This is a genomic window from Mesorhizobium sp. M1088, from assembly GCF_040318575.1.
GTDB lineage: Bacteria > Pseudomonadota > Alphaproteobacteria > Rhizobiales > Rhizobiaceae > Mesorhizobium.
This window is the reverse complement of record NZ_JAMYMO010000022.1, coordinates 1-88,473: the sequence shown is the minus strand read 5'-3', so window position 1 is coordinate 88,473 and position 88,473 is coordinate 1. Positions and strand designations below refer to the sequence as shown.

Below are 88,473 nucleotides of genomic sequence, written 5' to 3'. Positions count from 1 at the left end.
GCGGCCGCAAGGACCGTGCTCAAAGGCCGGACATATGGACGCAAGCGATCGAAAACGACGCAAAACAACCGTTGCAGGCAGGGCGCCGTCCACATATGGATCCCAGGGTCTCCGCGACGGAGCTTCGCTCCTGCTTCGCCCAGGGATGACGAAGGTGAGGGGCCTCGGCCAGCCTTACGGTCTTGCCTCAGCGCGTCAATTGCTGATTCATCCAAGGCGGTTAGCCGCCTTTTCTCCCGACCTGATTCAACGACCTCGCATAACGATTCAAAGCGAAAGGACCAAGCCATGACCACGACGAAACTTCTGAGCGATGCCGAGGTGGAAAAAATCCCGGCGGTCAAGGCGGTGTTCGACGACATCCGCGCGACGCGCAAATCCGATTTCGTCAACAATTTCTGGCGTGGGCTGGCCAATGATCCGGTCTCGCTGAAGCGGGTGTGGGAGCAGCTCAAGGCGGTGATGGTCACTGAGAGCGCCATCGATCCGCTGACCAAGGAGATGATCTATATCGCCGTCTCGACCGCCAATGGCTGCTCCTATTGCGTCCATTCGCATACGGCGACAGCGCGGGCCAAGGGCATGACCGATGCGCAGCATGGCGAACTGGTCTCGATCATCGGGCTGGCCGGGCAGACCAACCAGATGGTCACCGCGATGCAGATACCGGTCGATCCGCAGTTCGAGGTGCGGTGAGGTGAGGCGCGGCGCCTTCCCTTCTCCCCTTGTGGGAGAAGGTGGCCGAGCGAAGCTCGGTCGGATGAGGGGTGCTGGACGGATCGCGGCCTTGGAGACGTAAGTGCTTCAAATCGCTGGGATTTTCTCCGCCGCGTTTCTTCCAGCACCCCTCATCCGTCTCGGCGCTACGCGCCGATCCACCTTCTCCCACAAGGGGAGAAGGGATGCGCGCTACACCGGCCGATAAACCTTCGCCGCAGTGTTCCAGAAGATATCCGCCTCGGCCGCCGTGCCGTGCTTGCCCACCGCTTCCCGATGCGCCTTGATCAACTCGGCATGGCTGGTCCACAGTTTCTCGATCGGGAAGTTCGAGCCGAACATCAGGTGGTCGCTGCCGAGGATGTCGATGGCGTTGTCGACGATATAGCCGATCAGCGCCGGGTCGTTGCGGTGGACGAAGGTGCCGAGGCCGGACAGCTTTGCATAGAGGTTGGGCGCCGCTGACAGCGTGCGCAGGCCTGCCTTCCAGGCCTCGGTGGTTTCGGGCTCCATGTCGGTCAGCATGCCGGCGTGGGTGAGAATGAAATTGGTCTCGGGGTTCTCGCCGACGAGCGTCAGCCCATCCTTCATCTGGGCGGGGAAAAGCTGCAGGTCGAAGGACAGGCCGTAATGCTTGAGCCGCGCGACATTGGCCCGCACCTTCGGGTCGATGACTTGATCGGCCGAGGCGGCGAAGCGGAAGGCCGGCGTTTGGTGCCAGTGCAGCTGCATGCGCACGCCGCGCAGCAGAGGGTATTTGATCAGCCGGTCGATCCGGGAACGCACGTCGTCCACGGTCATGTCGGCATAGCCGACGATGGCGTGCGGCCAGCCGGTTTCTTCCGCGGTCTTCTGCAGGAACGCGACCTCGTTCTCGAAATCCTCCTTGGCCCAGTTGGTCTGGACATAGACCGCCTTCTCGACGCCCGAGCCTTGCTGGTCGGCGAGGAATTCCTCGATCGGATAGTCGCGGCGGATCGGCTCGTAAGGGCCAAAGATGCGCGGCACCATCGGCCCGACCAGCCATGGCTGGTCCTTTTGGCGCCAGATGTGGAAATGCGCGTCGATCGCCTTCTGCATCACGAAACCCTCTTCCAGATTGCCGCGGCCGCCGGGGCGGGGCGGGCGAGCGACAGGATGAACTCGGTGAGGCCCGCGATGGACGAGCCGTCGACCAGGTCGTCGAGCACCGGCAGGATGGCGCGAAGTGCTGCCGTGGCCGGCCGAAAACGCGGATCGCCGGCCAGCGGCGTCGCCAGCGAAAGCCGAAAGGCGCGGGCGCTCAGCCGGCGCATCGCGGTCTCCAGCTCGGCATGATCGCCGCGCTCCAGGGCGTCGGACAGGATGATGATCGCCGCCCCGCGCGCAAAAGCGGAGAAGCGCGGCACCGATAGAAACGCGAGCAGCGTCGGTCCCATGCGGGTGCCGCCGTCCCAGTCGTCGACCTGGGCAGCGGCGCGGGCCAGCGCCTGATTGCGGTCGCGAATGCGCAGCGCCGAGGTGATACGGGTCAGCCGTGTGCCGAAAGTGAAGACCTCCGCCCGGTCGGCGCCTTGCACCGCCGCATGCGCCAGCTTGAGATAGTCCGATGTGTAGAGCTTCATCGAGCCGGACACGTCGATCAGCATGAGAAGCTTGCGCGGCACTGTCTGCCGCCGGCGCAGCAGCGGCGAGGGGATATCGCCGTCGGCACTGACGATTTCGCGCAGCGAGCGGCGCAGGTCGAGCTTGCCGCGGGCATTCGTGCGCACGGTGCGGAAGGAGCGGCGCGCGGGCAAAGCGGTGGCGAGCTTGCGGCGGAAGGCGGCAAGCCCGTCGCTGTCGCGCTGGAACTCGCGGACGCTCAACTGTTCGCTGGCCGAAGACAGTTCGCCGCCTTCCTCCTGGCGGAGCACTTCGATTTCCTCTTCGCTCGTTCCGCCATCGTCCTTGATCCGGGTTTCCTCGTCGGCCTCGCCTTCGACCAGCGCCGCGGCGTCCCCATAGAAATGGCTCCGGAAATGCGCCTCGAATTCGTCGCGGCGGTCGGGCGGCGGCGCCAGCGTGGCAAGAGCCGCCTCGCGGATGTCGTTCATCGAGCGGGGCCCGAGCAGGGTTACTGCCTGCATGAAGCCGGAGACCTGCTCCGGCGCGACAGCAAAGCCATAGCGGCGGAGCAGCCGGGCGAAGCCGAGGAACGGCGTGGTCGCACGGGGCAAGCTTTCCGGACGCATCATTCCTTCGCGCCCCCCTCTGTCCTGCCGGACATCTCCCCCTCAAGGGGGGAGATCAGACATCTCGCCGGCTTTCGCCAATCTTCAACGTTGCAGAATTGAGCGGAGCGCCCAAGCTGCCAATCTCCCCCCTTGAGGGGGAGATGTCCGGCAGGACAGAGGGGGGCGCTGTCCCGCCAGCGTCGCGCACTAGCCCTGGGGTATCGCGCTAGCGCGCTTCGATTGCGCATCACGCCAGCGCCTCCTCGACAATCTTGCCGAGCTCGGGCGCGATGCAGGAAAGGTCCTCCTCGTCCTTGATCAGCACGCCGATGGCGCGGCGGAAGGCTTCCGGCCAGGGGCTGCCGCCCTTTTCGAGGATGGTGGCGGCATTGGCCCATTCGACCGCCTCGGCGATGCCTGGCGGCTTGGCCAACGGACGGGCGCGAATGTCGCGCACGGCGGCAGCCACGGCGCGCGCCGTGGCCTCGGCGACGTCGCCGGCGCGCAGCATGATGATCTCGGCCTCGCGCCCGGCGTCGGGATAGGTGATCCAGTGATAGACGCAGCGCCGCCGCAGCGCTTCCGCCAGTTCACGGGTGCGGTTCGAGGTCAGGATGACGATCGGCTGCGCCGTCGCGCGGATGGTGCCGCGCTCGGGAATGCTGATCTGGAAATCGGACAGGAACTCCAGCAGCAGCGCTTCGAATTCATGGTCGGAACGGTCGATTTCGTCGACCAGCAGGACGCGCTTTTCCGGCGCCTTCAGCACCTGCAGCAGCGGCCGCGCGATCAGGAAACGGTCGTCATAGATGTCGATCTCGTGCTCGCCGGCGTGGCGGATGGCGAGCAGCTGGCGCTGGTAGTTCCACTCGTATAGCGCATGTGCGGCGTCGATGCCCTCGTAGCATTGCAGCCGCACGAGATCGCGCCCCAGCACTTCGGCAATCGCCTTCGCCGCCTCCGTCTTGCCGACGCCGGGCGCGCCTTCGAGCAGCAGCGGCTTGCCCAGCCGGATCGCCAGGAAGATGGCGGTGGCCAGGCTTTCATCGGTGAGATAGTGCGAGGCGGCGAGGCGGGACGCCACCGCCTCCGGCGAGGTCGCGACTGTCTCTGCGCTTGAAGTCCGGGCGCTTCTCTTGGGCATTTCCGGCACTCAGTTCGGGGCTTGCGCCTTCAGCGCCCGCAGAATGCGCTCCGGCGTGATCGGCAGTGTATCGATGCGCACACCGACGGCGTCGAAGACGGCATTGGCGACCGCCGGGATCTGCGGGTTGGCGCACATTTCGCCCGGCCCCTTGGCGCCATACGGCCCGTCCGCCGAGGGCCTCTCCAGCACGATGATATCGGTTTGCGCGAGATCGCCCGGTCCCGGCATCAGATATTGGTTGAAGTCGGTGCCGCCATGGTCGCGATTGGGATAATAGGGTTCGGTCGTTTCGTAGAGCGCATGGCTGATGCCCATCCACGAGCCTCCGACGAGCTGCTGCTCGACCATTTTCGGGTTCAGCGCGCGGCCGATCTCAAAGACGTTCTTCACGGTCAGCACGGTGACCTCGCCGGTCTCGTCATCGACCTCGACCTCGGCAACCGTGCAGGCGTGGGCGTAGCAGGTCGACGGCTTCATCGCGCCGGTTTCCTTTTCGGGATAGGAGCGGGGGATCAAAAACATGCCGCGGCCGGAAATCGAACGGCCGCGCTTGAAATGCGCCGACAGCGCGACATCGAAGATCGAGATCGATTTCTGCGGCGCGCCCTTGACCAGGATGTTGCCCTGGCCGTCGGCCTCAAGGTCGGACGCATTGACCTCCAGCTCCTCGGCCGCCACTTCCAGCATCACCTGGCGGGCTTCCCTGGCCGCCTGGATAACCGCATTGCCGGCCCGGTGCGTGCCGCGCGAGGCGAAGGTGCCCATGCAATGCGGGCCGGTGTCGGTGTCGGCCGTGTCGACGACGACACGGTCGGTCGGCACGCCGATCGTCTCGGCGCAGATCTGCGCCATGATCTGCTTCATGCCCTGGCCGAGATCGACGCTCGACAGCGTCACCATGAAATTGCCGGTCGGCGTCGAATGGACCAGCGCCTGCGTCGGGTCGCCGCCGAGATTCATGCCGGTCGGATAATTGATCGCGGCGACGCCGCGTCCGCGCCTGATCGCCATCTCAAACCCCCTTCGCGTAGGACGACATCGCCATGAATTTTTCTGCCACCGGCCAGTTGGCGGCGCGCGAGGCTTCCTGCATGCACTCGATCAGCGCAGCACCCTCGGTCGGCTGCCGATGTGCTTTGATGTCGCCGTCACGATAGGCGTTGATGAAGCGGAATTCGAGCGGGTCCATGCCGATCAGCCGCGCGAGCTTGTCCATCTGCACCTCCAGCGCGAAATCGCCGATGGTGACGCCGAAGCCGCGCATCGCCGAGGACGGGGTGCGATTGGTGTAGACGCAGTAGGTGTCGATCCAGACATTTTGGATCGTATACGGGCCGGGATAATGCCCGGCGCCCTTCTGCGCGCCGTAGGGCGAATGGCGCGAATAGGCGCCGGCGTCGGTGTAGCCGGTCACTTTGCGCGCGACGATGCGGCCGTCGTTCATGACGCCGTCCTTGATGACGACTTTCTCGGCGGCGCGCGGCGAGGAAATCTGCATCTCTTCCTCGCGGCTGTAGATAAAACAGACCGGTCGTCCTGTTATTTTGGCGCCAAGGATGGCGATCGGCTCGACGATGACGTCGACCTTGCCGCCAAAGCCGCCGCCGACAGTGCCGCCGACGAAATGCAGCTTGTTGCCGGGCATCTGCAGGATGATCGAGGCGTTATCGAGGGTGAAGAACATCGCCTGCGTGTTGGTGTAGCAGGTGAAGCGGTCGTTACCCTCGGGTGCGACGATGCAGCCTGTCGTCTCGGTCGGCGCATGCTCGATCGGTGAAGACTGGTAGGTCTGTTCGAGCACGTGGTCGGCCTCGGCGAAGCCGGCTTCGACATCGCCGAAGCGCACCTTGCGGCATTCGCCGCTGTCGTAGAGGTAATAATTCCGGCCGTGATATTCATTGACGATCGGCGCGCCGGGCTTCAGCGCTTCGTCCATGTCGAAGACGGCCGGCAGCACCTCGTAATCGACCTTGACCTTGGCGGCGGCTTCCTGCGCGGCGCGCTCGGTCTCGGCCAGCACCGCCACCACGGCCTCGCCCTTCCAGCGCACCTTGCCGTCGGCCAGCACCGTCTCGTCCTCCGGCCCGATCTGGATCAGGATCAGGATGGTGTAGACATTGTGCGGCACATCCTTGGCGGTCAGCACCTTGACGACGCCGGGGTGCTTTTCCGCCTCTGACGTATCGATGCTGCGGATGCGGGCGTGATGATGCGGGCTGCGCACCATCTTCAGGTGCAGCATGCCGGGAAAATTGCGGTCGGCGAAATAGGCGGTCTTGCCGGTGACATGGCCGGGCGAATCCGAACGCGGCCGCGGCTGGCCGATCTCGTGCAGATCGTCCTTGCGCTGGTCGGCGAAATAGCTCTTGCGGAGTTCCATTTTCTTAACTCCCCTCAAGCCGCGTTCTGCGAATTGGAGCGCGCGGCGGTCAGAACTGCCTGGATGATCGGCTCGTAACCGGTGCAGCGGCAGATATTGCCGGACAGTGCCTCGACCACATCCTCGCGGCTGGGGTTCGGGGTTTGGTCGAGCAGCACCTTGGCGGCCATGATCATGCCCGGCGTGCAGAAACCGCATTGGGTCGCGAAGGCGTCGAGGAAAGCGCGTTGCAGCGGATGCAGCACGCCGCCTTCCGCCAGTCCCGAGGTGGTGGTGACGGTTGCGCCGTTGCAGGTCTCGGCCAGCGTCAGGCAAGACAGCCTGAGCTCGCCGTCGATGATGACCGAGCAGGCGCCGCAGGTGCCTTGGTGGCAGCCGCCCTTCGGCGAGGTGTCGCCGATCTTGTCGCGCAGCGCATGAAGCAGCGTCGTGCCGCTGTCGATGAATTCGGCTTTCTCCGCACCATTGAGCGTGAACTGAATCGGGACCTTTGCCATCTTTCTACTCCTTGCGCCGCAGCCAGGCGGACATATGCGCCACGGTCTTTCAGGCGAGCAGCAGCCGGCCGAGATGGATCGGCAGGACTTCGTTGCGATACCAGGCACTGGCGATCGGATCGGTTCGCGGCGAAGTGCCGTCGCGGGCAACAGCCAGTGCCGGTGCGATGCCCTCGCTCGTGAGTTCCCGGCCAATCAGGGCCTTCTCCGCCGCCCTGGCACGGATCGGCCGGTCAGCCATGCAGCCGAGCGCGATCCGCGCTGACGACACGGTGCCGTCCGGTGCGTGCTCCAGCACGGTCGCGATGCTCAGCACCGAAATGCCCTTTGGCTTGACCCTCGACACTTTCAGGAAGCGAAAGCCGCCTTCCTTCGGAAGCGTGAAGCCGACCGCGGTGACGATGGCGTGGTTGCTTTCGCGTTTCGCCAGGAAGGTTTCGATCGGGAGTTCGCCGTCGCCGATGTTGACGGTTGCGTCCAAGGCCAGCAGCGCAACGGTGAAATCGCCGTAAGGCGCTGGCGCGAAGAGATTGCCGCCGACCGTTGCCATGTTGCGGATCGCCGGGCCGCCGACGGCGCGCGCGGCGTGGGCCAGCGGGGCGAGATCCGGATGGCGGGCGATCGCCGCCATGGTCACCGAAGCGCCGATGCGGACCTCGCCGCCGGAAATGTGGATGACCGACAGCGCCGGTTCGGTCGACCTGACGAAACCGGAGATCGACACGTCGCCTTCATTGGCGGCGCGCACCACCAACGTGCCGCCACCGAGGTAGCGGGTGCCGGCGGCTTTCAGCGCCGCGCTGGCATCCTTCACCGTCGCGAAACTCTGCAGTGCAAGCGCCATGGAACGCTCCCTTTACGCCTGGCTCTGGCCGGCAAAATGGGCCTTCAGGGCGTTGAACCCGCCCTGGAAGACGTTGGCGCCCATGCCTTCGGCCAATTTATCGGCTTCCTCGGGAACGGCGTCGAAGCTGGCGGTCCATTCGGCATAGGTGCGGTCGCCGTCGGTCACCCGCCGCAACTGCAACGTCGCCTTGTGGTTGGTGAGCGGCTGCGGCGTCTCCAGGATGGCGTAGCTGACGAGGAAGTTCTCGTCGGAGAAATCGAGCAGCTTTTCGCGCAGGCGGGCGCCGCTGGCGAGCTGGAAATTGCGCACGCAGCCGATCGTGCCGGCATCCTTGCCGTCCTCGATATGGCTTTCGACCATGCGCGGGTGCCAGGTCGGCAGGCCGTTGAAGTCGCGTATGCGCGCCCAGACCTTTTCGACCGGCGCGTCGATGACGCTGGAGATGGTGACTTTCGCCATTTGAACGTTCCCTCGCAAATCAGCTGCCTGGGAGGGTAGGGCGGCAGGCTCGGCGGCGCTTATCAATGCGTCTTGAACGCCTATCAAATAGTCTGAAAAACAGGCGCTCAGCTGATCGCCCGCGCCGCTTCGCGGTAAAGCGTCGGCGGGACGCCGACATGGTCGCGGAAGAAGCGCGAGAAATTGCCTTGCGTGGTGAAGCCGAGATTGCAGGCGACCGAGATCAGCGGCTCCTGCGACCACTGCAACTGCCGCACGGCTTCCTCCATGCGCAGCGTGTTCCAATAGACGTTGGGCGTCAGATTGGTCTGTTCCTTGAACAGTGCGAAGAAATGCGGCCGCGACAGGCCGACGCTGCGCGCCACGTCGTCGAAGCAGATGCGCTCGCAGACATTGGCTTTCATCAGCTGGATCGCCTTGCGGACGCGGAAATCCTGCATGGTGTTGATGCGGGTGCGCACCGTCTGCGGTGCGGAGGCATCGGCGGCATCGAGCACGCTGTCGATGAAGCGCTCGATCTCGTAATTGGCGATGTCGTCGATGCTCTCATTGTCGCTGAGATGGTCGAGGAGGTTGGCCGCTGCCTTGTGCAGCCAAGGCTCGAGCGTGATTGCCGGGGCGGAGAACAGCGGCGCGGCGGAAGGCAGCTCGCGGCGCCTTCGAGCCCAGTCCGGATCGATGTAAAAGGCGAGGAACAGGCCGGGCGTGCCGTCGCGGGACAGAGCGTGGCTGTGCGGCTGGAAGGAATTGATGCCGGCGGCGGTGCCCGGTCCAAGCCGCACCGTCTCGCGGCCGATGGTCATCTCGCCGGCGGTGCCTTCCAGCCAGATGATGATATGCGCCTCGACATGGGCGTGGGTGACGAAGTCGCTGGCGACGTTCAGGACAGAAACATGTCCGAACCGGCCCCAGTAGAGCCTGATCGCTTCCGTCATGGGTATATCCTCCCGCAGGCGACTGGCCTCCCTTCGCCTGCTGCGAGCGATTGTGCGGCGCAGTTCGGGCTTGCGTCAAGACGGATGTGCACGTCCGGGCGCCGGCCATGCGCCGCACCGGCGGATTATCAGACCCGGCGATAGGAGCGCGTCCCCTTCTCCCCCTGTGGGAGAAGGTGGATCGGCGCGCTAGCGCCGAGACGGTTGAGGGGTGTTGGAAGAAATGAGGCGATGGCAAACTGGAGCACCCCTCATCCGTCGCCTTCGGCGACATCTTCTCCCACAAGGGGAGAAGGGGGAGGCTGCGCTTGAACGTCAGTCGTTGCGCCTGAAATTGCGGATGCGGTCGAACAGCACGGCGAGCAGGATGGCGCCGCCGATGAACACGCCTTGCCAGAAGGCATTGATGCCGAGCAGGCCGAGGCTGTTGCGGATGACCTCGATCAGCGCGGCGCCGACGACCGCGCCGAAGGCGGTGCCCATGCCGCCGGCCAGGTTGGCGCCGCCGATGACGGTGGCGGCGATCACCTGAAGCTCCATGCCGTTGCCGAGATTGGTGGTGACCGCGCCCAGCCAGCCGGTCTGGATGATGCCGGCAAGGCCAGCCGCCATTGCCGAGATCATGTAGACGACGACCTTGATCTGGCGCACCGGAACGCCGGTCAGCGTTGCCGCATGCTCGTTGCCGCCGATGGCGAAGATGTGCCGGCCGAATTTCGTCCAGCGCAGCACAAAGCCGGTGATCAACGCCAGCACGATCATGTAAAGCACCGGATTGGCGATGCCGAACACCCAGGCGCCGCCGCCCAGCGCCAGCAGCTTGTCGTGATCCGGTCCGAACTGGAAGACGACGGTGTTGTTGGAGGCGACCATGGCTAGGCTGCGCGCAATCGACAGCATGCCGAGCGTCACCACGAAAGGCGGAAAGCCGAGATAGGCGATCAGAACCCCATTGAAGGCGCCGATGATCAGCGCTGTGGCGATCGCAGCGCCAATGCCGATCTCAATGCCGTAGCCGGCATGCATGGTCACGGCCAGCACCATCGAGCACAGGCAAAGCACCGAGCCGACCGACAGGTCGATACCGCCTGTGATGATGACGAAGGTCATGCCGAGCGCCACGATGGCGACGAAGGTGACGTTGCGGGTGATGTTGTAGAGGTTCTTCGTCGTGGCGAAGGAATCCGTTGCCACCGACAGGAACAGGCAGGCGAGGATGACCGCGATCACCACCCAGAAGGTCTGGCTGGCAAACACCTTGCTCAGCAAGGTGTGCTGCTTGTGCGCGATCGTCTGATCAAGGGTGACTGCCATTATCGACCTTTTTACTCATGGTTGAGGCGTCAATCATACCTGTTCGATGGCGCCGGTGATGAGTCCGGTGACTTCTTCCGGCGAACTCGATGCGATCGTCTTGTCGGCGACCTTGCGGCCGCGCCGCATGACGATGACGCGGTCAGCAACGTCAAAGACGTCGGGCATGCGGTGGCTGATCAGCACGACGGCGATGCCCTGGTCGCGCAAATGGCGGATCAGGTTCAATACCTCGGCGACCTGGCGCACCGAGATCGCCGCCGTCGGCTCGTCCATCAGCACGATCTTGGCCTGCGAAAGCATGGTGCGGGCGATCGCGACCGCCTGCCGCTGGCCGCCCGACATTTGCTTGACCAGGTCGCGCGGGCGCGTTTCGGATTTCAGCTCGGCGAATATCTGGCCGGCGCGCTTGTACATCGCGGCATAGTCGAGGATGCGAAGCGGCCCGAGGCCGCGGCGCAATTCACGGCCGAGATAGACGTTGGCGGCGGCCGTCAGATTGTTGCACAGTGCCAGGTCCTGATGGACGATTTCGATGCCGTGCTGGCGCGCCTCGACCGGCTTGTGCAGGATCAGCTCCTTGCCGTCCATCTGCATCGTGCCATGGCTCGGCGGGAAATTGCCGGCGATCATCTTGACCAGCGTCGACTTGCCGGCGCCGTTGTCGCCCATCAGGCCGACAACCTGTCCGGCCTCGATCGACAACGAAACGTCGTTGACCGCCTGGATGGCGCCAAAATGCTTCGAGATGTTGGTGAGTTCGAGAACCGCCACCAGCCTTCTTGCCTCCCCGTGCTTTGCGGCCTGCGGTTCTGCCGCGGCCATTCGCTCTCCCCAGTTCCTCCCGGAAGCAGCGATTTTGCCCATTTACGCATAAGCCTCCTTGGCGTCAACCACGGCTTCTTTCGAAAAATCAGTTTTGTAGGACAAATAGCATTGACGTCGGTGACAAGGCGATATTAGCTAAGTGTCGGAGGAGCTTGCGCCGAGCCACCGGGTTGCCGGAAGGAATCGGTGAGGGTTTGTCGGTCAGGGATTTGGCAACCAGCGATATCTGTCGGTGCCGGTCTGAGACTGAATATGAAAATGCTTATCGACCTGGCTTGGCGACACGAGTGCGACGTCCTCTGTCATCTTGCTCCGGGTCGATCTGTGTGTGGCGGGCACGCCGTGTCCGTTTGTTTCAAAGGGAGGACTGACATGAGGAAATCACTATTGCTCGCTGCCGCCGCCGTCATGGCGCTGGGTGCCGGGCCGGCCATGGCCAAGAAACAGCTCGTCATCGTCGTGAAGGGTCTCGACAATCCATTCTTCGAGGCCATCCACCAGGGTTGCGAGAAATGGAACAAGGAAAACGCCAGCTCGGAATATGAGTGCTTCTACACCGGACCGGCATCGACCTCGGATGAGGCCGGTGAAGCCCAGATCGTCCAGGACATGCTGAGCAAGCCCGACACGGTGGCGATGGCGATTTCGCCGTCGAACGCGCCGCTGATCGCGCAGACGATCAAAAGCGCCAATCCGTCGATCCCGATCATGACCCTCGACGCCGACCTCAGCAAGGAAGATGCGGCGCTGCGCAAGACCTATCTCGGCACCGACAATTACCTGATGGGTCACAAGATCGGCGAATACATCAAGAAGGCCAAGCCGAATGGCGGCAAAATCTGCACCATCGAAGGCAATCCGGCCGCCGACAACATCCTGCGCCGCGCGCAGGGCATGCGTGACGCGCTGTCGGGCAAGGACGGCCTCGCGGCGCTGGCGGGCGAAGGCGGCTGGACGGAAGTTGCCGGCTGCCCGGTGTTCACCAATGACGACGGCGCCAAGGGCGTGCAGGCGATGACCGACATCCTCGCCGCCAATCCCGATCTCGACGCCTTCGGCATCATGGGCGGCTGGCCGCTGTTCGGCGCTCCGCAGCCCTACCGCGACCTGTTCAAGCCGATGGCCGACAAGATCGCCAGCAACGCCTTCGTCATCGGCGCCGCCGACACGATCGGCGACGAGGTGGCGATTGCCCGTGACGGACTGGTGACCGCGCTGGTTGGCCAGCGGCCGTTCGAGATGGGCTACAAGGCGCCCTCGGTGATGATCGACCTGGTCGACGGCAAGCCGGTCGCCGATCCGGTGTTCACCGGCCTCGACGAATGCACCAAGGACACGGTCGACACCTGCATCCAGAAGTAGGTCGGCAATTTCGGGGCGCGCTGCGTCGGGCGCCCCGTTCGCACTGTCCATACAAAACGCACGAGGCGACGCTGCTTTGGAGCGTAGGCCGCTGCTTTGTCGTGCCCTGAATTCAGGCTTTCGACAAGAAGCTGCCGGGGAATACGAATGCCGGACGCGACATCAAAAAAGCGACCCGCCAAGTTGAAGGCAGAGCCTGGGCGGCCGGCCGGCGTTCGGCGCGCCGACGCCGCACACTTTCCCGGCTCGAGTGTGCACGCCTCGCTCGCCAACGAAATCGGGCTGAGGATCGTGCGCGGCGACTATCCGCCGGGAACCATCCTGCCCAACGAAGCCAAATGGTCGGAGACCTTCGACGTCAGCCGCTCGGCGGTGCGCGAGGCGATCAAGATGCTGATGGCCAAGAGCCTTTTGGCGTCACGCCCGAAGATCGGCAGCTGGGTCGAGCCGAAGGAACGCTGGAACCTGCTCGATCGCGACGTGCTGGCCTGGTACGCGACCTCGCCGGACCGCGAGGTGTTCCTCAGAACCGTGCAGGAATTCCGCCACATCATCGAGCCGGAGGCAAGCGCCTTTGCCGCCATGCGGCGCACCGACGAGCAGATGGCCGAGATCAGCCAGGCTTGCCGCGAGATGGGTGAGGCGACCAACCTGCAGGAGCGGACGCGCGCCGACACGCGGTTCCACCTCGCCATCCTGCGCGCCTCGGGCAACGATCTGCTGGTGCCGCTCGGCGTGCTGATTGAATCGGCGCTCGACCATTTGTTCCAGTTCGTCACCCGCGAGACCAGCGATCAGCGGCGGGCGCAGGCACTGCACGAGGCGATCGAGAAGAACATCCGCCTGCAGCGGCCCGCTGCAGCCCGTGCCGCGGTGCACAGGCTTCTCGCCAACACCGACGACGTTATCGGCCGGTCGCGGCGGTGATGGTTGCACAGGGCGGCGTTGCTCAGAACGATTGCAAAACTCGCATTCCTTCGCGCCCCCTCTGTCCTGCCGGACATCTCGCCCACGAGGGGGCCATCGCAGATAGCAAGCCGAGGCTTTCGCTCTACGACGTACCCCCACCCCTAACCCCTCCCCACAAGGGGGAGGGAGACTTCCGTTGGCGCTGACCTCGGCAAATTGCCTGCCTTTCGGCGCCAAAAGGGGAAGTAAGGGCGCGCGGCAGCGTTCCCTCCCCCTTGTGGGGAGGGTTAGGGTGGGGGTCCATCTTCGTAAGAATCCAAATGCGATTGCCCAGCGCAACAGAGGGGGAGATTGGATGCCATTTCGGCTGTCGCTGATCATCAACGCTAGGCAATGAGGGCGGCGACCTCGGGTGGGACAGGAATTCGGACTTTTTTGCCTTCGCAGCTATTTTGTTCTTGCTTTGTGCTGGCAGCTATGCTACTAATTTGAGTATGGTGCCAATTGGCTCCAACGACCCGCCCGCCGAGGCGGTTTTTTTGTTTTTGGCTTCCTCCGATCGGAAGTGCGCGTGCTTTGGTGCACAGACTTCTCGCCAATACCGACGTTATCGGCCGGTTTCGGCGCTGATTCGATCGTTTCTCGGCCAACTGCGTGTAAGTCGGGTCAACCAGCAACCAAGGTCGATCATTCCCGTTAGTCGCAAATCGCAAATTTAGAGATTAGTCTAGCCGAAACCCTCCCTTCGTCATCCCAGGGTCTGCGCGACGTCGCTTCGCTCCTGCTCCGCCCTGGGATGACGAAGGTGTGGTGTCATATGCTAATCGCCAGCGTCGGAGATTGGCGGATGTAGCTGGTCGGCAGCGAACGTTTGCAGTTGCGACACTCCCAGGCGTTAACTCCAACGTTCTCAGATCGTCTGCTTCTTGCCATCCCTGGTCGGCATCAGGTCGACGCCGTTGACCTTGCCGACGTGCGTCGCCAGCATCGGCACGTACTGATCGGCGGGGCCGGTGGCGAAGGCGCCGGCGAAGGCGTTCTTGGTGGCGTTGCCGAGCGGGTTGGCGATGCCGGCAGCACCCGCCATCGATTCGAGATAGGTGAGATCCTTGAAGGCGTTGGCGATGGTGAATTTGTGCGCGTCGCGGTCGCCTTCCAGCGTCCAGCGCATGAAGGTCTGGTAGAAGCCGCAATCCATGCGGCCGTTGCGGATGACGCTGTCGAAGCGCGGCGGCGAGATGCCAACCTTCTGCGCCAGCGCCAGCGCCTCGGAATAGATCGCGGCGTAGCCGAGCGAGATGAAATTGTTGAGCAGCTTCATGCGATGGCCGTCGCCGGTATCGCCGATATGGACGATGCGCCCGGCCCAGGTTTCGAGCACCGGCTTCAGCCGGGCAAAAACCGCATCGGGCGCGCCGACCATGGCGTCGAGCGTGCCTTCCCAAGCCTCCTTCGGGGTGCGGCTGAGCGGGGCATCGACATAATCGACGCCGAGCCCCTTGAGTTCGGCGGCCAGCGCCACCGTCGAGACAGGATCCGATGTCGAGCAATCGACGACAACCGATCCCGGCTTCAGGCCTTCCTTGAGACCGCCTGGGCCGCGGATGATGGCTTCGACCTCGCGCGAGCCGGTGACGCAGATGAAGACAACCGTCGATGCCGCCGCGACGTCGCGCGAGGTCTCCGCTTCCCTGGCGCCGCGGCCGAGCAGGTCTTCCGCCGGCGCGCGGTTCTTGCGGCCGAGAAACGTCAGCGGATAGCCCTTGTCGACGATGTTCTTCGCGATCCCGTGCCCCATCAGGCCAAGCCCGATGAAGCCGATCTTTTCGCTCGCGGCGGTAGTGTTCATGTCATTTCGTCCTATTTGCAATGATGGATGACGGCGCTGCAGCTTGCCGGCGAATTGTTGAAGCGGGTTTTTGCCGCTCGCCGTGGCAGGCGATTGCAGAGTTCGATATTGTCTGACAATACACATGAATCTTAGGGAATGTGGAGAGCAAAATGACGAAGCGGATCATGTTCACCGGCGGCAGCGGCAAGGCCGGGCGCCACGTCGTGCAGTATCTGGTCGAGCAGGGCTGCCAGGTGCTCAACATCGACACCAAGCCGCTCGACAATCCCAAGGTGCGCACGCTGATCACCGACATCACCGACAGCGGGCAGGTGTTCAATGCGCTGTCGAGCTATATGGGCCTGCATGAATTCGACCCGTCGCTGCGTACGCAGCCGGTCGATGCCGTGGTGCATTTCGCGGCGATCCCGCGCATCATGATCACGCCCGACAACGAGGTGTTCCGCATCAACGCGCTCGGCACCTACAACGTCATCGAGGCTGCGGTGAAGCTCGGCATCCGCAAGGTGGTGATCGCCTCCAGCGAAACGACCTACGGCCTGGTCTTCGCCAACGAACCGCGCGATCCCACCCATTTCCCGCTCGACGAGGCGTACGACGTCGACCCGATGGACAGCTACGCACTGTCCAAGGTCGTCAACGAGAAGACCGCGCGGGCGTTTGCACAACGCGATGGCAGCGACATCTACGCCTTGCGCATCGGCAACGTCATCGAGCCGCATGAATATTCGCTGTTTCCGAAATGGTTCGCCGATCCAGGTTTCCGCAAGCGCATCGCCTGGAGCTATATCGACGCGCGCGATCTCGGCCAGATCACGCTGCGCGCCATCGAGAAGGACGGGCTCGGCTACCAAGTGTTCAACGCCGCCAACGACGACACCTCGTCCGACCTGCCGACAGCCGAACTGCTGAAGCGGTTTTATCCCGATGTGCCGGTCAAAGGTGAACTTGGCGAATACGAGACGCTGCTCTCCAACCGCAAGGCGCGCGACATGCTCGGCTTCCGGCCGGAGCACAGCTGGCGGAAATACGTCAAGACGAGCTGACGGGCGCAGCTGACGCGATGGCGGTGCGCAATGGGTTGGCATCGTAGCCCTTGTCGGCGAGCACCATGGCACCTCGGGCAAAATCCTTGATCAAGTCCGCTGTGGAGGCGATGTCGCTCTTCTGGCCTGCCGGAATGGACGATCTTTGCGGGATGATGGACGCCGTTGCGCCTAAGCCGGGCAAGCATGGGCCGTATCAGAAGCGAATCGCCTAACCGGACTATCTTGCTAAGTCGGCATCGTTGACCTATCTAGGCTCTAGCGCTCCCGTCACCTTCATGCCAATGTTTGGAACTACAGGGGCGCGGGTGAGTTGGGCTGGGTGGCTAGACCACAGCAAGGTGATGGCGCATTAACCGCCGTGGCCTAAAAGGAACAAAGCCCCTAGGGAGCATGCGATGGTTGCCGTTTTAGAACGCATCCTCCACTCGGTCGCGAGTTGGGGACGCGCATCGCGCAGTCCGAGTCAGCCGGTCATCAGCCCCAGAGGTGAACCCGCTCCTGAGGTTTACCGGATTGGCGAGTATTACGCTGATTACAGCGCGCTCACCGATGCGGAGTTAGCTGCGTCTGATCCAGAAGCGGATGCACTCATTGCGCGCAGCAGAGTAGTTTCCTCTAAGCGCTTGTGATAGCCACCCCTTATGGGGTGGACGTTCCTTCAAATCGACACGCTGCCAGACCCAGGCAACATTGTTTGGTGCAGATTTCCTATTCGTGAGCGACCAGGTCAACCTGGGCCGTGGTCGCGTCCTTCACTTGTCCTTGGGAGCGATATCCACGAGGACCCTCAAACGAACACACGATTTGGCAGTGTGCTAGTTTGCTATGGCACCGATTTGCAAAAGATAGGGAAAAGGCTCCACTTCCCGATCGCAACCAAGGCCCGCGCAACCGAAATTGGGCTACACAAGCCGACTGCTTTCGGACTAAATGGCGGCAACGTTAAGCGCCTTATTTGGTGCTCGGAATTCTTCGTTCCTCCCGACTATATACGGAATCAGCGGCTGGCCATCGGTCAACTGAACGATGCTGAGCGAGCAAGTTTGCGCGACCTTTTGGCAAAGGCCTAAATTTCAAACTGAGACACTATCCCCGGCCGTGCCTTAGGTTTGTCCCATCATCATGACGATCTTGTGCTAACTTCAAAGCGGATTGCACTGGACCTGCGGAAGAATGCCGAGGATCAGCCTGGACCATCGGTTGGCGACACGTGCCGATATGCCGACGCTGGCTGTGCTGATGAATGCAGCCATCGGCGAGCTTCAGAAGCCGTTCCTCACCGAGGAGCAGATCGCTTCGAGCCGAGCAATCATGGGGCTCGATACGCAACTCGTTGATGATGGAACATATTTCATTGTGGAGCAGAATGGCGTCTTGGCCGGTTGCGGCGGATGGAGTCGGCGCGCAACCCTCTACGGCGGCGACCGTTCACCCGGGCGCGATGCAGCTCTGCTTGACCCGACGAAAGACGCTGCGCGCGTGCGTGCCATGTATACGCATCCCAGCTTCATCCGCCGAGGCGTGGGGCGTCTAATCCTCACGCTGTGCGAGGACGCTGCCCGCGGCGAGGGCTTCACAAGTGTCGAGCTTATGGGAACGAGGGCCGGCGAACCGCTCTATCGGGCCTGCGGCTTTGAGGCGGTTGAAGAAGTCGTCGACAACAGAGGCGGAGCGGGCGTGCCACTGTTGCGGATGAGGAAGGCGTTGTGAATGATCGGCGGGCTCGCATAGCCAGTATCGCGATTCGTCATTGGTCTCCCTTTGGAGACCGTGAATCACGAAAACCGCTGCCAACGCCATCTCCCTTGTGGGTCCGGACGCTAGGTCGTAGTCCACCTCGGCAGTCGCTTCTGCCTCTGAATCAACGAGTCCTGACCCTACTTGTCCTTCCAGAATTCGGCCTGGAGTTGCGCCGCTTCATCGGCAAGCAGCGGGCCGACGACTTCAGTCGGACGCTGCCCGGCTTCGAAGACGATCCTGCAGGGCAGGTCGAGTGTGGGATTTTCGACATGTGCACCCGTCACCCGCTTGAGGTCGTGTTCGCTCTGCCCAAAGACGACCCGTTCGATGCCCGCCCAATAGATTGTCCCGGAGCACATCGCGCAAGGTTCGGCCGACGTGTAGAGTGTGCAGGAGGTCAGCTTTTCGAGACTGACATTCATCCCCGCCCACGAGGCCAGCAGCCTTTCGGCATGAGCGGTGCGGTCGCCCCCGTGGGCTTTGTAAGCGTTGGGCTGCTCGCGCAACACATTGCCGTCTTTGTCGGCGAGCAGCGAACCAAAGGGATGCTCGCCGGCATCGCGGGCCTTGCGTGCGACTTCGAACGCCTGTCGGAGCAGGCGCTCATCATAAGGGCGTTGTGGCATCGGCAGACCCTCCGCCGCTTGACCATAGTGCCGAACAATCCGCCGACACAAGTCGGCGGCCTAAAACGCGCGCGTTCGACCGGCCTCATGCGACGCGCTTTCGGTTCTTGTTTTGATGCATGTCGTTATCGCAAAACCGCTGCACACTTGTGCGCGACATGCATCATGCCTCGTTGCGGCTAGGCCGTTGAGCCAGCCAGATGCTGCCGATGACGAAAACGACGCCGGCGATTTGAGGCAAGGTCAGTGTCTGATCCAGGAATACCCATCCAAGCAGCACGGCGGTCACCGGGCTGAGGAAAAGCAGCGATGACACCACTGCGGATTCCAGTCGCGCAATGCCCCGGAACCAGAGGACATAAGTCAGCGCCGCACTGATCAGGCCGAGCCACGCCAGTCCAAGCAGGTTGGCCGCGGTCGGGAACGGGATGGGTGGTTCGAAAAGCAGGACCACCGGAACGAGAAGGAGACCACCGGCAGTCAGTTGCCATGCCGTAAAGGCGAGCAGCGATGCTGGCGGCTGCCACTTGCGGCTCAACACGCTTCCGAAGGCCATTGAGGCCGCCCCGGCGAGGCCGGCGGCAACGCCGGCCGCATCGAGCGTCGCGTTCGGGGTCAGCACCAGCAATGCAACGCCGGCGATCCCGACAAGGGCGGCGACGATCGTCAACCGGCGGACAGGGCTGGCAAGCAGGGCAGCAGCGAGGAAAATCACCATCAATGGCTGGACCGACAGCACGGTCGCCGCGACCCCGCCCGGAAGCCGGTAGGCGGCGACAAACAACATGCTCAGGAAGATCGAGATGTTGAGGGCTCCGAGGACGAAACTGCGCAGCCACCATATGCCCGTTGGCAGTTGCCGAACGATCGCCAGCAGCAGCAATCCGGCGGGCAGGGCACGCAGCATTGCGACCGTCATCGGCGAAAAGTTCGGCAGGGACTGCGTGGTGACGATATAGGTGCTGCCCCATATTGCGGGTGCGATGGCTGTAAGCAGCAGATCGGAACGGTGCGTCTTCATAAGATTTCCAGAACTTCGGCAAGAGGGCGGCGCGGCTTTTGCGGCCAGTTGCCGGGCGCGGCGCGGCCGACCGCGATGAGCATCACCGGCATTTCATTGCGCGCAAGGCCAAACTCGCGGGCCACGCCTTCGGCATCGAAGCCTGCCATCGGACCGGAGACGAGCCCCAGCGCTTCGGCCGCGAAAATCAGCGTTGCGGCGCCAAGCGTTGCCGAGCGCACGGCTTCGTCGCGGGCTGCTAGAGGATCGGCATATTGGGCGCGGGCGCCCTCCCGCCAGCCCGAAGCCATATCCGCCGGCATGAAGCCGGCTTCGACGAAAGGACGCAGCCTTGCATCGAGGGCAGCGTGATCGGGCAGTACGCCGCAGATGATGAAGGTGACGGCGGCCTCCTGCACCTTGGCCTGGCCATGGGCGAGGCTGCGCAATCGTGCCTTTGCTTCCGGCGTCCGCACTGCGATGAACCGCCAATTCTGAAGGTTGTAGGCGCTTGGCGCGCGCGTTGCGAGACGTGCCAGCTCCTCGATCTCGGCATCCGTCAATTCGTGCGAGGCATCGAACCGGTTGGCCGACATGCGCCGCTCGATAAGGGAGATTGCGGGGTTGGTCATCATGTCATTCCGAAACTGAGAAAGTCGTTCGGGAAGCAGATAGATAATTTACCAAGGAGCGATAATATGCAACAATTGCAAGACATTATTTACTGGAAGAGAATGGTGCGATGGATCGCCTGACGGCGTTGCAGGTTTTCCGCCATGTGGCGGAACTGAACAGCTTTGCCGAAGCCGGACGGCGGCTCGGTCTCTCGCCTCCCGCTATCAGCAAGAACATCGCCGAGCTGGAGGCGCATCTGGGGGTGCGGCTCATCAACCGGACAACGCGGCGCATGGCGCTGACCGAAGAGGGCAGGATCTACCTGGAGCATGTCACGCAGGGGCTCGATGCGCTGGCGAGGGCCGACCAGGTGCTCGGCCCGATCAAGACGGCGCCGAGCGGCACGTTGCGGGTCAGCGCGCCGATGACTGTCACGTTGACGCGGCTTTCGGCTGCGATCCCCGCGTTTCTATCGCGCTATCCCGATTTGAAACTCGATCTGCATCTTGACGACAGACGCGTCGATATCGTGCGGGAGGGATTTGACCTGGCCATTCGCGGCAGCGACAATCTCGAGGATTCCAGTCTGGTCGCCAGAAAGCTTGCGGTCATGCCGCACGTGCTTTGCGCAGCTCCGTCCTACTTCGAGGAGCATGGCCGGCCCAAAACGCCTGCCGATTTGAAGACGGCCAATTGCATCCGGTTCAGCCTCTCGGGGCATGCGGACATATGGGAATTCCGCAAGGACGGCCGCGCCGAGCGGATCGCCATCGACGGACGATATACGGTCTCGTCAAGCCTTGCCGTGCGCGATGCGCTGCGCGCCGGCTTCGGCGTCAGCCTGATCCCTTATCCCTATGTCGAGAGCGACCTTAAAGCAGGCCGGCTGCAATCGGCTCTGGATGATTGGGACAAGGTCGAAACCACGCTCTACGCGGTCTATCCGGCACGCCAGCATCTTGCCCCGAAAATCCGCGTCTTCCTTGATTTCCTGATCGAGGAATTCAGCCGGAACAAAGAGAAACCGTTCGTGCCTCCCCGGCGTGAACGCTTGGCAAAGCGCGGTGTCGGCGAGGGGACGGAGGCGGAAAATCAAGCTGAGATATTGCCGTCGATTTCATCTCCTTGACACGCCTCCAAATCCGGACTTTGTGGAGCTATGCAGGACGCGAAGCCGAATAAGGGAAAGACAGCGGCCGAGGCGTTCGCCGAACGCACGAGCGGTATTCGCCGGGCCGATGCGGCGCGCATGCCGGGATCGAGCGTGCATGCGTCGCTGGCCAACGAGATCGGGCTGAGGATCGTGCGCGGCGATTATCCGCCGGGAACCATCCTGCCCAACGAAGCCAAATGGTCAGAGACCTTCGACGTCAGCCGCTCGGCGGTGCGCGAAGCCATAAAAATGCTGATGGCGAAGAGCCTGCTGTCGTCACGTCCCAAAATCGGCAGCTGGGTCGAGCCGAAGGAACGCTGGAACCTGCTCGATCGCGACGTGCTGGCCTGGTATGCGACCTCGCCGGACCGCGAGGTGTTCCTCAGGACCGTGCAGGAATTCCGCCACATCATCGAGCCGGAGGCCAGCGCCTTTGCCGCCATGCGACGCACCGACGAGCAGATGGCCGAGATCAGCCAGGCCTGCCGCGAGATGGGCGAGGCGACCAACCTGCAGGAGCGGACGCGCGCCGACACGCGGTTTCACCTCGCCATCCTGCGCGCCTCGGGCAACGATCTGCTGGTGCCGCTCGGCGTGCTGATCGAATCGGCATTCGATCATCTATTTGCTTATACCACGCGGGAACTCGACGATTTGCAGCATGCGCAGAGGCTGCATGAGGCAATCGAGAAGAGCATCCGCCTGCAGCGGCCGGACGCGGCGCGCAATGCGGTGCGCAAGCTGCTGGCCAATACCGACAGCGTCATCAAGTCCAGGTAGCCGCCGCCACACATTCAAACAGTCGGATTGTGTCGGTGCGGCCGCCGATGGTGCGCGCTTGACCAATGTTTGCCGGCGAGGTTTCGGCACGAATGGTTCCCGTCAATCGATACGAAATGGGTCTGTTTGACGAACCGGCTGCCGATTAGCTTCCAGATGCGCAAGTCGCTTGGGTCGACCTTAACAACAAGCATAGGGGAAATCGGCATGAGCATGAAAAATGGGCTATCGAAAATTGGCTTCCACGTCAGCCGGGTTGTCGCCATTTCGGCGGTGGCCTTGCTGCCGGTCTTCGGCGCAGCGGCCATGGCGCAGGACAAGGATATCTCGATCTACTTTGTCGGCTGTGCCGCACCGACGGGCTTTCATGGCTATCTGGCACGCGGCGCCGAGGAGGCCGGCAAAAACCTCGGCGTGAAGGTCACCTATATTTTCCCGGATCAGCTTACCATTCCAAACCAGGTGCAGAAGATCGAGGAGGCGATCGCCGCCCAGGCCAACGGCATCGCCATCTGCGCCTTCGCCGAGGATTCTTCCTATGCCGATGTCGCCGCGCGCGCCAAGGAAGCCGGCATTGCCTTCGGCAGCGCCGCCGCGCCGCCGTCCGGTTCGCAAGTGCGCGATCCCAACGATTTCTTCCTGTTCCGCACCGGATCGGATGAAGCGGCGGCGGGCAAGTTGACGGCGCAGCGACTGGTCTCGATGGGCGTCAAGGGCCGCGTCGTGGTCGCCAATCAACAGCCGGGCGACGCGAGCTGCCAGCTCAGGGCGACGTCGCAGATCGATGAGCTCAAGAAGGCCGGCATCGAGGCCGACTTCCTCGAACTGACCATGGATCCGGGCCAGCAGGCGGAAGCGCTGTCAAATTACCTGCGCGTGCACCCCGATACGGCCGCGGCCACGAGCACATGCGACGTGATCGACGGTTTCCTCTCCGCCAAGGCAGACAGCGGCCGGGACGACCTGGTGCTCACCGGCTACGACATCGTCGCGCAATCGCTCGATGCGATAAAGGATGGCCGGCAGGCGTTCACCATCGACCAGCAGCAGTTCTGGCGCGGCTACATGCCTGTGCTGCTCCTGACCCACTACCTGAAATACGGCCTGATCGAAGGTAACTACTTCCTGACCGGTCCGACGGTCGTCGACAAGGACAATGTGGAGCGCGTCTCGGCATTGGTGAAGCAGGGCTATCGCTGATGCACGCCGCCCAAAAGTCCATCAGTGGTTTTTGGACGACAGCAAAAACCTAGCACGCGTCCAGGACGGGCGGCCAAGCCGCCCGTTCGCCATCTTCGTGGCCACTCTTGTATCGGGGTGACGGCATGAACGAACAGCCCGGGCCGAATGCGGCCAACAAGCCTTCCTCCCGTGTGGTCGCCGGCGAGGCGCTGAGACGGCTGATGCTGCGGCCGGAGGCGACGTCGATCGCGGCCGTCGTCATCCTGTTCCTGGTCTTCACCGCGCTCAGCCCGCAGCTTTTCCCCACCAGGCTGTCCTACATCAGCATCATGGCCGTCGCGGCCGAACTCGGTATCGTCAGCGTCGGCGTCACGCTGCTGATGATCGGCGGTCACTTCGACTTGTCGGTGGGCGCGGTGCTCGGACTCACCTCGTTCGTCTGCGTGGTGCTGATGCGCGACTTCGGCCTGCCACCGATCGTCGCCGCGCCGGTCGCGGTGGCCGTCGGAGCCGCGCTTGGCTGGGCCAACGGCATGATCGTGGTCAGGTTCCGCATCCATTCCTTCGTCGTGACGCTCGGCACCATGCTGATCTGGCGCGGCATACTGATCGCGCTGACCGGCGGCTTTCCGATGACGGTCGCCATTCCGCCTGGGTTCAAGGCCATAATGGCCGGTCCGCTGCTTGCCGGCTTTCGTATGTCGATGCTGTGGTTCCTGGCAATCGGGCTGGCGGGCACCTTCCTGCTGGCGCGCACCAGGTTCGGCAACTGGATCCAGGCACGTGGCCAGAACGAACAGGCGGCGCGCAATCTCGGCGTACCGGTGGACCGCGTCACCCTCATCCTCTTCATGATCACATCGGCGCTGGCAGCCATCGCCGGCGTCATCCAGGTTGCCCGCTTTTCCTCCGTCGACGCATTGCGCGGCGAGGGCATCGAACTGCAGGCGGTAGCCGTTACAGTCATCGGCGGGACGCTGCTGGCCGGCGGCTACGGCAGCGTCATCGGCACCATTCTCGGAGCCGTCACCTTCGGCATGATCCAGGTCGGCCTGGTGCTGGCAGGCGCTCCCGGCCATTTCTTCCGCACGCTCACCGGCGTCATTGTCGTCGGCGCGGTCATCCTCAATACCTCGGTGGCGCGCCGCATCGCCAAATCCAGGCCGTTGGGCGGCTTCAAGCGCGACAGCAGTGCTGCCGACGCGGCGATTGCCGGCAACGCCGCAACGGCGGAGATACGGCCCGCCGGCAGCCTGGCGAAGGAGAAGACGCGATGAGCGAGCCGTCTGGCCTGGATGCCCAGCGCGGGGCCCGGCTGCCGGCCGGCAGCGGCTCCGACGACCTGATCCTTCGCCGCCCTCCGGTCGAGCCGGTCGCTGCCGGCGCGGTGCCGGTGATCGAGGCTGTCAACCTGTCGAAAGGGTTCGGCGCCACCACCGCGCTGGTCGACGTGTCGCTAAGCGCCTATGCCGGACGCATCCTGGCGCTGCTGGGCGACAACGGCGCCGGCAAATCGACCTTGATCAAGATCCTGTCCGGCGTCTTCCCGCCGGACAGGGGAGAATTGCGCTTCAACGGCGAGAAGGTGGCTTTCGCCAACCCGGCTCAGGCGCGCGAACGCGGCATTGCCACGGTGTTCCAGGACCTTGCCGTCTGCGAATTGCTGTCGGTCACACGCAATGTCGTGCTCGGCCGCGAACCGCTGAAAGGTTTCGGGCCGTTCAAATGGCTCGACATGAAACGCGCCGACGACATGGCGCGCTCGGCGCTGCATCAGCTCGGGGTGCGCTGGGAACGCGGTCTCGACGAACGCGGCGTCAACATTTCCGGCGGCGAACGCCAGTCCCTGGCAATCGCAAGAGCCATGTTCTTCGGATCGTCGCTGCTTGTGCTGGATGAGCCTACGTCGGCTCTGGCCGTGCGTCAGGCAGGCCGGGTGCTCGAGCACATTCTCAGGGCACGCGAGCAGGGCCAGGCGGTCATCCTGATCACCCACAATTTCCGTCACGCGCTCTCGGTGGCCGACGATCTGGTGGTTCTGGCGCAGGGGCGCGTGGCGGGCCGGTTCCGGCGTGACGAGATCGAGCTCGACGAATTGACCGACCTCGTTGCCCGTGTCGGGTGAGCTGACAATGCAGCAGTTCAGGAGCAGGAAATGACCGTAAAGACCGCAAGGAAGCGTGTCGTCATCCACGAGGACGACGTCGGCATGAGCCATGGCGCAAATGTCGCGTTTTTCGAACTGTCGAAGTTCGGCACATGCAGTTCCGGTTCGGTGATGGCGCCATGCCCGTGGTTCCCGGAAGCCGCTCAGATCGCCGTCGCCAATCCCGATTTCGACCTCGGCGTGCACTTGACGCTGACCAGCGAGCAGAAGCCGTATCGCTGGCGTCCGCTGACCAACCCGCCCAAATCGGCTGCGATGACTGACGAGTTCGGCTATTTCTGGCCGACCGTACCGCAGGCGCGCAAAGCCCATCCCGATGCGGTGGAAGCGGAACTGCGTGCGCAGATCGAATGCGCCATCGCTGCCGGCATCGACATCACCCATCTCGACGCTCACATGGGCACGGCGCAGATGCCGGAATTCATCGCCATCTATCGCAAGCTCGGCCGGGAATACCGGCTGCCGGCGCTGCTGGTGAAGGACCTGTCGGGCTACAACCCGGCGAGCTATGCCGGTGAGCTGGACATTGCCCGCTACGATGCCGAAATCGTAAAGGCGCAAGCGGCAGGCGAACCGGTGTTCGACATCGTTCTGGAAACGCCCTGGGCGCGCAAGACGGATGCGCAGACGGCCTACCACGCGATGTTTGCCAGAATCCCGGAGGGGTTGAGTTTCCTGTCGCTGCATTTCAACACGGTAGGCGATTTCGAGGCGATCAATCCTCCGGATGCCCATCTGCGGACCGAGGAATACGCGTTGTTCAAGACGGCGCGCGTCAAGGCGTGGATCAGCGAGTTCGACATCGAAGTGATCGGCATGCGCGGCATGCGTGATGAACTGCGCGCCGCCAAGATCTGAAAGCCGACGATCTTATGAGGCCAGATGCCGCCGGGTCAGCCCGATCAGCAGCGCCTGGTCGCGGGCGGCGTGTTCGGGTGGGTTGACGACGGCATCGCCATTGACGATCGCTGCCCAGAAGCCACGCATCTCCTCGACGAAGGCTTCGGCGTAGCCGGCCCGCAAATCACGCTTCGACAGCGTGTGACCGTCCGAGGTCGTCACCGTCAGCCGGGTCGGATGATGGTTGAGCCAGGGCGAGGGGAATTCGAGCTCGAGGCTGGCATCGTCGAAGAACAGCGTGATCCGCTCCTTGTAGTCGGCGAGCTTGGGCACGGTGAGATGCGTCATGGTCCACAGCGCCTGCCCGTCCAGCAACTTGACGGCGCCCTGGCCGCCGTCGCCATTGGCAAAGATCTGCGCGCCGACGACCTCGCCGTCCGGCACGCCGAGCGCATCGAGCAGGCCATGGACGGCGTTGACGTCGTGAATCAAGGCCGAGCTGTAAGCGCCGGTAAATCCACGGAAAGCGAGATCGGTCAGATGCACGCCGACGGCCTCTTCGACCTGGCGCTTCTGCTTTGCGGCGACAGTGGCGACCATGTCTTGTGGGATATCGGTACCGCGCCTGTAGGGCTGATGGGCAATGAACGGCCAGGCGTCGGGATCGTTTACCTCCCACCGAGACCGCGCGCAGCGTGCTCGATGTTCCAGGCAGCGAAGCGAGCGCCAGCCGGTAATTCGGATCAAAGCGCTTCATATAGCCGACCTGAACGATTTTCCTGGCGGCATCGCGCGCGGCGATGATCCCGGCGATTTCCGCCAGCGGATAGCAGAGTGGTTTTTCGCAAAAGACGTGCAGGCCAACCGCCAGCGCCGCCAGCACCTGTTCGTGATGCAGCGGGTCCGGCGAGCCGATCACCACCGCGTCGAGGCGTTGGTCGAAGAGCTGGTCGATTGTTTCGAAATTGGCAATGCCATGGGTGTCGGTGACGAACTGCCGCGAAATCCTGGAGGGATCGGCGACCCCGACCAGCTCGAACAATTCACCGAGGCGCAGCAGATTGGGGATATGCTCGACCTGCGAGATCATGCCGGCGCCGACGACCCCGACGCGTATCCTGCTCATTGGATCATTCCCCGCAATGTCCGATTGTCAGCTCAAGGCGCCGCAGGCGGCCGGTTGCCGATCTGGGCGAGCAGGCCGGCAATCTCCGCCTCGACCGCTTTCAGATCCTCGCCGCCCGACATGATCGAGATGACCTCGTCGCGCGAAATCTCGGACTTGGCGTAGGTGCCGCGATTGCGGCCGCGGTTGAGCAGCGTGAAGGTGTCGCCGACCGGATAGGCATGGTGGATGTTATGGCTGATGAAGATCACGGCCAAACCCCGCATGCGTGCTTCGATGATGAACTTCAGCACCATCGCCGCCTGGTGGACGCCGAGCGCGGAAGTCGGCTCGTCGAGGATCAGCACGCGCGCGCCAAAATGCACGGCGCGGGCGATCGCCACCGACTGGCGCTCGCCGCCCGACAGCGTGCCGACGGCCTGCGTCGGATCGCGCACGTCAATGCCGATATCGGCCATCGCCTGCCTGGCAATGGTGTTGGCGCGCTCCTTGTCGATGCGCGAGAAGGGCAGGCTGCTTTTGGTCGGCTCGCGGCCGAGGAAGAAGTTGCGGGTGATCGACATCAGCGAGATCATGCCGAGGTCCTGGAACACCGTTGCCACGCCGAGCTCCTGCGCGTCGCGCGGGCTGCGGAAGGTGACCGGCTTGCCGTCGACCAGGATTTCGCCCTTGCTCGGCCGATAGACGCCGGACAGGACCTTGATCAGCGTCGACTTGCCGGCGCCGTTGTCGCCGAGCAGGCAGTGGACCTCGCCCGGATAGACCTTGATGTCGATGTCCTGGAGGGCGCGCACCGAGCCGAAATTGACGCTGACGCCGCGCAGTTCCATTGCCGGTTCGGTCATTTGGGCCGGTTCGGTCATTTGGGCCCTCTCGGTCATTTGCCACCTCCGCGGCCGAGCGCCTTCAGCCTGATGTAGTTGTTGACCAGCACGGCCATCAGGATGACGATGCCGAGGAAGACCTTGAACCAGTCGGTGTCGATGCCGGTGTAGAAGATGCCCATCTGCACCAGCCCGAAGATCAGCGCGCCGAACAGCACGCCATAGACGGTGCCGTAGCCGCCGGTGAGGAGCACGCCGCCGATGACGGCGGCGATGATCGCCTCGAATTCCTTGAGCAGGCCGCGCGTGGTGTCGGCGGAGCCCGCCTCCATCACCTGGATGGTGGCAAGCAGCGTCGCCGCGCAGGCGGTGTAGACGAACAGGCTGATCTTGACGCGATCGACCGGCACGCCGACGTTGCGGGCTGCGATCAGATCGCCGCCGGTGGCGAAGATCCAGTTGCCGTATTTCGTCTGGGTGAGCACGTAGCCGGCCAGCGCCGTCAGGCCGAGCCACCAGACGATCGACATCGGAATGCCGGCGACGAATGGTATGCCGTCGCTGCGGGTGGCGATCCAGCCTTGCGCGCCCATCCAGTGGAACAGGCCGGTGAGCAGATGGCCGTTGAAAATGCCGGCCGTCGCCGGGTCCGGCGCGCCTTCGAGGATGTAGGGGATCTGCGTGCGGCCGGTGACGGCGCGGGTGATGCCGATCGACAGTCCGCGCAGGATATAGAGGGTGGCGAGCGTGACGATGAAGGAGGGCAGGCGCGTCTTCACCACGATCAGGCCGTTGAGATAGCCGGTGAGGATGGCAACGACGAAGGCACAGGCGATGCCGCCCCATAGCGGCAGGCCCCAGTACTTCACCGTCAGCCCGATGACGACACCGGCAAAGCCGACCATGGAGCCGACCGAAAGATCGAACTCGCCGGCGATGATGAGGAGTGCTGCCGCGGTGGCGACGATGCCGAGCTCCGCCGACAGCGTCAGGAATGTCATCGATCCCTGCAGCGAATAGAGGTTTGCCGCGCCCGGCAGCAGCGCAAAGATGATGATCGTCGCAAGCAGCCCGCCGGCGGCACCGGCTTCCGGCCGGCGCAGCCACTGGGTCAGCTTGCCGGTGCTGGCCAGCCGCTCGTCGGCGCCGGCGGCCCGCTTCGACGTCATGCCGAAGCGGTCGGTCGCCTTCAGTTCGCCCGGAGATATAGCCTTGTCTTCCACGACCGCCATTAGGCTCTCCAATCGCTCAAATCGCAATCTTCGAAGGAACGGGAGAGCGCTTGGCGCATTCTCCCGTTCCGTCGGAGCGCTTGCCTAGCGGATGCCCTCTTTGGCGAGCGCCAGGATCGCCTTGGCTTTTTCCGGCGAGTCTATGAACAGCGGTCCGGTATAGGCGTTGTTCTGCGGCCAGAAGCCGTGCGTCGCTTGCTCGACCAGATAGATCACCGGCAGATAGCCCATCAGATATTGCTGGGCGTCCATGCCGAAGCCCATTTCGCCGGCCACGACCGAATCGAGGACCTCCGGGCTGATGTCGAATGTGTAGAGCTTGAGCTTGCCGAACAGTTCCTTGTCGCGAAACATCGGGATCAGCGGGTTGGCGGCGGTGGCGCCGAGCGCAAAGACGGCCTGCGTGTCGGGATGCGCCGACAGATAGGCTTCGGTGCGGCGCTGGATGTCTGCGGGATCCGGCGCCACGGCCAGAACCTCGGTGCCGCCGCCGGAGGGCTTCAGCCCGTCATTGAGGCCCTGGCAGCGCTGGTCGAGGCTGACATTGCCGACCTCGTGGTTGATACAGACGACCTTGAGCGTGCCTTCCTTGGCCAGCCGCTCGCCGGCCTTCTTGCCGGAATCATATTCGGAAACGGTGCCGACATAGAGCGTCGTGCCGAGCTCGGCGCCTTCCTTTTCGCCGGAATCCAGAACCACCATGGGAATATTGGCGGCAAGCCCGGATTTGACCGATTTGCCGAGCGCATTGGCGTCGGCGATGGAGACGGCGATACCGTCCGGCTTGGTGGCGATAGCGGCGTCGAGAAGCCGGGCCTGCTCGACCACGTCGAAGACCTGCGGCGCGTAATATTCGACCTTGGCACCGGTAAGGGCGGCCGCGTCATCGACGCCGCGCTTGACCACCGACCAATAGGGATCGGACGCCGACCCATGCACTACGAAGGTGATGCGGACGTCCTTCGGATCCTTCAGGCCCGCGGCATGCGCGATACCCGTCATCAGGCCCGCCGAAACGAAGGCGCCCAATGCCACTTTCAGAAGCGTTTTCATCTTATTCTCCCATTTGTCGTTGCAGTTCCAATCCCTCTGGCGCCGTTTTCCGGCCGCGACGATCGGCTCACGTTGCGGATCGGGTGGCCGCTTTGCGGGCCTTTGCCGACGCCGATCGCTGTTCGTCCGCGGTGTTGCCGCGGGCTGTTGTTGATGATCGCCCCGCCGAGAGCGCTGCGCGAAGCTCCTCGCGCAACGGCTTCATGCCGATGACGTCGATCGGCTGTGCGGCGAGCCAGTCGCGAAAGCCCTGGTCGCGGAACAGCTCGTACTCTTCGGTGCGGATATAGGCGGAGCGCGGCTCGATCAGCTCGAGTTCACCGGGCGCGTTGCAATGCAGGCAAAAGAAGGTCAGGCCGTCGCGCACACCGTCGATGAGCGCTTTGTAAGCCGGCTCGATCGGCCTGGAGCGCGGCCGGCCCCAGGTCGTCTGGATGGCGGCGTCGAAAATGGCAAAGCCGCCGGCACGGGCCAGCGCCACGCCGCGCTGGAACGCCTCCTCGGTGACGCCGACCAGATTGTCGTTGGGGGAATAGGCGGACAGCGTCTTGGTCAGCAGCACCGGCAGCTGATATTCGAGCCCGAGCTTGATGTAGATGTTGCAGAATTCCGGCGACAATGCCGCTCCCATATGCGCGTCGAGATGGGTGACGTCGATGCCGGCGCGATAGGCGGTGTCGATCTGGGCGCGAAGCTCGGCCTCGACCGCCTGCGGCACCGCCTTGCGGCGCGTGGTCGCCACATCCGGCCACAAGAAGCCGAACTCGTCGGTCAAGCCGGCCGCCCGCGACGGCGCGGTCAACGGCCGCCATTTGTAGTGCTGCTTCTCGCTGTTCAGCGTAAGGTGGACGCCGAGGTCGAGGCCAGGGTTGGCGGCGGCGCTTTCGGCCATTTCGAGGAACCACGGGCACGGCACCATCACCGCGCCGGAACTGCAGACACCCAGCCCGCTCAATTCGAGGAAGGCGCTGTTGGCGCCGTGGCACATGCCGACATCGTCCTCGTGGAGTACGATCCGTTTGCTGGAGCCGGCGGCGTTCACGAACGGCCGCCTTTCCGCCGGCACGCCGGTTTCCAGGGTCTTCCAAAGTGTGTCCCGTATTTCATGGAACCAACCGTTTGCCCAACTGGCCGGAATGGAACGCCGAAACCTGCCTTTCCGACAGGGCCACTTTGGCGAATTCGGATGGGTACGATTTGCCTGCCGGCTGAGACACTTAGCTGCCGATTTCCCCAATCACGGTTCAAAACCAGTCATAGGAACCGTCTTCCGGGCGCAGATGGCTTGGTCGAATAGCGGCGGAGTGGTTCTTTCAAACCGTGCCGACAAGCCTACAGCTGTCCACACCATCAAGCGACCACATTATCAAGTGACCCACATTATCAAGTGACTGGAGGCCTGTCATGTACACCGCCGGCGAAGAGGAAATCGAAGCCATTGCCAGGGTGATCCGCTCGGGCGCGCTGTTTCGTTACGGCAAGGACAGCGAATGCGACCGCTTTGAGGCCCGCTATGCGCAGCATCTTGGCGTCGAGCATTTCGCGCTGGCCGCCAGCGGCACCTATGGGCTCGCCGCCGGCCTGATCGGCCTCGGCATCGGCCCGGGGGACGAAGTGCTGGTGCCGGCGCACACCTATATGGCGACAGCGACCGCGGTGCTGTCGGTCGGGGCCATTCCCGTCATCGTTGACATCGACGAGAGCCTGACCATCGATCCCATCGCCCTGCGCGATGCCATCGGGCCGCGCACCAGGGCGGTCATCCCGGTGCATATGTGGGGCGCGGCCTGCAACATGAATGCGATCATGGACATTGCTGCCAAGCGCGGCTTGCTGGTGCTGGAGGATGTCTGCCAAGGCATCGGCGGCGGCTATGAGGGCCGCAAGCTCGGCTCGATCGGCCATGCCGGCGCCTATTCCTTCAACTACTTCAAGAACATGACCTCGGGCGAGGGCGGCGGTATCGCCACCAGCGACCCGAAAGTGGCGGAGCGGGCGCGCTGCGCCATCGACCCTTGCCATTTCTACTGGCAGGGCAGAAGCGACAGCATCAAACCCTTCGCCGGCATCGGCGCGCGTGCTTCCGAACTGATGGGGGCGATGCTCAACGTCCAACTCGACCGGCTGGACGGCATCATCGAGGCGATGCGGGTCGAGAAGAAGACGGTGCTGGCCGGTACCCGCCACCTTAGCAATCTTGGGCTGACGCCGTCGCCGATGAACAGCGCGGACGACGATTGTGCCGCACAGGTGATGTACCTGCTGCCGAGCGAGCAGGCGGCGCAGACTTTTTCGAAGACCATTCCGAGCGTCGTTGCCGGCAAGACCGGCCGTCACAATTTCACCCAGTGGGACCAGGTGCTGATGCATGAAGGCGCGCATCATCCGGCGCTCAATCCTTACGCACTGCCCGAGAACCAGGGCCTGCGGCTGGATTATTCCGACGACCTCGGCAAGCGCTCTCTCGACATCCTCAACCGCACCGTGATGGTCGCCATGAACCCGGCGCACAGCGATATCGACATTCAGGACATGATCCACAACATCGACGCGGCGGCGAGGGTGGCGCTGGAGAATGCTTCGCTCGATGATATCGAATTGCGCAAGGCGGCACCGGTTGATCTGCAGAAGTTCGACAGTGTGAACTAGACCAGATCCGGCGCGGTTTGCTACCCTGCGGTCGAGTTCCTTGCCCGGTGGCCGGCCGAGGATTCCGGCCGGCATAACCGGCCGCCAAAAAATCCGCAGGCCCGTGTCGGATAGGCCGGGCTCCGCTCGTCCTAGGGGGCATCGATCACCAACACGGAGGATTAACGATATGCCCGGCACCGTACGGCTGCACCGCGTTCTGACAACCAGCTCGGAGAAAGTCTACCGCGCGTTCCTTGAAGCGGATGCACTTGCGAAATGGCTTCCGCCGAACGGCTTCACCTGCACGGTTCATCACTTCGAGGCGAAAGTCGGCGGTGCGTTCAAAATGTCCTTCCGCAACTTCACCACCGGCGACAGCCACTCGTTCGGCGGCGAATATGTCGAGCTCGTGCCCAATGAGCGACTGCGTTACACCGACCGGTTCGACGACCCCAACCTGGCCGGCGAGATCGAGGTGACCGTGACATTGAAGAAAGTGTCGGTCGGCACCGAAGTGAATATCACGCAGGCAGGTATCCCAGACGCCATCCCGGTTGAGGCCTGCTATCTCGGCTGGCAGGAGTCGCTGCGAAATCTGGCGAAGCTCGTTGAACCCGAGATCAACCAGTAAGGTAAAGCGCTGCGCTGGCGGGTTGGCGTCGCTAACCGGAAACCCAGGGATGACGCCGGTCTTCCCACCCAACATGCGCCGGGGCCGGAAAGGCGGGATCGGCGAAGCAGCCGACCGCGACGGCGATCCATTCAGGCTTTCGCTCGGGCTCCCAGAAGACGCTCGAGCCGCAGCCCGGGCAGAAATGGAAAGTGACATGGTGGCCGCTCCGAGCTGATCGCCTGTAGGTACTGGCGTCGCCGTCGGCTTCTACCTTGTCGCGCGCAAAGAAGGCGGCGACGCCGTATGTGCTGCCGGTCCGTTTCTGGCAGTCGAGGCAGTGGCACTGTGCGACCAGCTGCGGCTCTCCGTTACAGGAGATCCTCAGTTGCCCGCAGGCACAGGATGCGGTTCTCATGGCAATCCTCATGGTTCAGATGAATGCGTTGCCCGCCAATACCGGCGGTGGGCATGCTTCTGGTTTTCGGGGAGGTTCGGCCTTGGGAAGCGCGCTTTGCGCGAACGCCGAAAACAAGGACCGACGCCCCATATTCCTAATCACTGCGGGCGACCGACTCAACCCCGCGGTGAACGAGATGGAGAGCCTGGCTCTAGCTTCTATCCAATCTTAGGAACGCGGCGCGCAACGCCAGAACGGCGCGCAGGATCTGACGTTCGTCCATCGCCGCATAGCCGAGCAGCAGGCCGTGCTCGGGCTCAGTGGAATGATAGTTGATGGAGATGCCCTGAACGTCGAGCCCCTCCTTGAGGGCGGCGGCGACCACGTCGCTGTCCTTATAGGGCCTGACGAAGCTCGCCAGCAGCTGCATGCCGGAATCGTTTTCCGTGACGATCAGCCATTCGGCCAGATGCTCCTGGCACAGCTTGACGAAGTTCGCCTGCCGGCGCGCGTAGAGCCGGCGCATGCGCTTGAGGTGCGTGGCGAAATAGCCCTGCATGATGAAGTCGTTGACCGTTGCCTGCAGGATCAGCGGCGCGAACTGGCCGGTGATGCTCACCGCCCGGTCGAACGGAACCGACAATTCGCGCGGCACGATCAGATAACCGATGCGCAGCGCCGGAATCAGCGTCTTGCCGAAGCTGCCGATATAGACGACGCGGTCGGCATGGTCGAGCCCGCGCAGCGCCGGCACCGGCCGGCCGCGGAACCGGTATTCGCCGTCATAGTCATCCTCGACGATCCAGGCGCCGTTGCGTTCGGCGATGTCGAGCAGTTGCAGCCGCTCCTCGATGCGCATGATGGTGCCGAACGGCCATTGGCAGGATGGCGTCACATAGATTAGCCGCGGCGGCGGCAGCTCCGGATCGGCAAGATGCCAGCCGCGCCGGTCGACCTTCAACGGTGCCAGCTTGGCGCCGCTGGCGAGAAAGGCGCTTTTGGCGCCGAGATAGCCGGGCTCTTCCATCCAGACATGGTCGCCTTCGTCCATCAGCACGCGCGAGACCAGATCGAGCGCTGCCTGCGCACCGGTGACGATGATCACCTGGTCGGCGGTGCAACTGATGCCGCGCGACAGGCCGATGGTCGAGGCAATGGCCTGGCGCAGGCCGGGGTGACCGGCAAAGGAGAGATAACCAAGCAGACTATCGTCGCGGCTGCGTGCATTGCGCACCAGAAGGCTTGACCAGATGGTGAACGGAAACGATGCCGTTTCAGGCACGCCGGGATGGAAATTGATGACGCCGGCATTACGCGGCGGTTGCGGGCCGTTGACGATGGTCTGACCGCGCCGCGACAGCTTTTGCGGCGCTGCCAGTCCGGCGCGCAGGGATGCCAAGGGGCGGTTCTGCTGGATCGGCGCCACCCAGGTGCCCGATCCGGCACGCGCCTCGATAAAACCTTCGGCAAGGAGCTGGTCATAGGCGGCGATGACCGTGTTGCGCCCGACCTTCAGATCTTCGGCCAGCGAGCGCGTCGACGGCAGCAGCGTGTTCTGCGGGATCTGGCCGTCAAGAATGAAGCGTCGCAAGGCGCCGTAGATCTGACGATGCATCGGTTCTTCCGAAGCGCGGTCGACCGACATGATGTCGAGGGAAAGGCGCATGTGGTCGGGCAAGGCACTATCCCCCGACGAACCGGGCGGCGCGGGCGATCTTTTCCTCGTTGAGCCGGCAGACGGTGTCGAGCACCAGCCGCCTGGTTTCGGGACGGATCTCGCGGCTGTTCTTCAGCGCGCGATGCACGGTGGCGGCGCCAAGTTCCGCCTTCTCGGCAATCTCGCGGATGGTGCAAAGCCGTTCCATGCCAAGCGCAGCTTCGAAAGCCATATCGCTCCTCCTCGGTTGCATCAAGGCACGGCTTCCGGTCGGCCTCAAGCTTGAAAGTCGGGGTTTGCAATCCAGAGCCGGGATTCTGCGATCCGCGCCGCGCAGGGAGCAAGGCGGCGCGGATCGCCGGGCGCTTTCGCGTCGCTAACCCCATCGCGGCGCGCGCTCATCGTGTCCCCCGGCTCGCAAATGCGGGCCGGTCAGTTTGCCTGCCGCGTCGCGACTTCGAAGCCGGCCTCGCGGGCGGTGGCGAGCAGCGAGAAATAGCCCTTGCTGGCATAGGTCAGCGGATGCGCCTTGGCCGGATCCTGCTCGGCCTCGACAACGAGCCAACCTTCATAGCCGCGCGCGGCGAGGGGCTTCAGCAATGACAGGAAATCGACCGAGCCGTCGCCGGGCACGGTAAAAATGCCGTCCATTACCGCCGCCATGAAGCTCATGTCCTCGCGGCGTGCCCGTTTCAGCATCGCCCTGCGAACATCCTTGCAATGGAAATGCACGATACGGTCGAGATGCCGTTGCAGCAGCGATTGCGGGTCGCCGCCCGAAAACAGGCAGTGGCCGGTATCGAACAAAAGGCCGACGCTTCGGCCCGTCGCCGCCATCAGCCTGTCGACTTCATCGTCCGTCTCGACGATGGTGCCCATGTGGTGGTGGAAGGCCATGCCGACCCCGAATGCGGCCATGCGGTCGGCGAGGGCGGTCAGTTTCTCGCCATAGGACGGCCAGTCCCTGTCGGCGAGGCGCGGACGCTCGGAGATCGGTGCGAAAATGCCGTCATGGCGACCGCGCGAGGTGTCGGCGTAGACGACGATCCTGGCGCCAAGGTCGCGCAACAGCTGAAGATGTGGGGTGATCGCCGCGAATTCCTCGTCGACCGTGCGGTCGAGAATGCGGCCATCATACCAGCCGGAGACGAGTTCCAGGCCATAGGAAGACAGGAGCGGCCCAAGCACTTCAGCCTGGCGCGGAAATTTGCCGCCGAGTTCGGTGCCGCGGTAGCCGGCCAGCGCCGTTTCCGACAGGCAGGTCTCCAAGGACGTATCCCCGCCAAGCGCCGGAACGTCGTCATTGCTCCAGGTGATGGGATTGATGCCGATCTTGACCGTCATGACGCCAGGCTTTTGCGGGCTTGGGAATACAAGCCGAGCCTGCAGACTGGCGACAAAGAGGCCCTGTCACTAGGTCCAGTTCAGCCGAATTTGGCAGAACCAATTAATGGAGACCGACCCTAATCTTCCTTTGGGCGGCCAAAAAGGGCGCGCAGCTCGTCTTTGGCGTCCTCCAGCACTTTCTTCTGCGCCGCCGGCAGGTTCTTGCCGGCGCGGTTGATGTAGAAATTCAGCATCGACATGGCGGATTGAAACGGCCCTGCCTTGCGTCGGTCGCTGTGCTCGGCCGACCGCTTCAAAGAGGCGGCGATCTTCTTGGGATCGTGGGATTCGAAGATGTGTTCCTCGAGGTCCAGCGCGTCGCTGTGCTCGGTGACGTCGGCGGACCATTTCCGTTGCGCGGTCATGGCAAACTCCTTCCACTAGGTCGTTGCCGGAAAACGCCTTATGGCGCACCCCTGTTCCACTTCGGCCCGAATCCCTGGAGCCACGGATTTGCCTGTCGTGGCGCTGCTCGGCGATGCGAATGCGCCGATAGTGGTCAGAACCGCCGATTCAAGAACTGCGGACAGGAAACGCTCTTGACCCCAATCGTCTCAAGCCAGGCAGGAAGTTCCGGCATCGACAGTGCCTATGCCTGGATACGGCTGGGCATCTCGATGCTGCTGGCAACGATCGGCGGGGTCGGCATGTGGGCGGTGGTCGTGGTGCTGCCTGCCGTGCAGGCAGAATTCGGCGTCGACCGCGCCGCTGCCTCGATGCCCTACACCGCGACCATGGTCGGCTTTGCCGCCGGTAATGTGCTGTTCGGCCGCGCCATCGACCGCATGGGGTATTGGATCCCGGCGCTGATTGCCGCGATTACACTTGGCGCCGGCTTCCTGCTGGCGTCGCTGACCAGTTCGATCCTGCAGTTCACCCTCGTCCAGGGCCTGTTGATCGGCGTTGGCTCGTCGGCGATCTTCGGGCCGCTGATCGCCGACATCTCGCACTGGTTCAACCGGCGCCGCGGCGTCGCGGTGACTGCTGCCGCATCAGGCAACTATCTCGCCGGAGCGATCTGGCCGACGGCGATGCCCTATGTCATGCAGGCGCAAGGCTGGCGCTTCACCTATGCCGCGATCGGCGCCGTCTGCCTGGTCACCATGGTGCCCTTGATCCTGCTGCTCCGGCGCGGCGCACCGCCCCAGGCGGCTCCGGGATCGCCGGGCAGCCGCGTGGTCCAGCCGATCTCCCTGTCGCCGGCGGCCTTGCAGGCGCTGCTCATCGTGGCCGGGCTCGGCTGCTGCGTGGCGATGTCGATGCCGCAAGTCCATATCGTCGCCTATTGCATGGATCTCGGCTACGGCGTGGCGCATGGCGCCGATATGCTGTCGATCATGCTGGCGGCGGGCGTCGTCAGCCGGCTAGGCTCGGGCTTCCTTGCCGATCGCATCGGCGGCGTGAAAACCCTGCTGATCGGTTCGGTGCTGCAATGCCTGTCGCTGTTGTTCTATATCCCGTTCGACGGGCTTGCCTCGCTCTATGTCGTCTCGCTGGTCTTCGGCCTGTCGCAGGGCGGCATCGTGCCCTGTTATGCGATCATCGTGCGCGAATATATGCCAGCCAAGGAGGCTGGCCAGCGCGTCGGCATCGTCATGATGGCGACCATCTTCGGCATGGCGATCGGCGGCTGGATGTCGGGCTGGATTTACGATCTGACCGGCTCCTATGCCGCCGCGTTCCTCAACGGCATTGCCTGGAACCTTCTGAATATTTTGGCCATGGTGCTTCTGCTGTGGAAGGCCCGGCGCAGCGCTGCTGTGGCGGCCTGAAGCACAGCGGTACGGATACAGTCTCTCCGCCGTCGCTTGACAATAGCCGAAGGCTGCGCGACGCCAGACAAGGTGTGGCAACGGGCCAGGTTGGCAAGGCAGCAGTGGCAAAGACCCTGAACATCGTCTCACGGTCGCGTCTGGGCGGTTGCCCGGCCTCGGGACCAGTATGGTGATCAAGCCGCGCACGCGCCGCGGCGGCGGCCGCCCGACCATCGCCGATGTCGCCCGCAAGGCCGGCGTCGGCGCCATTACCGTATCGCGCGCCCTGCGCGAGCCGGGGCGTGTCTCGGAAGATCTGCGCCGCCAGATCGAGTCGGCCGTGAACGAGCTCGGCTATGTGCCCGACCCGAATGCGCGGGCGCTGGCTTCGGCGCGCGCCGAGGTCTTTGGCGTTCTGGTGCCGTCGCTTACCAACAACGTCTTTGCCGAAGTGGTGCGCGGCATCTACGACAGCCTGTCGGACGGCCCTTTCCGGATCCAGCTTGGCAACACCCACTATTCCGGCCTCGAGGAAGAGCGGCTGCTGCAGGTGTTTGGCCCGCAACGCCCGGCGGCGCTGATCGTGGCCGGCATCGACCAGACGCCGGCCTCGCGAAAACTGCTGGAAACGGCGGGCTGTCCGGTGGTGCAGGTGATGGAAACCGGGCCCGATCCGGTCGACATGATGGTTGGTTTCTCACATTTCGAGGGCGGCAGGGCGGCTGCGGAACATCTGATCGAGGCAGGCTATCGCCGGATAGGCTTCATCGGCGCGCGCATGGATCCGCGTTCGCAGCGGCGCTTGGCCGGCTATCGCGCGGCGATGGAGGCGGCCGGCCTGTTCGATGCGCGGCTTACCACCACCACGCCGGTGCCCTCCAGCGTCACCCTCGGCCGCGAATTGTTCCGCGACGCGCTGGCCAAGGTGCCGAGCCTCGACGGCGTGTTCTGCAACAATGACGATATAGCACTCGGGGTGCTGTTCGAATGCCACCGCGCTTCGATCGCCGTACCGAAGACGATCGGCATCGTCGGCTTCAACGATCTCGACATGATGGAGGTGGCTTTTCCGTCGGTCACCAGCGTTCGGACGTATCGCTACGAGATCGGCCGGCGGGCGGTCGCCATGGCGCTTGCGGCGATCGAAGGCAACAGGCCGGAACAGCGGGTCGTCGACCTCGGCTTCGAACTCAAGCGGCGTGAAAGCACGGCGCGCTGAAAGCTCGAAAAAAGGGTCCGGCGATCCGGTAGTATTCGAGCACCATCGCGATGCGCCGGAGGTGTTCGAGGAACTGAGTAGGTCTCGGACACCTACGCAGGCCAGGGTCCATGAACATCTGGGCGACTTCCTAAGGGAAAATCCGGAGGCCGAACCGCTTCATTGAGGCGCATAGTTCTCCAGACGGCAAGGTCGTTCTTGGCCCAGTTCTCCACAATCTGGCGGTCTTCATCGGAAAGAAGGAGCGCAAGGCTCGCCAGTACATCGAATACGCCAGCTGAGTAGCCACGGCGGTACATGTGTTCCAGTTTTGGATCAATATGTCCTTCCATCATTGGCTCCCCACATCCAGCGTTGTTCTGCGCAAAGCGACGAAACAGTAATGCGTTTCATAGATGCTGTCGCCGTTTTGGATGCAACGGATCGACGGGTGGCGCAGGTGTCGTCGCGACCTCGGCTTCGAACTCAAGCGGCGTGAAAGCACGGCACGCTGAAGCGCGCTTCAACGCAATGGCGCTTTACACTACGTCATGGTAGCGCTACCAGTTATCGCCGGGCAGTACTTCGCTCAGAGGATGGGGGCTGTTTATTATACATAAGCGACAGCTCATGCTTGTTTATTATGTATAATATGATAGTTTTTGCGGGACTAGCCGGGCAGCAAAGGAGGGGATCGGGTCGGCATTCGGCCACCTGAACGCGCGACGGGTACGGCGGGAGGTGCCGGGCCGGAAAAGCGCAAATTCATCGGCGTAACAACAAACAAAACTGCAACTGGGAGGAATATCGATGATCAAGTCACTCGTTGGCGGTATCGTTGCCGCCACTGCTTTCGTCATGCTGAGCTCGTCGGCGATCGCCGATCCTGAAATCGTCAAGGGGCCATCGGCCGAGCCTGACTGCTTCGCGCCCTGGTCGGCCGATACGCAGTTCTTCAAGTTCCCCAAGAAAGACGGCCCGTACCGCATCGCTCTGGCCAACGGCTATATCGCCAACACATGGCGCATCCAGATGGTGCAGACGGCAAAGGCCTATGCAGCGCAGCCGGACGTCGCGGCCAAGCTCAAGGAATTCAAGGTGGTCTCGACCGGCGAAGACGTGCCGGCCCAGATTTCGGCAATCAACAATTTCATCGATTCCGGCTATGACGCGATTGTCGTCAACGCCCAGAACCCGACCGCATTCGGTCCTGTCATCAAGCGGGCCAAGGAAGCCGGCGTGGTGCTGGTCGCCTTCGACAACATCCTCGACACCAAGGATGCCATCAACGTCAATGTCGACCAGAAAGGTCTTGGCGAATTGTGGGGCAACTGGCTGGTCAAGCACGTGCCGAACGGCGGCAAGGTGCTGGAAGTGCGCGGCGTAGCCGGCACGTCCGTCGATACCGACCGCCATAACGGCATCCACGAGGTTCTCGACGCCTCCGGTAAGAAATGGGATGTCACCGAGGTCGTCGGCAAGTGGGATGACGGCGTTGCGCAAAAGGCTACGGCCGATGCCATCGCCACCAACGGCCCCTTCGACGGCATTACCGGACAGGGCGGCGATACCGGCATCGTGCAGGCGATGATCGATGCCAAGCATCCGTTCGTGCCGTTCGGCGGCGAGACGGAGAACGGCTTCCGCAAATTCTGCGCCAAGTTCGCCGCTGACGGCCTGAAATGCTCGTCGGCCGGCACCGGCCCGGCGCAGGTCGCGGTTGCCATCAAGACGGCGATTGCAGCACTTGAAGGTCAGGTCGTGCCGCAAGCGGTCAAGCTGCCGCTGGCGATCGTCGAGGATCCGAACTTCAAGGCAGGCCAGGACTACTTCCCCGACCAATCCGACAATTTCTTCGTCGGCAATTCCTTCCCGACCTGCGGCATCAATTTCACGGCGCAGGAAATCATGGGCCAGAGCAAGGAAAACCAGTAAACTCCGACAACCCGACGCCGCGGGAGATCCCGCGGCGTCGGCGCTCGACATCCTGATTGCCAAGCGCCTGGGGAGGGCCGATGGACGGTGCGGTTCCGCTCTTCCGCATGGAAGGCATATCCAAGCGCTATGGCGGCGTGCGCGCGCTGGAGAAGGCCGAACTGTCGGTCACTCCAGGCAGCATCCACGCCATTCTCGGCGAGAACGGCGCCGGCAAATCGACGCTGATCAAGGTCATGGCGGGGGTCGTTGCGCCCGACGAGGGCCGCATGATGCTGGACGGAAACGAAGTGAGCTTCGCTTCGCCGGCCGCTGCCAACCAGGCCGGCATCGTCTGCATCTTCCAGGAACTGTCGCTCGTCCCCGAACTCAGCGTTGCCGACAACATCGTCATTTCCGATCCGCCGAAGCGTTTCGGCATGATCGATCGCAAGGCGCAGCGCCGCATCGCCGAACAAGCCCTCGCTCGCGCCGGCGCTTCCGATATCCATCCGCTGGCGCTGGTCAAGGATCTTCCCCTTTCAAGAAGGCAGATGGTCGAGATCGCCAAGGCACTGGCGCGCAAGCCACGCATCCTGATCCTCGACGAGGCGACCTCGGCGCTGACCGCGGCCGACGTCGCCAGAGTTTTCGCCGTGTTGAAGCGGCTGCGTTCGGAAGGGCTGGCGCTGCTCTATATATCGCACCGCATGAACGAGATCGCCGAGTTGGCCGACCAGTGCACGGTGTTCCGCAATGGCCGCAATGTCGCCAGCTACGCGGCCGGTACAAAAAGCGACAACGAGGTCGTCGAACTGATGATCGGGCGCGAATACAGCCACATCTTTCCGCCCAAGCCCGCGCGGGCGGCTGCCGCAGCCACGCCGGTTCTGGAGGCGCGCAGCCTGTCCTGGACGGATCGGCTGCACGATGTCTCGCTATCGGTCGGGGCGGGCGAGGTGGTCGGGCTTGGCGGCCTCGACGGCCAAGGCCAGCGCGAATTGCTGCTCGCCTTCTTCGGTGTGCTGCGTGGCCTGTCGGGCCAGATCCTGATCGACGGCAGGCCGGTGGCGATCGCCAGCCCGGCCGCGGCGCGCGACGACCGGATCGGCATGGCGCTGATCCCGGAGGACCGCAAGACCGAGGGGCTGATGCTGCCGATGACGGTGCGCGAAAACCTCTCATTCGCTGCCCTCGACCGGCTGTCCAGGGCCGGCATCATCGATCGCGCCGCCGAGCAGCGGCTGATCGACGATATGGTGGGTCTCCTGGCGATCAAGACCGCCGGCCTCGACATTCCGGTCGGCGCGCTATCCGGTGGCAACCAGCAGAAGGTCGTCATCGCCAAATGGCTGATGCGGCAGCCGCGCATCATCCTGCTCAACGATCCGACGCGCGGCATCGATGTCGGCACCAAGCAGGAGCTTTACCAGTTGATGCGCAAGCTTGCCGACCAGGGTGCGGCGATCCTCTTCTATTCGACCGACTATGACGAGCTGATCGGCTGCTGCGACCGCGTGCTGGTGCTCTATGACGGCGCGGTCAAGCGCGAACTGGTCGGCGCCGAAATCACCGAGCGGGCGCTGATCGCCAGCGCGCTCAACATTCACGAAGAGATGCCAAAGCAAGGAGCGGACGCGTGAAGGATTGGCGCTACTGGCTTGCCGAACAGCGCGGAACGCTATTGGCGTTCGGCATCTTCGTCGTCATGTTCGTCATCTACACCTCGAACCATCCGGCGGGCTTCACCGCCAACGTCGTGCAGACGGCCTCGAACAAGGGCGTGCTGCTCGCCTTCGTCGCCATGGCGCAAACGCTGGTGGTGATCACCGCCGGCATCGATCTCTCGGTCGGGATGATCTTCACCCTGACCAACTGCCTGGCGTCGTGGCTGGTCGTCGGCACCGGCATCGAGACCGCCGTCGGCGTCATCGCCGTGCTCGGCACCGGGCTGCTGTGCGGGGCAATCAACGGCGCCATCGTCATCTATGGACGCCTGCAGCCGATCGTCGCCACCATCGCCACCGGTGCGGTCTATTTCGGCATTGCGCTGCTGCTTCGGCCGTTTCCGGGCGGCTCGGTCAATGAAGGGCTCGCCGATGCGCTGACCGGGCGCCTGTTTGGTATCGTGCCGGCGAGCCTGGTGGCGCTGCTGGCGGTCGTGCTTGTCGTCTGGGTGCCGTTCAGCCGGTCGGTGCTCGGCCGCGCCGCTTATGCGGCCGGCTCCTCGGAGATGGCGGCCTACATGTCCGGCGTGCCGATCCGGCGTGGAAAGTTCGCCGCCTATGCGCTTGCCGGTCTGCTTGCCGCGATCGGCGGGCTGTTCCTGACGTTCTTCACCTATACCGGTGATGCGGCCTATGCCAGCGGCAACGCCTATACGCTGTTTTCGATTGCCGCGGTCGTGCTTGGCGGCGTGTCGCTGTTCGGCGGCAAGGGCAGCGCCATCGGCGCGATCTTCGGCGCGCTTGCCTTCCGCACCATCGGCGACCTGCTGTTCGTCTTCGATTTCGATCCGCTCTGGCAGCCCCTGTTCCAGGGCGTCATTCTGCTGATCGCGGTCAGCCTCGGCGCCTTCGCCCTGTTTCGGGTCCGCAACCGGCTGGAGTGGTTCCTGTGAGCGAAACGACTGTGAGTGGTCTCGCCGGCCGCATGCCGAAATTCCTCCGCCGCGCCGACCCGGCGGTGCTGACGGCGTTCGCCTGTATCGTGCTGCTGCTGTTCCTCGGCAGCCTCTATTCGCGCAGCTTCCTGTCGCCTGAATACCTTTTGCAGCAGCTCAAGGTGGCGTCGTTTCTCGGCGTCATCGCGACCGGCATGATGCTGGTCATCCTGCTCGGCCAGATCGACCTGTCGGTGCCCTGGTCGGTGGCGGCCGGCGCGATGATGGCCTGTGCCGCGGCCGCATACGGCCCGGTCGGCGTGGCGCTTGCCATTCCGTTCGGCATCTTCTGCGGTGTTCTGATCGGCATCGTCAACGGCATCGGCGTCGCCTATCTGCGCATTCCCTCGATGATCATCACGCTTGCCACCAACGCCGTCGCGCAGGGGCTGATGGTGGTCTATACGGGCGGTTTCTCGCCGCAGGATTCGGCGACCGGTGCGATGCGCTATCTGGCGACCGGCTTTGCCGTTCCTGCCGTGCCCAACGCCGTCCTCATCTGGGCGCTGATCGGCGCCGCAATGGTGTTCGTGCTGACCCGCACCGGCTTCGGCCGCACCGTTTATGGCATCGGCAATCGCGAGCGCGCAGCCTATCTTTCCGGCATCGATACAAGGCGCGTAGTGATGATCGCCTTTGCGGTTTCGGGCGGGCTCTCCGCCTTCGGCGGCGTGCTGTTGGCCGGCTATGCCTCCAAGGCGGCACAGTCGATGGGCGACGCCTATCTGCTGCCGTCGATCGCCGCGGTTGTGCTCGGCGGCACGTCGATCCTCGGTGGGCGCGGCTCCTATCTCGGCACAGTCGCCGGGGTAATCCTGATCACGCTTCTGCAGTCCATTCTCTCTGTCATGCAGATGCCGGAGGCGGGACGGCAGATTATCTACGGCGTCGTCATCGTCGCCATGCTGCTGCTCTATGGCCGCGCGCCGGCAAGCCGCTGACCTGCATGACCGGCAAAGACGTGGCATATAAGCCGCCGAGCACTGTTCGAACGATACCCGCCATCGTGGTGATGGGGGTTGCCGGCTGCGGCAAGTCGGTTGTCGGCGAAGCGCTTGCAGCGGCATTGGGCGCCGTCTTTATCGAAGGCGACAGGCTGCATCCGCCCGAAAACGTCGCGCGCATGGCGAGCGGCCAGCCGCTCACCGACGCGTTGCGCGAAGGCTGGCTCGACGCGATCGGCCAGCGGATGGCCGCGTCGGTCGCAAGCGGACAAGGTGTGGTCGCCGCCTGCTCAGCGCTGAAACGCAGCTATCGTGATCGCCTGCGCGGCTTTTGCGCGGATATCGTTTTCGTTCACCTGGAGATCGACCCGGCAACAGCAAAACAGCGCGTCGGCAATCGCAAGGGTCATTTCATGCCGGCAAGCCTGGTCGACAGCCAGTTCGCCACGCTTGAGGCGCCAGCGGCGGACGAGGCGGCAATGACCCTGGATGGCACGCGTCCGGTCGCCGACACCGTCGCGACCGCCTTGAGCCTGCTCGCGCGCTAGATTTGCGACGTCAGTTCGACCGGGAAATCGTCATTGTCGGCGTCGCGCATGGCCGCGAGGCTGCGGTTGTCCAGCACCTCGGCGATCGCCTGCCGGACCTCCAGCATCATGTGCCGGACCTGGCAGGTCGCCTCGTCGCAATCCTCGCAGCGCTGGTATTGCGTGCGGCTGGCGCAGGGGATCGGCGCCAGCGGCCCGTCGAGGACTCGCACGACATGGCCGATCTTGATCTCGGAAGCCGGCCGGGCAAGGCGGTAACCGCCTTCCTTGCCCTTGCGGCTCTGGACGAAGCCGGCGTTACGCAACTCGCCCAGGATGGCATCCAGGAATTTCTTGGGGATGTTATTGGCGACCGCAATGTCGTTGACGAATGCGAGCTGGCCGACCGGCAGGCCCGACAGATGCACGAGGGCCTTGAGGCCGTATTTGCCTTTTTTGGTAAGCATGCCCCGAGTCAACCCATGAAGCCCCAACCACCTGCGTCTGGCGGCTGTTTGTGTGCAAATCATGACGGTTTGATCACGCGAAGCCGTTCGCGAAAACAAGCCGTCCGTTCTCACGGTAGGCACAAACGCGTTGATTCTTTGTAACGTTTTGGACGGAATGCGCCCGGAAAGTGCCAGAAATCACCTTTCGCGGCGCGAAAGCAAAGAAGCCGGCAAAGCCGGCTTCTGTCAAAGTTGGAACATCGCCTCAGCGGCTGCCATAAGTCTGGTCGAGCAGGCCGCCCGCTGCAAAGTGCTCGGCCTGGACCTTGGCCCAGCCGCCGAAGACCTCCTCCACCGTCAGCAGGCGGACATCGGGAAACTCAGCCTTATATTTGGCAGCGACCGCCGCGTCCCGGGCCCGCAGGCCGTTGCGGGCGGCGATGTCCTGGCCCTCCGGTGTATAGAGGAAGTCGAGATAGGTCTTGGCGAGATCGCGCGTGCCATGCTCGTCTGCAACGGTGTCGACGATCGCCACCGGAAATTCCGCCAACAGGCTGACCGAAGGCGTTACCTGCTCGAACTTGTCCTCGCCATACTCCTTGCGGACGCCGCGCGTTTCCGACTCGAAGGTGATGAGTACGTCGCCGATTTCGCGCTGCACGAAAGTGGTGGTCGCGGCGCGCCCGCCGCTGTCGAACACCGGCACGTTGTTGAACAGCTTTGTCACGAACTCCTTCACCTTGGCATCGTCGCCCTTGAAGGCTTCCTTGGCGTAGGCGGTGGCCGCGAGATAGGTGTAACGCGCATTGCCCGATGTTTTCGGATTAGGGAAGATCACCTGGACGTCGTCGCGCACGAGATCGTTCCAATCCTTGATGTGCTTCGGATTGCCGGCGCGCACCAGGAAGGAGGGCAGCGAATAGAAAGGCGAGGCGTTGTCGGGAAAGTCCTTCTGCCAGTCGGCGGAGATGAGGCCCTTCTTGACCAGGAAGTCGATGTCGATGACCTGGTTGAACGTGACCACGTCGGCGCCGAGGCCTTCGGCGATGGCGCGTGCTTGTGCCGAGGTTCCGGCATGCGACTGATCGATGGTGACGCCGGGGTGGTCGGCGACGAACGCCTTGTTGACCTGCGCAAACAGTTCGCGCCCGACATCATAGGAAGCATTGAGCAATTTGTCGGCCGACCAGGCTTGGGAGGATGCGAGGAAGAGGCCGGCCAACGTGGCGATGCCAAGCAAAAATCGCTTCATGAAAACAGGCTCCAATGCCATGAGCTTAATGCCGGACCATAGCGGCAAGGCATCGTGCGCGACGAGGCACGCAGAGCGGCCGCTCCACGTTGTCGATAGAAGAAATATTCCCGCTGTGGGCGATTTCTGGTTTTTTCTTTCAAGCAGAGTCTCAGGACAGCTTGGCAGCGGCGCCGATGCCGTCGGCGTGCACGATGGTTCCCGGCCGGCCAACGCGGTGCAAGGCGATTGCATCGCCGCCCTGTCTGGCATATACAAATAGTATATGCAAGGGAGCTGTTGTCATGTCTCAACACCGCCATTCAACAACCCCGCCGAAGGAGGCGAAGCTGTTTCGTAACAATCGCAGCCAGGCGGTGCGCATTCCTGTCGAGTTCGAACTTCCCGGCGAAAAGGTCTTGATCAGCCGTGAAGGCGACCGCCTGATCATCGAGCCGGTCCGCAAACCTGGTCTCACCGCACTGCTCGCGCAATGGGCGAAAGAGCCGCCGCCCGGTGCCGAGGAAGACTTTCCCGAAGTCAAGGATATGCCTGTCAAATCCGAGGAATTTTTTTGATGCGGTTCATGCTGGACACGAACATTGTCAGCGACATGATCCGAAATCCGGCCGGGAAAGCCGCAAGCGCTGTCCTGCGCGTGGGAGACGCCGCCGTGTGTACCAGCATCGTGGTCGCGTCGGAACTGCGATATGGCTGCGTCAAGAAAAGATCAGCCAAGTTGCACAAGAAGGTCGAGGAATTGCTGGCTGAGATTCCCGTCTTGCCGCTCGATGTGCCGGTGGATGCCGAGTACGGCGCGATTCGCGCAGAACTGGAAGGCAGGGGCCAGACCATCGGCCAGAATGACCTTTTTATTGCTGCCCACGCCCGTGCGCTTGGAACTACCCTGGTGACCGCCAACACCGGGGAGTTCAACCGGATCAAAGGCCTGAAGGTCGAGAACTGGCTGGTGTAGCGCCTGATAGAGGATCAAGCAGCCGGAAAAAGCTTCCAGCGCCGCGGCCTGAAAGCCACGCGACTTTTCTGCGCCGCCGGATGATCGACGGGCAATTCGATCTCGACCCGCTGACGTTCGCCGCCGATTTCGAGCTCGACCCGCCTGGTGCCGGCGACGCGGCGGCTGGCGGCGACCGTGCCGGCGATGCAGCCGTTGCATTCTTCCACCAGATCGACATCGTGCGGGCGGAAGAACAGCGTCGCTTCGCCTTGCGGTGCGTGCGGCGCGGAAAGCCCGATCGGCCGGTCGGCGATCCAGACCTGGCCGTCCTCGACCTTGACCGGAAGCGAACTCGATTCGCCGATGAAGCCGTAGACGAAGGGAGAGTTCGGCGTGTCGTAGATCTCGTCGGCGGTGCCGACCTGCTCGATGCGGCCCTGGCTCATCACCACGACACGGTCGGCAAGCTCCAGCGCCTCTTCCTGGTCATGGGTGACGAAGACCGTGGTGTGGCCGGTGGCGTCGTGGATGTCGCGCAGCCAGCGGCGCAGTTCGCGGCGCACCTGCGCATCGAGCGCGCCGAACGGCTCGTCGAGCAAAAGCACGGCCGGTTCGATCGCCATGGCGCGGGCCAGCGCCACGCGCTGGCGCTGGCCGCCCGAAAGCTGTGCCGGATAGCGTTTTTCCAGACCGGAAAGCTGAACGAGGTTGAGGAGTTCCGAGGCGCGGCGTCGGATTTCCTTCGCCGACGGGCGTGACGGCCCGTGCCGGACCTTGAGTCCGAAGCCGATATTGTCGGCGACCGTCATATGGCGAAACAGCGCGTAGTGCTGGAAGACGAAGCCGACATTGCGCTCCTGAATCGACTTTTGGGAGGCATCCTCTTCGCCGAAGAAGATCTTTCCGCGGGTCGGCCGCTCCAATCCGGCAATCAGCCTGAGCAGCGTCGTCTTGCCGGAACCGGACGGTCCCAGCAGGGCGATCAGTTCTCCCGACTTGATGTCGAGCGAAACGTCGTGGAGGGCCGGAAACCGCTCAAACTCCTTGCGCACGTTGGCAACGCGAACTTCCATGCAAATCCCTTTTGTAGTTGATGCATGCCGTTATCCCAAAACCGGTTCCCACTTTTGGGCGACATCAAATCTTTGTTTTATGCATGTCGTTGTCCAAAAACCGCTACACACTTTTGGGCGACATGCATTTGTCAGTGTCCGCGCGTCGCGGCGATCTCGGCGCCGTAGCGCATCTCGAGAAGTGTTTTCAAGACCAGCGTGACGAGCGCCAGGCCGGCAAGCAGCGAAGCGACGGCAAAGGCGGCGGCGGCATTGTACTCGTTATAAAGGATTTCGACATGCAGCGGCATGGTGTTGGTCAGCCCGCGTATGTGGCCCGACACGACCGAGACGGCGCCGAACTCACCCATCGCGCGGGCATTGCACAACAGCACGCCGTAGAGCAATCCCCATTTGACGTTGGGCAACGTCACGTACCAGAACGCCTGCCAGCCATTGGCTCCAAGCGACAGGGCAGCCTCCTCGTCGCCATTGCCTTGTTCCTGCATCAGCGGGATCAATTCGCGGGCGACGAAGGGGAAGGTGACGAAGACGGTGGCCAGCACGATGCCCGGCACGGCAAACAGGATAACGATGCCATGTGCTTTCAGCCAGGCGCCGAGCAGGCCTTGCGCGCCGAACAAGAGCACGTAGACAAGCCCCGAAATGACCGGCGAGACGGAAAAGGGCAGGTCGATGAGTGTGGTCAGGAACGCCTTGCCCTTGAACTCGAACTTGGCGATCGCCCAGGCGGCGGAAATGCCGAAGACGATGTTGAGCGGCACTGAGATCGCCGCGACCAGAAGCGTCAGGCGGATCGCTGAGCGCGTATCCGGTTCGCCTAGCGCCTGTGTGTAGGCTTCGATGCCCTTGGCGAAAGCTTCCTTGAAGACGATGATCAGCGGCAAGAGCAGGAAGATGGCGAGGAACGCAAACGTTACCGCCATCAGCACGGCTTGCGCAGGGCGGCTTTCGGTTACCGCCGCCGAGCGGCTTTCGTGGTGCGGCGCGTAGGATTTGATCTCCGGGTCAGCCATAGCGCTTGCGGCTCCAGGTCTGCACCAGGTTGATGACCAGCAGCATCACGAAGGACAGCGCCAGCATGATCGCCGCGATCGCGGTCGCCGCGGCATAATTATATTCCTCGAGCCGGATGACGATCAGAAGCGGTGCGATCTCGGATTTGTAGGGCAGGTTGCCGGCGATGAAGATAACCGAGCCGTACTCGCCGACGCCGCGCGCGAAGGCCAGCGCGAAACCGGTGACGATGGCCGGTGCCAGTCCGGGAAGCAGAACACGGCTGATGATCTGGAAGCGATTGGCGCCGAGCGTGGCGGCCACTTCCTCTACCTCTTTGTCGATTTCCTCCATGATCGGCTGCACAGTGCGCACGACGAAGGGCAGCCCGATGAAGATCAGCGCGATGACGATGCCGAGCGGCGTATACGCGACCTTGATGCCGAGCGGCGTCAGCAGGCTTCCGATCCAGCCATTCGGTGCGTAAAGCGTGGTCAAAGCGATGCCGGCAACCGCCGTCGGCAGCGCGAAGGGCAGGTCGACCATGGCATCGGCGATGCGGCGGCCTGGAAAGCTGTAGCGCACCAGCACCCACGCGACGATCGTGCCGAAGACGACGTTGACGGCGGCGGCAATGAAGGCGGTGCCGAAGCTGATTTCAAGCGCGTTGATGGTGCGGCGGTCGGTGACGATCGCCCAGAAGTCGGTCCAGCCGAGCGCCGCCGAGCGCCAGATCAGCCCGGACAGGGGAATGAGGATGATGAGGGTGAGGTAGGCAAGCGAGAAGCCGAGCGTCAATCCGAAACCCGGAATGACGCTCGGCTGCCTGAATCGCCACCCCGCCTTGGCGGGTGCTGTGGTCATGTCGTCCTGATCTAAATGCTACTGGGCCGGCTTGTAGATCTGGTCGAATATACCACCATCGCCGAAATGATAAGGCTGTGCTTTCTTCCAGCCGCCAAAAAGCGGGTCGTCGATGGTGACCAGCTTGATCTCGGGCAGCTTGGCCAAGTCCTCCGCCGGCACCAGTTCGGGCTTCGAAGGGCGATAATGGTTTTTGGCGATGAGCGTCTGGCCTTCCTTGGAATAGAGGTAGCTCAGATAGGCTTCGGCAACTTTGCGCGTGCCTTTGGCGTCGACATTGGCGTCGACCACGGCGACCGGCGGCTCGGCCAGGATCGAGGTCGGCGGGTAGACGATATCGAAATTGTCGGCGCCGAACTCGTCAAGCGCCAGATAGGCCTCGTTTTCCCAGGCGAGCAGCACGTCGCCCAGTCCTTTTTGCGCGAAGGTCACGGTGGCGCCGCGCGCACCGGTGTCGAGAACCGGGACATGCGCATAGAGATTGCCGACGAATTCCTTGGTCTTGGCCTCGTCGCCGCCATCCTTGGCGCTGGCATAGGCCCAGGCGGCAAGATAGTTCCAGCGCGCGCCGCCGGAGGTTTTCGGATTGGGCGTGATCACCTGGACATCGTCCTTGACCAGATCGCCCCAATCATGAATGCCCTTGGGGTTTCCCTTGCGGACGAGGAAGATGATCGTCGAGGTGTAGGGCGCCGAATTGTTTTCGAATTTCGTCCGCCAGTCGGGATTGATCTTCTTCGTTTTCGAGACAATGGCGTTGATGTCGCCTTCGAGCGCCAGCGTCACCACGTCGGCGTCGAGCCCGTCGATCACGGCGCGCGCCTGGGCGCCGGATCCGCCATGCGACTGCTGGACGGTGACGGTCTCGCCTGTCTCGGCCTTCCAGTGGGCGACAAAGGCCTCATCGAATTGCTTGTAGAGCTCACGCGTCGGGTCATAGGACACGTTGAGAATGGTGGTGTCGGCAAACGCGAAACCGAGCGTGCCGAACTGGACAGATGTGGCGACCAGTGCGCCGAGCAGTTTCCTGAAATGAGGTTTGGTCATTTCCGCCTCCGTTGAACTCGCGCCAATCTACCGAATTGATAGAATTTAGATGCATTCAATGTTGCCTTTTTTGGCCTATTGAAGCAATTTTTCGCCCAGTTTCGGCGATGCGAGAAACTATTTTCCCCGCATGGACCATGATTGCGATCCCGACGCGATTATCTAGAGACGGCTAGCTCTTCGGCAATGGCTGCGTCGCGCCCGAAGGTTGCGGCCGGCTATTCGGCGGTAACGGGAAAGTTGAAGCGCTCTTTTGGAAACGGCTCGTTCTCCAGCGTGAAGTGCCACCATTCGCGGGCGTAATTCTTGAAGCCGCGGGCACGCATCGCCTCGACAAGTCTTTTGCGGTTAGCCGCCGCTTCACTGGCTATCGGTCGGTGAGCCGTTTCGCTCGCTGGATCGAAACAGTCGAAACCCGTGCCGAAATCGAGCGTGTCGGCATCGGTCGCGCCACAGGCCGGTTTCGGAGCGCTCTTGCGGTCGGCTCGCGCGATCGCGACATCGACCGTCGATCCGCGCGAATGGGTGGACAGTTCGCCGATATAGCCCTTGGCGATGAGATCCTTGCGCTTGACCTTTGGGTACCATTGCGCGTCCGGTGGCCCACTCGTTTTTGTCCAGTCACCCATGTCGGAGACAGCCCGCGCAGGGCGATAGCAGTCGAACACGACCAGCGTCAGTCCTTCGGCGGCAATCGCTTTCTGCACTGCCGAAAGCGCTTGCGCCGCTTGCCTGGTGAGGATGCATACCGGCGCATCGTAGCCGCTTACCTTGCGATGCAGGAAATTCTCGAGGCCGGCATAGCGGATATCCTGCCGGATATTGGGATCGATGTCGGCTAGCCGAACAAAGCCGGCGGGGAGGGTGTCAGCAAAGGCCGAGGAAATACCGGCGCCCGAAAGCAAGACGTAAAACCCAATCCCCTGAATCGCCTGCCGGAAGTTATTCAAGGGAAACTTTCACTCGACGAAAACCTTCACACTGGCCGCGCGTCCCGCCGCGTCGATCACGGTCAGGGTCGAATAGCCGGCGCCGTCCGGCTGCCAGGTCGCGGTGCGCCGCCGGTCGATGCCGACCAGCGGCTTGCCGTTGGCCAGCCAGCGGAATGGTGCGCGGCCGCCTTGCAGCTTGAGCACCAGCGGCGAGGCGTCGGCCGAGGAAGTGCCGAGATCGACGCGAGCGCCGTCGGGCGGAAAGATGATGGTTGGCGCAGGTTCGGTCGGCGTCGCCTGCACCAGCCCATCGGTGCCGGCGCCGAAGCGCGTCAGCGTCACCGGCAGCTCCTCGCGTTTCGGACGCCGGACGCCGGACGGCTGGCTCGGCAGTGGTACGGCGGCCAGGCCGGAACGGACAAAACCTTCGAACAGGATGGGCGCAGCCGAGACATAGCCGGACAGGCCGGGCACCGCACCGGCGTCGGGGCGGCCGACCCAGACGCCGAGCACGTAGCGGCCGTCGAAGCCGACCGACCAGGCGTCGCGATAGCCGTAGGAGGTGCCGGTCTTGTAGGCGATGCCGCGTTGGGCGGCACCCTGGGGAGGCTTGACGCCTGACAGGATGTCGGTGATCTGCCAGGTCGCCTGCCCGTCGAGGATGGTGGTGGTCGAGCGTTCGGCATTCGCCGGCTCGGTGCCGTCATGCAGCGTGTGTGCCTTGCCGCCATTGGCAAGACCGGCATAGAGTTGGACCAGGTCGCGCAGGGTCACCCCGACGCCGCCGAGGCCGATCGCCAGGCCGGGCGCTTCGTTGACGGGCAGGATAGGGGTCACATCGGCCTGGCGAAAGCGTGCCATCAGCCGGGCCGGGCCGACCGCGTCGAGCACGCGGATCGCCGGCACGTTGAGCGACAATTGCAGCGCCTGCCTGATGCTGACATCGCCTTGATAGCCCATGTCGAAGTTCTTCGGCCGATACCCGGAGAAATCGGCTGGGCTGTCCTCGATCAGCATCTCCTGCGCCACCAGGCCTTGTTCGAAGGCGAGGCCGTAGATGAACGGCTTCAGCGTCGAGCCAGGCGAGCGAACGACCTTGGTCATGTCGATCCAGCCCGAACGGCTGGCATCGAAGAAATCGGCAGAGCCGACCTCACCAAGAATATCGCCGGTACGGGCATCGGCCAGTACCATGGCCACCGAGAGGCGAGGGCCGAGCCTGGCGGCCGCATCCTTGGCCACCTGCTCCAGCCCTTCCTGGACACTCTTGCGGATCGTCAGTTGCAGCTTCTGGCCGGGAATGGCCTTGGACAGCATCGTATAGGCCGCATGGGCAGCGAGCGCCGGCAAGGTCCGCCGCAGCCCCGACACATCGTCGAGCGCGGCACGCGCGGCCTCACGTTCGCCGAGCAGGCCTGCCGAGACCATGCGGGTCAGCACGCGGTCGCGGGCAGCATGGGCGACGTCGAGGTTGCGGTCAGGGCGCCGCTTTTCCGGCAATTGCGGCAAAGCGACGAGCAGGGCCGCCTCCGAGACCGTCAGCCGTTTCGGCTCCTTGCCGAAATAGGCAAGCGAAGCGGCGCGCACACCTTCGAGATTGCCGCCATAGGGCGCCAGCGTCAGATAGCGTTCGAGGATCTCGCGCTTGGAAAGCCGCCGTTCGATCTGGAGGGCGCGCAGCATCTGCTTGATCTTCGAGCCGAGGCTGCGGCTGTCGCGCGGTTCGATCAGCCGGGCGAGTTGCATCGGCAGCGTCGAACCACCGGAGACGATATGGCCGCTGGCCGCGAACTGGCCGGCGGCACGCGCCAGTGCCAGCACGTCGACGCCTTGATGATCCCAGAAACGCTTGTCCTCATAGGTGACCAGCATGTCGACGAACTGCTTGTCGACCTGGTCCAGGCTGGTAGCGAGCCGCCAGTAGCCATCCGGCGTAGCGAAGGCGCGCAGCAGCTGGCCGTCTCGGTCCTGCACCTCGGTCGAGACCGTCAAAGCAGCCGGCAGCGGCGGCGGAAATGCGCGGTCGAGCTGCCAGAGGCCGAAGGCGGTGATTGCCGCGAGACCGGCCAAGGAAATGCCCGTGATGGCCGCTCGGCGCAGGAATTTTCTGGAGAGCATGGCGCCGCCCCTCATCCGCCTGCCGGCACCTTCTCCCCGTTTAGTGACGGGGAGAAGGGGGCTGTCGCGACCCTTGGCGCCTTTTCTGCGACGTTAAAGTTCGGCGAAAACTTCGGCGCATGGCTCTTTCTCCCCGTCTCTATACGGGGAGAAATGCCCGGCAGGGCAATGAGGGGCAGCGCCACCGCCATATTCCTATCCTTACGGCGCCTTGACCTCCATCATGCCGGTGGCGGTGCGGGCCGAATATTGCGGCCGGTACATGTCCTCGATCGTTGCCGCCGGGTGGGCATAGGTGCCCGGCGTCACCGCGCGCACGACGTAGGCGAGCGTGATGTTGCGGTCGCCGTCGCCGTCGTTGGGATTGAAAGCCGCGACGAAACGGTCGTCGCGGAATTCGAGATGAGCGGCATCGGTCTGCGCCAGCCAGGAGAAGTTCGTCAATTGGGCGCTGGAGACCAGGCCCGGATTGTCGATCTCGAAGCCGGCCGGCAACAGGTCGGTGATCAGCAGTCGCGAAGGCCAGGTGTTCTGCTCGTAAACCTTGAGCACGACGACATAGCGTTCGTTCTGCTTGACCTCCGTCACGTTGGCCTCTGTGCCGTCTAGCTTGTAGTAGGTACGGCTGATGGTAAAGCCGTTGCCGCCGGCCGGCAGAGGCTGGATCGGCGAGGCCACGGTGGTGACGACCGCCTGCAGCGGATTTCTGCCGGTGTTGACGATGGTCAGCGGACTGTCGGCCAGGTCGCCACCGGCGATCTGGTCCGCATAGCCGCCGGCATGCGGTGCGCCGTTGACGGTCAGTGCGATCGAATCATTGCCGGCCTTCAGCGCGCGGGCCGCAAGCAGCATCCAGGACTCGTCCTGTGTGCTGGTCCACCTGGCGTCGGCGCGTTCCCTGGTCACTAGTTGGATCAGCGCCGGCACGATGGTCGGCACCGGCTTGCTTTCCGCGGCAAGCGCCAGGATCGCCGCGCCGTCGCGCAGCGGCGAGCCATAGTCGGACCGGTAATAGTCATATTCGGGCGTCGACTTGGCCAGTTGCAGCGCGGCCTGGAAGGTTGCCTCCGAGCGCTGGGTGTCACCGTAGAGCGCGAGAGACGCCGCCAATTGGGCGACGGCCATCGGGCTGGTAAAGGCTTCGAGCTGGGTGTCGGCATAATAACGCAGATCGCCGACCGAGGCCTTCTTGTTGCGGGCAAGCACATAGAGCGCATAGGCGATCTCGCTGCCGCGATCCTGGACGTCCTGATCGTAGCCGATCGCGTTCTGCAGATTGCTCAGCGCCTGGTTCATCGCCAAAGCCGGCACGTCGTATTTCTGCTCGCGCGCCCGGGTCAGGAAATCGGTGACATAGGCGTCGAGCCACAGATCGCCGGAACCCGGACCCCACAGGCCGAAGCTGCCGGCCGATGCCTGGTAGCTCAGCACCTTGTAGATAGCGTCCTGGACGCGGCCATGCAGATCGGGGTCGCTGGCCATGCCGATGCCGGAAGCCATCTCGTTGACGTAGAGAAGCGGCATGGCGCGGCTGGTGGTCTGTTCGGCGCAACCATAGGGATAGCGGTCGAGCGTCATCAGCAGCGACGGTACATCGAAGGCAGCCGCCTGCGAAACGCCGACGCTGACCGAAGCGCCATCGAGCAGGCTTGCCGCCAGCAGTTCCTTGTCGACGCGCAGCGCGCCGCCATTGCCCTTGAGGTCGACGACCATGCGGGTGGTCACCGGCAGTTGCGCTGGGCGCACCGGCACATAGAGCGTCTGCTCGACAGCGGTGCCGTCGGCATGCGCAAGCTTGATGGTGATCGAGGCGTTGCCCGCGGTCCGCGCAATCAACGGCACGGTCAGCGTCTGCCGCTTGCCTTTGGCCAGCGTCAGCTTTTCAGGCAAGGCGGCACTGCCGGTAGACAGGTCGCCCGTCGTGTCGATGGTCAGCTTGTAGTCGCCAGCAGGGCCGTCGGTGTCGGCGACATCGAGCCGCATGACGGCGGAATCGCCGGGCGCCAGGAATCGCGGCAGGCCGGCGGTGATCACCACCGGATCGCGAACGATGACGTCGGACTGGGCATGGCCGACTGCTTCCTTTGTCCAGGCGACGGCCATGACGCGCACGGTGCCGTTGAACTGCGGTATGTCGAAGTCGATCCGCGCCTTGCCGTCGGAGTCGAGCTGGACCGGGCCGGAGAAGAAGGCGACCAGCTTTTCGGTCGGCGGACTGCCTTGCGATTGCATGTTGGCGCCGTCGCCGCCGGTGCGCAGCTTACCGGTTGTGCCCAGCGAGCCGTCGATCAGCCGGCCATAGATGTCGCGAACCTCGAGACCGAGCATGCGCTGGCCAAAGAACCAGTTCTCCGGATCCGGTACCTTGTAGTTGGTCAGGTTGAGGATGCCGACGTCGACGGCCGCGACCATGACATAGGCGTTGGTGCCGGGCTGCACGCCTGCTACGGCCACCGGGATCGACAGCTGCTGGCGCGGCATGGTCTTGTCCGGCGGCGCCAAGCTGACGGCAAGCTTCCGCGAGCCGGGATCGAGCTTCAGCCATTTGACGCCGATGGCGCGCGCCGGCATACGCGTCTCTTGCGCATCGCCCGGCCTGAACAGCGTTGCCGTGACGTAGGCGCCGGCACCCCAGTCGTCGCCGACCGGGATGTCGACGGTGCTGCCGCCGGCCGGCACGCTGGCGGTGACGGTCTTCAGGAGCTTGTCGGCGCCGATGGTGACGAGCAGCTCGCCGGCAAAGTGCGGCGACACTTTGAGCTTGGCCACTTCACCCGCCGCATAGGTATCCTTGTCGAGGGCGATCTCTAGGCCGTCGGGCGTTTCGGTGGTGGTGGAACTGACATACCAGCCGGCGTCGAACTCGTAGCTGGTGGCCGGGCCTTCCGGATCCGCTGTCTCGATCTCGAGCCGGTAGCGGCCCCAGTCGACCGGCAGCGACACCGTCGCCTCGCCATCGGCGCTCAGGTCGACCTGGCCGTTGGCCACCGCCTTGGTGAAGGTGACCGGCTCATAGTTCCAGGAGTTGCTCGAGCGGTACCACTGGTAGCTGCGCTCGACCTTGACCAGCGACCACTGCGCGCCCTTCAGCGCCTCACGCTTGCCGTCTGGGTCGACAGCGATCAGGCTGAACTTGGCCGTGCCGCCTTGCGGCACCTCGTCGTCGTCGAAATCCGGGCGGATGCCGATCATGTGGCCCTGCGGGCGGATGCCGATATTCAGCGAGCGCTCGACGGCACGGCCGCCGGTTTCACGCATCCTGACAGTGACCTTTGCATCGACCAGCTTGGTGGTGGATGGCAATTGATCGACGGAGACCGGGAAGGTCGCCTTGCCGTGCTCGCCGACCACCGGCAGGCCGGTGAAGGGCGTCACAGTCGGTTCAGCCGACTGTTCGTCGGCCAGACCGAAGGAATAGCCTTTGAAGCGGTCCCAATCGCTGGCGGTCGACAGCGTCAATTCGCCTTCGAGCGCGAGGCCCGCGGCCGGCGCGCCGTAGAGAAAGCGGCCGTCGACGGTAATGTTGGCGGTCTCGCCCTGGGCGATCTCCTGCTTGTCGGAGGACAGGTCGAACTCGATGCGGTCCGGTACGAAGTCCTCGACCAGGAACATCTGGCTGGCGACCGCCGCCTGCTTGGGATCGGTATGGATCGCCACCGTCCAGGTGCCGCGCATGGCGTTGGGTTCCAGCGGCAGGTCGACTGCGTGACCGCCGGCCGATGCGCCATCGCTGACGATGCGGCGGTCCTCGACGCCGTCGGGCCGCGAAAAGATGAAGGTCAGCGGCAGGTTCTCGACCGCCTTGGCGGCACTGTCGCGGGCAAGGGCCGCGACATGGACATCTTCGCCGGCGCGGTAGATGCCGCGCTCGGTCCAGGCATAGACGTCGAGCGCGCCAGGTGCCGGCCGTCCGGCGACGCCACGGTCGGACAGGTCGAAGCCGGCGCGGCCCATATCGAGGAAGACGAAATCGTCGTCGCCCTGTTTGGCCATCAGCACGGCCGGCGCCATGCCGCTGTCGCCGCGCGTCAGGCCGGGATTGAACACCGCCCGCCCTTCCGCGTCGGTGGTCGCGGTGCCGAGGATTTCATTGTTCCTGGCCAGCAGCGTCAGCTCGGCGCCGGCGATCGGCTTGGCGGTTGCGAGCGAACGGGCAAAGACGTTCAGCCCATCCTGTCCGGTATAGGTCGACAGGCCGATATCGGAGACGACGAACCATTGCGTGGCGTGCGAATCATAGTCGTCGCTGCGATCGTCGACGGCTTGTGCGGTCAGCACATAGACGCCGGGCTTGCGCTTCGGCAAAGCCTCGTCGATTGGGAAGGAGGTGGTGACTTCCTTGTTGAGGTCGTTGGCGATGTCGAGCTGGCCTTGCCAGACCGGCTCGCCCATCTGTTCGGAGATGTTCGAAATGTCGTAGCCGTCAAGCTGGCGCAGGAACTGATATCCCGACAGAAGCTGGGCCAGCGAGCGGTCGCCGATGCGGAAGAGCTTCATTTCGGCGGCATTCATGTTGACGGTGACGACCGGTATGCCGCGGCGTGCGCCGGCGGGCAGCACGAAGCTGTCGCCGGTGAAGCGGGCCGAAGGCGCGCGGTCCTGCACGTAGATCGACAGAACCACCGGTGCCGCGGTGACTTCGCCAATGGCGGCCGGCAAGCCGGCGCGGAAGGTCACGTCGTAATGTTGGCCGTGCTCGAGTCCTTCGACGCAGATCTGCTTGTCCTTGGCTTCGACGCCCTTGGGAGCGGCGTTGTCGACAGTAACGAACTGCGAGTAGTCGACGCCGGTCTTGACCAGTTCCTCGGAGAACTGCGCGCAGATGCGTGGCGCGCTGGTGTCGGCATCGACGGTATGATCGATGACGCGGAAGCCCTTGCGAGCCTTGAGATCCTGATAGGCGGCCCTGACTGCCGGCGAATTGACGAGAGCGAGGCTCGCCTCGTAGGCCTGCAGAGCCGGCCTGTAGAGATCGCGGCGATCAAGGCCGTCCCCGAGCAGCGCCAGCACGTCGGCGCGCGTCTTGGTGGTGCGCAGCAATTTGTAGGCGTTGAAGGCGGCGGAAGTGGCGTTCGCCGGCAGGGTCGACGGCTCCGAGCTGTTGGCGGTCGGATGGACGGCAAGCGTTTCGCGCGCCAGCTCGAGCCAGAGCTGGCCATCATCCGGCAGCACCGAAACCGCCGCTTCGTATTTGTGCATGGCCGAGCGATGGTCGCCCGTCAGCGCCGACCGTTCGGCGGCGGCCCTCAGCGCCGTCAGCCCCTCGGTCGGCTTGGTGTAGGTCGGGCCAGTGAGGTTGTTGCGGTATTGCTGGGCCTGGTCGTCCATCCAGTTGGGGAAGAAGGCGAGTTCGGGTGGCGCGCCGATGTCGGGATCGCCATCGATGTTGACAACCTTGCCGGCGACGGCGCCACCGAAGGGTTTCAACGAATTGTAATCGGATTTAAGGAAGCACCATTTGGCCTTGAGGTTGTAGGTGAAGGCGCGGCAGGCCGGGTCGCCGAGGCAGGTGGTCTTGCACTGGTCGAGGCTGACATTCTGGTCGGATCTGAGATCGAAACCGAAATAGTCGGAATTGTCCGATGTCACCACCCGCCGGGCTTCGGCCGCTTGCGCGACACCGCTCCAGGCAAAAAAGAGAAGGAAAAGAATCGATAGACCACGAGCCGCGCGCATTGCCATAAACCCCTCCAGACAAGTGCTTACGTCCAGAAATCTTCAAGCTTCAGTCGCGCTTGTCAACATCGGGACGCGGCAGGATCCGCCTGCCAACGGTTTGCTTTCCGGCCGGTGACCGGTAGTAGCTCCATAGGACAGGGGATCACGCTTTCTTGCGGCGACGCAGAAGGTGTGAGTTCCAAGCCCTGTCTATTTCAGCAATTGGATTGTGGCCCCTTTACGAGTGCTTCAGAACTTCATTCCAATTTTAGGTTTGCGAGCTAGGCTAGGAGCGTAATGCCGGCGTATGAAAGGCAGATGTCGGGAGGAACCGCGCCACGGCGCGCGCTTTCGCGCGCCCTGCTTTTCGCATTGTTGTGCTCTACGGCACTTGTTGCCGAAACCGGAAGTGCGGCAGCCTTCGAGATTTTCGGCATCAAGCTGTGGGGATCCAAAGACGAAGATGCCGATATCGTCGACCCGCTGCGCTATGCGGTGACGATCGAGGCGCCGGACGCCGACAAGGATCTCGCCGAGAAGCTCGAAAACGCCTCGGCGCTGAAGGCCGACGAGGAACATCCGGTATCCGGTTCTCTCGGCCTACTGGCCAAGGCGCGCAGTGACCGTGAGCAACTTGTTGCCGCACTCTACACTGACGCCCGCTACGAGGGTGTCGTCACCATCACTATTCAGGGCAAGCCGCTCGACGATCTGCCGCCCGATGCCGAGTTTTCGGGTCCGCAGCCGATACCGGTGGTGATACGCATAGCAGCCGGGCCGAAATTCACGCTTGGCAACATCAGACTGGAAGGCGATGCGGCGGGGCTGGCAAGTGCCGATTTCGGTCTGATCGCCGGCGGTGACGCCAGTTCGGGCGCCGTGCTCAAGGCCGAGGCGGCGATCGTGCGGGCACTCAAGCAAGAAGGCAGGCCGCTGGCCAAGGTGACGGGCCGCGAGATCGTCGCCGAGCACGCCGGTTCGACGCTCGACGTGACGCTTGCCGTCGCGGCCGGCCCGGTCGCCAGCTATGGCGACACCACTGTCGAGGGCACGGAAAAGGTCGACCGCGACTTCACCGAATATATGACCGGCCTTAAGCGCGGGCGCCAATATTCGCCCGATGAGATCGACGATGCGCGCGACCGGCTGCTCGGGCTCGAGGTCTTCAACAGCGTGACGGTGAAGGAAGCCGACGCACTGGACGCCGAGGGCAACATCCCGATCGGTGTCCAGGTAAGCGAACGCAAGCCGCGCTATTTCGGCATTGGCGGCAGCTTCTCAAACACCGAAGGGCTGGGCCTCGAAGGCTATTGGGGGCATCGCAATCTGTTTGGCCGCGCCGAAAAGCTGCGCATCGACGGCAAGATCAGCGGCATCGGCAGCAACGACTTGACCCAGCTCAATTACAATGCCGGCGTCATGTTCGAAAAGCCGGGCGTGGTCGGGCCGGCGTCGAAATTCATTGCCAGCGTCAATACCGTGCTGGAACACCCCGACGCCTACGACCATTTCTCGGTCAAGGGCAGCACCGGCCTGTCCTACGAACTCGACAAGAAGCAGACGGTTTCCGCGCAGGTCGCGCTGGATTATTCGAGGATCCACGACGCTTTCGGCAAGCACACCTATCTGATCGCCAGCATTCCACTGCAATATGTCTACGACAATCGCGACAGCAAGCTCAATCCGACCCGGGGCTTCAGGGTGCTGGCCTATGGCGAGCCGAGCTACGACATTTTGAGCGGGGCTGCGTTTGTCAAGCTGAAGGGCGAGGGGTCGGCCTACCAGTCACTCGATTCGGCCTCGAAATTCGTTTTCGCCGAACGTGTCGCCATCGGCTCCATCATCGGCGCCAGTCTTCAAGATGTTCCGGCAGATCGACGCTTCTACTCAGGCGGCGGCGGTTCGGTGCGCGGCTATGCCTATCAAGGCATCGGCCCGAAGGACAGCAATGGAGAACCGATCGGCGGGCTTTCCTTCTTTGAGACCTCGGTCGAGATGCGCATCGCCGTCACCGACAAGATCGGCGTCGTGCCGTTCGTCGATGCCGGCACGGTGTCGACCAGGCAGGTCCCCGATTTTTCGGACATGAAGGTCGGCGCGGGTGTAGGCTTGCGCTATCTGACGGCGTTCGGGCCGCTGCGCGTCGACGCGGCGGTGCCTCTCAACCGCGGTCCTGACGATCCTCATTTCGGCATTTATGCCGGCATCGGCCAGGCATTCTGATGGCAATATTCAGGCGCATCCTCCGTATTCTTTTCTACACGCTGCTCATCGTCGTGGCAGCGGCGGTGGGGGCGCTCGTCGTGCTGACCAAAACCGAGCGCGGCCGCGAAAACCTTGCCGGCATCATCTCGACCATGGCCTCGACCGGCGACCGCAAGGTGACTGTCGTCGGCATCGACGGCATCTGGTCGGGCGCGCTGAGGGTCGATCATGTCGTTCTGGAGGATCGCGAAGGCGCCTGGATGGTGGCGCGCAACGTGGCCGTCGACTGGTCGCCGCTGGCACTCCTGTCGAAGAGCTTCAGCGCCGATCGCATTGGGGCCGAGCGTATCGAGTTGGCAAGGCTGCCGGTGGCCAATACACAGCCGAGCCAAAGCGGAGCGACGACGCTGCCGGTTTCCATCGACGTCAGGCAACTCGACCTTCCCGAAATCGCGCTCGGGCAGGCTCTGGCCGGCAGCGGTGTCGCCGAACTTGCAGCCAAGGGAGCGCTCAAGGCGGACGCCTCTCCATTGGCGATCGAGACCAACCTCAACATCGTTCGCCACGACGGCAAGCAAGGCACGGTCGACGCCAAAGCCCATTTCGCGCCGGCCGACAACAAGCTCGACCTCGACCTTAAGGCATCCGAGCCGGCCGGCGGCATCATCGCCAACCTGCTCAACCTGCCGGGCGCGCCGCCGGTCAACATTGTCGTTTCCGGCACCGGACCGCTCGCCAACTGGAATGGCATCGGGACCTTCGTTGTCGACGGCCGGATCGTCACCCAGCTTACCGGTCGCCATCAGCTCACCGACAAGGGTCATTATGTCGAGGCCAACGGCGATGGCGAATTCGAGCGCTTCCTGCCCGAAACCCTGAAACCGCTGTTTGCCGGCAAGACCACCTTCGACCTCGCCGGCACGGCGACCGCGGCCGGCGGCGTCGATGTCGAGCGCGCCAATATCGACAGCGGCGCCTTGCACGCGACCGCCGCCGGCATTGTCGATCCGAACGGCGCCAGCGACCTTTCGGTGAAGCTCGCCGCAAAGGGGCCGCCGATCGTGCTCAGCCTCGGCAGCGAGGCGCAACCGATAACCGTGGCAATCAAGGATGCCACGGCCCGCGCTTTCGGCGATGGCAAGGCGCCGATGGTGGATATCGGCGCGTCGCTGGTCTCGGTGGTGGCGGGCGGCACGCGGGTGGACGACCTGATCGGGCAAGTGCATTCCGATGGTTTCGACATCCAGAACCGTAGCGGGCCGGTCACCATCAAGCTGACGGCGGCCGGCCTGAACACCGACGTCGCGACTTTGGCGCCGCTGATAACGGGCAGGGTCAGCGCCGGTCTCGCCGGCTCCGTCAGCATGGAACAGATTGTCGTCGACGAAGGCACGCTACGCAGCGACGCGCTCAATGCGTCCGTAACAGCCACAGTGGCGCTTGCCGATCTGTCGATGACGCTCAAGATGAATGCCGACGCGGCTTCGACGGCGCTGCCGCCGCAGATCAGCTCGGTTCTCGGCGAACGCGTTCAGTTTTCCGCAACCGCGACACGCGACCCGGACGGTGCGTTCGCCGCCAACGCATTGCAACTCACCTCCGGCACACTTAGCGCCAGCGGCACCGCTAGTGCGCAAGGCACCGATATCCGGGCCGATATCAAGGGCACGCTCGGCGACGTGTCAGTGCTGTCGCCGCTGGCCGGCGCCAAGGTCGGCGGCGCCGTCGGTTTCGCCCTGACCGCAAGCGGCGCGCGCAGCGCACCGGATTTCTCGGTTTCGGCCAACAGCGACAGCCTGACGGCGTCCGGTCATATGGTGAAACAGATCAAGTTGACCGCGAGCGGCAAGGCCGATATCGCCAGTCCCGCCGCCGATGTCTCGCTGACCGGCTCGGTCGACGACCAGCCGCTCGACCTCAAGGCATCGCTGGTCACAACCGACGGCAAGCGCTCCATCAATGGACTTGCCGTCTCGTTAGCCGACAACAAGGTCTCCGGCGACCTCGGGCTCGACGACAACCTGCTGCCGCTCGGCACGTTGACCCTCGATGCCGCCGATATTGCTCCGCTGGCCGCACTCGCAGGCCAGTCGGTCGCCGGCGACGTGCGCGGCACCATCCGCTTTGCGAACGACAACGGAGCGCCGACGGTCGCGATCGATGCGACGAGCGCCGTGATTTCGCGCGGCGAACTGGCGGCGAAGACAATCGCCGTCAACGCGCTGGTCGCCAATTATCTCAAAGCACCGGCAATCGCCGGCAAGATCAAGGCCGACACGATCACCTCCGGAACCACGGTGATCAGCGGCATCGATGCCGACCTGAAGCGCGATGGCGACTGGACCGGCTTTAGCGGCGGCGCCACGGTCGCCGGCATTCCGGCCAGCGCGTCCGGGCGGGTCAGGGTTGCGAACGGCACCACCAGCATCGAGCTTGCCTCGGGCGAGGCGGCCATCCGCGGCATCAAGGCAGTTGTCGCGCAGCCATCAGCGCTGACAATCGCCAATGGCAGGGTGAGCATAGAGAAATTGGCGCTCGGTGTCGGTGGTGGTTCGGTTGCCGTGTCGGGTACGGCTGGCCAGACGCTCGATCTCACTGCCACCTTGTCGGCGGTGCCGGCAGCGCTTGCCAATGATTTTTCACCGGGTCTCGATGCCGTGGGCGCGCTCAGCGGCACCGCGCAGGTCACCGGATCGTCGGCTGCCCCAGATATTCGCTTCACCGCCCGGCTCAGCGGCGCCGAAACCAGCCAGACCCGGCAGGCTGGGCTCGGGCCGCTGGATCTCGATGCGGCAGGCCGTTTCTCGTCGGCCAGCGGCCTGGCCATCGAGCAGGCGACGCTTGCCGGCGAGAAAATCTCCGGCAAGGCAGCCGGCACCCTCAATCCGAACGGTGCCAGCGATTTTTCGCTCGACCTGGCCTCTACCGGTCCGAGCCTGCCGTTGTCGCTTGGCAGCAAGGAGAGCCCGATCAAGCTCGAGCTGCAGGCGATATCGCTAACGGCGGCCGGGCAGGGCGCCCAGCCGAAGCTCGACATTTCCGCGACGCTGCCATCGGCCGCCACCAATCTAGCTATGATCGAGGGCATCACGCTTGCGCTGCACTCCGATCGCTTCGACGTGAAAGCCCGGAGCGGGCCGATCTCCGGCACCGTGACTGCCGAAAAAATCGGCATCGACAATCCGACTATCGCGCCGCTGATCGCCGGCAAGGTCACCGCCAAACTCGCCGGCAGCCTTGCCGCCGATGCCATCGTCATCGATAGCGGCACGGTGACCAGCGACGCATTGAACAGCGGCTTCAACGGGCGGGTCTCGCTGGCCGACGGCGCCATCGACCTCAATGTCAAGGCGGACGCCGCCTCGGCGGCGCTGCCGGCGGCGGTGCGTGGCGTGCTCGCCGAGCGAACGCAATTCAGTGCCGCGCTGAAGCGGGACGCCAATGGCAGTGTCACCGCCAATACCGTCAGGCTGTCGTCCGGTTCGCTGACGGCAGGCGGCCAGGCGAGCCTTGCCGACAACAAGCTCAGCGCCGACGTCAAAGGCGCGCTAGGCGACGTCTCGCTGCTATCCAAGGACGCCAAAGGCGCCATCTCTTTCGCGCTGAATGCGCAAGGCGCCAGCATCGCGCCGGATCTGTCGCTGACTGTCAACAGCGACAGGCTTTCGGTCGCGGCGCGCGAGATCACCGGTCTGAAGCTTACTGCCACCGGCAAGGCTGATGCCGCCAACCCGGCTGCGAATGTGCGACTCACCGGAAATGTCGGCGGCCAACCGCTGCAGGGCAGCGCCGTGCTGGCGACATCGGACGGCAAACGCGCCATCAACGGGCTTTTGCTGTCGCTCGGCAAGAACCGTATCTCCGGCGACCTGGCGCTCGACGATGCCTTCGTTCCGGCCGGCACCGTGGCGCTCGACCTGCCCGATATCGGTCCGCTTGCGGCCCTGGCACTGGAAAAGGCCGATGGCGATGTGCGCGGCACGATCGCCTTCTCCAAGGCGGGTACCGTGCCGCAAGTCGCCGTCAAGGCGACGACGGCCTCGATCTCGCGCGGCGATGTCTCGGCCAAGGCCGTGAGCATCGATGCGCTGATCGCCAACTATCTGGCGGCACCGGTGATCTCGGGCAAAATCCGTGCCGACAGCGTAACTTCCGGCGGAACGGCTATTCGGGGCGTCAACGTCGATCTCAAGCGCGACGGCGAATGGACCGGCTTTTCCGGTGGCGCCACCGTCAAGGATATTCCGCTGAGGGCGGCCGGCCGGGTCAAGGCGGTCAAGGGCACGACGACGGTCGAACTTGCCTCCGGCGAGGCGACCATCCGCGGCATCAAGGCGGCCATCGCCCAGGCCTCGACCATCAACATCGCCAATGGAGTGACCAGCCTCGACAGGCTGGTGCTCAACCTCGGCGGCGGCACGGCGACGGTCACGGGCAAGGCTGGGCAGGCGTTCGACCTCAACGCGACGCTGGCCCGCGTCCCGATCTCGATAGCCAACAGTTTTTCGCCGGGCCTCGATGCCGCCGGTTCCATCTCGGGCACGGTGAAGGTGACGGGCGCGCCGGCCAATCCGGCCGTTGCCTTCAAGATCGACGCCGCAGGCGTTCAGACGTCGCAGACCCGTGGTGCAGGTTTCGGCGGCATTGGCGTTTCATCCTCAGGTACGTATTCGGGCAACAGACTGACCTTCGACGCCAACATGAGCGATGCCGCCGGCCTCGGCCTCAAGGGCGGCGGCACGATGACGACATCAGGCGCGCCCACCCTTGATCTCAACTTTTCCGGCAAGGTGCCGTTCGCCTTCCTCACCAGGACACTCGCCGCGCAAGGCCTGTCCCTCAGCGGCACGGCCGACGTCGATGTGCAGGTGCGCGGCCCGGCGACGTCGCCGGTGATCTCAGGCACGGTCCGCACGTCGGGCGCCCGTCTGGTCGATGCGCGATCGGGGCTTGCGATCAACGACATCACTGCCGATGTCGCTATTGGCAATGGCGTGGCCAGGATCAACCGCCTGACCGGCACGCTGTCGACACGCGGCAGCCTTTCGGCCAGCGGCACCGTCGGCATCGATCCGGCAAAAGGTTTTCCGGCCGACCTGTCGGTCAAGCTCGTCGATGGCCGCTATACCGACGGCAAGGTGGTCACCGCCAATCTTGGCGGCGACCTGACCGTCAAGGGACCGCTCACCTCCGCGCCGGTGATTTCCGGTACCGTCAACCTGGCCAAGACCGTCATCACCGTACCCGAAAAGCTGCCCGGCTCGCTGGCCGAGCTCAACGTCAAGCACAAGAATGCGCCGGCCGCCGTGCGTGCGCAGGACAAGGCGTTGCGCCCGGCCGCTGCAAGCAGCGGTGGCGGCGGCAGCGGCCTCAATCTCGACGTCACAGTCAATGCGCCGAGCCAGATCTTCATCCAGGGCAGGGGTGTCGACGCCGAGCTCGGCGGTTCGCTGCGGCTGACCGGCCCGGCATCGTCACCCCAGGCGGTCGGCACCTTCACCTTGCGGCGCGGGCGGTTGACGATCCTTGCCAAGCGGCTGACCTTCACGGAAGGCACCGTCGGCTTTTCCGGCTCTCTGGTGCCCTACCTCAATCTCACGGCGCAGTCGAAGACGACCAGCGCCACTGTGACTATCGTGGTGTCAGGCGAGGCGAACAACCCGAAATTCACCTTCTCCTCGGTACCCGCGCTGCCGGAGGATGAGGTGCTGGCGCAGCTGATCTTCGGCCGTTCGATGTCGAACCTGTCGCCGCTGCAGATCGCGCAGCTTGCCGAGGCTGCCGGACAACTGGCCGGCGTCGGCGGCTCGACCTCACTGCTGCAGAACCTGCGCAGCGCAATCGGCGTCGACGATCTCGACGTAATCACCGATGAACAGGGTGGCACCGCCGTCTCGGCGGGCAAGTATCTCAACGACCGTACCTATGTGACGATCCAGAAGGGCGACAGGCCGGGCTCGGGCAAGGCAACCGTCGATCTCGACGTTGGGCGCGGCGTCAAGCTGCGTGGCGAGGCAACCGACGCCGGCGAAGCAAAAGGCGGTGTTTTCTACGAACGGGAATATTGAAACCGGCCGTTCGCGCAGAACAACTGGTTGCCTGAGAACGAGTGGCGCAGCGGCGAATGTCCCAGTTTAATTGCCTGTGGGGATTTCGGACGAAATCCCTGGCGCAGTAGCAAATTTGCGCCAAGACTGTCGTTATCGCGCGAACCGCCCTGCTTTCAAAGTTGCACATTCCTTGGCATGTTCCCAATCCCTGCCGTCTTTGACATCATGGCGAGGATGCGGAATGTTAAAAGGCAGAAAGCCAACAATGGGAGTAAGTCATGACGATCTACAAGAGTAACGGCGACCGCGTTCCCGATCACATCCTGGCCATGGCCGAAGACGCCAAGGCAGGCAAGATGGATCGTCGCGAATTTCTAGCTCTCGCCAGCGTCTTCGGCGCGTCGACGGCGATGGCCTATGGCATGCTTGGCCTTGCAGACCCGACGCCGGCCAAGGCGGAAGAGGTCCAGGGCAAGAAAGGCGGCGTATTGAAGGTCGCGCAATGGATCAAGGATCCGAAGGATCCGCGCAAGGCCGACTGGTCGGAAATCGCCAATGCCGAGCGCCAGGCGCTCGAGCCGCTGGTCAAATACACCACCGAATACACGTTCCGCCCCTATCTGCTGGAGAGCTGGGACGTGAATGACGACGCTACCGAATACACGCTGCATGTGCGCAAGGGCGTCACCTGGAACAACGGCGATCCGTTCTCCGCAGACGACGTCATCTTCAACCTCAAGCGTTGGGCCGACAAGAAAGCCGAAGGCAATTCCATGCCCGGTCGCCTCGGTTCGCTGGTCAAGGATGACAAGCTGGATGAGAGCGCGGTTACCAAGGTCGACGATCACACGGTCAAGCTGACGCTCAGCAAGCCGGATATCGCCCTCATTCCCAACGTGTGCGACTATCCCGGCCTTATCGTCCACAAGACCTTCGACGAGAAGGGCGGCGACTTCAAGTCCTGCCCGATCGGAACCGGCCCGTTCGAGTTGGTCTCCTACGATGTCGGCCAGAAAGTGGTCTACAAGCGCCGCGAAGACAACAAATGGTGGGATGGTGACGTCTTCCTCGACGGCATCGAGTTCATCGACTACGGCACCGATCCGGCGGCGATGGTCAGCGCTTTCGAGGCAGGCGAGGTGCACACCAACTTCGAGACGTCGGCCGACTATGTGTCGATCCTCGACGGCATGGATTTGGTGAAGTCGGAGATCGTCACCGCCTCGACGATCGTCTGCCGTACCAATGTGACCAACAAGCCTTACGGCGACCAGAAGGTTCGCAACGCCCTGCAGCTCGCGGTCGACAACAATGTCGTCCTGCAACTCGGCTACGGCAATGCCGGCACGGTTGCCGAAAACCACCATGTCGCCCCGATCCATCCGGAATACTATGAATTGCCGAAGATTGCTCGCGACCCGGCCAAGGCAAAGGCGCTGATGGCCGAAGCCGGCCAGGCCGATTTCGACCACGAACTGATCACGGTCGACGAAGACTGGCACAAGAACACAGGCGACGCGATCGCCGCGCAGATGCGCGACGCCGGCATCAAGGTCAAGCGTACGGTGCTGCCGGGTTCGACCTTCTGGAACGACTGGACGAAGTATCCGCTGTCGATGACCAACTGGAACATGCGGCCGCTCGGCGTCCAGGTTCTGGCGATCGGCTATCGCACAGGTGAGGCCTGGAACGAGACGGCCTGGTCGAATCCGGAGTGGGATGCCAAGCTCAACGCTGCGCTGGCAGTTGCCGACGCCGCCAAGCGCAAGGAAATGATGAAGGATATCGAGCAGATCCTGCAGGATTCCGGCATTATCATCCAGCCTTATTGGCGCAAGCTCTACAGCCATTCGGTCAAGGCGGTGCAGAACTACAAGATGCACCCGACCTTCGAGCGCGACTACGGCAAGGTCTGGCTCGACCAGGCCTGACCGGACGATCCGGAAAGGGGCGTCTCGCCCCTTTCCCTCGCTCTTTGCATGGTCCTTGGACCGGAAGTCGGCGCAGCAAAAAGTTGCGGACTCTTCGGCCTGGGTCTGCAATAAAAAGGGTATTGCATCTGGGACTGGTCTGAAGGCTTGTTCTGCCGCTGGCGGCAGCGCACGGCTTGCAAACCGGTTCCACCCCCCAACCCGACCGGCAGGGGACCGCCATGCTTTCTTTCGTTATCAGGCGTCTCGGCACCATGGCAGTGACGATGCTGTGCCTGACGATGATCGTCTTCTTCCTGGTCAATCTCGGGCCTAATCTGAAGAAGCTCGCGATCAGCCAGACCGAAATGCACACATCCGCCGAGCAGCTTGAGGCTTGGCTGGTCAACCATGGCTATCGGCAGAATTTCTTTATCCGCTACGGTCAATGGCTGGGCATCATGCCCAAGCAGCCGGTGACCGACCCGGCGACCGGCAAGCCCGCACAGCGTTTCTCCTTCTGCAACGATCCGGTCGTGCCGACATTCTCCGGCATCCTGCAAGGCGATTTCGGTTGCTCGACCAAGTTCAAGACGACGGTCGCTTCGAAACTCTTTCCGGCGCTCAGCGCCACCGGCATCCTGATGCTCTGCGTGCTGGCCGTAATGGTGCCGATCTCGCTTTTGATCGGTATTCTCGCCGGTATGCGCGAGGGTTCACGCACCGACCGCACATTGTCGGTGGCTTCGATCGCCTCGACGGCGACGCCCGAATATGTTTCGGGCGTCATCTTCACCGTGATCTTTGCCTCCTGGCTCGGCGTGCTGAACGGTTCGGCGGCCTCGGCCAGCCAGGGCATCACCTTCTATAATTTCACCTTGCCGGTGATGACGCTGGCGATCTACGGCATCGGCTACATCGCTCGCATGACCCGCGCCTCGATGGTGGAGGTGATGACCCAGCAATATATCCGAACCGCCCGGCTGAAGGGCCTCTCCTTCGGCAGCGTGGTGATAAAGCACGCTCTGCGCAACGCGCTGATCGCGCCATTCACGGTCATCATGCTGCAGTTCCCCTGGCTGCTCACCGGCGTCGTCATCGTCGAGGTGATGTTCCGCTACCAGGGGTTCGGCTACACCCTGGTCGAGGCCGCCGGCAACAACGACATCGATCTTCTGCTCGGCTGCTCGCTGGTCTCGGTGTTTATCGTCCTGATCACACAGCTCATCTCCGATGTCGGCTACGCGTTCCTCAATCCGCGCATCAGAGTTCAATAGGAGACCGGGCGGATGCAGGTCGAATATCTCAGCGCCTTCAACGTCGTACTCGGCGTGCTTGCCCGCTTCTGGCCGGTCTGGATCGCTCTCGCCCTGGTGATGGGGGCGAGCTTCGGCTACAAGAAGAAGCTAGGCCTTTACGGCCAGCTTTTCGACAGCGGCGTCGGCATCGTCGGCGTCGGCATCTGCCTGTTCTGGCTGTTTACGGCGATCTTCGCGTCGACCATCTCGCCCTTCGATCCGCTCGCCCAAGTGCCGATCATGAAAGACGCGCTGCCGGGCGCAATCGAGCCGGGGTCGAAACTTGTATACTATTTCGGCGGCGACAAGCTCGCCCGCGACGTGTTCTCCCGCATGGTCTATGGCAGCCAGATCGTGCTGATCATCGCGCCGGCGGCGACCGGTTTTGCGCTGATGGTCGGCATTACGCTCGGCCTGCCGGCCGGCTATTATGGCGGCAAGATCGATACGGTGCTGTCCTTCCTCGCCAACCTTGTGCTGGCCTTCCCGGTGATCCTCCTGTTCTACCTGCTGGTGACGCCGGGCATCATGGACACGCCGATCCCCTACGCGATGGCAGGGCTGTTCTTCCTGTTTCCGATCATCTTCTTCAGTGTGCTGTTCTGGACGCGCTACAAGAACCGCCCCGACCGCCTCTATATCCTGCTTGGCCTGACGTTGGTACTTGGCGGCTGGATCTATGCGGGCCTTGTCTTCGATGCCGATCCGTTCAAGATCATCCACATCGATCCCAACCAGCTCAACATCTTCGTGGCGGTGGTGTTCGCCTCCAGCCCCGGCGTGTTCCGCATCGTGCGCGGCCTGGTCATGGATATCAAAACGCGCGACTATGTTGCGGCGGCACAAACGCGCGGTGAATCGCCCTGGTACATCATGCTGTGGGAGATATTGCCCAATGCGCGCGGGCCGCTTATCGTCGACGCCTGCCTGCGCATCGGCTACACCACGATCCTGCTCGGTACGCTCGGCTATTTCGGGCTGGGACTGGCGCCGGAAAGCCCGGACTGGGGCACGGCGATCAAGGATGCAAGCCGGCTGCTGCGCTCCTTCATCCACCCGGCGCTGCCGCCGACGATCGCATTGATGTCGTTCGTGCTCGGCCTCAACCTCCTGGCGGATTCGTTGCGTGAACAGTCTATGAAAGATTGATGCCGGGAAGATCGATGCCGGGTTCGGCCCGACATGCCTGAAGAACAAGGATTGGAGCGACCCATGAATGAGGCAGTTCGAAATCCCGCCAAGCCGACGAATGGCCCGATCATCGAGATCGAGAACCTGTCGATCTCCTTCTTCACCCGCAAGGGCGAGATCCCGGCGGTCATGGATTTTTCCTGCACGGTCATGCCCGGCGAGGCGATGGGTATTGTCGGCGAATCCGGCTGCGGCAAGTCGACCGTGTCGCTCGGCATCATGCGCGACCTCTCCAACATCGGAAAGATCGTCGGCGGAAAGATCAAATTCCAGGGCAAGGACATGGGAGAATTGTCCGACGAGGAACTGCGCGCCATCCGCGGCAACAAGATCGCGATGATCTACCAGGAACCGATGGCCAGCCTGAACCCGGCGATGAAGGTCGGCCAGCAGCTGATGGAAGTGCCACTGATCCACGACAAGGTGTCGAAGGACGAAGCTTACAAACGCGCCTTGGAAATGGTGCGCGCGGTGAAGCTGCCGGATCCCGAGCGCATGATGCGTTCCTACCCGCACCAGCTTTCCGGCGGTCAGCAGCAGCGCATCGTCATTGCCATGGCGCTGCTGTCGAAGCCGGCGCTGCTTCTGCTCGACGAGCCGACGACAGCGCTCGACGTGACGGTGGAGGCCGGCATCGTCGACCTGGTCAAGGGGCTGGGCGAGAAGTTCGGCACCTCGATGATCTTCGTGTCGCACAACCTCGGCCTGATCCTGGAGACCTGCGACCGCATCACGGTGATGTATTCGGGCGAAGCGGTGGAGACCGGCAAGATCAAGGACGTCTTCGACCGGATGCGCCATCCCTACACGCAAGGCCTGTTCCGCTCGATCCCGTTGCCGGGCGCCGACAAGAATTCGCGGCCGCTGATATCCATCCCAGGGCAGTTGCCGCTACCGCACGAGCGGCCGAAGGGCTGCAATTTCGGCCCGCGCTGCCACCATTTCGTCGAGGGCGTCTGCAACGCCGCCGAAATTCCGATGATCGCGGTCGAAGGCCATGACGGGCATTTCTCGCGCTGTGTGCGCTTCAACGAGATCGACTGGGAGGCGCTGCCACCCGGCGCCAAGAAGGTCAACGAGCGGGTGGTGCCCGGTGCGCCGGTGCTCCAGATCGAAGACCTCCGGAAGTACTACAAGGTCGGCGGCAGCGAAGTGTTCGGCTCGAGCGAGGGCCGTGTCGTCAAGGCCAACGAGACGATCTCGTTCATGGCGCGCGAATCCGAGACCGTCGCTATCGTCGGCGAATCCGGCTGCGGAAAATCGACCCTGGCCAAGGTGCTGCTTGGTCTCGAAACGGCAAGCTCCGGCCGCGTCAAGCTCGGCAACAAGGAGATCCAGTCGACCGGGATCGAGAAACGCAGCGTCGACACGGTGTCATCGATCCAGATGGTGTTCCAAAATCCGTTCGACACGCTCAATCCCAGCCATTCGGTCGGTTCGCAGATCATCCGTACGCTGGAAAAGTTCAATGTCGGCGACACGGTGGCCGACCGCCGCAAGCGGATGCTGGAATTGCTCGACCTGGTGAAGCTGCCGAGGGCATTCGAGACGCGTAAGCCGCGCCAGCTTTCAGGCGGCCAGAAACAGCGCATCGGCGTGGCGCGGGCCTTTGCCGGCGACGCCAAGGTGGTGGTGGCCGACGAGCCGGTCTCGGCACTGGATGTGTCGGTCCAGGCGGCGGTCACCGAGCTCTTGATGGACATCCAGCGCAAGAACAAGACGACGATGCTGTTCATCAGCCACGATCTGTCGGTGGTGCGCTACATCGCCGACCGCGTCGTCGTCATGTATCTCGGCTATATCGTTGAGCAAGGCACGACCGACCAGATATTCGCGCCGCCCTATCACCCCTATACCGAGGCATTGCTGTCGGCGATCCCGATCGCCGACACAAGCGTGGTCAAGAAGCACATCGTGCTGGAGGGCGACATCCCTTCGGCGATGAACCCGCCGTCCGGCTGTCCGTTCCAGACGCGCTGCGGCTACAAGAAACTGGTGCCGGACAACCTTTGCGAAACCATGGTGCCGCCAGTCAAAAATCTCGGCGACGGCCATATGAGCTTATGCTGGCTGTCCGACGACGTGCTGGCGAAAATGGAGCCGGTGATCAAATTCGACAAGGAGCACGCCGCAAATGAGGGCGTGCCGGATGATGCAAACCACGGTGTTGGCCCGGGCTTTGCCGGAGATCCGCCCAAGCGCCCGCATGGAAAGACTGGCAGCGTTGAAGCCGATGCCGAGGGCCAGGCAGTGGAGAATGCCGAAGCGGTCGCCAAAGCCCGCCGTCACGAGGTTCGCGACGAGGTTTCAGAGACCGGCACCTCAAGCTCTGCCGACAGCGCGGTGGCACCAATCATGCCGCCGACTGTCGGCGACGGCCGACAGGCCGAGGACGCCACGCGCAAGCCGCGCAAACCCAAGGGCGGCTGAGAGCCGTTAATAGGCTAGGGCGCGCATTGCCGTAGCTGCGCGGCGTAGTCCTGCGCCATCTGTTCGGTGGCATGCGCATAGCGCTGCACGTCGGCGTCGCCGCGACTGCCGCGCTTGTAGGCATTCCAGCCGAGATAGTAGGCGAGATACAGATTGTAGGTGTCGTTGCGGGCGACGCCGAGCGTGTCGGCGGTCCTGGAATGATACCAGCCGACGAAATCGACGGCATCGGCAAACCTGGTGCGGCGCGCCGCCCAGCTGCCGGTCTCGTTCTGGTATTGCGCCCAGGTGCCGTCGAGCGCCTGCGAGAAGCCGGTGGCGCTGGAGATATGTTTCCAGGGAATGAAGCCCAGCAGCTTGGTGCGCGGCGGCCTGGCGTTGCTCTTGAAGCCGGATTCCTTGCGCACCGTCGCCATCAGCACGGGAACCGGCACGCCGTATTTCTGCTCGGTGCGTTGTGCCGCCGCCTGCCAATTGTCGAACCAGCCGTCATTCTGGTCGAAAACGGCGCACACATCGTTGATATGGTTCGGTGGCGTCGCGCAGGCCGAAAGCGCCAGCGGCGCGGCAATCGCTATAATTTTACTAAAACTCGACCTACGCATCGGAAGAGCATTAGGCCGAAAACATAAAAGGAATCTTGCTGTCTTCCTTAACGGCTCATCGGCCGCTTTGGCCGACACTGAGCAGGTATAAACATTCCGACGTTTGTTGTCGCTTTTACCGATGTGAAATTCCCGGAATGCCGCCTTGGCTAAAATCACGCCCGCAGGTGGCGGATTCTTGACAGCTCGATCCTCGTTCCGGCGCTTTGATGCGCGGCATGAGCGAACCAAGACGCAAGCGCGGCGCCGAGCGAACCAGCAACAGGGGACCGACCGCCATCCCGCAACTGCCGTTGCGCCGCGTCACCAATCCCTATCCGCCAATGGCGATGCTCTCGGCCGACCAGATCGAGGCGATCCACCAGGCGTCGATGCATATCCTGGAGAATTTCGGCATCGAGGTGATGAGCCCGCGGGCGCTGTCGCTGTTCGAGAAGGCCGGGGCCAAGGTCGATCATGCCACGATGAACGTCCGCATCGATCGCGGCATGATCGAGGAAGCGCTGAAGACGACGCAGTCCAGTTATACGCTGACGCCGCGCAATCCCGCCCATGCCGTCCACCTCGGCGGCAATACCATCAACTTCACGCTCGTCGCCGGGCCGCCGAATGTGCACGACATGGAGCGCGGCCGCCGTGCCGGCAATTTGCGCGATTATTCCGATCTCGTCCGGCTGGCGCAGCATTTCAACTGCATCCACATGCTAGGCAACCAGGTCTGCGCGCCGGTAGAATTGCCGGCGAATTCCCGTCATCTCGACACCTATTTCGCCAATCTGACACTGACCGACAAAAGCTTTCACGTCTCGGCCATCGGCCGCGGCAGGGCGCTCGACGGCATCGAAATGATGGCAATCGCGCGCGGACTGACGCTTGATGAGATGCGCCACGATCCCGGCGTCACCACGATCATTTCAGTCAATTCGCCGCGCCGCTTCGACGAGATGATGGCCGAGGGGCTGATGACGATGGCCGAGTTCGGCCAGTCGGTGGCGGTAACGCCATTCACGCTGATGGGAGCGATGAGCCCGGTGACGCTTGCCGGCGCGCTCGCCCAGCAGAATGCCGAGGCGCTGTTCGGCGTGGTGCTGACGCAGCTCGTCCGCCCCGGCGCGCCGGTGATGTATGGCGCCTTCACCTCCAATGTCGATATGAAATCGGGAGCGCCGGCGTTCGGCACGCCTGAAAATACCAAGGCGAATATCGCGTCCGGACAGTTGGCGCGGCGTTACAACCTGCCTTATCGCACAACGCCGGGCTCGGCTTCCAATGCCGCCGACGCGCAAGGCGCCTATGAGACGCTGATGGCGCTGTGGGGCGCGGTGCTCGGCCATGGCAACCTCGTCTACCATGCCGCCGGCTGGCAAGAGGGCGGACTGACAGCGTCGTTCGAAAAGTTCATCATCGACGTCGAGATGATCCAGCACATGATGGAGTTTTTGCGCCCGATCGAGGTCAACGAGGCCGAGCTTGCCGTCGAGGCTCTGGGTGCGGTTCCGACCGGCGGCCACTTCTTCGGCGAGCCGCACACGCTGGAGCGCTACGCCACGGCCTTCTACCAGCCGATGCTGTCCAACTGGCAGAATTTCGAGGCTTGGCAGGAAGCTGGTGGGCTAGACGCCACGGCGCGAGCGACGAGGCTGTGGAAGAAGGCGCTGGAGGACTATGTCGAGCCGGTGATGGAAATCTCCAGACGCGAGGCGCTTGAGGCGTACGTGGCCAAGCGCAAGGAAGCGATCGGGGCGGGCGAGCCTTAAGCGCCGCTCGTCTTGTTCGGCTTCATTCTCTTCTCCTCCAGAATCATGAAACCCATCCAACTCTTTGAAACGACGAGAATCCCATGAAATCGCATGCAAAGGTCGTTGTTATCGGCGGTGGCGTTGTCGGGTGCTCCGTGCTGTTCCATCTGGCCCGGCACGGCTGGACAGACATCGTGCTTCTGGAGCGCGATGAATTAACCTCCGGCTCGACCTGGCACGCCGCCGGCGGCATGCACACGATCAATGGCGATCCCAATGTCGCCAAGCTGCAGAAATACACAATCTCGCTCTACAAGGAGATCGAGGAACTGTCCGGCCAGGCGACCGGCGTGCATTTGACTGGCGGCGTCTTGCTGGCAGCGACGGAGGCGCGGCTCGACTGGCTGCGCGGCGTCGTCGCCAAGGGCCGCTATCTCGGCATCGAGCTCGAGGAGATATCGCCTGATGAGGCGGCCGAGCTGATGCCGTTGCTCGATCCCAAGCAGTTCGTCGGTGCCGTGCGCAACAAGGAGGACGGTCATCTCGACCCGTCCGGCGTTACCCACGCCTACGCCAAGGCGGCGAGGAAGCTTGGTGCCGAGGTCGAGCGTTTCACCAAGGTCGAGGACATTGTGCGGCGCGCCGACGGGTTGTGGCGCGTCATCACCAACAAGGGCGAGGTTGTGGCCGAACATGTCGTCAATGCCGGCGGCCTGTGGGCGCGTGAGGTCGGCCGCATGGTCGGGCTGGAGCTGCCGGTGCTGGCGATGGAGCACATGTACCTGATCACCGAGGACATGCCGGAGGTCGCCGCCTGGAACCAGAAGACCGGCACGGAGATCATCCATGCGGTCGACTTCGACGGCGAGCTCTATCTGCGCCAGGAACGCGGCGGCATGCTGATGGGCACTTATGAAAAGGCCAACAAGCCATGGTCCGAATTCCAGACGCCATGGAATTTCGGCCACGAACTGCTGGAGCCCGATATCGACCGCATCGCACCGTCGCTGGAGGTTGGCTTCCGGCATTTCCCGGCGTTCCAGAACACCGGCATCAAGCAGATCATCAACGGACCCTTCACCTTCGCGCCGGACGGCAATCCGCTGGTCGGGCCGGTGCGCGGCCTGCCGGGGTTCTGGGTGGCCTGTGGTGTCATGGCGGGGTTCTCGCAGGGCGGCGGCGTCGGCCTGGCGCTGTCGAACTGGATGATCGAGGGCGATCCCGGCGCCGACATCTGGGCGATGGATGTGTCGCGCTACGGTGACTGGGCCACGATGGCCTATACCAACGCCAAGGTGCGCGAGAATTATTCGCGGCGGTTTTCGATCCGCTTCCCGAACGAGGAACTGCCGGCTGGGCGACCGCTCAAGACGACGCCGGTCTATGATCTGTTGTCGGCCGAGGGCGCGCAATGGGGCGTCGCCTATGGGCTGGAAGTGCCGCTATGGTATGCGCCCGAAGGGGTCAAGGACGAATTCTCCTGGCGCCGCTCGAGCGACTTCGAGCATGTCGCGAAAGAAGTGGAGACGGTTCGGCAACGCGTTGGTCTGTCGGAAATCTCGTCATTCGCCAAATACAGAGTGACCGGTGAGGGCGCAGCAACCTGGCTCGACAGTATGCTCGCGTGCAAATTGCCAAGGCCCGGCCGCATGACGCTGGCGCCGATGCTGAAGGAAGACGGCAGGTTGATCGGCGATTTCACGCTGGCCAATCTCGGCGGTCCAAATTCTGCAAGCAAGGATTGGTTCCTGGCCGGCAGCGGTGTCGCCGAGCAGTACCACATGCGCTGGTTCGAAGCGCATCTGCCGAAGGACGGCTCTGTTAACATCGAGGCGCTGGGAGCAAAACTCACCGGCCTGTCGATCGCCGGGCCGAGCGCGCGGAACCTTCTTGAAAAGGTCACACGATCTGACGTGTCGAATACGGCCTTTCCGTTCATGGCCATCAGCAGGATGGATATCGGCATGGCACCGTGCCTGGTCGGGCGCGTCAGCTACACCGGCGACCTCGGCTACGAAATCTGGGTGGCGCCGGAATATCAGCGTGCCGCCTATCAGGCGCTGATGGCGGCGGGCGAGGAATTCGGCATCGGCCTGTTCGGCTCGCGCGCGCTCAATGCGCTGCGGCTCGAGAAGAATTACGGCTCATGGGCGCGCGAATACCGGCCGATCTATGGGCCGCTGGAGGCCGGCCTCGACCGCTTCGTCGCCTATGGCAAAGAGGCCGATTTCATCGGCAAGCAGGCAGCACTGGCAGAGCGCAAGCAAGGCGGCAGACTGCGGTTGCGGGCCTTTGTCGTCGATGCTGCCGATGCCGACGTCATCGGCGACGAGCCAATCTGGTATGGCGGTGCCGTGCGCGGCTGGGTCACGTCGGGTGGCTACGCGCATCATTCAAAAAAGTCCGTCGCCATCGGTTACGTGCCGAAAGAGATCGCCGATGAGGCCAACGGTTTCGAGATCGAGCTATTGGGCAAGCGTTACGCCGCACGTATGCAGCAGACACCGCTGTTCGACGCCAATTTCGAGCGGATGCGCGGTTGAGGAACCGAGTGGCATGGCGAAGTCGCCGTGCCGGTGGCACGATGAAAGGGGGAGGACGATTTCGCGATAGTGAAAATTCTTTCGCGCGGTGACCTTTGGTTTTATTGTCGAGCTGCGGCGGAAGGCTGGGCAATTGCTTCGGAGGTCCACCATGCCCGATGTGTATGCGCAGATCACAACCGCTGATCCGGCTGTTGTCGCGGTTCTTATCAACGCGATGGAGTTGCGGGCCGCAGACCCGCGCCAGAAGGCAATCCGCCACTCGTTTTTCTCCTCGATCGATTTTCCGGAAAGGGCACGCGTCCTCGAAGGCGGCTGCGGCTCGGGACCGATCAGTCGCGAGCTTGCGCGCTGGCCGGGGGTGAACGAGGTTGTTGGGCTCGATCCGTCGCCGATATTTCTGGCGAAGGCGCGCGAGCTTGCCGCGGATATCCCCAACCTGAACTTCGTCGAAGGGGATGCCAGGTCGCTGCCGCACGAGGACAACTCGTTCGATGTGGTCATCTTCCATACCTGCCTGACCCATGTGCCCGGTCCCGAAAAGGCCCTGACGGAATCGTTGCGCGTGCTTCGCCCAGGCGGCTGCCTGGCGATCTTCGACGGCGATTACGCGACGACGACGGTCGCCATCGGCGATCATGATCCGCTGCAGGATTGCGTGGATGCCGCAATGGCGGCGCTGGTGAATGACCGCTGGCTGACGCGCCGGCTGCCGCTGCTGGCGAAATCGGCGGGCTTTGTCGTCGAAAAATTCGACAGCTACGGCTACGCCCAAATTGCCGCGCCCGACTACATGCTGACTCTGGTCGATCGCGGCGCCGATATTCTGGCCGGCTGGAAGCGACTCGACAAGGCGCTTGGCGACGGGCTGAAGCACGAGGCGCGCCGGCGTGTCGAAGCCGGAGAGTTCTTCGGGTTCATCGCCTTCGCGGGCCTGATTGCGCGCAAGTCGGCCTGAGCGCGCGCTGATCCGCCCGGCTACGATGTTTTGCGGTTGTCCAGTGCCAGGGCGCCGGGGCCGGCGAATACCAGATAGAAGAAGATGAAGCAGAAGGAGATCGCGGCATCGCCGCCATTGTTGACCGGGAAGAAGCTCTGCGGCATGTGCGCCATGAAATAGGCGATCGCCATCTCGCCGCTGAGAAGGAATGCCACCGGCCTGGTGAAAAGCCCCAATACCAGCAGGATGCCGCCTCCGAATTCCAGGATGGCCGCGGTCAGCGATAGCCCGCTCATGGTGCCGGCATGGTCGCCGACGGGGAAATTGAACAGTTTCTGGGTGCCGTGCTCAATGAACTGCAGCGCCGTCATGATGCGCAAGGTGGCAAGGGCGAACGGTTGATATCCGGCGAGGCCTTCGAAAAGCTTCATCTACGACTCCATTTTCACCTAGCCCGGCCATAGGTCATCGCCAAAGGCCGGACCATTCACATAGTCCGGCCTTCATTCAACTGTCGGTGAGTGAGTCGTGAGGCGTGCTGCAGCCTTGGGGCCGCACGATGGCGGCCCCGCAATTGGCGCGGCCTGTTACCGCGTCGGTGCCATTAGCGCGAAATGGGCGCCTTGCGGATCCGTGCACTGTACGATCCAGCTGCCGCCGGGGACCTCCATCGGACCCATCAGGATCTTGCCGCCATTGTCGGTGACGCGCTTGGCTGCCGCGTCGATGCCGGGCACGTTGAAATAGAACTGCCAGACCGGCGCCGGGATCTGCTCGGGCTTGTTCATCATGCCGCCAACGGGCTCGCCGCCGAAGGCGAAAAGCTGGTAGACGCCCATCGGACCCATATCCATGGCGTCGCCCTTCTCCCAGCCGAACTGGCTGGAATAGAAATCGAACGCCGCCTTCCAGTCTGACGTGTAGAGCTCATGCCAGCCGATGTTGCCGGGGGTCGCCAACGGTAGCGGCGGCTGGTCGGGGCCGCTGGGCTGCAGGAAGTTGAACATCGCACCTTGCGGGTCTGCAACGACGGCGAAGCGGCCGACGCCAGGAATGTCGTCGGGCTCGCGGTGAACCGCGCCACCAGCCTTCTTGAGGGAGGCCGTTGCGGCATTGACGTCCCTGGTGAGGATATAACCGACCCAGGCCGGCGGCATGCCCATCTTGCGCGCGTCATCGGGCAGCGTCATCATCCCGCCGACGCCGCGCTCGCCGACATTCATGACGATATAGCGCGGCATGCCCTGGGCCCCTTCGAAAGGCTGCCCCCTCCAGCCCACCACGGAGGTGTAAAACGCCTCGGCGGCGTCGAGATCGGTGGTCATCAGCTCGTACCAGAAGAAGGGCATGGGGGACTGTGGCATTGTCGTGCTCCTTGCGGTTTGTACATCGATCATGCGCGATCCATTCTAGGACGATCTTCACGACGAAAATCCGACAGCCAACCAAAAAAGATGACGGCAAATTGGAAATGTTACCGGGTTGCGCGCCCTGCGGTTTTCGACTTTGCTCGCAGTCAACGAGGGGTTGTTGATCCATGCGCCGGATGTCGCCCACTTCCGAACTTGTCGCGCTGTGCCATCGGGAGGAGGCCGATCCCGGCGCCGATGGCAGCTGGACGCAGCTGACGGACGAAGACTTCAGGGCCCTTTGCCTTCGGTGATCAAAACCAACGCTAAGCTTACCAGGCTGACCACTCAGTCCAGCAACGGCAGTGCCGCTATGGCCAAGCTTCCCTGTCGGCGGCTTTTGTACCATGAGTATACTTGTCATGTTTAGTCGTGGCTTTTCAGCAGTTGCACAGAAAATTGACCAATTGATAAAAAAATAAAACGTGCTAGCCTTCCCCAAAACAAGAACATGGGGAACTGACGATGCCAGAAGGCCAGTTCAAGCAAGGCATTGCCGGCGGGCGGCTCTCGCCGGACCAATATGCCGACAATTTCGCCGACCTGCACCCGCCACTCGATCATCACGAGGCGCTGGTCGAGTCCGACCGCTGCTATTTCTGCTATGATGCGCCGTGCATGAATGCGTGTCCGACCTCGATCGACATCCCGCTGTTCATCCGCCAGATTTCGACGGGCAATCCGATCGGCTCAGCCAAGACCATTTTTGACCAGAACATTTTGGGCGGCATGTGCGCCCGCGTCTGCCCGACCGAGACGCTATGCGAAGAAGTCTGCGTGCGCGAGGTGGCCGAAGGCAAGCCGGTGCAGATTGGTCGCCTTCAGCGCTACGCCACCGATGTCGCCATGGCCGAAAACAAGCAGTTCTACAACCGCTCCGAACCGACCGGCAAGACGGTCGCCGTGGTCGGCGCCGGACCGGCCGGGCTTGCGGCCGCGCATCGGCTCTCCCGCTACGGCCACGACGTGACCATCCTGGAAGCCCGCCCGAAGGCCGGCGGCCTCAATGAATACGGTATCGCCGCCTATAAGAGCGTCGACAATTTCGCCCAGGCTGAAGTCGACTATGTCACGTCGATCGGCGGCATCGACATCCAGAACGGCAAGGCGCTCGGCCGTGATTACCAGCTGTCGGACCTGACCAGGAATTACGATGCGGTGTTCCTCGGCATGGGGCTTGCCGGCGTCAATGCCTTGCGAGCGGATGGCGAGGAGGCGCCGGGCGTCAGCAATGCTGTCGAGTTCATTGCCGAGCTTCGTCAGGCCAGTGATCTGGCCAGCCTGCCGGTCGGCCGGCGTGTTGTCGTCATCGGCGGCGGCATGACGGCGATCGACGCGGCGGTGCAATCGAAGCTGCTCGGAGCCGAAGAGGTGACGATCTGCTATCGGCGCGGCCCGGAGCACATGAATGCCTCCGAATTCGAGCAGGATCTGGCTGCCGCCAACGGCGTCATCATCCGGCACTGGTTGCAGCCGAAGCGGGTCATTGCCGACGCTGGCAAGGTGTCGGCGATCGAGCTCGAATACACCGCGATGGACGGCGACCGGCTCGTCGGCACCGGCGAGCGGCTGACGTTGACCGCCGACCAGGTGTTCAAGGCGATCGGCCAGAGTTTTGTCCCGGCTGCGCTCAACGGCAGCGGGGCTTTGCTTGACCTGGAAGCCGGCCGCATCAAGGTGGACGCCGAAGGCCGCACCTCGCTGGCCAATGTCTGGGCTGGCGGCGACTGCATTTTCGGCGGCGATGACTTGACTGTTTCAGCCGTCGCGCAAGGCCGCGATGCTGCGGAGAGCATTCATCGGGCACTGACCTCGAACGGGAGGGCATGAGCATGGCAGACATCCGCAATAATTTCGTCGGTATCAAGTCGCCGAACCCGTTCTGGCTGGCTTCGGCGCCGCCGACCGACAAGGCCTACAACGTCATTCGCGCCTTCAAGGCGGGCTGGGGCGGCGTGGTATGGAAGACGCTCGGCGAAGAGGGCCCGCCGGTGGTCAACGTCAACGGTCCGCGCTACGGCGCGATCTGGGGCGCCGACCGTCGTCTGCTCGGCCTCAACAACATCGAGCTGATCACCGACCGCGACCTGCAGGTCAATCTGCGCGAGATCAAGCAGGTCAAGATGGACTGGCCCGACCGGGCGATCGTCGTCTCGCTGATGGTGCCTTGCGATGAGCATGCCTGGAAGGCCATCCTGCCGGTAGTCGAGGAGACCGGCGCTGACGGCATCGAACTCAATTTCGGCTGCCCGCATGGCATGTCGGAACGCGGCATGGGTGCGGCGGTCGGCCAGGTGCCGGAGTACATCGAAATGGTGGTGCGCTGGTGCAAGGCCAACACCCGCATGCCTGTCATCACCAAGCTGACGCCCAACATCACCGACATACGCAAGCCGGCACGCGCTGCGCTTGCCGGCGGCACCGACGCGGTGTCGCTGATCAACACCATCAATTCGATCACCGGCGTCAATCTCGACAATTTCGCACCGGAGCCGACGATTGACGGCAAGGGTTCGCATGGCGGCTATTGCGGCCCGGCGGTGAAGCCGATCGCCATGAACATGGTGGCCGAGATCGCGCGCGACCCGGAAACGAAGGGCCTGCCGATCTCCGGTATCGGAGGCATCACCACCTGGCGCGACGCCGCCGAGTTCATGGCGCTTGGCGCCGGCAATGTGCAGGTGTGCACGGCGGCGATGACCTATGGCTTCAAGATCGTGCAGGAGATGATCGCCGGCCTGGAAAACTGGATGGACGAGAAGGGCCATGCCTCGCTCGACGACATCATTGGCCGCGCCACTCCCAACGTCACCGACTGGCAGTATCTCAACCTCAACTACATCGCAAAGGCGCATATCGACCAGGAGGCCTGCATCAAATGCGGCCGCTGCCACATCGCCTGCGAGGACACCTCGCACCAGGCGATCACCGCAATCGTCGACGGCGTCAGGCATTTCGAGGTGATCGAGGCCGAATGCGTCGGCTGCAATCTCTGCGTCAACGTCTGCCCGGTCGAGAACTGCATCACCATGGAGCCACTGGCGGTTGGCGCGATCGACGAGCGCACTGGTAGGCCAGTGTCGCCGATCTATGCCAACTGGACGACGCATCCCAACAATCCGATGGCCAAGGTGGCGGCGGAATAGCATTGCGAAAAAAGCGGCGTCCATGGGCGCCGCTTTTTGACTTTCCTATTGCGGATAAAAGATATCCAAGATAATCTATATCCATGAACAGGAGAGCGAAATGAAGCTGGGCGAAGGCGTCGAAGCGGCCATCCACTGCGCCGCGATGCTCGCCGGCGTTGATGGCGCCGCGACCTTGCCAGGTGCTGCCATGGCCGAGGCGTTCGGGCTGTCGCCGAGCTATCTGCTTAAGCATCTCAACGCGCTGACTGCGTCCGGCATTCTGGAATCAGTGCCGGGGCCGTCCGGCGGCTACCGGCTGGCGCGGCCGGCGGAACGCATAACGCTGCTCGATATCGTGCTGGCCGTCGAGGGGCGTGAACCGGCGTTCCGCTGCGCCGAAATCCGCCAGCGCGGCCCAGCGAAGCTCGATGCCTCGGTCTATGTCAAACCCTGCGGCATCAACGTAGCCATGCTGAAGGCCGAGCGTGCCTATCGCGCCGCGCTCGCCGACGCCCGGCTGTCCGACATCGTTGCAGAATACACCGCCGATGCCGATCCCCGTTCGGTCGCCGCGAACTGCGCCTTCGTCGAGCGCCATCGGCGGCCGCAGAAATCAAGTTCAACCAAGCAAGCATGAAAGGCTACAGACGATGAAACAGAGGCTGCAATTTTTCGGCGCGGCGCCGGAGATCATGAAGGCGGTGTCGGCGCTCAACAAGGCAGTCGACGAATGCGGGCTCGAAAAAAGCCTGTTGCATCTGATCAAGCTCAGGGCGTCGCAGATCAACGGCTGCTCGTATTGCGTCGAGATGCATAGCCGCGAAGCGCGCCGCGACGGCGAAAGCGAGCAGCGGCTCTATCTCGTCTCCGCATGGAAGGAATCGCCGCTGTTTTCAGAGCGCGAACGCGCGGCCTTGGCCTGGACCGACGCGCTGACCAGGATTGCCGACAACGGTGTGTCGGACGAACTCTATGCAAGGACGCTCGAATATTTCTCGGAACAGGAGCTGGTCAAGCTCTCGGTTGCGCTCGGCATGATCAACACCTGGAACCGGCTTTGCGTTCCGTTTCATGCAATCCATCCGATGCCAGCAGTCTTGGCCGCTTGAGCATGGACCAGGGGCGGGGGGGGGTGGGGGGCGGCCGGGGTTTTGGGCGGGGGCCCCCCCCAGGGAGTTTTTAATATT

The 88,473-nt window shown here is 63.3% G+C and carries 73 protein-coding genes and 2 pseudogenes; 36 read left to right on the top strand and 39 right to left on the bottom strand.

Annotated elements, in window-relative coordinates:
* The first annotated feature begins 288 nt into the window (after positions 1 to 288).
* A complete protein-coding gene (locus NKH49_RS22470) occupies positions 289 to 696 on the top strand; it encodes a carboxymuconolactone decarboxylase family protein (RefSeq protein ID WP_352927915.1) in 408 nt (135 codons plus the stop codon).
* A gap of 213 nt (positions 697 to 909) precedes the next feature.
* On the opposite strand, the gene NKH49_RS22465 is transcribed toward NKH49_RS22470, so the two are convergent.
* From NKH49_RS22465 to NKH49_RS22415, 11 genes are all read right to left on the bottom strand, one after another.
* Positions 910 to 1,797: an amidohydrolase family protein gene (locus tag NKH49_RS22465; RefSeq protein ID WP_352927912.1), complete on the bottom strand. Its 888-nt coding sequence runs from the start codon at positions 1,795 to 1,797 to the stop codon at positions 910 to 912.
* Complete coding sequence (locus NKH49_RS22460; protein WP_352927909.1) at positions 1,797 to 2,933, bottom strand: vWA domain-containing protein; 1,137 nt, start codon at positions 2,931 to 2,933, stop codon at positions 1,797 to 1,799. The genes NKH49_RS22465 and NKH49_RS22460 overlap by 1 nt, the downstream gene beginning before the upstream one ends.
* A gap of 226 nt (positions 2,934 to 3,159) precedes the next feature.
* Positions 3,160 to 4,056 carry an AAA family ATPase gene (locus NKH49_RS22455; RefSeq protein ID WP_352927906.1) on the bottom strand — a complete coding sequence of 299 codons (897 nt, stop codon included), beginning with the start codon at positions 4,054 to 4,056 and terminating at the stop codon, positions 3,160 to 3,162.
* A gap of 9 nt (positions 4,057 to 4,065) precedes the next feature.
* Complete coding sequence (locus tag NKH49_RS22450) at positions 4,066 to 5,070, bottom strand: xanthine dehydrogenase family protein molybdopterin-binding subunit (protein WP_352927903.1); 1,005 nt, start codon at positions 5,068 to 5,070, stop codon at positions 4,066 to 4,068.
* A 1-nt stretch (position 5,071) separates the two neighbouring features.
* Entirely contained in the window at positions 5,072 to 6,439 is a 1,368-nt protein-coding gene (locus tag NKH49_RS22445) for a xanthine dehydrogenase family protein molybdopterin-binding subunit (protein WP_352503851.1), read from the bottom strand.
* Positions 6,440 to 6,453: 14 nt separating this feature from the next.
* Positions 6,454 to 6,936: a (2Fe-2S)-binding protein gene (locus NKH49_RS22440; protein WP_352927901.1), complete on the bottom strand. Its 483-nt coding sequence runs from the start codon at positions 6,934 to 6,936 to the stop codon at positions 6,454 to 6,456.
* Between the two features lie 49 nt (positions 6,937 to 6,985).
* Positions 6,986 to 7,780, bottom strand: coding sequence for an FAD binding domain-containing protein (locus NKH49_RS22435; protein WP_352927898.1), 795 nt, complete (start codon positions 7,778 to 7,780; stop codon positions 6,986 to 6,988).
* A 12-nt stretch (positions 7,781 to 7,792) separates the two neighbouring features.
* A complete protein-coding gene (locus tag NKH49_RS22430) occupies positions 7,793 to 8,242 on the bottom strand; it encodes an SRPBCC family protein (protein ID WP_352771369.1) in 450 nt (149 codons plus the stop codon).
* Positions 8,243 to 8,349: 107 nt separating this feature from the next.
* Complete coding sequence (locus NKH49_RS22425) at positions 8,350 to 9,177, bottom strand: helix-turn-helix domain-containing protein (RefSeq protein WP_352927895.1); 828 nt, start codon at positions 9,175 to 9,177, stop codon at positions 8,350 to 8,352.
* A 315-nt stretch (positions 9,178 to 9,492) separates the two neighbouring features.
* Positions 9,493 to 10,491, bottom strand: coding sequence for an ABC transporter permease (locus NKH49_RS22420; protein WP_352453761.1), 999 nt, complete (start codon positions 10,489 to 10,491; stop codon positions 9,493 to 9,495).
* 33 nt (positions 10,492 to 10,524) lie between these two features.
* A complete protein-coding gene (locus NKH49_RS22415) occupies positions 10,525 to 11,265 on the bottom strand; it encodes an ATP-binding cassette domain-containing protein (protein WP_023675804.1) in 741 nt (246 codons plus the stop codon).
* 426 nt (positions 11,266 to 11,691) lie between these two features.
* Between NKH49_RS22415 and NKH49_RS22410 the strand changes: the two genes are divergently transcribed.
* On the top strand, positions 11,692 to 12,681 hold the full coding sequence (locus NKH49_RS22410) for a sugar-binding protein (RefSeq protein ID WP_023675805.1): 990 nt from the start codon (positions 11,692 to 11,694) through the stop codon (positions 12,679 to 12,681).
* Positions 12,682 to 12,828: 147 nt separating this feature from the next.
* Positions 12,829 to 13,608, top strand: coding sequence for a FadR/GntR family transcriptional regulator (locus NKH49_RS22405; RefSeq protein ID WP_352774458.1), 780 nt, complete (start codon positions 12,829 to 12,831; stop codon positions 13,606 to 13,608).
* An 892-nt stretch (positions 13,609 to 14,500) separates the two neighbouring features.
* Here the strand turns inward: NKH49_RS22405 and NKH49_RS22400 are convergent.
* Positions 14,501 to 15,439: an NAD(P)-dependent oxidoreductase gene (locus NKH49_RS22400; RefSeq protein ID WP_352927891.1), complete on the bottom strand. Its 939-nt coding sequence runs from the start codon at positions 15,437 to 15,439 to the stop codon at positions 14,501 to 14,503.
* Positions 15,440 to 15,591: 152 nt separating this feature from the next.
* On the opposite strand from NKH49_RS22400, the gene NKH49_RS22395 reads away from it, so the two are divergent.
* Together NKH49_RS22395 and NKH49_RS22390 are read left to right on the top strand one after the other, a co-directional pair.
* Complete coding sequence (locus NKH49_RS22395) at positions 15,592 to 16,488, top strand: NAD-dependent epimerase/dehydratase family protein (RefSeq protein WP_352927888.1); 897 nt, start codon at positions 15,592 to 15,594, stop codon at positions 16,486 to 16,488.
* A gap of 1,176 nt (positions 16,489 to 17,664) precedes the next feature.
* A complete protein-coding gene (locus tag NKH49_RS22390; RefSeq protein ID WP_352927885.1) occupies positions 17,665 to 18,201 on the top strand; it encodes a GNAT family N-acetyltransferase in 537 nt (178 codons plus the stop codon).
* A gap of 167 nt (positions 18,202 to 18,368) precedes the next feature.
* Here NKH49_RS22390 and NKH49_RS22385 read toward each other — a convergent pair whose 3' ends face one another.
* The 3 genes from NKH49_RS22385 to NKH49_RS22375 form a co-directional block, all read right to left on the bottom strand.
* Entirely contained in the window at positions 18,369 to 18,857 is a 489-nt protein-coding gene (locus tag NKH49_RS22385) for a nucleoside deaminase (protein WP_352771362.1), read from the bottom strand.
* Positions 18,858 to 19,020: 163 nt separating this feature from the next.
* Positions 19,021 to 19,878, bottom strand: a complete 858-nt coding sequence (locus tag NKH49_RS22380; RefSeq protein ID WP_352927881.1) for a DMT family transporter — start codon at positions 19,876 to 19,878, stop codon at positions 19,021 to 19,023.
* Positions 19,875 to 20,489 (bottom strand): nitroreductase family protein, encoded by a 615-nt coding sequence (locus NKH49_RS22375; RefSeq protein WP_352708110.1) that lies wholly within the window; start codon positions 20,487 to 20,489, stop codon positions 19,875 to 19,877. The genes NKH49_RS22380 and NKH49_RS22375 overlap by 4 nt, the downstream gene beginning before the upstream one ends.
* A gap of 110 nt (positions 20,490 to 20,599) precedes the next feature.
* On the opposite strand from NKH49_RS22375, the gene NKH49_RS22370 reads away from it, so the two are divergent.
* From NKH49_RS22370 to NKH49_RS22345, 6 genes are all read left to right on the top strand, one after another.
* Positions 20,600 to 21,601 carry a LysR family transcriptional regulator gene (locus NKH49_RS22370; RefSeq protein ID WP_352771356.1) on the top strand — a complete coding sequence of 334 codons (1,002 nt, stop codon included), beginning with the start codon at positions 20,600 to 20,602 and terminating at the stop codon, positions 21,599 to 21,601.
* 30 nt (positions 21,602 to 21,631) lie between these two features.
* A complete protein-coding gene (locus NKH49_RS22365; protein ID WP_352453268.1) occupies positions 21,632 to 22,405 on the top strand; it encodes a FadR/GntR family transcriptional regulator in 774 nt (257 codons plus the stop codon).
* Between the two features lie 207 nt (positions 22,406 to 22,612).
* The gene (locus NKH49_RS22360) at positions 22,613 to 23,605 is read left to right on the top strand and encodes a substrate-binding domain-containing protein (RefSeq protein ID WP_352771354.1); all 993 of its coding nucleotides are present in this window, start codon (positions 22,613 to 22,615) and stop codon (positions 23,603 to 23,605) included.
* Positions 23,606 to 23,730: 125 nt separating this feature from the next.
* Positions 23,731 to 24,864 carry an ABC transporter permease gene (locus NKH49_RS22355; RefSeq protein WP_352927877.1) on the top strand — a complete coding sequence of 378 codons (1,134 nt, stop codon included), beginning with the start codon at positions 23,731 to 23,733 and terminating at the stop codon, positions 24,862 to 24,864.
* Entirely contained in the window at positions 24,861 to 25,712 is an 852-nt protein-coding gene (locus NKH49_RS22350; RefSeq protein WP_352927874.1) for an ATP-binding cassette domain-containing protein, read from the top strand. The genes NKH49_RS22355 and NKH49_RS22350 overlap by 4 nt, the downstream gene beginning before the upstream one ends.
* Positions 25,713 to 25,742: 30 nt before the next feature.
* Positions 25,743 to 26,612: a polysaccharide deacetylase family protein gene (locus tag NKH49_RS22345; RefSeq protein ID WP_352503161.1), complete on the top strand. Its 870-nt coding sequence runs from the start codon at positions 25,743 to 25,745 to the stop codon at positions 26,610 to 26,612.
* A 12-nt stretch (positions 26,613 to 26,624) separates the two neighbouring features.
* On the opposite strand, the gene NKH49_RS22340 is transcribed toward NKH49_RS22345, so the two are convergent.
* The 6 genes and pseudogenes from NKH49_RS22340 to NKH49_RS22315 all read right to left on the bottom strand — a co-directional run bounded on the left by NKH49_RS22340 (position 26,625) and on the right by NKH49_RS22315 (position 31,871).
* Entirely contained in the window at positions 26,625 to 27,194 is a 570-nt protein-coding gene (locus NKH49_RS22340) for a hypothetical protein (RefSeq protein WP_352927924.1), read from the bottom strand.
* Between the two features lie 217 nt (positions 27,195 to 27,411).
* Positions 27,412 to 27,684 (bottom strand): annotated as a pseudogene (locus tag NKH49_RS22335) (Gfo/Idh/MocA family protein); the annotation flags it as partial.
* A 68-nt stretch (positions 27,685 to 27,752) separates the two neighbouring features.
* On the bottom strand, positions 27,753 to 28,565 hold the full coding sequence (locus NKH49_RS22330) for an ATP-binding cassette domain-containing protein (RefSeq protein WP_023675815.1): 813 nt from the start codon (positions 28,563 to 28,565) through the stop codon (positions 27,753 to 27,755).
* Between the two features lie 32 nt (positions 28,566 to 28,597).
* On the bottom strand, positions 28,598 to 29,713 hold the full coding sequence (locus NKH49_RS22325; RefSeq protein WP_352927921.1) for an ABC transporter permease: 1,116 nt from the start codon (positions 29,711 to 29,713) through the stop codon (positions 28,598 to 28,600).
* 147 nt (positions 29,714 to 29,860) lie between these two features.
* The gene (locus NKH49_RS22320; RefSeq protein ID WP_023675817.1) at positions 29,861 to 30,829 is read right to left on the bottom strand and encodes a rhizopine catabolism ABC transporter substrate-binding protein; all 969 of its coding nucleotides are present in this window, start codon (positions 30,827 to 30,829) and stop codon (positions 29,861 to 29,863) included.
* Between the two features lie 67 nt (positions 30,830 to 30,896).
* Positions 30,897 to 31,871 (bottom strand): polysaccharide deacetylase family protein, encoded by a 975-nt coding sequence (locus NKH49_RS22315; RefSeq protein WP_352927871.1) that lies wholly within the window; start codon positions 31,869 to 31,871, stop codon positions 30,897 to 30,899.
* Positions 31,872 to 32,233: 362 nt separating this feature from the next.
* Between NKH49_RS22315 and NKH49_RS22310 the strand changes: the two genes are divergently transcribed.
* A complete protein-coding gene (locus tag NKH49_RS22310) occupies positions 32,234 to 33,478 on the top strand; it encodes a DegT/DnrJ/EryC1/StrS family aminotransferase (protein WP_352927868.1) in 1,245 nt (414 codons plus the stop codon).
* 169 nt (positions 33,479 to 33,647) lie between these two features.
* Complete coding sequence (locus tag NKH49_RS22305; protein ID WP_352465254.1) at positions 33,648 to 34,091, top strand: SRPBCC family protein; 444 nt, start codon at positions 33,648 to 33,650, stop codon at positions 34,089 to 34,091.
* Positions 34,092 to 34,122: 31 nt separating this feature from the next.
* On the opposite strand, the gene NKH49_RS22300 is transcribed toward NKH49_RS22305, so the two are convergent.
* From NKH49_RS22300 to NKH49_RS22280, 5 genes are all read right to left on the bottom strand, one after another.
* Positions 34,123 to 34,488, bottom strand: coding sequence for a GFA family protein (locus NKH49_RS22300; protein ID WP_352927865.1), 366 nt, complete (start codon positions 34,486 to 34,488; stop codon positions 34,123 to 34,125).
* A gap of 193 nt (positions 34,489 to 34,681) precedes the next feature.
* Positions 34,682 to 36,148 carry a rhizopine catabolism transcriptional regulator MocR gene (mocR, locus tag NKH49_RS22295; RefSeq protein ID WP_352740684.1) on the bottom strand — a complete coding sequence of 489 codons (1,467 nt, stop codon included), beginning with the start codon at positions 36,146 to 36,148 and terminating at the stop codon, positions 34,682 to 34,684.
* 4 nt (positions 36,149 to 36,152) lie between these two features.
* A complete protein-coding gene (locus NKH49_RS22290; protein WP_352453276.1) occupies positions 36,153 to 36,359 on the bottom strand; it encodes a LacI family DNA-binding transcriptional regulator in 207 nt (68 codons plus the stop codon).
* 200 nt (positions 36,360 to 36,559) lie between these two features.
* Entirely contained in the window at positions 36,560 to 37,471 is a 912-nt protein-coding gene (iolE, locus tag NKH49_RS22285) for a myo-inosose-2 dehydratase (protein ID WP_352740682.1), read from the bottom strand.
* Positions 37,472 to 37,590: 119 nt separating this feature from the next.
* Positions 37,591 to 37,878 (bottom strand): DUF3175 domain-containing protein, encoded by a 288-nt coding sequence (locus tag NKH49_RS22280; RefSeq protein WP_023675825.1) that lies wholly within the window; start codon positions 37,876 to 37,878, stop codon positions 37,591 to 37,593.
* 174 nt (positions 37,879 to 38,052) lie between these two features.
* Between NKH49_RS22280 and NKH49_RS22275 the strand changes: the two genes are divergently transcribed.
* Together NKH49_RS22275 and gntR are read left to right on the top strand one after the other, a co-directional pair.
* Entirely contained in the window at positions 38,053 to 39,285 is a 1,233-nt protein-coding gene (locus NKH49_RS22275; RefSeq protein ID WP_352491068.1) for an MFS transporter, read from the top strand.
* 169 nt (positions 39,286 to 39,454) lie between these two features.
* Positions 39,455 to 40,486 (top strand): HTH-type transcriptional regulator GntR, encoded by a 1,032-nt coding sequence (gene gntR / locus NKH49_RS22270; RefSeq protein WP_352491069.1) that lies wholly within the window; start codon positions 39,455 to 39,457, stop codon positions 40,484 to 40,486.
* Between the two features lie 92 nt (positions 40,487 to 40,578).
* On the opposite strand, the gene NKH49_RS22265 is transcribed toward gntR, so the two are convergent.
* Positions 40,579 to 40,818 (bottom strand): hypothetical protein, encoded by a 240-nt coding sequence (locus NKH49_RS22265; protein WP_352927861.1) that lies wholly within the window; start codon positions 40,816 to 40,818, stop codon positions 40,579 to 40,581.
* A gap of 457 nt (positions 40,819 to 41,275) precedes the next feature.
* Between NKH49_RS22265 and NKH49_RS22260 the strand changes: the two genes are divergently transcribed.
* From NKH49_RS22260 to NKH49_RS22240, 5 genes are all read left to right on the top strand, one after another.
* Entirely contained in the window at positions 41,276 to 42,400 is a 1,125-nt protein-coding gene (locus NKH49_RS22260) for a sugar ABC transporter substrate-binding protein (RefSeq protein WP_352473506.1), read from the top strand.
* Positions 42,401 to 42,480: 80 nt separating this feature from the next.
* On the top strand, positions 42,481 to 44,022 hold the full coding sequence (locus NKH49_RS22255; RefSeq protein ID WP_352774487.1) for a sugar ABC transporter ATP-binding protein: 1,542 nt from the start codon (positions 42,481 to 42,483) through the stop codon (positions 44,020 to 44,022).
* A complete protein-coding gene (locus NKH49_RS22250) occupies positions 44,019 to 44,999 on the top strand; it encodes an ABC transporter permease (protein WP_352465245.1) in 981 nt (326 codons plus the stop codon). The genes NKH49_RS22255 and NKH49_RS22250 overlap by 4 nt, the downstream gene beginning before the upstream one ends.
* Complete coding sequence (locus tag NKH49_RS22245; RefSeq protein WP_352465244.1) at positions 44,996 to 45,982, top strand: ABC transporter permease; 987 nt, start codon at positions 44,996 to 44,998, stop codon at positions 45,980 to 45,982. Before NKH49_RS22250 ends, NKH49_RS22245 begins: the two co-directional genes overlap by 4 nt.
* A 71-nt stretch (positions 45,983 to 46,053) precedes the next feature.
* Complete coding sequence (locus NKH49_RS22240; RefSeq protein WP_352836419.1) at positions 46,054 to 46,533, top strand: gluconokinase; 480 nt, start codon at positions 46,054 to 46,056, stop codon at positions 46,531 to 46,533.
* Here the strand turns inward: NKH49_RS22240 and NKH49_RS22235 are convergent.
* Complete coding sequence (locus NKH49_RS22235; RefSeq protein WP_006202816.1) at positions 46,530 to 46,979, bottom strand: RrF2 family transcriptional regulator; 450 nt, start codon at positions 46,977 to 46,979, stop codon at positions 46,530 to 46,532. The genes NKH49_RS22240 and NKH49_RS22235 overlap by 4 nt on opposite strands.
* A gap of 247 nt (positions 46,980 to 47,226) precedes the next feature.
* Positions 47,227 to 48,213: a sulfate ABC transporter substrate-binding protein gene (locus NKH49_RS22230; RefSeq protein WP_352927857.1), complete on the bottom strand. Its 987-nt coding sequence runs from the start codon at positions 48,211 to 48,213 to the stop codon at positions 47,227 to 47,229.
* A gap of 284 nt (positions 48,214 to 48,497) precedes the next feature.
* Between NKH49_RS22230 and NKH49_RS22225 the strand changes: the two genes are divergently transcribed.
* Positions 48,498 to 48,770 (top strand): antitoxin, encoded by a 273-nt coding sequence (locus NKH49_RS22225; RefSeq protein WP_352927918.1) that lies wholly within the window; start codon positions 48,498 to 48,500, stop codon positions 48,768 to 48,770.
* Positions 48,770 to 49,168 (top strand): type II toxin-antitoxin system VapC family toxin, encoded by a 399-nt coding sequence (locus tag NKH49_RS22220; RefSeq protein ID WP_352771334.1) that lies wholly within the window; start codon positions 48,770 to 48,772, stop codon positions 49,166 to 49,168. The genes NKH49_RS22225 and NKH49_RS22220 overlap by 1 nt, the downstream gene beginning before the upstream one ends.
* A gap of 14 nt (positions 49,169 to 49,182) precedes the next feature.
* On the opposite strand, the gene NKH49_RS22215 is transcribed toward NKH49_RS22220, so the two are convergent.
* The 7 genes from NKH49_RS22215 to NKH49_RS22185 all read right to left on the bottom strand — a co-directional run bounded on the left by NKH49_RS22215 (position 49,183) and on the right by NKH49_RS22185 (position 61,862).
* Positions 49,183 to 50,223 (bottom strand): sulfate/molybdate ABC transporter ATP-binding protein, encoded by a 1,041-nt coding sequence (locus tag NKH49_RS22215; RefSeq protein ID WP_352465240.1) that lies wholly within the window; start codon positions 50,221 to 50,223, stop codon positions 49,183 to 49,185.
* Between the two features lie 131 nt (positions 50,224 to 50,354).
* The gene (gene cysW, locus NKH49_RS22210) at positions 50,355 to 51,239 is read right to left on the bottom strand and encodes a sulfate ABC transporter permease subunit CysW (RefSeq protein WP_352473513.1); all 885 of its coding nucleotides are present in this window, start codon (positions 51,237 to 51,239) and stop codon (positions 50,355 to 50,357) included.
* Positions 51,232 to 52,083: a sulfate ABC transporter permease subunit CysT gene (gene cysT / locus NKH49_RS22205; RefSeq protein ID WP_352771332.1), complete on the bottom strand. Its 852-nt coding sequence runs from the start codon at positions 52,081 to 52,083 to the stop codon at positions 51,232 to 51,234. The genes cysW and cysT overlap by 8 nt, the downstream gene beginning before the upstream one ends.
* An 18-nt stretch (positions 52,084 to 52,101) precedes the next feature.
* Complete coding sequence (locus tag NKH49_RS22200; protein WP_352473515.1) at positions 52,102 to 53,130, bottom strand: sulfate ABC transporter substrate-binding protein; 1,029 nt, start codon at positions 53,128 to 53,130, stop codon at positions 52,102 to 52,104.
* Positions 53,131 to 53,348: 218 nt separating this feature from the next.
* The gene (locus NKH49_RS22195; RefSeq protein WP_352927854.1) at positions 53,349 to 54,080 is read right to left on the bottom strand and encodes a M15 family metallopeptidase; all 732 of its coding nucleotides are present in this window, start codon (positions 54,078 to 54,080) and stop codon (positions 53,349 to 53,351) included.
* Between the two features lie 9 nt (positions 54,081 to 54,089).
* Positions 54,090 to 56,180: a penicillin-binding protein 1C gene (gene pbpC / locus NKH49_RS22190; RefSeq protein WP_352473518.1), complete on the bottom strand. Its 2,091-nt coding sequence runs from the start codon at positions 56,178 to 56,180 to the stop codon at positions 54,090 to 54,092.
* A gap of 201 nt (positions 56,181 to 56,381) precedes the next feature.
* A complete protein-coding gene (locus tag NKH49_RS22185; RefSeq protein WP_352927851.1) occupies positions 56,382 to 61,862 on the bottom strand; it encodes an alpha-2-macroglobulin family protein in 5,481 nt (1,826 codons plus the stop codon).
* Positions 61,863 to 62,135: 273 nt separating this feature from the next.
* Between NKH49_RS22185 and NKH49_RS22180 the strand changes: the two genes are divergently transcribed.
* The 6 genes from NKH49_RS22180 (at position 62,136) to NKH49_RS22155 (ending at position 76,922) form a co-directional block, all read left to right on the top strand.
* Entirely contained in the window at positions 62,136 to 64,061 is a 1,926-nt protein-coding gene (locus NKH49_RS22180; protein ID WP_352771326.1) for an autotransporter assembly complex protein TamA, read from the top strand.
* Positions 64,061 to 70,111 (top strand): translocation/assembly module TamB domain-containing protein, encoded by a 6,051-nt coding sequence (locus NKH49_RS22175; RefSeq protein ID WP_352927848.1) that lies wholly within the window; start codon positions 64,061 to 64,063, stop codon positions 70,109 to 70,111. The genes NKH49_RS22180 and NKH49_RS22175 overlap by 1 nt, the downstream gene beginning before the upstream one ends.
* A 260-nt stretch (positions 70,112 to 70,371) precedes the next feature.
* Entirely contained in the window at positions 70,372 to 72,024 is a 1,653-nt protein-coding gene (locus tag NKH49_RS22170; protein ID WP_352927845.1) for an ABC transporter substrate-binding protein, read from the top strand.
* Positions 72,025 to 72,245: 221 nt separating this feature from the next.
* Entirely contained in the window at positions 72,246 to 73,280 is a 1,035-nt protein-coding gene (locus NKH49_RS22165; protein ID WP_352453204.1) for an ABC transporter permease, read from the top strand.
* Between the two features lie 12 nt (positions 73,281 to 73,292).
* Positions 73,293 to 74,450 (top strand): ABC transporter permease, encoded by a 1,158-nt coding sequence (locus NKH49_RS22160; RefSeq protein WP_352503177.1) that lies wholly within the window; start codon positions 73,293 to 73,295, stop codon positions 74,448 to 74,450.
* 63 nt (positions 74,451 to 74,513) lie between these two features.
* On the top strand, positions 74,514 to 76,922 hold the full coding sequence (locus NKH49_RS22155; RefSeq protein ID WP_352927842.1) for a dipeptide ABC transporter ATP-binding protein: 2,409 nt from the start codon (positions 74,514 to 74,516) through the stop codon (positions 76,920 to 76,922).
* A 14-nt stretch (positions 76,923 to 76,936) separates the two neighbouring features.
* Here the strand turns inward: NKH49_RS22155 and NKH49_RS22150 are convergent, their stop codons facing one another.
* Positions 76,937 to 77,527: a transglycosylase SLT domain-containing protein gene (locus NKH49_RS22150; protein WP_352927839.1), complete on the bottom strand. Its 591-nt coding sequence runs from the start codon at positions 77,525 to 77,527 to the stop codon at positions 76,937 to 76,939.
* A gap of 218 nt (positions 77,528 to 77,745) precedes the next feature.
* Between NKH49_RS22150 and NKH49_RS22145 the strand changes: the two genes are divergently transcribed.
* The 3 genes from NKH49_RS22145 (at position 77,746) to NKH49_RS22135 (ending at position 82,767) form a co-directional block, all read left to right on the top strand.
* Complete coding sequence (locus tag NKH49_RS22145) at positions 77,746 to 79,284, top strand: trimethylamine methyltransferase family protein (protein ID WP_352503179.1); 1,539 nt, start codon at positions 77,746 to 77,748, stop codon at positions 79,282 to 79,284.
* A gap of 83 nt (positions 79,285 to 79,367) precedes the next feature.
* The gene (locus NKH49_RS22140) at positions 79,368 to 81,809 is read left to right on the top strand and encodes a GcvT family protein (protein WP_352927836.1); all 2,442 of its coding nucleotides are present in this window, start codon (positions 79,368 to 79,370) and stop codon (positions 81,807 to 81,809) included.
* Positions 81,810 to 81,960: 151 nt separating this feature from the next.
* Positions 81,961 to 82,767, top strand: a complete 807-nt coding sequence (locus tag NKH49_RS22135) for a class I SAM-dependent methyltransferase (protein WP_352473532.1) — start codon at positions 81,961 to 81,963, stop codon at positions 82,765 to 82,767.
* A 20-nt stretch (positions 82,768 to 82,787) separates the two neighbouring features.
* Here the strand turns inward: NKH49_RS22135 and NKH49_RS22130 are convergent, their stop codons facing one another.
* Together NKH49_RS22130 and NKH49_RS22125 are read right to left on the bottom strand one after the other, a co-directional pair.
* A complete protein-coding gene (locus NKH49_RS22130; RefSeq protein ID WP_352769157.1) occupies positions 82,788 to 83,180 on the bottom strand; it encodes a DoxX family protein in 393 nt (130 codons plus the stop codon).
* 156 nt (positions 83,181 to 83,336) lie between these two features.
* Positions 83,337 to 84,113, bottom strand: a complete 777-nt coding sequence (locus NKH49_RS22125; protein WP_352927833.1) for a VOC family protein — start codon at positions 84,111 to 84,113, stop codon at positions 83,337 to 83,339.
* Positions 84,114 to 84,286: 173 nt separating this feature from the next.
* Here NKH49_RS22125 and NKH49_RS22120 point away from each other — a divergent pair.
* The 5 genes and pseudogenes from NKH49_RS22120 to NKH49_RS22100 all read left to right on the top strand — a co-directional run.
* A pseudogene (locus tag NKH49_RS22120) lies at positions 84,287 to 84,409 on the top strand (gamma-glutamylcyclotransferase); the annotation flags it as partial.
* Between the two features lie 214 nt (positions 84,410 to 84,623).
* Positions 84,624 to 85,988, top strand: coding sequence for an NAD(P)-dependent oxidoreductase (locus tag NKH49_RS22115; protein WP_352927830.1), 1,365 nt, complete (start codon positions 84,624 to 84,626; stop codon positions 85,986 to 85,988).
* A 2-nt stretch (positions 85,989 to 85,990) separates the two neighbouring features.
* The gene (preA, locus tag NKH49_RS22110; RefSeq protein ID WP_352927827.1) at positions 85,991 to 87,304 is read left to right on the top strand and encodes an NAD-dependent dihydropyrimidine dehydrogenase subunit PreA; all 1,314 of its coding nucleotides are present in this window, start codon (positions 85,991 to 85,993) and stop codon (positions 87,302 to 87,304) included.
* A 100-nt stretch (positions 87,305 to 87,404) separates the two neighbouring features.
* The gene (locus NKH49_RS22105; RefSeq protein ID WP_352453193.1) at positions 87,405 to 87,923 is read left to right on the top strand and encodes an RrF2 family transcriptional regulator; all 519 of its coding nucleotides are present in this window, start codon (positions 87,405 to 87,407) and stop codon (positions 87,921 to 87,923) included.
* A 13-nt stretch (positions 87,924 to 87,936) separates the two neighbouring features.
* Positions 87,937 to 88,395, top strand: coding sequence for a carboxymuconolactone decarboxylase family protein (locus NKH49_RS22100; RefSeq protein ID WP_352453192.1), 459 nt, complete (start codon positions 87,937 to 87,939; stop codon positions 88,393 to 88,395).
* Positions 88,396 to 88,473: the final 78 nt, after the last annotated feature.

Coding starts and splice junctions, on each gene's coding strand:
- NKH49_RS22470 (WP_352927915.1), top strand. CDS start 289: ATGACCACGACGAAACTTCTGAGCGATGCCGAGGTGGAAAAAATCCCG.
- NKH49_RS22465 (WP_352927912.1), bottom strand. CDS start 1,797: ATGCAGAAGGCGATCGACGCGCATTTCCACATCTGGCGCCAAAAGGAC.
- NKH49_RS22460 (WP_352927909.1), bottom strand. CDS start 2,933: ATGATGCGTCCGGAAAGCTTGCCCCGTGCGACCACGCCGTTCCTCGGC.
- NKH49_RS22455 (WP_352927906.1), bottom strand. CDS start 4,056: ATGCCCAAGAGAAGCGCCCGGACTTCAAGCGCAGAGACAGTCGCGACC.
- NKH49_RS22450 (WP_352927903.1), bottom strand. CDS start 5,070: ATGGCGATCAGGCGCGGACGCGGCGTCGCCGCGATCAATTATCCGACC.
- NKH49_RS22445 (WP_352503851.1), bottom strand. CDS start 6,439: ATGGAACTCCGCAAGAGCTATTTCGCCGACCAGCGCAAGGACGATCTG.
- NKH49_RS22440 (WP_352927901.1), bottom strand. CDS start 6,936: ATGGCAAAGGTCCCGATTCAGTTCACGCTCAATGGTGCGGAGAAAGCC.
- NKH49_RS22435 (WP_352927898.1), bottom strand. CDS start 7,780: ATGGCGCTTGCACTGCAGAGTTTCGCGACGGTGAAGGATGCCAGCGCG.
- NKH49_RS22430 (WP_352771369.1), bottom strand. CDS start 8,242: ATGGCGAAAGTCACCATCTCCAGCGTCATCGACGCGCCGGTCGAAAAG.
- NKH49_RS22425 (WP_352927895.1), bottom strand. CDS start 9,177: ATGACGGAAGCGATCAGGCTCTACTGGGGCCGGTTCGGACATGTTTCT.
- NKH49_RS22420 (WP_352453761.1), bottom strand. CDS start 10,491: ATGGCAGTCACCCTTGATCAGACGATCGCGCACAAGCAGCACACCTTG.
- NKH49_RS22410 (WP_023675805.1), top strand. CDS start 11,692: ATGAGGAAATCACTATTGCTCGCTGCCGCCGCCGTCATGGCGCTGGGT.
- NKH49_RS22405 (WP_352774458.1), top strand. CDS start 12,829: ATGCCGGACGCGACATCAAAAAAGCGACCCGCCAAGTTGAAGGCAGAG.
- NKH49_RS22400 (WP_352927891.1), bottom strand. CDS start 15,439: ATGAACACTACCGCCGCGAGCGAAAAGATCGGCTTCATCGGGCTTGGC.
- NKH49_RS22395 (WP_352927888.1), top strand. CDS start 15,592: ATGACGAAGCGGATCATGTTCACCGGCGGCAGCGGCAAGGCCGGGCGC.
- NKH49_RS22390 (WP_352927885.1), top strand. CDS start 17,665: ATGCCGAGGATCAGCCTGGACCATCGGTTGGCGACACGTGCCGATATG.
- NKH49_RS22385 (WP_352771362.1), bottom strand. CDS start 18,857: ATGCCACAACGCCCTTATGATGAGCGCCTGCTCCGACAGGCGTTCGAA.
- NKH49_RS22380 (WP_352927881.1), bottom strand. CDS start 19,878: ATGAAGACGCACCGTTCCGATCTGCTGCTTACAGCCATCGCACCCGCA.
- NKH49_RS22375 (WP_352708110.1), bottom strand. CDS start 20,489: ATGACCAACCCCGCAATCTCCCTTATCGAGCGGCGCATGTCGGCCAAC.
- NKH49_RS22370 (WP_352771356.1), top strand. CDS start 20,600: ATGGATCGCCTGACGGCGTTGCAGGTTTTCCGCCATGTGGCGGAACTG.
- NKH49_RS22365 (WP_352453268.1), top strand. CDS start 21,632: ATGCAGGACGCGAAGCCGAATAAGGGAAAGACAGCGGCCGAGGCGTTC.
- NKH49_RS22360 (WP_352771354.1), top strand. CDS start 22,613: ATGAGCATGAAAAATGGGCTATCGAAAATTGGCTTCCACGTCAGCCGG.
- NKH49_RS22355 (WP_352927877.1), top strand. CDS start 23,731: ATGAACGAACAGCCCGGGCCGAATGCGGCCAACAAGCCTTCCTCCCGT.
- NKH49_RS22350 (WP_352927874.1), top strand. CDS start 24,861: ATGAGCGAGCCGTCTGGCCTGGATGCCCAGCGCGGGGCCCGGCTGCCG.
- NKH49_RS22345 (WP_352503161.1), top strand. CDS start 25,743: ATGACCGTAAAGACCGCAAGGAAGCGTGTCGTCATCCACGAGGACGAC.
- NKH49_RS22340 (WP_352927924.1), bottom strand. CDS start 27,194: ATGGTCGCCACTGTCGCCGCAAAGCAGAAGCGCCAGGTCGAAGAGGCC.
- NKH49_RS22330 (WP_023675815.1), bottom strand. CDS start 28,565: ATGACCGAACCGGCAATGGAACTGCGCGGCGTCAGCGTCAATTTCGGC.
- NKH49_RS22325 (WP_352927921.1), bottom strand. CDS start 29,713: ATGACGTCGAAGCGGGCCGCCGGCGCCGACGAGCGGCTGGCCAGCACC.
- NKH49_RS22320 (WP_023675817.1), bottom strand. CDS start 30,829: ATGAAAACGCTTCTGAAAGTGGCATTGGGCGCCTTCGTTTCGGCGGGC.
- NKH49_RS22310 (WP_352927868.1), top strand. CDS start 32,234: ATGTACACCGCCGGCGAAGAGGAAATCGAAGCCATTGCCAGGGTGATC.
- NKH49_RS22305 (WP_352465254.1), top strand. CDS start 33,648: ATGCCCGGCACCGTACGGCTGCACCGCGTTCTGACAACCAGCTCGGAG.
- NKH49_RS22300 (WP_352927865.1), bottom strand. CDS start 34,488: ATGAGAACCGCATCCTGTGCCTGCGGGCAACTGAGGATCTCCTGTAAC.
- NKH49_RS22290 (WP_352453276.1), bottom strand. CDS start 36,359: ATGGCTTTCGAAGCTGCGCTTGGCATGGAACGGCTTTGCACCATCCGC.
- iolE (WP_352740682.1), bottom strand. CDS start 37,471: ATGACGGTCAAGATCGGCATCAATCCCATCACCTGGAGCAATGACGAC.
- NKH49_RS22280 (WP_023675825.1), bottom strand. CDS start 37,878: ATGACCGCGCAACGGAAATGGTCCGCCGACGTCACCGAGCACAGCGAC.
- gntR (WP_352491069.1), top strand. CDS start 39,455: ATGGTGATCAAGCCGCGCACGCGCCGCGGCGGCGGCCGCCCGACCATC.
- NKH49_RS22265 (WP_352927861.1), bottom strand. CDS start 40,818: ATGGAAGGACATATTGATCCAAAACTGGAACACATGTACCGCCGTGGC.
- NKH49_RS22260 (WP_352473506.1), top strand. CDS start 41,276: ATGATCAAGTCACTCGTTGGCGGTATCGTTGCCGCCACTGCTTTCGTC.
- NKH49_RS22255 (WP_352774487.1), top strand. CDS start 42,481: ATGGACGGTGCGGTTCCGCTCTTCCGCATGGAAGGCATATCCAAGCGC.
- NKH49_RS22240 (WP_352836419.1), top strand. CDS start 46,054: ATGGGGGTTGCCGGCTGCGGCAAGTCGGTTGTCGGCGAAGCGCTTGCA.
- NKH49_RS22235 (WP_006202816.1), bottom strand. CDS start 46,979: ATGCTTACCAAAAAAGGCAAATACGGCCTCAAGGCCCTCGTGCATCTG.
- NKH49_RS22230 (WP_352927857.1), bottom strand. CDS start 48,213: ATGAAGCGATTTTTGCTTGGCATCGCCACGTTGGCCGGCCTCTTCCTC.
- NKH49_RS22225 (WP_352927918.1), top strand. CDS start 48,498: ATGTCTCAACACCGCCATTCAACAACCCCGCCGAAGGAGGCGAAGCTG.
- NKH49_RS22220 (WP_352771334.1), top strand. CDS start 48,770: ATGCGGTTCATGCTGGACACGAACATTGTCAGCGACATGATCCGAAAT.
- NKH49_RS22215 (WP_352465240.1), bottom strand. CDS start 50,223: ATGGAAGTTCGCGTTGCCAACGTGCGCAAGGAGTTTGAGCGGTTTCCG.
- cysW (WP_352473513.1), bottom strand. CDS start 51,239: ATGGCTGACCCGGAGATCAAATCCTACGCGCCGCACCACGAAAGCCGC.
- cysT (WP_352771332.1), bottom strand. CDS start 52,083: ATGACCACAGCACCCGCCAAGGCGGGGTGGCGATTCAGGCAGCCGAGC.
- NKH49_RS22200 (WP_352473515.1), bottom strand. CDS start 53,130: ATGACCAAACCTCATTTCAGGAAACTGCTCGGCGCACTGGTCGCCACA.
- pbpC (WP_352473518.1), bottom strand. CDS start 56,180: ATGCTCTCCAGAAAATTCCTGCGCCGAGCGGCCATCACGGGCATTTCC.
- NKH49_RS22185 (WP_352927851.1), bottom strand. CDS start 61,862: ATGGCAATGCGCGCGGCTCGTGGTCTATCGATTCTTTTCCTTCTCTTT.
- NKH49_RS22180 (WP_352771326.1), top strand. CDS start 62,136: ATGCCGGCGTATGAAAGGCAGATGTCGGGAGGAACCGCGCCACGGCGC.
- NKH49_RS22175 (WP_352927848.1), top strand. CDS start 64,061: ATGGCAATATTCAGGCGCATCCTCCGTATTCTTTTCTACACGCTGCTC.
- NKH49_RS22170 (WP_352927845.1), top strand. CDS start 70,372: ATGACGATCTACAAGAGTAACGGCGACCGCGTTCCCGATCACATCCTG.
- NKH49_RS22165 (WP_352453204.1), top strand. CDS start 72,246: ATGCTTTCTTTCGTTATCAGGCGTCTCGGCACCATGGCAGTGACGATG.
- NKH49_RS22160 (WP_352503177.1), top strand. CDS start 73,293: ATGCAGGTCGAATATCTCAGCGCCTTCAACGTCGTACTCGGCGTGCTT.
- NKH49_RS22155 (WP_352927842.1), top strand. CDS start 74,514: ATGAATGAGGCAGTTCGAAATCCCGCCAAGCCGACGAATGGCCCGATC.
- NKH49_RS22150 (WP_352927839.1), bottom strand. CDS start 77,527: ATGCGTAGGTCGAGTTTTAGTAAAATTATAGCGATTGCCGCGCCGCTG.
- NKH49_RS22145 (WP_352503179.1), top strand. CDS start 77,746: ATGAGCGAACCAAGACGCAAGCGCGGCGCCGAGCGAACCAGCAACAGG.
- NKH49_RS22140 (WP_352927836.1), top strand. CDS start 79,368: ATGAAATCGCATGCAAAGGTCGTTGTTATCGGCGGTGGCGTTGTCGGG.
- NKH49_RS22135 (WP_352473532.1), top strand. CDS start 81,961: ATGCCCGATGTGTATGCGCAGATCACAACCGCTGATCCGGCTGTTGTC.
- NKH49_RS22130 (WP_352769157.1), bottom strand. CDS start 83,180: ATGAAGCTTTTCGAAGGCCTCGCCGGATATCAACCGTTCGCCCTTGCC.
- NKH49_RS22125 (WP_352927833.1), bottom strand. CDS start 84,113: ATGCCACAGTCCCCCATGCCCTTCTTCTGGTACGAGCTGATGACCACC.
- NKH49_RS22115 (WP_352927830.1), top strand. CDS start 84,624: ATGCCAGAAGGCCAGTTCAAGCAAGGCATTGCCGGCGGGCGGCTCTCG.
- preA (WP_352927827.1), top strand. CDS start 85,991: ATGGCAGACATCCGCAATAATTTCGTCGGTATCAAGTCGCCGAACCCG.
- NKH49_RS22105 (WP_352453193.1), top strand. CDS start 87,405: ATGAAGCTGGGCGAAGGCGTCGAAGCGGCCATCCACTGCGCCGCGATG.
- NKH49_RS22100 (WP_352453192.1), top strand. CDS start 87,937: ATGAAACAGAGGCTGCAATTTTTCGGCGCGGCGCCGGAGATCATGAAG.